Source organism: Marinobacter sp. MBR-99, from assembly GCF_040547575.1.
Classification (GTDB): Bacteria; Pseudomonadota; Gammaproteobacteria; order Pseudomonadales; family Oleiphilaceae; genus Marinobacter.
In genome coordinates this window covers 57,672-173,014 of the sequence record NZ_JBEPPY010000005.1, presented here as the reverse complement: position 1 = coordinate 173,014, position 115,343 = coordinate 57,672, and the positions used below count along the sequence as shown (strand labels likewise).

General features: G+C 58.7%; 97 protein-coding genes (2 of these 97 cut by a window edge). 54 read left to right on the top strand and 43 right to left on the bottom strand.

Going from position 1 to position 115,343, the window contains the following annotated elements:
• Positions 1-960 carry the 5' portion of an aromatic/alkene monooxygenase hydroxylase subunit beta gene (locus ABIE59_RS06175; RefSeq protein ID WP_354445249.1) on the bottom strand. The gene continues 42 nt to the left of window position 1, outside the view, so only the first 960 of its 1,002 coding nucleotides appear in the window; the start codon lies at positions 958-960; its stop codon lies beyond the left edge, outside the window.
• Positions 961-1,012: 52 nt separating this feature from the next.
• Positions 1,013-1,273 (bottom strand): phenol hydroxylase subunit, encoded by a 261-nt coding sequence (locus tag ABIE59_RS06170; protein WP_126810796.1) that lies wholly within the window; start codon positions 1,271-1,273, stop codon positions 1,013-1,015.
• Between the two features lie 360 nt (positions 1,274-1,633).
• Here ABIE59_RS06170 and ABIE59_RS06165 point away from each other — a divergent pair, with 360 nt between their 5' ends.
• The 8 genes from ABIE59_RS06165 to ABIE59_RS06130 all read left to right on the top strand — a co-directional run bounded on the left by ABIE59_RS06165 (position 1,634) and on the right by ABIE59_RS06130 (position 14,039).
• Complete coding sequence (locus ABIE59_RS06165) at positions 1,634-3,337, top strand: sigma 54-interacting transcriptional regulator (RefSeq protein ID WP_354445247.1); 1,704 nt, start codon at positions 1,634-1,636, stop codon at positions 3,335-3,337.
• Positions 3,338-3,586: 249 nt separating this feature from the next.
• Positions 3,587-4,579 carry a WD40/YVTN/BNR-like repeat-containing protein gene (locus ABIE59_RS06160; RefSeq protein WP_354445245.1) on the top strand — a complete coding sequence of 331 codons (993 nt, stop codon included), beginning with the start codon at positions 3,587-3,589 and terminating at the stop codon, positions 4,577-4,579.
• An 11-nt stretch (positions 4,580-4,590) separates the two neighbouring features.
• Positions 4,591-7,056: an efflux RND transporter permease subunit gene (locus ABIE59_RS06155; RefSeq protein ID WP_354445243.1), complete on the top strand. Its 2,466-nt coding sequence runs from the start codon at positions 4,591-4,593 to the stop codon at positions 7,054-7,056.
• 42 nt (positions 7,057-7,098) lie between these two features.
• Positions 7,099-9,015, top strand: a complete 1,917-nt coding sequence (locus ABIE59_RS06150; RefSeq protein WP_354445241.1) for a DUF1302 family protein — start codon at positions 7,099-7,101, stop codon at positions 9,013-9,015.
• A gap of 18 nt (positions 9,016-9,033) precedes the next feature.
• A complete protein-coding gene (locus tag ABIE59_RS06145; protein WP_354445239.1) occupies positions 9,034-10,365 on the top strand; it encodes a DUF1329 domain-containing protein in 1,332 nt (443 codons plus the stop codon).
• Between the two features lie 72 nt (positions 10,366-10,437).
• The gene (locus tag ABIE59_RS06140; protein WP_354445237.1) at positions 10,438-12,045 is read left to right on the top strand and encodes a methyl-accepting chemotaxis protein; all 1,608 of its coding nucleotides are present in this window, start codon (positions 10,438-10,440) and stop codon (positions 12,043-12,045) included.
• Positions 12,042-12,626, top strand: a complete 585-nt coding sequence (locus ABIE59_RS06135) for an antibiotic biosynthesis monooxygenase (protein ID WP_354445235.1) — start codon at positions 12,042-12,044, stop codon at positions 12,624-12,626. The genes ABIE59_RS06140 and ABIE59_RS06135 overlap by 4 nt, the downstream gene beginning before the upstream one ends.
• Positions 12,627-12,650: 24 nt before the next feature.
• Positions 12,651-14,039 carry an SLC13 family permease gene (locus tag ABIE59_RS06130; protein ID WP_354445233.1) on the top strand — a complete coding sequence of 463 codons (1,389 nt, stop codon included), beginning with the start codon at positions 12,651-12,653 and terminating at the stop codon, positions 14,037-14,039.
• 36 nt (positions 14,040-14,075) lie between these two features.
• Here the strand turns inward: ABIE59_RS06130 and ABIE59_RS06125 are convergent, their stop codons facing one another.
• A complete protein-coding gene (locus tag ABIE59_RS06125; protein WP_354445231.1) occupies positions 14,076-16,166 on the bottom strand; it encodes a tetratricopeptide repeat protein in 2,091 nt (696 codons plus the stop codon).
• Positions 16,167-16,353: 187 nt separating this feature from the next.
• Between ABIE59_RS06125 and ABIE59_RS06120 the strand changes: the two genes are divergently transcribed.
• On the top strand, positions 16,354-17,343 hold the full coding sequence (locus ABIE59_RS06120; protein ID WP_354445229.1) for a helix-turn-helix domain-containing protein: 990 nt from the start codon (positions 16,354-16,356) through the stop codon (positions 17,341-17,343).
• A gap of 33 nt (positions 17,344-17,376) precedes the next feature.
• On the opposite strand, the gene ABIE59_RS06115 is transcribed toward ABIE59_RS06120, so the two are convergent.
• Together ABIE59_RS06115 and ABIE59_RS06110 are read right to left on the bottom strand one after the other, a co-directional pair.
• The gene (locus ABIE59_RS06115) at positions 17,377-18,405 is read right to left on the bottom strand and encodes a porin (RefSeq protein ID WP_354445227.1); all 1,029 of its coding nucleotides are present in this window, start codon (positions 18,403-18,405) and stop codon (positions 17,377-17,379) included.
• Between the two features lie 33 nt (positions 18,406-18,438).
• Positions 18,439-20,127, bottom strand: a complete 1,689-nt coding sequence (locus ABIE59_RS06110; RefSeq protein WP_354445225.1) for an arylsulfatase — start codon at positions 20,125-20,127, stop codon at positions 18,439-18,441.
• 189 nt (positions 20,128-20,316) lie between these two features.
• Between ABIE59_RS06110 and ABIE59_RS06105 the strand changes: the two genes are divergently transcribed.
• The 6 genes from ABIE59_RS06105 to ABIE59_RS06080 all read left to right on the top strand — a co-directional run bounded on the left by ABIE59_RS06105 (position 20,317) and on the right by ABIE59_RS06080 (position 26,728).
• Positions 20,317-21,420, top strand: a complete 1,104-nt coding sequence (locus ABIE59_RS06105) for a PilT/PilU family type 4a pilus ATPase (RefSeq protein ID WP_354445223.1) — start codon at positions 20,317-20,319, stop codon at positions 21,418-21,420.
• Between the two features lie 102 nt (positions 21,421-21,522).
• Positions 21,523-22,260 carry an oxygen-insensitive NADPH nitroreductase gene (gene nfsA / locus ABIE59_RS06100; RefSeq protein ID WP_354445221.1) on the top strand — a complete coding sequence of 246 codons (738 nt, stop codon included), beginning with the start codon at positions 21,523-21,525 and terminating at the stop codon, positions 22,258-22,260.
• A gap of 106 nt (positions 22,261-22,366) precedes the next feature.
• A complete protein-coding gene (gene mqo / locus ABIE59_RS06095) occupies positions 22,367-23,884 on the top strand; it encodes a malate dehydrogenase (quinone) (RefSeq protein WP_354445219.1) in 1,518 nt (505 codons plus the stop codon).
• Positions 23,881-25,041: a Re/Si-specific NAD(P)(+) transhydrogenase subunit alpha gene (locus tag ABIE59_RS06090; protein WP_354445217.1), complete on the top strand. Its 1,161-nt coding sequence runs from the start codon at positions 23,881-23,883 to the stop codon at positions 25,039-25,041. The genes mqo and ABIE59_RS06090 overlap by 4 nt, the downstream gene beginning before the upstream one ends.
• The gene (locus ABIE59_RS06085; RefSeq protein ID WP_354445215.1) at positions 25,041-25,328 is read left to right on the top strand and encodes an NAD(P) transhydrogenase subunit alpha part 2; all 288 of its coding nucleotides are present in this window, start codon (positions 25,041-25,043) and stop codon (positions 25,326-25,328) included. The genes ABIE59_RS06090 and ABIE59_RS06085 overlap by 1 nt, the downstream gene beginning before the upstream one ends.
• A gap of 2 nt (positions 25,329-25,330) precedes the next feature.
• Positions 25,331-26,728: an NAD(P)(+) transhydrogenase (Re/Si-specific) subunit beta gene (locus tag ABIE59_RS06080; RefSeq protein WP_502915335.1), complete on the top strand. Its 1,398-nt coding sequence runs from the start codon at positions 25,331-25,333 to the stop codon at positions 26,726-26,728.
• On the opposite strand, the gene ABIE59_RS06075 is transcribed toward ABIE59_RS06080, so the two are convergent.
• The 4 genes from ABIE59_RS06075 to ABIE59_RS06060 are packed head-to-tail and all read right to left on the bottom strand — an operon-like array spanning position 26,729 to position 31,421.
• A complete protein-coding gene (locus tag ABIE59_RS06075; protein ID WP_354445213.1) occupies positions 26,729-27,400 on the bottom strand; it encodes a LutC/YkgG family protein in 672 nt (223 codons plus the stop codon). It lies immediately after the preceding gene.
• Positions 27,400-28,842 (bottom strand): LutB/LldF family L-lactate oxidation iron-sulfur protein, encoded by a 1,443-nt coding sequence (locus ABIE59_RS06070; RefSeq protein ID WP_354445211.1) that lies wholly within the window; start codon positions 28,840-28,842, stop codon positions 27,400-27,402. Before ABIE59_RS06070 ends, ABIE59_RS06075 begins: the two co-directional genes overlap by 1 nt.
• Positions 28,839-29,666, bottom strand: a complete 828-nt coding sequence (locus tag ABIE59_RS06065; RefSeq protein WP_354445209.1) for a (Fe-S)-binding protein — start codon at positions 29,664-29,666, stop codon at positions 28,839-28,841. Before ABIE59_RS06065 ends, ABIE59_RS06070 begins: the two co-directional genes overlap by 4 nt.
• 60 nt (positions 29,667-29,726) lie before the next feature.
• A complete protein-coding gene (locus ABIE59_RS06060) occupies positions 29,727-31,421 on the bottom strand; it encodes an L-lactate permease (protein WP_354445207.1) in 1,695 nt (564 codons plus the stop codon).
• Positions 31,422-31,639: 218 nt separating this feature from the next.
• Between ABIE59_RS06060 and ABIE59_RS06055 the strand changes: the two genes are divergently transcribed.
• A complete protein-coding gene (locus ABIE59_RS06055; protein WP_354445205.1) occupies positions 31,640-32,425 on the top strand; it encodes a GntR family transcriptional regulator in 786 nt (261 codons plus the stop codon).
• 116 nt (positions 32,426-32,541) lie between these two features.
• On the opposite strand, the gene ABIE59_RS06050 is transcribed toward ABIE59_RS06055, so the two are convergent.
• Complete coding sequence (locus tag ABIE59_RS06050) at positions 32,542-33,300, bottom strand: putative 4-mercaptohistidine N1-methyltransferase (RefSeq protein ID WP_354445203.1); 759 nt, start codon at positions 33,298-33,300, stop codon at positions 32,542-32,544.
• Between the two features lie 220 nt (positions 33,301-33,520).
• Here ABIE59_RS06050 and ABIE59_RS06045 point away from each other — a divergent pair, with 220 nt between their 5' ends.
• From ABIE59_RS06045 to ABIE59_RS06035, 3 genes are all read left to right on the top strand, one after another.
• Positions 33,521-35,998 (top strand): ExeM/NucH family extracellular endonuclease, encoded by a 2,478-nt coding sequence (locus tag ABIE59_RS06045; RefSeq protein ID WP_354445201.1) that lies wholly within the window; start codon positions 33,521-33,523, stop codon positions 35,996-35,998.
• Positions 35,999-36,025: 27 nt separating this feature from the next.
• Positions 36,026-37,846: an NAD nucleotidase gene (gene nadN, locus ABIE59_RS06040; RefSeq protein ID WP_354445199.1), complete on the top strand. Its 1,821-nt coding sequence runs from the start codon at positions 36,026-36,028 to the stop codon at positions 37,844-37,846.
• A gap of 146 nt (positions 37,847-37,992) precedes the next feature.
• Positions 37,993-39,012 carry an LLM class flavin-dependent oxidoreductase gene (locus ABIE59_RS06035; RefSeq protein WP_354445197.1) on the top strand — a complete coding sequence of 340 codons (1,020 nt, stop codon included), beginning with the start codon at positions 37,993-37,995 and terminating at the stop codon, positions 39,010-39,012.
• Here the strand turns inward: ABIE59_RS06035 and ABIE59_RS06030 are convergent.
• On the bottom strand, positions 38,979-39,482 hold the full coding sequence (locus tag ABIE59_RS06030) for a glutathione peroxidase (protein ID WP_354445328.1): 504 nt from the start codon (positions 39,480-39,482) through the stop codon (positions 38,979-38,981). The genes ABIE59_RS06035 and ABIE59_RS06030 overlap by 34 nt on opposite strands.
• A gap of 149 nt (positions 39,483-39,631) precedes the next feature.
• On the opposite strand from ABIE59_RS06030, the gene ABIE59_RS06025 reads away from it, so the two are divergent.
• The 7 genes from ABIE59_RS06025 to ABIE59_RS05995 all read left to right on the top strand — a co-directional run bounded on the left by ABIE59_RS06025 (position 39,632) and on the right by ABIE59_RS05995 (position 45,974).
• Positions 39,632-40,171, top strand: coding sequence for a YqiA/YcfP family alpha/beta fold hydrolase (locus ABIE59_RS06025; protein ID WP_354445195.1), 540 nt, complete (start codon positions 39,632-39,634; stop codon positions 40,169-40,171).
• A 123-nt stretch (positions 40,172-40,294) separates the two neighbouring features.
• Positions 40,295-40,618 (top strand): high-potential iron-sulfur protein, encoded by a 324-nt coding sequence (locus tag ABIE59_RS06020; RefSeq protein WP_354445193.1) that lies wholly within the window; start codon positions 40,295-40,297, stop codon positions 40,616-40,618.
• A 247-nt stretch (positions 40,619-40,865) separates the two neighbouring features.
• On the top strand, positions 40,866-41,894 hold the full coding sequence (locus ABIE59_RS06015) for a TRAP transporter substrate-binding protein (RefSeq protein WP_354445191.1): 1,029 nt from the start codon (positions 40,866-40,868) through the stop codon (positions 41,892-41,894).
• A 114-nt stretch (positions 41,895-42,008) separates the two neighbouring features.
• A complete protein-coding gene (locus tag ABIE59_RS06010) occupies positions 42,009-42,605 on the top strand; it encodes a TRAP transporter small permease (RefSeq protein WP_061332498.1) in 597 nt (198 codons plus the stop codon).
• Between the two features lie 37 nt (positions 42,606-42,642).
• Positions 42,643-43,929 carry a TRAP transporter large permease gene (locus tag ABIE59_RS06005; RefSeq protein ID WP_354445189.1) on the top strand — a complete coding sequence of 429 codons (1,287 nt, stop codon included), beginning with the start codon at positions 42,643-42,645 and terminating at the stop codon, positions 43,927-43,929.
• 33 nt (positions 43,930-43,962) lie between these two features.
• The gene (locus tag ABIE59_RS06000; protein WP_354445187.1) at positions 43,963-44,406 is read left to right on the top strand and encodes a universal stress protein; all 444 of its coding nucleotides are present in this window, start codon (positions 43,963-43,965) and stop codon (positions 44,404-44,406) included.
• A 155-nt stretch (positions 44,407-44,561) separates the two neighbouring features.
• On the top strand, positions 44,562-45,974 hold the full coding sequence (locus ABIE59_RS05995; RefSeq protein ID WP_354445185.1) for an alanine/glycine:cation symporter family protein: 1,413 nt from the start codon (positions 44,562-44,564) through the stop codon (positions 45,972-45,974).
• A 2-nt stretch (positions 45,975-45,976) separates the two neighbouring features.
• On the opposite strand, the gene ABIE59_RS05990 is transcribed toward ABIE59_RS05995, so the two are convergent.
• The 7 genes from ABIE59_RS05990 to ABIE59_RS05960 form a co-directional block, all read right to left on the bottom strand.
• On the bottom strand, positions 45,977-48,217 hold the full coding sequence (locus tag ABIE59_RS05990; RefSeq protein ID WP_354445183.1) for a GGDEF domain-containing protein: 2,241 nt from the start codon (positions 48,215-48,217) through the stop codon (positions 45,977-45,979).
• Positions 48,218-48,378: 161 nt separating this feature from the next.
• On the bottom strand, positions 48,379-49,416 hold the full coding sequence (locus ABIE59_RS05985; RefSeq protein ID WP_354445181.1) for an extracellular solute-binding protein: 1,038 nt from the start codon (positions 49,414-49,416) through the stop codon (positions 48,379-48,381).
• Positions 49,413-50,183: a spermidine/putrescine ABC transporter permease PotC gene (gene potC, locus ABIE59_RS05980; protein ID WP_354445179.1), complete on the bottom strand. Its 771-nt coding sequence runs from the start codon at positions 50,181-50,183 to the stop codon at positions 49,413-49,415. The genes ABIE59_RS05985 and potC overlap by 4 nt, the downstream gene beginning before the upstream one ends.
• On the bottom strand, positions 50,180-51,037 hold the full coding sequence (gene potB, locus ABIE59_RS05975; protein WP_354445177.1) for a spermidine/putrescine ABC transporter permease PotB: 858 nt from the start codon (positions 51,035-51,037) through the stop codon (positions 50,180-50,182). The genes potC and potB overlap by 4 nt, the downstream gene beginning before the upstream one ends.
• A complete protein-coding gene (gene potA, locus ABIE59_RS05970; RefSeq protein ID WP_354445175.1) occupies positions 51,030-52,157 on the bottom strand; it encodes a spermidine/putrescine ABC transporter ATP-binding protein PotA in 1,128 nt (375 codons plus the stop codon). The genes potB and potA overlap by 8 nt, the downstream gene beginning before the upstream one ends.
• Positions 52,158-52,287: 130 nt before the next feature.
• The gene (locus ABIE59_RS05965; RefSeq protein ID WP_354445326.1) at positions 52,288-53,352 is read right to left on the bottom strand and encodes a TRAP transporter substrate-binding protein; all 1,065 of its coding nucleotides are present in this window, start codon (positions 53,350-53,352) and stop codon (positions 52,288-52,290) included.
• A 117-nt stretch (positions 53,353-53,469) separates the two neighbouring features.
• Positions 53,470-55,146 carry a methyl-accepting chemotaxis protein gene (locus ABIE59_RS05960; RefSeq protein ID WP_354445173.1) on the bottom strand — a complete coding sequence of 559 codons (1,677 nt, stop codon included), beginning with the start codon at positions 55,144-55,146 and terminating at the stop codon, positions 53,470-53,472.
• A 233-nt stretch (positions 55,147-55,379) separates the two neighbouring features.
• Here ABIE59_RS05960 and ABIE59_RS05955 point away from each other — a divergent pair, with 233 nt between their 5' ends.
• Positions 55,380-56,729 carry a CHAD domain-containing protein gene (locus ABIE59_RS05955; RefSeq protein ID WP_354445171.1) on the top strand — a complete coding sequence of 450 codons (1,350 nt, stop codon included), beginning with the start codon at positions 55,380-55,382 and terminating at the stop codon, positions 56,727-56,729.
• A 16-nt stretch (positions 56,730-56,745) separates the two neighbouring features.
• On the opposite strand, the gene ABIE59_RS05950 is transcribed toward ABIE59_RS05955, so the two are convergent.
• On the bottom strand, positions 56,746-57,519 hold the full coding sequence (locus tag ABIE59_RS05950; RefSeq protein WP_354445169.1) for a cation diffusion facilitator family transporter: 774 nt from the start codon (positions 57,517-57,519) through the stop codon (positions 56,746-56,748).
• Between the two features lie 93 nt (positions 57,520-57,612).
• On the opposite strand from ABIE59_RS05950, the gene ABIE59_RS05945 reads away from it, so the two are divergent.
• Entirely contained in the window at positions 57,613-58,494 is an 882-nt protein-coding gene (locus ABIE59_RS05945) for a LysR family transcriptional regulator (protein ID WP_354445167.1), read from the top strand.
• Positions 58,495-58,540: 46 nt separating this feature from the next.
• Here ABIE59_RS05945 and rarD read toward each other — a convergent pair whose 3' ends face one another.
• Positions 58,541-59,437, bottom strand: a complete 897-nt coding sequence (gene rarD, locus ABIE59_RS05940) for an EamA family transporter RarD (RefSeq protein WP_354445165.1) — start codon at positions 59,435-59,437, stop codon at positions 58,541-58,543.
• A 103-nt stretch (positions 59,438-59,540) separates the two neighbouring features.
• On the opposite strand from rarD, the gene ABIE59_RS05935 reads away from it, so the two are divergent.
• Positions 59,541-59,921 carry a rhodanese-like domain-containing protein gene (locus tag ABIE59_RS05935; protein ID WP_354445163.1) on the top strand — a complete coding sequence of 127 codons (381 nt, stop codon included), beginning with the start codon at positions 59,541-59,543 and terminating at the stop codon, positions 59,919-59,921.
• Here ABIE59_RS05935 and ABIE59_RS05930 read toward each other — a convergent pair whose 3' ends face one another.
• A complete protein-coding gene (locus ABIE59_RS05930; protein WP_354445161.1) occupies positions 59,922-60,386 on the bottom strand; it encodes a YchJ family protein in 465 nt (154 codons plus the stop codon).
• A gap of 68 nt (positions 60,387-60,454) precedes the next feature.
• Positions 60,455-61,129 (bottom strand): Frag1/DRAM/Sfk1 family protein, encoded by a 675-nt coding sequence (locus tag ABIE59_RS05925; RefSeq protein ID WP_354445159.1) that lies wholly within the window; start codon positions 61,127-61,129, stop codon positions 60,455-60,457.
• Positions 61,130-61,296: 167 nt separating this feature from the next.
• On the opposite strand from ABIE59_RS05925, the gene ABIE59_RS05920 reads away from it, so the two are divergent.
• Positions 61,297-62,262, top strand: coding sequence for a diguanylate cyclase (locus ABIE59_RS05920; RefSeq protein WP_354445157.1), 966 nt, complete (start codon positions 61,297-61,299; stop codon positions 62,260-62,262).
• Between the two features lie 17 nt (positions 62,263-62,279).
• Here the strand turns inward: ABIE59_RS05920 and ABIE59_RS05915 are convergent, their stop codons facing one another.
• Positions 62,280-63,110, bottom strand: a complete 831-nt coding sequence (locus tag ABIE59_RS05915; RefSeq protein WP_354445155.1) for a substrate-binding periplasmic protein — start codon at positions 63,108-63,110, stop codon at positions 62,280-62,282.
• 174 nt (positions 63,111-63,284) lie between these two features.
• Positions 63,285-63,713 carry a hotdog fold thioesterase gene (locus ABIE59_RS05910; RefSeq protein WP_106694311.1) on the bottom strand — a complete coding sequence of 143 codons (429 nt, stop codon included), beginning with the start codon at positions 63,711-63,713 and terminating at the stop codon, positions 63,285-63,287.
• Positions 63,714-63,851: 138 nt separating this feature from the next.
• Between ABIE59_RS05910 and ABIE59_RS05905 the strand changes: the two genes are divergently transcribed.
• The gene (locus ABIE59_RS05905) at positions 63,852-64,316 is read left to right on the top strand and encodes a c-type cytochrome (protein WP_354445153.1); all 465 of its coding nucleotides are present in this window, start codon (positions 63,852-63,854) and stop codon (positions 64,314-64,316) included.
• Positions 64,317-64,330: 14 nt separating this feature from the next.
• Here the strand turns inward: ABIE59_RS05905 and ABIE59_RS05900 are convergent, their stop codons facing one another.
• The 3 genes from ABIE59_RS05900 to ABIE59_RS05890 all read right to left on the bottom strand — a co-directional run bounded on the left by ABIE59_RS05900 (position 64,331) and on the right by ABIE59_RS05890 (position 67,241).
• Positions 64,331-65,023 carry a cytochrome b/b6 domain-containing protein gene (locus ABIE59_RS05900; RefSeq protein ID WP_502915334.1) on the bottom strand — a complete coding sequence of 231 codons (693 nt, stop codon included), beginning with the start codon at positions 65,021-65,023 and terminating at the stop codon, positions 64,331-64,333.
• 71 nt (positions 65,024-65,094) lie between these two features.
• Positions 65,095-66,477, bottom strand: a complete 1,383-nt coding sequence (locus ABIE59_RS05895) for a ribonuclease J (RefSeq protein ID WP_354445149.1) — start codon at positions 66,475-66,477, stop codon at positions 65,095-65,097.
• Complete coding sequence (locus ABIE59_RS05890) at positions 66,474-67,241, bottom strand: substrate-binding periplasmic protein (protein ID WP_354445147.1); 768 nt, start codon at positions 67,239-67,241, stop codon at positions 66,474-66,476. Before ABIE59_RS05890 ends, ABIE59_RS05895 begins: the two co-directional genes overlap by 4 nt.
• A 174-nt stretch (positions 67,242-67,415) precedes the next feature.
• Here ABIE59_RS05890 and ABIE59_RS05885 point away from each other — a divergent pair, with 174 nt between their 5' ends.
• Positions 67,416-68,099, top strand: a complete 684-nt coding sequence (locus ABIE59_RS05885; protein WP_354445145.1) for a type 1 glutamine amidotransferase domain-containing protein — start codon at positions 67,416-67,418, stop codon at positions 68,097-68,099.
• A gap of 81 nt (positions 68,100-68,180) precedes the next feature.
• On the opposite strand, the gene ABIE59_RS05880 is transcribed toward ABIE59_RS05885, so the two are convergent.
• Positions 68,181-69,293, bottom strand: a complete 1,113-nt coding sequence (locus ABIE59_RS05880) for an S-(hydroxymethyl)glutathione dehydrogenase/class III alcohol dehydrogenase (protein ID WP_354445143.1) — start codon at positions 69,291-69,293, stop codon at positions 68,181-68,183.
• A gap of 153 nt (positions 69,294-69,446) precedes the next feature.
• Here ABIE59_RS05880 and ABIE59_RS05875 point away from each other — a divergent pair, with 153 nt between their 5' ends.
• The 7 genes from ABIE59_RS05875 (at position 69,447) to ABIE59_RS05845 (ending at position 75,404) form a co-directional block, all read left to right on the top strand.
• On the top strand, positions 69,447-70,772 hold the full coding sequence (locus ABIE59_RS05875; RefSeq protein WP_354445141.1) for a DASH family cryptochrome: 1,326 nt from the start codon (positions 69,447-69,449) through the stop codon (positions 70,770-70,772).
• Complete coding sequence (locus ABIE59_RS05870; RefSeq protein ID WP_354445139.1) at positions 70,769-71,257, top strand: DUF6231 family protein; 489 nt, start codon at positions 70,769-70,771, stop codon at positions 71,255-71,257. The genes ABIE59_RS05875 and ABIE59_RS05870 overlap by 4 nt, the downstream gene beginning before the upstream one ends.
• On the top strand, positions 71,251-72,894 hold the full coding sequence (locus ABIE59_RS05865) for a phytoene desaturase family protein (protein WP_354445137.1): 1,644 nt from the start codon (positions 71,251-71,253) through the stop codon (positions 72,892-72,894). Before ABIE59_RS05870 ends, ABIE59_RS05865 begins: the two co-directional genes overlap by 7 nt.
• 9 nt (positions 72,895-72,903) lie before the next feature.
• On the top strand, positions 72,904-73,161 hold the full coding sequence (locus ABIE59_RS05860; protein ID WP_354445135.1) for a TIGR03643 family protein: 258 nt from the start codon (positions 72,904-72,906) through the stop codon (positions 73,159-73,161).
• A gap of 56 nt (positions 73,162-73,217) precedes the next feature.
• A complete protein-coding gene (locus ABIE59_RS05855) occupies positions 73,218-73,640 on the top strand; it encodes a YkvA family protein (protein ID WP_354445133.1) in 423 nt (140 codons plus the stop codon).
• A 64-nt stretch (positions 73,641-73,704) separates the two neighbouring features.
• Entirely contained in the window at positions 73,705-74,481 is a 777-nt protein-coding gene (locus ABIE59_RS05850; RefSeq protein WP_354445131.1) for a MotA/TolQ/ExbB proton channel family protein, read from the top strand.
• A gap of 2 nt (positions 74,482-74,483) precedes the next feature.
• Positions 74,484-75,404 (top strand): flagellar motor protein MotB, encoded by a 921-nt coding sequence (locus ABIE59_RS05845; RefSeq protein WP_354445129.1) that lies wholly within the window; start codon positions 74,484-74,486, stop codon positions 75,402-75,404.
• A gap of 4 nt (positions 75,405-75,408) precedes the next feature.
• On the opposite strand, the gene ABIE59_RS05840 is transcribed toward ABIE59_RS05845, so the two are convergent.
• The 5 genes from ABIE59_RS05840 to ABIE59_RS05820 are packed head-to-tail and all read right to left on the bottom strand — an operon-like array spanning position 75,409 to position 83,855.
• Positions 75,409-76,509 (bottom strand): lipocalin-like domain-containing protein, encoded by a 1,101-nt coding sequence (locus ABIE59_RS05840; RefSeq protein ID WP_354445127.1) that lies wholly within the window; start codon positions 76,507-76,509, stop codon positions 75,409-75,411.
• Entirely contained in the window at positions 76,506-78,764 is a 2,259-nt protein-coding gene (locus tag ABIE59_RS05835; protein ID WP_354445125.1) for an FtsX-like permease family protein, read from the bottom strand. Before ABIE59_RS05835 ends, ABIE59_RS05840 begins: the two co-directional genes overlap by 4 nt.
• A gap of 6 nt (positions 78,765-78,770) precedes the next feature.
• A complete protein-coding gene (locus ABIE59_RS05830; RefSeq protein WP_354445123.1) occupies positions 78,771-79,424 on the bottom strand; it encodes an ABC transporter ATP-binding protein in 654 nt (217 codons plus the stop codon).
• A 34-nt stretch (positions 79,425-79,458) separates the two neighbouring features.
• A complete protein-coding gene (locus ABIE59_RS05825) occupies positions 79,459-82,617 on the bottom strand; it encodes an efflux RND transporter permease subunit (RefSeq protein WP_354445121.1) in 3,159 nt (1,052 codons plus the stop codon).
• Complete coding sequence (locus ABIE59_RS05820; RefSeq protein ID WP_354445119.1) at positions 82,614-83,855, bottom strand: efflux RND transporter periplasmic adaptor subunit; 1,242 nt, start codon at positions 83,853-83,855, stop codon at positions 82,614-82,616. Before ABIE59_RS05820 ends, ABIE59_RS05825 begins: the two co-directional genes overlap by 4 nt.
• Before the next feature lie 154 nt (positions 83,856-84,009).
• Between ABIE59_RS05820 and ABIE59_RS05815 the strand changes: the two genes are divergently transcribed.
• Positions 84,010-84,447: a potassium channel family protein gene (locus tag ABIE59_RS05815; RefSeq protein ID WP_354445324.1), complete on the top strand. Its 438-nt coding sequence runs from the start codon at positions 84,010-84,012 to the stop codon at positions 84,445-84,447.
• A 68-nt stretch (positions 84,448-84,515) separates the two neighbouring features.
• Here the strand turns inward: ABIE59_RS05815 and ABIE59_RS05810 are convergent, their stop codons facing one another.
• Together ABIE59_RS05810 and ABIE59_RS05805 are read right to left on the bottom strand one after the other, a co-directional pair.
• A complete protein-coding gene (locus ABIE59_RS05810; RefSeq protein ID WP_354445117.1) occupies positions 84,516-86,147 on the bottom strand; it encodes a BCCT family transporter in 1,632 nt (543 codons plus the stop codon).
• A gap of 179 nt (positions 86,148-86,326) precedes the next feature.
• Positions 86,327-88,351, bottom strand: a complete 2,025-nt coding sequence (locus ABIE59_RS05805) for a TonB-dependent receptor domain-containing protein (protein WP_354445115.1) — start codon at positions 88,349-88,351, stop codon at positions 86,327-86,329.
• Between the two features lie 251 nt (positions 88,352-88,602).
• On the opposite strand from ABIE59_RS05805, the gene gdhA reads away from it, so the two are divergent.
• The 5 genes from gdhA (at position 88,603) to ABIE59_RS05780 (ending at position 96,784) form a co-directional block, all read left to right on the top strand.
• Entirely contained in the window at positions 88,603-89,952 is a 1,350-nt protein-coding gene (gene gdhA / locus ABIE59_RS05800) for an NADP-specific glutamate dehydrogenase (protein WP_354445113.1), read from the top strand.
• A 7-nt stretch (positions 89,953-89,959) separates the two neighbouring features.
• Positions 89,960-92,536, top strand: coding sequence for a PEP/pyruvate-binding domain-containing protein (locus ABIE59_RS05795; protein WP_354445111.1), 2,577 nt, complete (start codon positions 89,960-89,962; stop codon positions 92,534-92,536).
• 63 nt (positions 92,537-92,599) lie between these two features.
• Complete coding sequence (locus ABIE59_RS05790; RefSeq protein WP_354445109.1) at positions 92,600-93,871, top strand: sensor histidine kinase; 1,272 nt, start codon at positions 92,600-92,602, stop codon at positions 93,869-93,871.
• Positions 93,868-94,401, top strand: coding sequence for a response regulator transcription factor (locus tag ABIE59_RS05785; RefSeq protein WP_354445107.1), 534 nt, complete (start codon positions 93,868-93,870; stop codon positions 94,399-94,401). Before ABIE59_RS05790 ends, ABIE59_RS05785 begins: the two co-directional genes overlap by 4 nt.
• Positions 94,402-94,654: 253 nt before the next feature.
• Positions 94,655-96,784 (top strand): sensor domain-containing protein, encoded by a 2,130-nt coding sequence (locus ABIE59_RS05780; protein ID WP_354445105.1) that lies wholly within the window; start codon positions 94,655-94,657, stop codon positions 96,782-96,784.
• Positions 96,785-96,792: 8 nt separating this feature from the next.
• Here the strand turns inward: ABIE59_RS05780 and ABIE59_RS05775 are convergent, their stop codons facing one another.
• The 8 genes from ABIE59_RS05775 to ABIE59_RS05740 all read right to left on the bottom strand — a co-directional run bounded on the left by ABIE59_RS05775 (position 96,793) and on the right by ABIE59_RS05740 (position 106,085).
• Positions 96,793-97,452, bottom strand: coding sequence for an energy-coupling factor ABC transporter permease (locus ABIE59_RS05775; RefSeq protein WP_354445103.1), 660 nt, complete (start codon positions 97,450-97,452; stop codon positions 96,793-96,795).
• An 87-nt stretch (positions 97,453-97,539) separates the two neighbouring features.
• Entirely contained in the window at positions 97,540-99,261 is a 1,722-nt protein-coding gene (locus ABIE59_RS05770) for a SulP family inorganic anion transporter (protein WP_354445101.1), read from the bottom strand.
• 7 nt (positions 99,262-99,268) lie between these two features.
• A complete protein-coding gene (locus ABIE59_RS05765; protein WP_354445099.1) occupies positions 99,269-100,135 on the bottom strand; it encodes an MBL fold metallo-hydrolase in 867 nt (288 codons plus the stop codon).
• Positions 100,136-100,218: 83 nt separating this feature from the next.
• Entirely contained in the window at positions 100,219-101,733 is a 1,515-nt protein-coding gene (locus tag ABIE59_RS05760) for a diguanylate cyclase (RefSeq protein WP_354445097.1), read from the bottom strand.
• A gap of 79 nt (positions 101,734-101,812) precedes the next feature.
• Positions 101,813-102,424, bottom strand: a complete 612-nt coding sequence (locus ABIE59_RS05755) for a tetratricopeptide repeat protein (protein ID WP_420195694.1) — start codon at positions 102,422-102,424, stop codon at positions 101,813-101,815.
• Between the two features lie 5 nt (positions 102,425-102,429).
• Positions 102,430-103,212, bottom strand: coding sequence for an SDR family oxidoreductase (locus tag ABIE59_RS05750; RefSeq protein ID WP_354445093.1), 783 nt, complete (start codon positions 103,210-103,212; stop codon positions 102,430-102,432).
• The gene (locus ABIE59_RS05745; protein ID WP_354445091.1) at positions 103,199-105,391 is read right to left on the bottom strand and encodes an AMP-binding protein; all 2,193 of its coding nucleotides are present in this window, start codon (positions 105,389-105,391) and stop codon (positions 103,199-103,201) included. The genes ABIE59_RS05750 and ABIE59_RS05745 overlap by 14 nt, the downstream gene beginning before the upstream one ends.
• Complete coding sequence (locus ABIE59_RS05740; protein ID WP_354445089.1) at positions 105,375-106,085, bottom strand: thermostable hemolysin; 711 nt, start codon at positions 106,083-106,085, stop codon at positions 105,375-105,377. Before ABIE59_RS05740 ends, ABIE59_RS05745 begins: the two co-directional genes overlap by 17 nt.
• Positions 106,086-106,312: 227 nt before the next feature.
• Between ABIE59_RS05740 and ABIE59_RS05735 the strand changes: the two genes are divergently transcribed.
• The 9 genes from ABIE59_RS05735 to ABIE59_RS05695 form a co-directional block, all read left to right on the top strand.
• On the top strand, positions 106,313-106,720 hold the full coding sequence (locus ABIE59_RS05735) for a GtrA family protein (RefSeq protein ID WP_354445087.1): 408 nt from the start codon (positions 106,313-106,315) through the stop codon (positions 106,718-106,720).
• Entirely contained in the window at positions 106,692-107,699 is a 1,008-nt protein-coding gene (locus ABIE59_RS05730; protein ID WP_354445085.1) for a glycosyltransferase family 2 protein, read from the top strand. The genes ABIE59_RS05735 and ABIE59_RS05730 overlap by 29 nt, the downstream gene beginning before the upstream one ends.
• On the top strand, positions 107,683-109,230 hold the full coding sequence (locus tag ABIE59_RS05725; protein WP_354445083.1) for an ArnT family glycosyltransferase: 1,548 nt from the start codon (positions 107,683-107,685) through the stop codon (positions 109,228-109,230). Before ABIE59_RS05730 ends, ABIE59_RS05725 begins: the two co-directional genes overlap by 17 nt.
• 25 nt (positions 109,231-109,255) lie before the next feature.
• Positions 109,256-109,939: a response regulator transcription factor gene (locus ABIE59_RS05720; RefSeq protein ID WP_354445081.1), complete on the top strand. Its 684-nt coding sequence runs from the start codon at positions 109,256-109,258 to the stop codon at positions 109,937-109,939.
• Positions 109,936-111,348 carry an ATP-binding protein gene (locus tag ABIE59_RS05715; RefSeq protein ID WP_354445079.1) on the top strand — a complete coding sequence of 471 codons (1,413 nt, stop codon included), beginning with the start codon at positions 109,936-109,938 and terminating at the stop codon, positions 111,346-111,348. The genes ABIE59_RS05720 and ABIE59_RS05715 overlap by 4 nt, the downstream gene beginning before the upstream one ends.
• Positions 111,349-111,432: 84 nt before the next feature.
• The gene (locus ABIE59_RS05710; protein ID WP_354445077.1) at positions 111,433-112,200 is read left to right on the top strand and encodes a glycosyltransferase family 2 protein; all 768 of its coding nucleotides are present in this window, start codon (positions 111,433-111,435) and stop codon (positions 112,198-112,200) included.
• 1 nt (position 112,201) lies between these two features.
• Entirely contained in the window at positions 112,202-112,870 is a 669-nt protein-coding gene (locus tag ABIE59_RS05705) for a TVP38/TMEM64 family protein (protein WP_354445075.1), read from the top strand.
• A gap of 9 nt (positions 112,871-112,879) precedes the next feature.
• Entirely contained in the window at positions 112,880-114,628 is a 1,749-nt protein-coding gene (locus ABIE59_RS05700; protein ID WP_354445073.1) for an ArnT family glycosyltransferase, read from the top strand.
• 61 nt (positions 114,629-114,689) lie between these two features.
• On the top strand, positions 114,690-115,343 hold the 5' portion of the coding sequence (locus ABIE59_RS05695) for a VIT1/CCC1 transporter family protein (protein ID WP_354445071.1). Its footprint extends 30 nt past the window's final position; only the first 654 of its 684 coding nucleotides appear in the window; the start codon lies at positions 114,690-114,692; its stop codon lies beyond the right edge, outside the window.

Genomic DNA, 115,343 nt, shown 5'->3' with positions numbered 1-115,343 from the left:
GCGGGTAGAAAGCTCCGCCCGGGCTTCGTCCAGAGCGTCAATACCCACCGAGGCTTCTGCCAGTGGTTGGAGAGCGCTATAGACCTGCGGCTCCCACTGATCGATCCAAGTCTGGAGCAGTTCGCAATTGGCTTCGCTCTCACCGGCGACGGCTTTGATCATGGCGTTGGTCCAGCGAAGGGATTCTTTGTACCAGTCGCGCATGAACTCGGTGAGCATGGAAACGTCTTCCGCACCCTGAGTCGCAAGCCAGGCATCCATTTTGTCGTACACCAGGGTGTACATCAGTCCATCCAACAGAATGTTTTGAACCAGGGTCAGTTCGAACCAGTCATCAACGACCAGGGTGTCCTCCACGAGTTTGCGCATGGGCTGCCACAGCTCGTCATCCATCCAGTAGCCTTTGGACTCGTCCAGTGCCTTACCGCTACTACCGTCAATCAACAGAGCAATGCGAGACAGGTACTGACCAATGCCCAGACGATCCATCGCGGCGTAGATGTGCATCTGGGAAACAGTGGTGGCTACAGCGTCACCCGCGATCTTGCTGTTGTTCATGTTGGCGCCCAGTTCCACATGGCGCAGGGGCACCATCAGGCGCAGCAACAGCTTCTGGGTTTCTTCGGGCAGGCGGGTCAACAAGTTGCGCTTGTCGCAAAAACCAAAGCTGGTCTCGGCGGACTCCTGCATTTTGGCCCGGTTGCCTACGTAAACGCCGTAGTAGTACTGACGGGGATCAGACACCGCGTACCAGTCGTCCATGCGGATGGCGGTACGGCGATCATCATTGAGCTCGTATCGGGAATCCCATTGGGGGCGATAGTGGAAGTTGGTTTTCGCCTCCAGGTCGTAGCTCGCCTCCTGATAGCGAGTCGCCGGCTTGTCACCAAATCGGCGCGCAATGTGACTGTAGGTGTGACGAATGGGCTCCACCGAGGTGGTTTTGATTTCGATACTCATATCAACCTTTCCGTTTTGTTTTTGTGGATCAGATTGTGGGTGTTGCTAATATTCAGTAACGTTGGCCGCGCTCTCCGAAGCGCCACTTGACCATGTCTTCGTCGATCTCGCGGATCATTTCCGAATCCATGTGGACTACGTTGTTGTGCTTGCAGAAAATTTCGAAAGCTTCTTTGGGTAGCACCAGTTCAACGAATAACTCCGGATGACCAATGGCAAAGTCAAATTCCACGAATTTGTCGCCGGGCTCGCTGCGGACCCGGATATAGCGAGTCATTTCGTCAAAGGTTTTTTCGTTGGTTGCGTTAGTCATGGTTAGCCCCGATTGTGTTTTTTGTTGGCTGACAAGTATTGAGCAACGCCTGTGCCACTTTTAGTCTTTGTGCGGAAACACAATCACAGGAGACTGATTCAAAACACCTTTTCTATTCACAGAAAATTTCTACGCTGAGACCTAGGGACATCAGGCCACCCAAACCACCGTCGATTTTTCATCAAATGATCAATAAAAGGAGACACCTCCGCAAATGGTCGACTAACCGCCAATTACCATTTCAGCTGCCAATTTTTACTATTTGGTTGATTTTTGACTTCGATCATGTGCTAGATGATCAATTAATGAGCTCCACCAGAGCCGCTCCCCACCCACAATAATTAACGGGGGTCTCCGACCATGGCTGTCAGTTATAAGCCACAACTGAACTACACGGACTTCAAGGATCTGACGGAGCAGATTCATTTCCACAGCTCGGAAGGCAAAATCTGGTTTGGCGAGCAACGCATGTTGCTGATGAACCTGACATCACTAGCGGCCTTCCGTCGCGAAATTGTCAATAGCATGGGCATAGAAAGAGCCAAGGGCTTTTTCTTGCGACTGGGGTACCTGTCCGGCCTCAAAGATGCAGAGCTTGCCCGCAAGCTGCGCCCTCACTGTAGCGAGCTGGACATTTTTCTTGCAGGCCCCCAGCTCCACTCCCTCAAAGGAATGGTGAAAGTTGTTCCCCTGGAGATTGACCTTGACCAGGAAGCGGGCGATTTCTATGGCCGGCTCGAGTGGATCGACTCCTGGGAAGTTGAAATCTGCAAAACCGAACTCGGCCAAATGAAGGAGCCCGCCTGCTGGGTCTTGCTGGGCTATGCCTGCGCGTACACTTCCTCGTTTATGGGGAGGGAGATCATCTTCCGGGAAGTCAGCTGCCGCGGCTGCGGTGACGAAACCTGCATAATAGAGGGAAAGCCCGCGGAAGAATGGCCCGACGCGGAAGAGTTCTCCCGTTACTTCAAAGCAGACCCAATGATCGAAGAACTCTACGACCTTCAGGTACAGCTGAACTCCCTACGCAGCACGCTGCAGAGACAACAAGGCCAGTACTACGGTATCGGGCAGTCTGCTTCGTACAACAAAGTCTGCAAAATGATCGACAAGGCAGCACAGGGGAAGGTTTCAGTGTTACTGCTTGGCGAGACAGGGGTTGGCAAGGAGGTCATCGCAAAAAGCGTCCACCTGCGCAGCGAGCGCTCTGATGGCCCCTTCATCGCGGTGAACTGTGCAGCCATTCCACCAGACCTGATCGAAGCTGAACTTTTCGGTGTAGAGAAAGGTGCATACACCGGAGCCAATCAGTCCCGGGAGGGCCGCTTTGAAAGAGCGGATGGCGGCACGATCTTTCTGGACGAGGTCATTGAGCTAACCCCCCGGGCACAAGCCACGCTTCTTCGGGTACTCCAGGAAAGCGAACTCGAAAGAGTCGGCGACAATCGTACCCGGAAGGTAAACGTCCGAGTCATCGCAGCCACCAACGAGAGTCTCGAACAGGCGGTTGAAGACGGCAGATTTCGGGCAGACCTGTTTTATCGACTGAACGTGTTTCCCGTACACATTCCACCATTGCGAGATCGGCTGGAAGACTTGCCACTCCTGGCCAGCCACTTTCTGGAGAAGTTCCATGCCCAATACGACAAACGAACGCTGGGGCTCTCAGACAAGGCCCTGGAGCTGTGCATGCAATACCGGTGGCCGGGCAACATCCGTGAACTGGAAAACGTGATCGAGCGGGGCGTGATACTCACTGACAACAACGAAACTATCAGTCAGGATGCGCTATTCGTAACTCCACCTCATGTCAACCCGGACTCTGTCGAACACATTGATAATGACGGAAACATGCGTGCCGGAGAGCCAGGCGACTCGCGCAGAAGCTGGTCAGACCAGGTTATCAAACAGGGCATCAGCCTTGATCAAGTTGAAGAAACATTGATGAAGCAAGCGATGGAACAAGCCAACCAGAACGTTTCAAAAGCTGCGAGACTGCTGGGGCTTACCCGCCCGGCACTTGCCTATCGCCTGAAGAAATCGGGTATTCTCGCTGAGGACTAAGTCCGTTTGAGTGCGACACGGATGTTGCTGCTTTCGTAAACTGATCAAATCAGCAACTGGAATCTGGAATTTATCACTTGATAAAAGTCAACGCTGAATATGGTCATCCACACAATCCTTTAGATACCACCTTCCCCAGAAAACCCCCTGTTATTCAGTATGTTAAAAAATCAATAATAATCTGGCACAGGCATTGCTGAATCACCGTCAGTCGCTTTACTTCACAAAAACAAAGACGGTGACAGAACAATGCAAGAAGCCCCTATGCGCTCTTTGCGCACCTCCGGCGTTGCACTGGTGTTTACCAGCGCCACGACACTATTGCTGACAGGATGCGAAGCCCCGCTCAACCTTGAAGCGGTTAGAAGCATTGAGAATCAGCCCACCAAAAGAACCGATTTCTATCAGGCCATGGCCAGCAACCGGAACACTATTGTTGTTGCTGGCAACGATGGCGTTCTTCTCTCCAGCAGTGATCAAGGGAAGAGCTGGAAACGGCAACCTGAAATCACCGGGAGCAGCTTCCTGTCGATTACATCGTGTCCTGATCAAAGCTTCATTGCGCTTAGCTTTGATAACACCGTCTGGCACGGTGACGCATCCGCCAAGAACTGGGTAAAGCATGCCCTCCCGAGCCAGGAACAGATGATGACTGTTGCCTGCTCGCCTGATGGCAAGTGGGTGACTGCAGGGAGCTTCACAACGTTTCAGCACAGTGCAGATCAGGGCGAATCATGGAACGAGGCTTCCCTTTACGAAGATGCCATCATCAATAACCTCCAGTTCATCAACCAAGATCAGGCCATTGCAACTGGTGAATACGGGCTTGTTCTGAAGAGCGAAGATGGTGGTGAGAATTGGGATATTGCCGGGTATGCCCCTGACGAATTCTACGTTCACACCAGTTACTTCGAGGACGCCGATAACGGATGGATTGGCGGCCTTAGCGGCTTCATCTACCAGACCAACGACGGCGGTCAGAACTGGGAACAGATGTCGACAGCAACCAATGCTCCGATCTTCGGTTTCATAGCTGGAGACACCAGCCTTTATGCGTTGGCAGACAACGCCACTGTACTGCAACTGCAGCAAGATACCTGGAACAAGATCTCTGAATCCGAACAGCCGCTCTACCTCAGGGCCGGGCTGGCTCTGCCTGACCAGCGTCTTCTCATAGCCGGAGGCCGAGGCCTGCTATTCGACATTAAACCCCAAACGGCCCTTGCCGCCAGCACAGACTGAGGTAACTGACCATGTCCAAACTGCATCGCTTCACGCACCTGATGCACCTGCTGGAAGTGTGGATATTCAACAACCCACGCAAGGTGCTTTCACTGATTGCTATTCTGACCCTGGTTTTCGCCCTGCGAATTCCCGGTTTGAAAATATTTACCGACTTTGCCGACCTGCTGCCCCAACAACACCCCTACATTGAACTGCACAACTCCATCAAAGACAGTTTCGGTGGTGCTAATGTGTTGGTGGTAGGGGTTGAGTTTGAAGAAGGCGACATTTTCACGAATGAAAATCTCGCTCGCATCGATCGAATTACTCAGGCAGTCGATAGCCTGCCGGGCGTCAACCACAACCTGGTATCCAGTGTCACCCATCGAAACTCCCGAAAAGTATGGCTCACCGAAGTAGGTAGTATTAACTCCGAGCCCTACTACGACTCCACTCGCGGTCTGTATTCCTCCGAAGAACTGGAATCCATGCGCGCTGATGTTGCCGCAAACCCGCGGGTCTACGGGCCTCTCGTGTCACCCGATTTGAAGATGGCGCTGGTCAAAGCGCAGCTGATCGAAGGCAAACTGGATTATGAAACAACGTTTGCCCAACTCCAGGAACTGCGAGCTGAAGAGGCGTCGGAAGGCGTTACCATTTATGCCACAGGCCAGCCGGTATTAGTGGGCTGGGCCTACACCTATATGGACCAGATCCTGCAAATTTTTGTGTTCACTGTGCTCGCCATGCTAGCGCTGCTCATCTTCCACTTCCGTAAAGCGTACGGTGTGCTCATCCCCCTAGGCGGCGTTCTTGTCTCCACAATATGGGGGCTTGGGATTATCAGTTTCCTGGGTTACAACCTTGACCCTCTCGGCCTGGTAATCCCCTTTTTGATTGCTGCGCGAGCCATGAGCCACGGGGTTCAGCTGGTTGAGCGCTATTATGCCGAAACCCAGGAACTGGGTAACGGCCCGAAAGCTGCCAAGGCAACCTTTGACAGCCTGTTCCGTCCAGGATCACTAGGGGTGGTGTCTGACGCCATCGGTCTATCCCTTATCGCCATTGGCTCCATCCCTCTCAACACCCACCTTGGCATTTATGCCTCCTTGTGGGCCATCACCGTGGTATTTACCGTTCTGATAGGTGTACCACTGCTGCTCTCCATCCTGCCAACACCCAAGAACCCGAAAATCCGGGAAACGGTGTTGCGCCATATTGGTAGCACCAGTTCGCGCATGGTCACCAAACCGGGTTCTGCCCGAGTCATCCTGGCCGTAGGCGCCATTGCGATGCTCGGCGGACTCTTGGCCGCATCCAATGTCCAGATTGGCGACTCCGAGCCCGGTTCTCCAATTCTCTATCCCGATCATGACTACAACGTCTCGTCCCGGATCGTGAACGAGCGTTTCCCTGGATCAGAAGAACTTTATATCGTTGCTGAAACCGATGAAAAAGGAGGGCTGAAACGCCCGGAGGTACTGACAGCGTTGGCCGACTTTCAGGCCCATATGCTGACTGACCCGGAGGTAGGTGGCGCCAAGGGACTGCCCGACCTGATCAAGCAGGTTAACCGCCTGATGCACAACGACGACCCCCGCTGGTACCAGATTCCCCACGATGCCGGCTACGTGGGCGGCCTGATGTTCACCTACATGGCTTCCAGCCCGGTTCCCGGTGCCCTGGACGAGTTCAACGATACCGACGACCGTGTTGCCAACCTGGTGTTCTATTACAAGGACCGCCAGGGCGAAACCATTCGCCGCGCCATTCACATGGCAAAGGAATGGATTGCAGAGAATGGCGATAGCGTAGAAGGACTGACCATTCGGCTGGCCGGGGGCACCCTGGGCGTAGCGGCCGCAATGAACGAATCAGCATTCGAGACCAATGTAATCGTTCTGCCGCTTGTATTCCTGCTGATCTTCGCTTTCGTCATGCTGTTCTACACGTCATGGCACGCCGGCCTCATGATGTTGATGGCTATGCTGTTTGCCACCACCATGACCTACGCTTATATGGGCCTGAACAGCCTGAGTATCGACATCAACACGGTGCCGGTAATCGCCGTGGGCATAGGTGTCGGTATTGATTACTCCATCTACATGATGGATCGCATCCGGGAAGAAATGGCCAAGTCTCAGAACCTCCGGGAAGCTGTGCAGCGTTCTATTTCTACAACCGGCATGGCAATCAGCTTCACCGCACTGACACTGATGGCAGGAATCATCATGTGGGTGATCTTCTCTGACCTGCGTTTCCAGTCCGATGCCGCGTTATTGCTGTGCGTAATGATCATCATTAACGGTCTTGCCGCAATGCTTCTGGTGCCCTCATGGGTGCTGGTCTTCAAGCCACGCTTTATCACCGACGTCTATGCCGACGAAGACGGCATTCTGCATTCGGATCATAGAAAACCGAAATCAACTCCGGCTGCTGCTCCCGCCAGGAAGCAGGAGGACGGATTTGTGCCAGGAGAACCGTACCGGGCGTAACCCGGTACGAAACTCCAAAAAAACCTGTAACGAGGACAAGCCATGCAAATAAAAACAAAAGGCCTGAGGCTCTGGTGCTACACCCTTGCGGGTGGTGCCTGCCTGGCGCTGACTCCATTGACCACAACCGTAGCGGCAGAAGATACCCGCGTTAACGGTTACGTTGAAAACGCCACCTACGGCCGAGAAGGCGTGGGGCTTTCGAAATTCCGCAATACCTTGCAACTAGAGCTGGAGAAAAAAGCCGGTGATGTGGGAATTTTCAGCAATGTGGGCTTCAACGCCACACTCCGGGGAAGTTATGACGGAGTTTATGATCTGAATGATGATGAGTATGGCCGGAATGCTGGCGGCCCCGTTGAACTGGAAGGCGTGCAAGGCAACGTTCCTCACGGCGGAGGACTGACAATTCCCGGAACCCTCTTCGGCATTGATACTGGCCAGAATCCCAATGATGGTATGGTGGTTTTGGGAGAGCATTTGCATTCACAGAATAACGGTGTCGCCTTCGGCGTTCCGGTGCGCCCCTGTGACAAAGACGACCGCGGCTGTATCAACGGATATCTGGACAAAGACTCCAACGACCTGAGATTCCAGGAGTTCAACGATCGCGCCGACTTCATCCGGGAACTCTATGTCGACTTCGATATTAACTTCGATAACGGCAACATCCTGAGTACACGACTGGGTAAACAGCAGGTTATCTGGGGCAGAACGGACCTGTTCCGGGTACTCGATGTCATCAACCCGGTGGATTACTCCCGGAACAACATCTACGACGAACTGGAAGATATCCGGATTCCCATGTGGATACTGCGGACTGACTACCGCATGGGCCCCACCGAAGTGTTCGACGGTCTGGCATTTGATGACCTGAACTTTCAGGTGGTGTGGAACTTCGACAAGTTCCGCCCCCATGACATTGGCCAGTGCGGCCAACCAAACGTGATGCTGGATGCCGGCTGTTTCTTCCGGGGCATGAACAACCTCTGGGAAAATGGTGGAACCGTGGCAAACTTCGCGGGGGCTACTCCTGACGGGGGCCTCGCAACAGACTTCGGACCCGGCCAGATCGGTATCCGCAAGGCACACATGCCCAGCTGGAGCCTGTCAAATACTCAGCTGGGCCTGAAGCTTGAAGGGGTTTATGGTGATCTGGGCTTTTCTCTCAACGCACTTACCTATCGATCCCAACTACCCTCGCTCAGAGGAGGTATTCCTGCAACCAATCCGTTCACCGGAGAGACTGCCGTCTGGCCGAGCCTGATCGCTTTCGACATCCACTTCCCGCGCGTGAATCTCGTTGGTGGCTCTCTGGACTATTACTCTCAGGGAATTGACACGGTATTCCGCGTAGAAACGGCTTACACCTCGGGTGAGGAATTTGCCAATACCCTTCGCAAAGAGCTCTATTCCGAATCAGATGTACTCCGTTACGTAATCGGCGCGGACAAAAACATCTTCATCCCGGCCCTGAACGAAAGCCAGGCCTTCCTGTTCTCCGGACAGATTTTCGGCCAGCACATTCTGGACCACGAACGTGAGCAGAGAACCTACGGCGAAGCTGGCATTCCAGATTATGAACACAACTGGACCGCCACCTTGTTGATGCAAGGGTTCTACATGAATGGTCGCCTGACCCCGAAAATCATTACAGCCCACGACTTCCGCGCTCAAGCCACCGCTATTGCACCTTCAGTTGACTGGCTGGTTAACGACAATTTCAAGCTGACTTTGGGCGGAAACTTCAAAGTGGGCAACGGTGCCCGTGAATTCGACGATTGTCGCTCCTGTAATCCTTGGGATCCGTTCACCCAAACACCGGGCGTTGCGGGCCATCAACCAGGAGAGTCTGCCGGTCTCGGAAGTTATGAGCCTCTCGGCCGCTTCAAGTCCGGCCCCATCGGTATGGCCCAGAAAGAAGACGAAATCCAGCTGACTGCACGTTACAGCTTCTGATAACAAGAGGATAAAAACATGAAACCAACAACAAAACCGACAATACTGTCACAGTGCCTCGCAGCTGGTCTTGCTGCTGGCATGTTTGCCACTCAGGTGCAGGCAAACGAGGATGTTATTCAAAACTCCTTCTTTCCCTACGAAAATGAAGTTCCGAGCCATGAGGGCCTCGACGTTGGCATGACCATCGACCAATCCAACGTGGCCCAGTTCAAGGATATCATCGACCCTGCCTTCTACACCTTTATCGAAAATGGCTGGACATCGATCACCGTAGGCGAAACCACTTCTTTTGGCCTGAATGAAGGCTACGTAAATGCCACTCGTGATTCTCTGGGTAAGGTATCCCTGGGCGACCAGGTCGGTGAGATCAACGGATGGCAGGCTGGCAGACCATTCCCTGAGGAACCGGATGAAAGTGACCCCCGGGCCGGTGAAAAGCTCGCATGGAACTATAAATATGGCTACAACTGGGGCGACAGCGCTGCCGTAGCTCCATTTTACTGGAAATACCGCGACATGGATTCCGGCAAGGTGGAACGTACCATCAAGTTCAATTTCCATTTCCTGAACTTCAAGGGCCGAGTGAACCAGGAACCAGTACCAGAGATTACGCCAAACCCGTCTGACCTGTTCCGCGCTATCTACGTGCAAGCTTTGGATCCGGCTGATGTTCGCAACACCCAGCTGTTGATCCACCGCGCTTCCGACGACCTCAAGCGGGACAATTCATGGCTGTATCTGGGCTTCCAGCGTCGTGTACGCCGTCTGGCTACCGGTCAGGTTACCGATGCGTTCCTGGGTTCCGATCTGATGATCGAGGACTTTGAAGGTTATAACGGTCGCATTTCAGACATGAACTGGACCTATAAAGGGACCCGTCACATGCTGATGCCCTTCTATAACCACAATGACATGAAGCTCGATACAGAGACTCACCAGGATGACGATGGCTACCAGGTTGTTGCCTTTGATGGCCAGGGTGGTTGTTTCCCGGAAATCACCTGGCAACTGCGCAAGGTGTACGAGGTGGAAGCCGTTCCGGTGGATGACAGCCACCCGCTGCAGAAGCGCGTTCATTATATGGACGCACAGACCTTCACTATTCCCCGGACCGTGTCTTATGACCGCAAGGGCAGCATGTGGAAAACCTTCACCATTGGCCAGGCGCATCCGGACCATCACCTGCCCAAGAACAAGGGCAGCGGCGTGTCTATCGATGACAGCTTCAGCATGATCGATGTTCAGGCCAGCCACTGCACCACCGGCCAGTTCAAGGGCCAGGTTGACCCTAAACTGTCACCACCACAAATGTTTAACGTGCAGCACATGCGCGCAACAGGCAGCTGATCGGCAAGTCGTAGTTGCTCTCCTTTGGGCCCGCTGTGCGGGCCCCTTTTTCATTTCGGAGGATGAAAAAAGATGTCCCGATATGAACCATTACCAGGGAACGCGCAGGACCAGGATCAACTTCTGGTACTGACCGATGACAAAGGCAGAATCACCTACGCAAGCAGTGCTTTTTGCCGGCTGTGCGGCTTTGATGAAGACACGCTGAAAGCCGAAGGGTTCAGCCAGCTTCGACACCCGAACATGCCCAAAGGCCCACTGAATGATCTGTGGGAAACCCTGGGGCGGAATGACTCCTGGATGGGTATGATCCGGAACCGCAACGCCCGCGGCAACGATCTCTGGCTCGATACCTTTGTCACTCCAATCTCGGACGAGCACGGTCAGGTTGTCGAATACCAGGCCATTTATCAGGTACCGGACGGTGCCACGGTTCAGCGCACCCAGCAGGTTTACCAGGCCCGGGCCAGGGGCAAACAACCACTGGCCCTGAAGCTTCCCGGGCTGGCGCCGGCCACTCAGCAATGGCTTCTGGCAACGCTGTTGTTCAGCCCCCTGTTGATAGCCGGGCTGATGGCCCAACCCGCACTGTTCGCCGTTCTGTTTACCCTCAGCAGCGCCCTGTGTGGCCTGGCGCTTTTCCTGCTGAACCGCCCCTTACAAGCGCTGTCCCGGTACTGTCAGGGCATTGTAGACCACCCCATCAAACAACTGGTGTACACCGGCCAAGCCGGCACCGTCGGCAAGATCCAACTGGCCATGCGACTGGTGGAAACCCGGCTGAACGTGATGATCGCCAGGGTACGGGACAGCGGCAGCCAGATCGAAGGCTATGTCGGCCAGGCCAATACACTGTTGCAGGCCAGCACCCGAGCGTCTGAACAGCAGCTCTCCGGGTTGAGTACCGTCGCGGCCTCGGTGGAAGAGTTCAGTGCCACCATTCGGGAGGTGTCCGAAAGCACCCATCAGGCCGCCCATCTGAGCACCCGCAACCGGGAATCCGGTGACGACAGTGCCCGCTCCGCCGCAGCCGCACAGGAAAGTATTCGCACCCTGGCCCGGGAACTGGAAGAGGCCGGCGATATTGTCCAGGAGCTGGACCAGAACAGTCAGGCCATCGGGCGTATACTGGATGTGATCAATGCCATCGCCGAACAAACTAACCTTCTGGCGCTTAATGCGGCGATTGAAGCCGCCAGGGCAGGTGAAAACGGGCGAGGGTTTGCGGTGGTTGCCGATGAGGTTCGATCCCTGGCCAAACGAACCCAGCAATCCACCGATGAAGTTCGCGAGATGATCAGCGCCCTGCAGGAAGGGTCTGCCCGGGTGGTTGAATCCATGGAAAAAGGCAAGCGCCAGTCAGCGGCCAGTGTTGAACAAGTATCCGCCAGCGCCGAAGCGCTTCAGGCCATTGTCGCCGGCATTAACGAAAGCGATGGCCTGAACCAGCAGATTGCTGCGGCCACCGAGCAGCAGAGCCAGACCGTCAGCCAGCTGAGCCAGGAGATCCACACCATCCACCAGCTCGCCAGCCAGACCTGTCACCAACTGGCAGATACGGTAAACGCCGGTGAATCCGTTGGCCACCATGTGTTCCGCCAGAAGTTTCTGATCAAACACCTGATGCCCGCCAGCGCCAGCAATGCTCGGCAAGTACAGCTCAAGGAGAAGGTATCGTGACAACGCACACCAACCAGGACACCCACACTCCCCTCACGGTGGTGGTTTCCCGCCGGGTAAAAATAGGTGAGGAATCGGCCTTTGAGCAACTCAGCAGCCAGATGACCGAAAGGGCCGCCAGCTTCCCGGGTTATCTGGGTGCCACCATGTTCCGGCCCTCCTCGCCGGATGACCCGGAATACCGGATTGTCTTCAAGTTCCGGGACCGGGACACCCTGACCGCCTGGGAAGACTCCCCCGAAAGAGCCGAACTGCTTGAGCAGATTGAAGCGCTGCTGGCAAAACCCAGTGAGCGGGAAGTCACCTCTGGCATTGTCACCTGGTTTACCCTGCCCGGTCAGAACCCGGTCAAACCGCCACCCAAGTGGAAAATGACCTTCGTCAGCTGGCTGGCCCTGTATCCCGCCGTTACCCTGGTGTTCCTGCTCTTCGGCGACCTGCTGGCACAGATCCCGCTGCTGCTCCGCACCATGGCGGTCACCATCGTGGTCATGTTGCTGATGAGCTACGTGCTGATGCCATGGATGACCCGGTGGTTTGCCTTCTGGCTGTTTCCGAAAAAGAACCACGATGTTCGTTAACGGCGAGAAGGATCTTACCCGGCAATGACCAACCTGCCTGTTAGCCGGTCTCAGTGGCTCGCGCTGGCCCTGATTCCATTATTGTCTGCCGGGTTGCTGTTCAGCCCGGTGGCGGGTTGGTTTGACGGCCCGCAACTGCTATCGGCCTTGCTGGTGATGGCCGGGCTTGTGCTGTTCGCCACCGGCGCCTTGCCGGAGTTTGTCACCGCCCTGCTGGTGCTGACCCTGGCCATGCTGTTGTCGCTGGCCCCGGCCGAGGTGGTGTTTTCCGGGCTCACTTCAACCGCCTGCTGGCTGATTGTGTCCGGGCTGGTGATCGGCATTGCCATCTCGGAAACCGGCCTGGCTCAGCGGGTGTCAGACCTGTTTACCCGCCACCTGGATGCCAGCTATACCCGGTTGATCGCCGGCATCGTGGTGATCGGCATTGTGCTGGGCTTTGTCATGCCGTCCTCGGTGGGGCGTATTGTTCTATTTATTCCCATCGCGCTGACCATCGCCCACAGCTGTGGCTTTGAGCCTGGCAGCAATGGCCAGAAAGCCGTCGGGCTGGCGGCGGCCTTTGGCAGCCATCTGCCCACCTTTGCCATTCTGCCCGCCAATGTTCCGAACATGATCATGATCGGCTCTGCCGAGAAGATTCATGGCTGGAGCCCGATGTTCGGGGAATACCTGTTGCTGCACTTTCCGGTGCTGGGCATCCTCAAGGCCATCCTGCTGGTGGTTGTGCTGGTGCGGCTGTACCCGGACAACCCGAAACCGGTTCCGCAAGCGGGCCCAGGCCGGCCTTTCAATTTCACGGAATCGCGGCTGATGATGATTCTTCTGGTGACCCTCGGATTCTGGCTGACCGACACCTGGCACCAGATCTCGGCTGCGTGGATTGGCCTGGCCGCAGCCACCCTGCTGCTGATGCCCGGTATTGGCATGATCTCCACCCAGAGCTTCAACCAGAAAGTGAATATCAGCTCGATTCTGGTGGTGGCCGGCCTGCTGGGCATTGCCGGGCTGATCAACCATCAGAACATCAGCGGCATTCTGGGCGGCCATGTACTGGCCTGGCTGCCGTTGGAGCCGGGGCGGGATTTCGCCAACTTCCTTACGTTGTCACTGGCGGCGACCGCGACCGGGATGGTCACCACCCTGGCCGGCATTCCGGCAACGCTCACCCCCCTGGCTGGCGCCATGAGCGAGATGACCGGTTTCAGCCTGGAAGCGGTACTGATGACCCAGGTTCTGGGCTTCTCCACCATCATCTTCACCTACCAGTCCGTGCCGTTGATGATGGCCATGCCCCTGGCCGGAATTCCCATGCGCCATGCCGCCCGGTTGTGCCTGATACTGGCCGCCCTCACCATCGTGATTCTGTTTCCGCTGGATTACCTGTGGTGGAGGTGGCTGGGGTGGATCTGAGGCGACAGCGCGCCCCAGCCCCGGTTCTGGTTGTCCCTACAGGTGGTTCATCAGTGCCCGCAATTGTGCGTTATCGGGGTATCGTTGCAACAAGGCTTGGGTCACTTGCCTGGCTCTGTCCTTCTGGTCTAACTGGAACAGTGCAACCGCGTACCGGTAGCCAAACAACCACTGGCCGGGCGTCAGCTCATAGGCCCGTTCCAGATCAGCCAGCGCCGCCGGGTAGTCTTGCAGGCGAACGCGGATCAAGCCCCGCAGGTGAATCAGTTGTGGTTCGTCAGGGCTGTGTTCCAGGGTTTGATCAATGGCCCGGACCGCCTCCAGATTGCGGTCGCCGGAACGGAGAATGTCGGTCAGCAGGATGGTGGCCGGCACGTAGCCCGGGTCTTTGGCCAGAGCACGGTTGAGTTGCTGCTCAGCCTTGTAGACATAATCCCCGGCCATCAGGTATCGGGCTTTCAGCACATTGCCTGCGGGCAGGTCTGACTGCATATCAACGTAGTGCTCGTATTCTCTCTGAACTTCGCCCCAGCGCTCGGGGTCCGGCAGGATGCCGGACCACACCATGGATTCAAAGGCCTCCAGCCTGACCGCCAGGGAGTCATCAGCCAGACCATTTTCAGCAAGCTCCCGGGCCTGGCTCATGTTGCCGTGCCTGAGCACACGATAGGCGCTTTCGCGAATCACAGCGTGACTGCTCTTCGCCAGCCGCGCCAGAACTGCCGCATGCCCCGCGGCAAGCGCTTCCCCATGCTGTTCCAACAATGTTGCTCGACGAAGGGCGGGTTCACGCTCATCTTCAAGGTAGGCCAAGGTCTCTGTCAGGTTTCTCTGCTGAACATGGTGCCAGGTATCCGGCTGATACAGGTCCGGATACCAGCTCTCGACCGTTTCTACCGACCAGGCACGATCCTGGTCCGTGTGGCACGCCAGGCAAACATCCGGGCTACCGGATTCCCTCGACACATCGGGCCGGGGCACCATGAAGCTGTGCTCCCGCCGGTCGTCGATCCTCATAAACGTGGCTTCGGGCATGTGGCAACTGACGCACTGCGCACCATCACTGTTACGGGGGTGATGGTGATGATCCGGGGTATCGTAATCACCGGCATTGTGGCACTGGGCGCAAACAGCATTGCCCTCGATCTTCAGTTTTCCGGTATGGGGGTTGTGGCAATCCGAGCAGACAACTCCAGCCTGGAACATCTTGCTTTGCTCAAAGGAGCCCAGCACAAACACCTCTTCCCGGACTCGCCCATCGGAATAGTAAAGTGGCTGATCGAGCCGGCTCAGGCTGAACTGGTTATGTACCTGGCCACCGGCGGAATCCGTCAGGCTGGTACGCAGGGAATGGCATTGGCCGCAGGTGGCAACTTGTTCGGAACCGGATTTGGCACCCTGCAGGCGGGGTGGGCGCTTTCCCTCGCTCACCAGCCAGGCGCCCACCGCAGCCAGTTGCACCCCAGCGGCCAGGAAGTCTCCGCTACGCTGCGCCGAGGCATGGTCCAGAGCCGCATCATGGCAGGCGGTGCAACTCACGGCCACGTGCTGCCACTGGGTATGGTAACGATCTTCCACCGGGTCGTAGTGACGCTCCAGCCCGGTGGAGTGACAATCGGCACACTGGTTATTCCAGTTCTGGTAGATGCCGGTCCAGTGCATGGCGTCGCCGGGCCGGTTTTGCCCGGGCTCATCCAGCCGGAACCAGCGCTGACCTCCCTCGGCTTTGGCCCGGGTATCCCAGGCGATATTGAAAGCCTGAAGACGGCCGTCACCAATATCTAACAGGTATTGCTGAAGGGGATAAACCCCGAAGGTGTACCGGACGGCCCACTCGCGCTTGTCGTCGCCCTCCCGGGTATGAATGAGGAATTGCCCATCTTTCTGCAGGAATTGAACGGCGAGGTCCGGATCTTCATAACGGGCACCAGAGAAGTCTCCCGCGACCGACTCCGGCGTGGCTTCAGCCATGGCAACCGCATGCTGGGAGCGGGACCACTCTGCAACTTCGCTGGCATGACATTCGACACAATCGGCAGGATTGGCCAGGGCTTTGCCACCGGCCAGCACCAGCAGACAGAGGGCTAATAGCGTCCAGCGTTGCTTCATCATATCGTTCAATTCCATGTTACTTATGCACTCATTTCACCAGATCATAAACCCGAATTCGCGGAATACCCTTCTGCCACACCCTACAAGACCTCAACCTGCAAGGGCTGGCCCAACTTTTGGGATATGGCCTGCCACTTGCTTGAATTATGATAAAGATCGTGATGATTCATAGGGCTGACCACACAACAACAACGACTCCGCCATGAACGAGAAACTGGTTCCATTCCGATACAACGTGGGTGTGCGCTCTCCCGATTTTGAGGAGGCGAAGGCGTTTATCAATGCCCACATCGAAGACCGGGAGGTTGCCCCGCTGTCTGGCAGTGGCCGGGCCGAAAACCTGCTGACTCTGCAGCCGGTGGGCAGCAGTTCACTGTTTGGCGCCATGTGGTCCGAGAAGGTTCACATTCAGTCAGACACCCAGCAAACCTTTCATGCGGTTCTGGTGCTGTCCGGCAATATTTACTGCAAATCCCTGGATACCCATGTGCCGGCCGACAGCCTGGTGCTGACGGCACCGGGCAAGCAGGCAGACCTGATCTGGGAAAAGGGCACACGGGCGGTGGTCATGAGCCTGGCGCGCCAGAAGCTGATCGATACCCTGGGTGTTCCGGACCTCAGCTTTCTTCGCGAAACCAATGCGTTTATACCTGGCAATCACCAGGACGCTCAGGTTTTGAGAAATGCCATCAGCTGCCTGGCCCAACAACACGAGATCTGTGAGGGGCGAATCGACCCTTCGGTTCAGTCCCAATGGGAGGGGTTACTGCTGTCACAGTTTGCCAACCAGTTACACCGGGAAGGCCTGGAAAACCCGTCGATACTTCCTGGCCGGATTCGACTGGCAACGGAGTGGATACTGGCCCACATTCGCGACCCCATATCAGTCTGTGACCTGCTACGGATCACCGGCGCCAGCCGGCGCTCACTGGAGTCCGGATTTCGCACCTACCTCAACACCACACCTGCCAGGTTCATTCTCTGCCACAAGCTCAAAGGCGTTCGTGAATTACTCAGAACCAGCCCTGACATCACCATTGGCGATGCAGCGTTTTCCTATGGATTCAACCACCTGAGCCACTTTACCCGCCAATATCAGGAAGCCTTCGGCGAGCTGCCTTCGGAAACCCTGCGGCAATGCCGGGCATCCCGGGTAGTGGTCAGCAAAAAGGCCCGGCTCGATTCGGTTTGATACCAAATCTTGCCGGGCAAGACGCTTTCAGAGTCAGAAGGTTACGTTAAAGCCCACGGCGTAGTTGGTATCCATAACCAGTGCCCCCTGCGGGCTTGCAACCGGTTTATCGAACTGCCCGGTCTCCGCCCATACTTTCACCTGAGGGGTAATCCTCTGCTCAAGTTTCAGGGTATAGACGAAGTTATCCGCCGCATCATAGTCATGATCCTTTTCCTTGTAGCCGACCGCTACGCCCGTGCCACCCTCGGTGATGTACTGGGCAGAGACACCGTAGGAATCAAAGTCGGCCTTGCCTTGTGGGTCCAGCGGGTAGGGTGCGTTCCGGTTGTTTTCCCAGACCGCACCCAGGGCCAGGCCACCCAGCTGGTAACTCACGCCAGCGGCAGAGATCAGGTAATCATCCGTGGCAAACGGCGGCAGCTGTTCCTGCACCAGCTGGGTCGTGCCAATGGCAAACCCAAGATTGTCACTCTTATGCACCAGGCGAACCGAGCGGCCGTCGGCATCCTTGCCGTTGCTGTCATTCAGGGTGATGGCTGCAAACACCAGCTTGGTCTTCATAAACCAGGGGGTGTGATAGGCAAAGGTACCTGATGTCCGATCCGGCTGGGCGAAGATGCCATCGGGCCGTGGGTCCGCCCGGGACACGTTGTATTCGTAGTGGTTGATGGGCCCGTAGATATCCGACCACTGGCCACTGGTGCCCCGGGGCGCCGCCACAAATAGGCCATAGCGGGTTGGCAGCCAGAATTTGGCTTCTTTCACGTGCACATCGGCCTCGCCATCACGGCCGGTGGTAGGGTAATCGGCACTGTTGGCGGCCCATGCAAGGTCCACTTCCACGGCGTAGTTCAGGTTCAGGCCTTTATCGATAGCCGCTTTGCCTTGCAAACCGAGCTCCAGCTTCAAGGCTTCCGCTTCGGCATCTTTACCTTCGATTTTGAGGGCGCCGGCACTCAGGTGCCCATAGAAGTCCGGTTTATCCAGTTCGACCGCGAGGGCCGGGCTGGCGACTGCGGCAGAGACCGCAGCAGCCAGGAGTGTCTGTTTCAGCTTCATGGGGTATCTCCTGTTCTCGAACATGGGGTCGGCTTACTCAACACACTTGTCGAACAGACAGGTGGTGAAGCTGTATCCAACTCTCCGCATGTCGGCAGGGTCAGCCGCGATAACGCCATTGCGTTGAACGTACTTGTCCCACTCAGCCAGCAGTTGCTTCAGCTTTTCAGGTTCCTTGCTGGCCAGGTCCGTGGTTTCAGTCGGGTCTTCCGTCAGGTTGAACAGTTGCCACTCGCCGGGGCCATAAGGTGGCTCCATCAGTCGAATTTTCCAGTCACCCATGCGCACGGCGGAGCGGCCATACAGTTCCCAGCCAACAACCCGGTTTTCAGGGGCGTTGCCATTCAGGCCTGGCACCATGGAGACACCTTGCACTTCGAAGATCTCACGGCCGTTGTAGGGGCTCTTGGGTACATCAATACCGGCCAGTTCCAGGAAAGTCGGCATAATGTCCATCACATGGAAGAATTCGTGGTTGATTTCGCCTTTGGCGTCTTTACCCGGCAAGCTAAGGATAGCCGGCACCAGCAAACCACCCTGGGTTGGGTAGCCTTTCCACATAGGCCAGGGCGTGGCACTGACCTGCCCCCACTGGGCGCCATACCAGATGTAGGAATCCGGACGGCCCATATTGTCGAAGCTGTTATCGTACTCAGCGGCAATCCATTCCTTGTTGCGGGGCAGCACTTCCGGGCTGTTGCCATCTGCGCCGTTATCCGACATGAACATAACCACGGTGTTGTCGAGCTTGCCGGTCTTTTCAAGGTGGGCCATCACCCGTCCAATGTTCTCATCCATGTTGTCCACCATGGCGGCGTAGACTTCCATCTTGCGGGCTTCGATCTTGCGCTGCTCATCGGTCAGTTCATCCCAGGTTGGCAGCTGGTCAAAGGGCACGTTGGCGGCCAGCTTTTGCCCTACCAGTCCCATCTCCTGCATCTTGCCAAGGCGCTGCTGACGAATGGCTTCATAGCCTTCGTTATAACGGCCCTCGTATTTCTTGATGTAGGAATCCGGAGCCTGCAGGGGCCAATGGGGTGCCGTGAACGACAGCACATGGAAGAACGGTTTGTCGCCGGCTGCGTTTACGTACTCAATGGCTTTGTCGGCGTAGAAATCGGAAGAGAAGAAGCCTTTGGGCACCTCCACCTGTTTGCCGTTCTCCAGATAGATGGCTTTCGGATCGACACCGATAATCGCCCGGCCATCATCAAAGTGGCTGGCGCCGCCCTGAACCAGCACCCAGGATTCGTCGAATCCACGGGCATTGGGGCTCAGCTCCTCGGTGCGGCCAAGGTGCCATTTGCCAGTGGTGGAAGTGTGGTACCCGTTATCCCGCAGCACCTCAGGCAGAGTCACCACCAGATCATTCAGGTGCCCCTCATAACCTGGCTGTCCCTTCTGTTCCGGAGTGAGCAGCTCGGCCATGTTGCCGATGCCAGCGCGGTGGTTGTCGGTTCCGGAAAACAGCATGGACCGGGTCGGGGAGCAGGTGGGAGCGGTGTGGAAGTTGGTCATCCGGATGCCTTCGTTGGCCAGGGCATCCAGGCTCGGGGTTTCAATCTCACCCCCGTAGGCACCAATGTCTGAATAGCCCAGGTCATCGGCAATAATCAGCAGAAAGTTGGGTTTCTCAGCCTGGTTGGCCGATGCCAGCGTAGACGCTGCCACCAACCCCAGAGCCAGCCCCAACCGACGAAGCAGCGTGTTGTTTTTGTACATGCTATGCCCTCAATCAGTTCGTGGTTGTGCCACCAGTGTGTGGTCAACATCATTCTGCTGAGGGTTTATGGGTAGGGGTTATCCCGTATGCGCAGGCGTTGTCATAAATGCGCAACATTCTCTGAGACGCAAAATACCCGATTACAATATATAGTGGTGATAGTCGTCCGCATTGCACGAGGAGTCTTCATGGAACTGCCCGCCTACCTGAAAGTCATGGCCGACAAGGGTGCCTCTGACCTTTTCTTTTCTACCGGTTCACCGGTGATGATGAAGGTCGAGGGCAAAACCGGCCCGATCACCCAGAACCCTCTGTCTTCCGGCGCTGTGAGGCAGTTAGCCTACTCGGTGATGAACGACAAGCAGCGGGCTGAGTTCGAGAAGAACCTGGAACTCGACATGGCGGTTGGCGTGAATGAAGTCGGGCGCTTCAGGGTGAATGTCTTCTGGCAGCGCGGCGAAGTCAGCATGGTGATCCGCCACCTGCGTAACGAGATTCCGTCTATTGAAAGCCTGGGCCTGCCGCCGGTGTTGAAGCAGCTGATTATGGAACCCAGGGGGCTGATACTGGTGGTTGGTTCAACCGGCTCCGGTAAATCCACCACGCTTGCGTCCATGATCGACCATCGTAACAGCTGCCAGTCTGGCCATATCCTGACTGTAGAAGATCCTATTGAGTACACCCACAACCACAAAAAAAGCGTGGTCAACCAGCGGGAAGTGGGCGTTGATACCCGGTCCTACAACGAAGCCCTGCGCCGGGCCATGCGTGAAGCACCGGATGTCATCATGATTGGCGAAATACGCGATCGGGACACCATGAAACACGCCCTCACTTATGCAGAAACCGGCCACCTGTGCATCTCCACCCTGCATGCGAGCAACGTGGACCACACCATGCGCAGGATTGTGAACTTCTTTCCAGAGCACGCCCATAAGGAACTGTTCATGGACATGAGCATGCACCTCAAAGCCGTGGTGGCTCAGCGCCTGTTGAAAGGCAAGGACGGTAAGCGAGTGGTGGCGGTAGAGGTGATGCTCGCCAGCCCCTACATCCGGGATTTGATCTCAAAGGGCGAGATTGATGGCATTGCAGACATCATGACCCGCGGCGGCGAACATGGCATGAAAACGTTCGACCAGGCGATATTCGAGCTCTACGACCAAGGCAAAATCTCACAGGAGGAGGCCCTGAGCAACGCTAACTCAAGACACAACCTTGAAGTCAGGATCCGCCTCGCCAGCGGTGGCTTCCGGTCACCCAGTGACCTGTTGAGTATTGACGAGAGCTGAACGGCAATCGCCATCGTGGAAAACACTATGGCACCTTTGTCCTGTTGCGACTGTCCTGATGAGCAAGCTATCGTCTTCGTTTATCCGCAACAGAGAGGCTCTATGAATCCGACGATCGAACTCCTGAAATCTCACCGCTCCATCCGGAAATTCAAGGATCAGAGAATTCCCCCGGATCTGTTTGAAGAGCTGATCCGAGCCGGGCAATGCGCAGCCACCTCCAACCACGTGCAGGCCTACACCATTATTCATGTGGTCAATCCGGAGAAGCGAAAGAAGCTGGCTGAACTGGCCGGCGGCCAGGCCTATGTAGAGACCTGCTCGGATTTCCTGGTGTTCTGCGCCGATATGAAGCGGGCCACCGAATCGGCAGAGAAAGCCGGAGCGGATGTGATTCGTGGTATGACCGAGCAACTGCTGGTGGCCAGCATTGATACCGCCCTGATTGCGCAGAATGTGGTGGTCGCGGCTGAATCGGAAGGACTGGGTATCTGCTACATTGGCGGTATTCGCAACAACCCGCAGGAAGTGAGCGATCTACTCAAATTACCGGAACATGTGTACCCGGTATTTGGTCTGTGCCTGGGCTATCCGGACCAGCAACCGGAAGTGAAGCCGCGCCTGCCCCTGGCAGCCATTCTCAAGGAAGACAGCTACGACGACTCAACTGACGAGCGGCTGGTGGCCAGCTTCGACGATACAATGGCCCGCTATTACCGCGAGCGCACCGGCGGCAACAAAGACACCAGCTGGTCCGAACAGCTCAAGCCGCTGTTTACCAGCAAGCTCCGGCCGCACATGAAGGAGTTCCTGAATAAAAGAGGCTTCGGCCTGAAATAGGTCGGTTTTTTCGATCCTTTAATACCAAGAAACACGATTTTTACGAACCAGACGTTCGACTAAAGTATGCACCCTTTTATTCGTTTGCTACCGAAAGGGTCATACTATGGCGAGCTTCGATACAGATGTACTTCTGATTGGCGGCGGCGTAATGAGCATTACGCTGGCGTCTCTTATTTCACAGCTGGACAGCTCGCGCTCGATGACACTGGTCGAGCAGGGCCGGCAATTGGCCGGCGAGAGCTCCGACGCCTGGAACAATGCCGGAACCGGTCACGCCGGCTACTGCGAGCTCAACTATACCCCGGCACAGGGTGATGGTAGCGTCGCCATTGACCGGGCTCTGGCCATCAATGAACGGTTTGAAATATCCCTTCAATTCTGGAGTTCACTCGTCGAAAAAGGCCTGCTGCCGGGGCCTGACGACTTTATCCGCAGCGTTCCTCACCTCAGCTGGGTGCAAGGCCAGGACGACTGCCGGTTCCTGCGCGCCAGGCACCGCGCATTGCAGGCTCACCCACTTTTCCAGGGTATGGAATTCACCGATCAGGATTCGACACTCTCAGACTGGCTGCCTCTGATCCACGGAGCGCAGCAAACATTCACACCCTCGGCAGCCACCCGCGTACCGCATGGCAGTGATGTCAATTTCGGCTCGCTGACCCGCCTGCTGGGGCGTTCACTCACCCAGTCCGGGGCCTGCGATATCCGCCTTCAGCGCCGGGTGACGGGACTTCAACGTCACAACCGCGGATGGCGGGTGACGCTTGCCAATCATGAGAGTGGCGAACAACAGGTTCTCACGGCCCGCTTTGTCTTTATCGGCGCCGGTGGCGCCGCGCTGCCCCTGTTGCAAAAAGCGGGGGTTCAGGAAGCCCGCGGGTATGGCGGCTTCCCCGTTTCCGGACTATGGCTGGCTTGCAATGACCAGAGCCTGGCGCTCCAGCACAACGCCAAAGTCTACAGTCAGGCCCCGGTGGGTGCTCCGCCCATGTCTGTTCCGCACCTCGATACCCGTTTTATCAACGGTAAGGCTGCTCTGCTGTTCGGTCCCTTCGCCGGTTTCACAACACGCTTTCTCAAAGAAGGTGGCGTGATGGATCTGGTTCGGTCAGTAAGACACCACAACCTGAAGCCGCTGCTTGATGTGGCTATCCACAACTGGCCACTGACCCGCTATCTGATCAAGGAGTCGCTCAGCCCGAAATCATCGCGCCTTGAGCAGCTGCAGCGTTTTATCCCGGACATTGATCCCGACGCCTGGAAGCTGGTGAGAGCCGGGCAACGGGTGCAGATCATTAAACCCGATAGCCAGGGCCGCGGTTCACTGGAGTTCGGCACGGAAGTCCTGAGCACCAGCGATGGCAGTCTGGCAGCGCTGCTGGGCGCCTCCCCCGGCGCGTCCACCTGCGTCGCCGCCATGCTCGATGTGATAGAGCGCTGCCTGCCCGAACTGGTTCAGGGCGCCTCCCTACAAACCCTTCAGGCACTGATTCCCAGCTATGGCCAGTCGCTGCAGCAGGATCACCAACTTCTGGCCGACATCCGCAAGCACACTCTCAGCGCGCTTGCGTTGGGTAACAGCATGGAAAACACTCAAACTGAACGGAGCCTTTACGCATGATGATTGGCATACCCCGTGAGCGAACCCCTAATGAAAACCGGGTCGCCATCATACCAACCGGTGTTTCAACGCTGCTCGAAGCTGGCTACGAAGTCATCGTTGAGAGCGGCGCAGGCTTGGCCGCGCACTTTACCGATGATGATTACCGCCATGCCGGCGCGATCATCGCGGACGATGCCAGCGCACTGTACCGTCAGGCATCGATCATTCTCAAAGTGCTGGCTCCCACCACTGAGGAAGCCGAGCTTATTCAGGAAGGGAGTACGCTGATCAGCTTGTTGAACCCCTGGTTCAACAAGCCACTACTGGAGCGGTTTGCCTCCAAAAACGTACAGGCGTTTGCGCTGGATCTTGTGCCCAGAACAACCCGGGCGCAGCCGATGGATGTGCTGAGTGCCATGGCGGGTATCAGCGGTTACCGGGCCGTCCTCAGCGGTGCCATGGCACTGCCACGATACTTCCCGATGCTGATGACCGCTGCCGGTACCATTCACCCGGCCCGGGTACTTGTCATCGGTGCCGGCGTTGCCGGATTGATGGCCATCGCCACGGGCCGGCGCCTGGGCGCCGTTGTTGAGGCTTATGACCTGCGACCGGAAGTAAAAGAGCAGGTTCAGAGCCTGGGAGCCGATTTTATCGAAATCGAAGTGCCGTCATCAGAGACCACCGGCGACAGCGGCTATGCGAAAGCCCAGAGCGAAGCCTTCTATACGGCACAGCGGCAGCAACTGGCGGATTGTGTTGCACGGGCAGACATGGTGATCACGACCGCGGCGGTTCCGGGCAAGCAGGCACCAAAACTGATCGACAGCGATATGATCCATCGCATGAAGAGCGGCTCGGTGATTGTCGACCTGGTGGCCGATAAGGGCGGCAATGTTGAAGGGACCGTGCTGAATAAAAAAGTCGTTGTGGATGGTGTCACGGTTGTCGGGCATGCCAACCACCCTTCCCGCGTGCCGGTTCATGCTTCCCAACTGCTGACCCGAAACCTAACCGCCTTCCTGCTCAACATGACCGAAGCCGGGCAGCTTGTCCCTGACCCAGAGGACGACATTGTGTCGGCAACCCTGGTCACCCGGGGCGGACAGGTGCTTCACGACGCCAAGCCTTCCGCCCGGAACACCGAACCCACCGAAAACAAGGAAATCGCCTGATGGAACTGTTTGTCCTCAGCTTCACCATCTTCATCCTGGCACTGTTTGTTGGCATTGAACTGATCAACAAAGTGCCGCCAACACTCCACACACCCTTGATGAGTGGCACCAACGCCATCTCCGGGATTGTCATCGTGGGTGCCATCATCAGTGCTGGCAGCTCAGAACTCTCCCCCAATGTTGCCGGGCTGCTTGGCTTTATTGCCGTGACACTGGCAAGCATCAACATCGTAGCCGGTTTTATGGTTACAGATCGCATGCTGAATATGTTCAAGCGTAAGGGATAATCATGTTTGCACTCATCAACCTGTCTTATCTGGCTGCGGCGGTTTGCTTCATCCTTGGAATTAAAGGGATGACCCGCCCAAAAACAGCCGTGCGCGGCAACCAGATCGCCGCCATCGGTATGCTAATCGCCGTTGTTTCCGCCCTCTTGCACCAGGGAATCATCAACTACACCGCTATCCTCGCCGGTATGATCCTAGGCGGCAGTATCGGTATCTGGCTGGCCCGGCGCACCGCCACCACCGAAATGCCTGAACTGGTGGCCAGCCTGAACGGTATTGGCGGTGGCGCATCTGTTGCGGTGGCTGCCAGCACCTGGATGCAAACTGTTGCAGTGTCCGGCGCTGGCAACAGTGGCTGGACGGCAGCGATCCTTGCCTCAATCATCATTGGTTCCGTCACTCTGACCGGTTCGGTTGTGGCGGTGCTGAAACTGAAAGGCAACCTTGGTGACAGCCGCAATAACCGTCTTTGGCACAGCGTCACCCTGGTCACACTGGTTACCGCACTCATTGGCGCCGTGCTTTTCACGGCTGAAGCCAGCACCAGCCCGCTGGCACTGGCCGCACTCATTGGCCTTTGCCTGCTGCTCGGGGTTGGACTGGTACAGCCCATTGGCGGTGCCGATATGCCGGTGGTGGTAGCTCTGCTGAATGCCTACTCAGGGCTCGCCGGCGCTGCAACCGGTTTTGTGCTGGGCAACCAGGGGCTGATCATCACCGGGTCTCTGGTGGGCGCCTCGGGGCTGATTCTGACCGCCATCATGTGCAAAGCCATGAATCGGTCCCTGCCCAACGTTTTGTTCGGTGGCGTCTTCGGCGCCTCTGGCAACAGTGCCAGCAAGCAGGACGAGGGCGAGTTCTACGATGGCAAGGTAAAATACGCCACCCCCGATGATCTGGCCCTGTTGCTGGACGGCGCCCGCAATGTCGTCATGGTACCGGGTTACGGCCTGGCGGTGGCGCAGGCCCAACACGCGGTCAAGGAACTGGCCAATCAACTGGAAGGCCGTGGTGCGAAGGTCAGCTACGCCATTCACCCGGTTGCCGGGCGTATGCCGGGGCACATGAACGTGCTGCTGGCTGAAGCCGAGATCCCCTATGGTCAGCTCAAGGATATGGACGCGATCAATCCAGAGCTGCCACAGGCCGATGTGGCCATCGTACTGGGGGCCAATGACGTGGTGAACCCGGCCGCCGCCGAAGATCCGAGCTCACCCATCTTCGGCATGCCGATCCTGGATGTTCACAAGGCAAAAACCGTGGTGGTGGTCAAGCGAAGCCTGTCCGCTGGCTTCGCTGGCATTCCCAACGGCCTGTTTATTCGTGACAACAGCCTGATGGTGAAAGGTGATGCCAAGGAAGTACTTCAGGCAACCACCGCCGCAATCAAGGATCTCTGATCAGGCATCCTCAAGGATGAGGACCACCAGCTCTTTCGGGCCATGGGCACCGTACGCCAGCACCTGCTCGATATCCGCGGTTTTGGACGGGCCGGAGACCAGCAACAGGTTCGTGGGCAAACCCGCGGACCAGTGGTGTTTCTGCATCATGCCGTACAGGTTATCTTCCACCTCACTGGCCTTGAGCAGGGCAATGTGCAGCGGCGGCAGCAGGCTCATCAGGCGCGGCTCGTGGCGGTCCGGCCAGAGCACCAGGGAGCCGGTGGCCGCAATACCGCCGGCGGTGCCGGTGATGCTGGCATCCACTTTCCAGAACAGCTCTTCCTTCCATTCCTCGATGGGGCGGTCGTAGACCATCAACTGCGATGTCGCACCGTTTCTCTGCCAGTGTGCCGCCAGCTGTCTGCCATGGGCGGTGCCTGGAGCGTATAGCAGATTGCCCAAGCCCCGGCTCTCCAGCAATTCCTGCACTTTGGCAGGCCACTGGGCACTGGTGACCTGATGAACCTCGGTGTGTACCGCTTCCATCAAAGAGCGCAGGCGGGTAATCCGGTCTTCCGGGGCGTACTGCCAGGGGGTGATAACCAGGCCCTCGTCAAAATCATCAGGCCGGGGCGTGGTGCCCGCCAGGCCGGCACGAAGTTTGTTGAGAATATTGCTGCGGGCGCTCATCACCGATCCCCCTGATTCAGATGGGCTTTGGCCAGATCGTGCAACGACCGGCGGGCCGGCACCGGTGCTGAGTGGTTCTCGGTCCAAGGGCCGACGTTTTTCGGTGCCAGCTTGCGCAAGCGGGTCGCGCCCCACAGGAACAACCGGTAGAACATCGGCGAAGTGTTCAGTCTGGCCCAGAAGCGCCAAATCACACGCTCTTTGCGGGAGTATTTGGCACCGCCGTCTTTCACTTCCGGATGCTCCGCCGGGCTTTTCACGTTCTCCTGCCGCAATCGCTGTAGCATCTCCGGAATCGGAATCTTCACCGGGCACACTTCGCCACAGGCACCACACAATGACGACGCGCTGGGATGATCCGGCACCTTGTGCAGGCCCACCATGTGCGGCGTAATGATCTTGCCGATCGGCCCCGGATACACCTCGCCATAGGTATGGCCGCCCACCCGGGTATACACCGGGCAATGGTTCATGCAGGCGCCGCAGCGGATACAGTTCAGGGTCTGGCGCAGCTGGGCATCGGCAAAGGCGCCGCTGCGGCCGTTGTCGAGCAGCACCAGGTGGACTTCTTCCGGGCCATCCAGCTCATCCGCCTTGCGGGGGCCGGAGATCATGTTCACGTAGGTGGTGATGGGCTGGCCCAACGCGGAACGGGTCAGCAGCGACAACAGGGGCACCACGTCCCGCAGGTTTTCCACCACCTTTTCAATGCCGGTCACGGCAATGTGCACCGGCGGTGCGGTGGTACTCATGCGGCCATTGCCTTCATTTTCCACCAGCAACAGAGTGCCGGTTTCGGCGATGGCGAAGTTAACCCCGGATACGCCCACGTCCGCTTCCAGGAACTTCTGCCTCAGGGTGCGCCGGCCAATCTGGATCAGCTCGTTTACATCCTCGGTTTCATCCACACCCAGCTTGTCGTGGAACAGTTTGGAGACCTGGAAGCGGTTCTTGTGAATGGCCGGCATGATGATGTGGGAGGGCTTTTCGCCATCCAGCTGGACGATGTACTCGCCCATGTCGGACTCCAGGCACTCGATGTTGCGCCCGGCCAGGTAGTCGTTCATCTCCATTTCTTCGCTGACCATGGATTTGCCCTTCACCACCTGAGATCCCTTTTTGGATTCGATTATGGCATGAACTATCTGGTTGGCTTCTTCGGTAGTCTCCGCCCAGTGGACTTTTACACCGTTGTCGGTCAACTTCGCTTCCAGCTGCTCCAGCAAGTCGGGCAATCGGGACAGGGCCCGGGCCTTGATGTGGTTGCCCAGTTCCCGCAGGCCTTCGCGCTCGTCTTCGTCCGGGAAGGCATCGGCGCGCTTTTTCATCAGCGAATCCATGGCCACCCGGAAGTTGGTGCGCAGCTGGTCGTCGGCCAGGGCGCCTACCGCACGGCCACGGAAACTGTCAGTCAGTTCTTTGACCGGTATACGCTGGCTCATGATGTCACCTCGCCACTGACCCGCTCCCACAGGAAACTGGCCAGATGCCGGCCCCGGAAGGCCTGTTGCTGTTTTTCCAGGGAACCATTGATGTTGAGAAGGCAGCCGCCATCGGCGGTGATCATTTCCGCCGCGCCGGATTCCCGCAGCGAGCGGGTTTTGTCCAGTACCATGGCGCCGGAGACTTCCGGCATGCGCACGGAGAAAGTACCACCAAACCCGCAGCACTCGCTTTCATGATCGTGGTCCAGACGCTCTACGTTCGCCAGCTTGCCCAACAGCTCACGGGCATGCAGGTGGGTGTTCATTTCCCTGCGGGCAGAACAGGAGGTGTGCAGGGCAATCTGCGTGGGCTGGCCCAGGTCCTGCCAGTCCACTTTACATACGTGCAGCAGGAATTCGGTCAGCTCGAACGTGCGCTCGGCCAGGCTTTCAACACGCTTGAGGGTATCCGGTTCTTCGGCAAACACTTCATGATAATGCTGCCGAAACATACCGGCACAGGAACCGGAAGGCACCACCACCGGCAAGCCATTATCCAGCAGGTTGAGTTGTGCCCGCGCCACCTCCCGGGCCTCGTTCACGTAACCCGAAGTCCAGGCGGGCTGGCCGCAGCAGGATTGCTCCTGGGGAAAGTGCACGCGAATGCCTTCCCGTTCCAGCAGGCGGATGGCATCCAGACCGGCTTCGGGGAAGAACAGATCCACCACGCAGGTACCAAACAGCGTGACCTCCGTCGGCTTGGCCGGGTAACTCCGAGGCTTGGGGCGCTCCGGGGCCACACGGGTGGCGTTCGGGGCGGCATCGTAGAACAGCTCACTCATCAGTCATTGCCTCCGGTCGATACGGCCATCGGCCGCTCGCCCGTCATCGTTATGTCTGCGTTACCGGCTCATTAACGGGTCCATCACACCCAGGCCATAGGCCGCCAGCAGCGCAATCAAACCGGTAGCCAACAGGTAGTATAGGGTCGGCCACACGGTCTTGCGCAGGGTCTGGCCTTCACGGCCCAGCAGGCCCACCGTGGCTGAGGCCGCTACCACGTTATGGATGGCCACCATGTTACCAGCGGCGGCACCCACCGCCTGCACCGCCACCATCAGGGCAGTAGACAGGCCAAGGCTTTCAGCAACACCAAACTGGAACTGGCTGAACATCATATTGGAGACGGTATTGGAGCCGGCCAGGAAGGCACCCAGCGCCCCCACGGTCGGAGCCAGCAGCGGGTAGATGCCGCCAACCGCGTCGGCGGCCCAGGTGGCCATGGCCAGCGGCATGCTGGGAAGGTCAGACATGTTAACGCCCGAGTTGATCAGGATCCGCACCATCGGCACCGTAAACAGCAGAACAAAGCCTGCGCTCAACAGCACACCACTGGATTCCTTGACGGCATTGCCAAGGGCACGAGCGCTCATGCGATGAATAAAGAACGTTGCCAGAACAACCATCACCAGGATGCCGCCCGGCAGGTAAAGAGGCTGAACACCGGCATTGATGCCAGCCTCACCCAGAATATTGGAGAACGATAGACCAACGCTGGTGAAGGCCTGTTTGATCGGGTCGACGGTCCGGCTCAATACCAGTACCACACCCACCAGCACATAAGGCACCCAGGCGCGGAAACCACTCATGGGCTTGGCCGCGATGTCTTCGAGCTTCATCTCGATACTGCCCAGCCACTCGGCGGGCCAGTCCTTGCGGTCGGCAAAATCCCAGGCGGTTTTGGGCATCAGGAAGCCCTTCTTAGCCGCCATGGTCACGATCGCCAGGCCAATCAGGCCACCCAGCAGAGACGGAAATTCCGGCCCCAGAATCACACCGGTCAGGGCATAGGGCACCACAAAGGCAACACCGGCAAACAGGGCGAATGGCAGCACCTCCAGCCCTTCTTTCCAGCTTTTGTTCCTGCCGAAGAAGCGGGTCATCATGGTCACCATCAGCAACGGCATGACCACACCGACGATGGCGTGGGTAATAGCCACTTCCGAGGTGATCAATTGCAGGTAGGCCTCCCAGTTGGAGCCTACGGCCTCAAGCCGCTCGGTAATCGTGGCCCGGTCGAGACCGGTGGTTACCCCAACCACCACCGGAGTACCCACGGCGCCGAAGGATACTGGCGTACTCTGCACCATCATGCCCAGCATCACCGCCGCCATGGCCGGGAAGCCCACAGCCACCAGCAGGGGCGCGGCAATGGCCGCCGGCGTGCCGAAGCCAGAGGCGCCTTCGATAAAGCTGCCAAACAGCCAGACAATGATAATTGCCTGAATACGGCGATCCGGGGTGATGTTGGTAAAGCCGGCCCGGATGGTGGTGATGGCCCCCGAATGTTTCAGGGTGTTCAGCAGCAAAATGGCGCCGAAGATAATCCACAGCAGACCAATGGTTATCACCAGCCCCTGCAGGGTAGAGGCCAGAATACGGTTCAGGGTCATATCCCAGGCGCTGTAACCGATCAGCGCAGTAACCAGGAACACCACGGGCATGGCGCGACGGGCTGGCCAACGCAGGCCAATCAGAAGGATTCCGGCCAGCAGAATCGGGGCAAATGCCAACAGGGCGAGCAATCCGGACGACATGTTTTTCTCCAGAGTATTGTTGTTGGATGCTATTTTTGGATAATTGGTAATACCAATTTACAAGGCTTTCCGAGTACGTTATTTGATCACCCTTCAGGCTGTCAAAAACAGCATCTTCGACATTCGTCTAATTGCCCGGAGTATTCATTGGGAAAACAAGGACAAAGCAGGCTAAGATTTATTGGTCAGACCAATTTATGCATCAGCTGGAGCCATACATGACCATCAATCAGGTCGCACCCAGGCGCCTCGCCGACACCATCGTTGAGCAACTGGAAACCATGATCCTTGAAGGCACATTACAGCCGGGCCAGCGGTTGCCTCCGGAACGGGTGCTGGCAGAGCAGTTTGGTGTGTCACGGCCTTCGTTAAGGGAAGCAATCCAGAAACTGGCCGCCAAAGGCCTGCTCAACAGTCGCCAGGGGGGCGGCAACTTTGTCACCGAAACGCTTGGCGCCAGTTTCAGTGACCCACTGATCAAGTTGCTGGAGACGCATCCGGAGGCCCATCGCGACCTGCTGGAATTTCGCCGCACACTGGAAGCAGACTGCGCCTATTACGCAGCGCAGAGAGCGACAGAGGTTGATCGCCAGTACCTCACACAAGCCTGGACCGCCCTGGATGCCTGTTACCGCGACAGCTCCGGCAATAACCTGGAGGCGGAAGGCGCAGCTGACGCCCGCTTCCACATGGCCATCGCCGAGGCCAGCCATAATGTGGTGCTGATGCACACCATGCGCAACCTGTTCAACATGCTCAAGAACAACATCGTGACCAATATCGGCGGTATGTATGCCAGAGCCGCCAAAACCCGGCAGGGTCTGGTAGACCAGCATTCCCGGCTGTTTCAGGCAATCATGGAAGGAAGGGCCGAGGATGCCCGGGCCATTGCCGGCCACCACATCGAGTTTGTCCAGCAGACCATCTCGGAACACTCGGAAAATGAACGGCGAAAACAGCGGGCCTTGCGCCGGGAACGGCACAACGCTGACGAACAGGCGTAAAAAAACCGGGGGAGTTCCCCGGCCAAAGTATTCACACGATGCACCAACACAATGCGTGTCGTCCTGATGAGTCTTTAAATTAACACCCGAACATGACCGTTCAGTGACAGCGCTCGTCAGGCCGGCAACTTTTCCCAGATGGTCAGTTCGGAAAAGCTGTGCTGGAATTTGTTGCGGGTTTCCCGGATCACGAACGGCAGGCTCCTGGGCTCGCCCAGCAGTCTGAAATGAGGTGCCAGCATGTCTTTCAGGCCATCGAGCGTGGTGAAAGGCTCGCCATTTTTCAGGTAACCGCCCACCCACTCGGATTTTGGCGTGTAGTCTTCCAGCCAGGTGTAAGGCGATGCGATCACCAGCAAACCCAGATCATTGATCCGCTCGTGGATGGTTTCAAGAAACAGGGACGGCTTGTATAACCGGTCGATCAGGTTACCCGCCAGTACCAGATCATAATCCCGGTAGCCCTGCCCCAGATCACAGGCATCTCCCTGGTGGAAAGCGACGCGTTGAGCCGCTTCTGCCAGACCCAGTGCCGCCAGTGAGCGCTCCTGATAACTCACCAGCTCACCCTCTTCGGGCCTGGCGTAACGGGCCATACCGCTGGCCACAACATCCCGGCAGGTGTTCACAAAGGTCTGGGAAAAATCGACGCCATCGACATGATCAAAATGGCGGGCCAGTTCCAGAGCGGTTCGCCCCACCGCACAGCCGATATCCAGCGCCCGGCAGGTTTCACGCCCGTTCAGTGCCTCAAAAGCAGCATCCGCCAGCTCTTTCGGGAAATTCGCCTCGCCATGCCAGGCCTCACCATAGTGAAACTCCAGATACTGGGCCAGGGTGGTATCGCTTTCATAGTAATCGCTGGGATTGTTCACCTGTTTCTCCTCTGCTCGGTTCGCATAGCGCGGCTTCACTGTAACGCGAATTCTCGATACTGACAGCCTGGGGCCGGAATCCCGTTCGTCGTGCTCGCCGAACCCTTGTCACTATCCGGCAAAACACCCTTCACACAAATCACACGCCATCGTCACAGATGTTCGCCAGATTGTCCGTAGCGGACTTCCCGCTAACCAACAATGACTCAGGGACAGAACCATGACGATGAAGCATACACTGCTGGCCACTGCCATCAGCGGCTTTCTGGCCGGCCCGATTCATGCAGGGCTGGTTATCAGCGAATACGTTGAAGGCTCCAGCAACAACAAAGCTATTGAGTTACTGAACACCACCGATGCCAGCATTGATCTGGCGGCCTGGGAACTCCAGGTTTACTTCAACGGGTCGGACGTGGCTGGTCAGACCTTCGACCTGACCGGCAATGTGGCACCGGGCACCAACTTTATCTTCGCCCATAGCAGTGCAGACCCGGCGATTCTGGCAGTGGCCGATCAAACCACCGGGGCAGGGCTGTTCAACGGCGACGACGCAGTCGTGCTGCTAAAAGGTGGCGCTGTGGCAGACAGTATTGGCCAGGTTGGCTTCGACCCCGGCAGCTATTGGGGTACCGGGGATATCCGAACACAAAACCGCACGCTGCGCCGGAAGGCCAATGCCCTGCCAGACATCAATCCTTTTGATGCTTACGATCCTGCCATCGTCTTCGATGGCTTCCCACAGGATGATTTTTCAGATCTCGGGCAAGCCAGCGTTGGTGGCGATGGACCGCTGGAACCAGACACTCCGGATCTCACCTGTGGCGCTGAGGTAACCCGTATTTCCGATATCCAGGGCTTTACGGACCAGAGCCCGCTGGCTGGCCAGACGGCGGTTATTGAAGCGGTCGTCACCGCCAGTTTCAACGGAGACGGACAACTGGGCGGCTTTTTTATGGAAGAAGAACTGCAGCACAGGGATGACGATCCGAGGACATCCGAAGGCATTTTCGTCTTTGCACCCAATCTTGCAGTAGAGGCCGGCCAACGAATCCGGATCGCCGGCAAGATACTGGAATATCAGGGACTGACCGAGCTGACCGACATCATCGACAGTACCCTCTGTGGTTCCGGCGAGCTGCCCCCGCCCGTATCTTTGACCCTGCCATGGCCGGATCTGGATTATCCGGAAGCCTTCGAATCCATGCGCGTCGTCTTCAATGAAGCGCTGGTGGTTAACGACAACTACGATCTTGGCCGATTCGGCAGCCTGACCCTGGGCAGCGGACGGCACTTCATTCCAACCAACGTAGCGCTGCCAGGCCCAGATGCCGCATTAGTCGCCGAAATGAATGGCCTGGACAGAATCGTTCTGGACGATGGCAGTAATCGACAGAACCCCGCCACCGTGCCTTACCCTTCACCCCAGCTCAGTGCCAGCCAGACGGTTCGCGCCGGCGATACGGTAAACGACCTGCAAGGCATTCTGGATTACCGGTTCTCCGAGTGGCGATTGCAACCAACCACCGCTCCCAGCTTCAGCCAGACCAACCCACGCCCTACCGAACCACGGCTTGAGAATCGGGGAAACCTGCTGGTGGCGTCGTTCAACGTGCTGAATTTTTTCAATGGTGACGGCATGGGCGGTGGTTTCCCGACCGCCCGTGGTGCCGACAACCCGGAAGAACTCAGCCGGCAGACTGCCAAACTCGCCAGTGCCTTAACCGCCCTGGATGCTGACATCATCGGTTTGATGGAAATCGAGAATGACGGCTACGACAGCAACAGCGCCATTGCAGAGCTGACGGCGACCCTGGGAAGCCAGTGGCAATATGTGAACCCGGGCCTGACACAGTTAGGCGGGGATGCGATCGCCGTGGGTCTGCTTTTCCGGGCAGACCGTGTTGAGACAGTAGGCAGCGCCGCCACCATCGCCGCCGCTCCGTTCAACCAGCTGAACCGTCAGCCGCTGGCTCAAACCTTCCGATTGATCGGATCAGAGGATGGCCTGACCATCGCGGTCAACCACTTCAAATCCAAGGGCTGTGGTAACGCCGACGACGCCAATGCCGATCAAGGCGATGGCCAGGGCTGCTGGAACTCCGAGCGAACCCAGGCCGCCAATGCGCTCGCGAACTGGCTGGCTAACGATGCCACGGGCACCGGCGAACAGGACGTGCTGATCATCGGCGACCTCAATGCCTACGCCAAGGAAGATCCGATTCGCGCCCTGAACGAACAGGGATATCAGGACCTGGTGGCCATCCACGAGGGCGAACAGGCTTACTCGTACGTGTTCTTCGGCCAGGCTGGCTACCTTGATCACGCCCTTGCCAATGAAGCACTGGCAGGCAAGGTCAAGGACACCAGCATCTGGACCATCAACGCTGACGAACCCCGGGCGCTGGACTACAACACCGAGTTCAAAACTCCTGAGCAACAGGCCAGCTTCTATGCCCCGGACCCCTACCGCGCCTCCGACCATGACCCGGTGCTGGTGGCGCTGGAGATGGACACCCGCACCGCGGCCGACCGGGCAGACCTGAACGGCGACGGCCGCGTGAATGGCCGCGACCTCGCCCGCTTTATTCTTGCAACCCTGTTCGGTAAGGCCCCGGTGCCAACCTACGACATAAACGCAGACGGCAAAGTGGATGGCCAGGACTTCCTGGCTCTAGTGCACGCCATCCGAGGCCGATAATCCGGTCACCCAACAAGGAGTTCAGGCATGATTCGCAAAACCCTATGGATTGCATTACCCCTGGTCGCACTGGCCGGTTGCAACAGCGACAGCAATAACAACACCCCGGAAGCCAGCAGCTTTACCGCCAACATCCTGCACATCAACGACCACCACTCCCATCTGGAAGAGGGCTCCCAGTCCATGATGATTGCCGGGCAGAGCACGTCCTTTCCGATTGGCGGCTTTCCACGAGTGGCCGGGAAGATCGCCGAGCGTGAAGCGGCCCTGGACAACGTCCTGAAACTTCATGCCGGCGATGCCATCACCGGCACCCTGTACTTTTCATCGTTTGAGGGAGAGGCCGATGCCCGACTGATGAACCAGGTGTGTTTCGATGCGTTTGCACTGGGCAACCACGAGTTCGACCGGGGCGATGAGGGGCTGAAGACGTTCCTGGATCTGCTGGATAGCGGAAGCTGCCAGACGCCGGTACTGGCCGCCAACGTCAAGCCCCAGGTTGGCACGCCCCTGGCACCGATTGCCGAGGATGACTACATCCAGCCCTACGTCATCAAATCGGTCGGTGGTGAGCAGGTGGCCATTGTCGGCATCGACATCGCCAATAAAACCCGCAACAGCTCCAGCCCGCTGGAGACCACCGAATTCCTCGATGAGATGGAAACGACGCAGGCCATGATTGACGAGCTCGAGGCGGCCGGCATCAACAAGATTGTGCTGCTAACCCATTATCAGTACGACAACGACCTGAACCTGGCAGCGTCGCTGTCCGGTGTGGATGTCATTATTGGTGGTGATTCCCATAGCCTGCTCGGAGACTTCGATGCCTACGGACTGTCTGCTGCAGGGCCCTACCCAACTCAACTGACCAATGCCGATGGTGACAAAGTATGCGTAGCCCAGGCGTGGCAGTATTCAAGAGTGGTTGGCGAACTCAGCGTTACCTGGGACGAAAACGGCGTAGTGACCTCGTGCAGCGGCACGCCCCACCTGCTCCTGGGTGATAACTTCACGCGCAAAGACGCCGAAGAAAACAACTACCAGCCGGAAGGCAGCGAGCGCGCCGACATCCTGGCGGCCATCGACGCCGATGACCAGCTCAGCCTGGTAGCCCCAGACCCGACATCCGCGCAGCTCCTGGCTTATTACACCAACCAGTTGGATGACTTCCGCAACCGGATCATCGGAACCGCCACCGAAGATCTCTGCCTGGCCAGAATTCCCGGTCGGCCCTATGGGGATGACACCTGCACCGGCGAAGACCCCAACCGCGGCAGCGATATCTCCAACCTTGTCGCCCAGGCCTTCCTGTTCCTGAGCAAGAACGCCGATGTGGCCATCCAGAATGGTGGTGGCGTCCGAACCGACCTGTTTGCTGGCAGCATCACGATTGGCGACGCCTACACGCTTCTGCCGTTTGCCAACACCCTGACGGACCTGGCCATGTCTGGCGCGGAAATCCGGGCGGTGTTGAACGAAGCCGTTGAGTTTGCCCATGTTGAGGGCGGCTCCAGCGGAGCCTACCCCTACGCGGCAGGGCTGCGCTGGGAAGTGGACATGAACCGGCCGGAAGGCGAGCGCTTGTTCAACATTGAGGTCAACCCGCGCAATTCGGCCGGATGGCGCGCCCTGGCCGATGACGAGGAGTTGAACGTGGTCACCAACAGCTTCACCGCCGGCGGCCGCGATGGTTATGTGACCTTTGGCGCCGTTTCTGACGACGGCCGGGCAACCGATACGTTCCTGGATTATGCCCAGTCGTTTGTCGATTACGTGCTTGAGGTAGGCTCCCTGAGCAAGCCGTCCGCAGACGAATATTCAACCCAGAATTATGTACCTGCCCTCTGAAGCAGCGCCCTGGTAACCTCCGGCCAGCCATTCCCGGCTGGCCGGGCTTCGCCTCCCCCGTAGCGTATTTCTTCGCTATCCTTGAAATAACTGACCGGCAACGCCATTGTTGCGTGCTCGCTTGTTTTCAGTGATATCGGAGAACCATGACCACTCTGCCCGACTTTTCCCTGCTCGAACTGGCCTCCGTCCGCGAAGGTGATTCGGTGAGCACCACACTGGCAAACAGTGTTGCCTACGCCCAACATGCCGAAACACTGGGTTTCAAACGGTTCTGGCTGGCCGAGCACCACAACATGGAAGGTATCTCCAGTTCCGCCACGTCTGTGCTGGTGGGTCATATCGCTGGCCGAACCAACACCATTCGGGTTGGCTCTGGTGGCGTGATGCTGCCCAATCATCCACCCCTGGTGGTGGCCGAACAGTTTGGCACCCTGGAATGCCTGTACCCCGGGCGCATTGACCTTGGCCTTGGCCGGGCACCGGGTACCGACCCGATCACGGCCAGGGCGCTGCGCCGTGAAGGCCTGGGTGCAGAACAGTTCCCGGAAGACGTGGCCCGCCTGCAAAGCCTGCTCGGCCCTCTGCAACCGGGCCAACCAGTCAAGGCGATTCCTGGCGCGGGCACCGAGGTGCCCATCTGGCTCCTGGGCTCAAGCCTGTTCAGCGCCCAGCTGGCAGCAGCACGGGGCCTGCCCTACGCGTTTGCCGGGCACTTCGCCCCACGGCTGTACCGGGAAGCCCTGAGGGTTTACCGGGATAATTTCCAGCCTTCCGCGCAACTGGACCGGCCCTACGCCATGCTCGCCATTCCGGCCATTCCGGCCGACTCCCTGGATCAGGCAAAGTTTCTGGCCACCACCAGTTACCAGCGCATTCTGTCTCTGTTCCGTGGCCAGCCCCTGTGGATGAAACCGCCGGTTGAATCCATGGATGGCCTGTGGAACGCCGGTGAAAAACTCAGCGTGCTGGATTTCCTGGCGTTACAGGTAACAGGCAACGCCGGTGATATCCGCCAACAGCTCGATAACCTGCTGGCGGACATTGAAGTGGACGAACTGATGTTCACTGTCGATATCTTTGACCCGGCAAAGCGCCGCCACGCCCTCGATATTCTGGCGCAAACCCGGTGTCAGAGTACCGCTTCGATGGCTTCCATTAACTGAGGATCGTCCGGGCGAATCTGGCTGGGGAAGCGGGCGGTCACCTCGCCGTCCCGATCCAGTACGTATTTGGTGAAGTTCCAGCGCGGCGGCTGGCTCTGACGGTTGATCTCGCGAAACACCGGGTTTGCCTGGGAACCGGTCACCGGCCCGGGCGCGATCATGGTGAAGGTGACGCCAAAGTTGACGAAACAGACCTCGGCGGCTTCTTCTTCGGTGCTCGCCTCCTGCCGGAAATCATCGCTGGCAAAGCCCACCACAACCAATCCCTGGTCCCGGTACTTCTGATGCAGCGTTTCCAGCCCCTCAAACTGCCCGGTGTAACCGCAGCGGCTTGCGGTGTTCACCACCAGCATCGGCTGGCCGGCGGCCAGGTCACACAAGTTGACGGAATCCCTGGAGTGCAGCTTGCGCTGGTCATGGTCGAGAAAGGCGGGGCACTCGGCGGCCCATGCTGGCAAGGCGGCAACCATAAGGGCGATCAGCGACCACCGCTGCCATAGTGTCATGTGCATTGTTAGACTCCTGTTCTGCTGACAAGAAAGAATACGATTGCGAGTGGCAATCCGCTCATAACCCGACTTAATGCCAAAGTCCCTGACCAACCACCGGAGTAAATCCCGTGTCTGCACCCGAAACTTTCGTTTTTCTTTCCCATGGGCTCGAAAGCGGCCCCGGGAGTACCAAGATCCAGGCTCTTAAAACGGTGGCGGAGTCGTTTGCCGGCGTCCACGCCGAAGCCATTGATCATCGTAGCACCAAAGACCCGGCCCAGCGCCTTGGGCAAATGCGCGATGCCATGGCGGCAGCGGGTGCCGACCCGGCCCGGACCATCCTTGCCGGTTCCAGTATGGGCGGCTGGGTGTGCGCGCAGACCAGTGCAGACACACCGGTACTGGGGTGCTTCCTGTTGGCGCCAGCCCTGGCCCTGCCCGATTACCCCCAGAGCCGGCCACGCATTCAGGCCCGGCATACCCAGATCATCCATGGTTGGCAGGACGACGTGGTACCACCCATGCCAGTTGTCGAACTGGCCCAGGCACAATGCCTCCCAATCCTGCTGCTACCCGATAACCACAGACTGGAACACAGCGTTTCCCGGGTTGCCAATGAGTTTCGGGCCTTTCTTGTTAACAGCGGGTTAGGGCACAGCAATCATTGACAAAAGTCATCCAAACGCCCGGCGTCGCCGAATCATTTTGTTAGGGTAGTTGTGCTGCCCCGGCCGTTGCCAGAGACCCGGTTCGGGCAGGGCAACAAATTCATGATGAGAGAGGAGTTACCAATGAGCGATGTGAATAAAAGTCGACGGGTATTCCTGCGTACCGCGGCCTTAAGTGTTGCGGCTGTGCCGCTTGCTCGGATTGCCACCCACGTTCCCGCAGCCCACGCCGAGAAACCGAAAGCCGAGGATGGCCACGCACTGGATTACGTGAACGATGCGACCACCAGCGAACATGCCAGGTATCAGGAGGGTAGCAAGTGTTCCAACTGCGCGTTCTGGTCAGGGGAGGAATCCGGTGGCTGGGGCGGTTGCCGCCATCCGCAATTCAGTGATGTGCTGGTCAATGCCAATGGCTGGTGCAACACCTGGGTACCCGGTGGTTGATCCCTCGTTACAGGCGGCCTGTTGCGGCCGCCCGTTCCTTTTTTTCCAACCCTAAAAAAGCCCCTCCCACCCGTCGGGTCTTGGCCTGACCGACGAATAAATCGAATTTTCATGGACTTGCGACTCCCAAGAATCTGTCGCCTTCATTATCTGATTTTGGTCATTTCCTTGCGAAAACCCCCATGTTTTGCCAGTCTTTAATAATGTAACAAAGGATTTCAGCAAAAAAACAAACGGAGACAGCGCGATGAGCAACACAAGTAAATTCAGGAAACTGGCCGGTTTTTCGGCGTTCGCCTTTGCAGCGATCACTGCGGCAAACTCGGTAAACGCAGCTAACTGGCGCTATGCCCATGAAGAATACGAGGGTGATGTTCAGGACGTTTACGCCTACAAATTCAAGGAATACGTCGAGGAGAATTCCGACCACACGGTCCAGGTGTTCCGCTTCGGCGAACTGGGCGAGTCTGATGACATCATGGAGCAAACCCAGGCGGGCATTCTCAACTTTGTAAACCAGTCCCCGGGCTTCACTGGCTCCCTGATTCCCGAAGCCCAGATTTTCTTCATTCCCTACCTGATGCCGACCGACATGGAAACCGTTATCACGTTTTTCCGCGAGTCAAAGGCCATCAACGAGATGTTCCCGGAACTCTACTCTGAGCAGGGCCTGGAACTGCTGAAGATGTACCCCGAGGGTGAAATGGTGGTCACGGTGGACGAGCCAGTCACCTCACCGGAAGAATTCCGCAACAAGAAAATCCGGGTCATGACCAACCCGCTGTTGTCTGAGACCTATTCCGCCTTCGGTGCCACACCCACTCCGCTGCCCTGGGGTGAGGTATACGGCGCCCTGCAGACCAACATGATCCAGGGCCAGGAAAACCCGATTTTCTGGATTGAATCCGGCGGTCTTTACGAGGTATCTCCGAACCTGGTATTCACCGGCCATGGCTGGTTCACCACTGCGATGATGGCGAACCAGAATTTCTACAACGGCCTGTCTGACGCAGACAAGAAACTGGTTCGTGATGCCGCGGATTACGCCTTTGAGGAAATCATCGTTCATATCGATGGTCTGGCTGATGAAGCCCTGGAAAAAATTCAGGCAGCCAGTGACCGGGTTACCGTTACCCGCCTGAACGAGGAGCAGATTGAAGCTTTCCGTGCCCGCGCCCCGCAGGTGGAAGAGCGATTCATCCGAATGACTGGCGAACGTGGCCAGCAGCTGCTTGATCAGTTCAAGGCCGACCTCGAAGCCGTTCAGGGACAGTAAAACGGCAGGATTCAAGGGGTGGCATTAGCCACCCCTTGATGTCCGGCCCTGGTTTAACCCCCGCCCCGCCGGGGTCTTTGCCCGCCGGGAGCGAATGATTCTGGAGTGGAATCCATGTCTGAACATCCCCAAGAGGTTGTTGAAGACGATACCGGCAGCTATGAGTCCGGTTTACCGGGCTTTCTGGGCACCATTGATGAATGGATCGCCAAGATCGAAGCCGTCATGCTCGCCGCCGGTGTCATCCTCATGGCTATCAACACCTGCGCCAACGTGATCGGGCGTTTTGTGTTCGGAGAGGGGCTGTTCTTCTCTGGTGAAATCAACCGCATCCTGATCATCCTGATCACCTTCGCTGGCATTGGCTACGCCGCCCGCCATGGTCGCCACATCCGGATGTCCGCAGTCTACGACGCCCTGCCCGCCAAAGCCCGAAAGGTACTGATGATCTTCATCGCCCTGTTCACTTCGGTGGTTATGTTTTTCCTGTGTTACCACGCCTACGGCTACATCGAAACCCTGTACGGCCGTGGTCGCATTCTGCCCGCCCTGGGCATACCTATCTGGATCATCTATATATGGGCGCCCATCGGTTTCGCCATTACCGGCATCCAGTATTTCCTGACAGCCATCAAGAACCTCACCAGCAAGGACGTCTACCTCTCGACCGGCGTGGTGGATGGCTACGCTGATACCGAGTCCGAGGTCTGAGACAGCCGTAACCCGATAAGGAACAGGAAGATTACTTATGGCAACCATTCTGATGTTGATCATGATCGGGCTACTGCTGCTGGGCTTCCCGATGATGATCCCACTGACCACCGCGGCGGTGGTTGGTTTTGTGATGATGTTCGACGGCTTCGGCCAGATGCAAACCTTCATCCAGCAAATGATGGGTGGTATCCGGCCGGCGTCGTTGATTGCGGTACCCATGTTTATCCTGGCCGCCGATATCATGACCCGGGGCCAGTCGGCCGACCGGTTAATCAACATGGTGATGTCGTTCATTGGCCACATCAAGGGTGGCCTGGCCATCAGTACCGCCACCTCATGCACCCTGTTCGGCGCGGTCTCCGGCTCCACTCAGGCCACCGTTGTTGCTGTGGGCTCCCCACTTCGCCCGAAAATGCTCAAAGCGGGCTATTCGGACCCGTTCACGCTCGCGCTGATCATCAACGCCAGTGATATCGCGTTCCTGATTCCCCCGAGTATCGGGATGATTATCTACGGGGTTATCTCCGAGACCTCCATTGCCGAGCTGTTCATTGCCGGTATAGGTCCGGGCGTTCTGATCCTGTTCATGTTCTCGTTGTACTGCCTGTTCTACGCGTACAAGCACAATGTCCCTACCGAAGAGAGGGCCACCTGGAAGCAAAGGGCGCTATCGGTACGCGATGCCTCCTGGCCGCTGATGTTCCCGGTGATCATCGTTGGTGGTATCTACGGGGGTATTTTCAGCCCCACCGAGGCAGCTGCCGTTTGCGTACTTTACGCCTTCCTGCTTGAGTTCGTGATTTTCCGCTCCCTGAAACTCAAAGACGTTTACAAGATTGCAAAATCCACCGGTCTCATTACCGCGGTGGTCTTCATTCTGGTTGCCGTGGGCAATGGCTTCTCATGGATTATCTCCTTCGCCCAGATTCCACAGGCCATTCTCGAAACCGTCGGTGTGAACGAAGCGGGCCCTGTAGGGGTACTGATTGCCATCTGTATCGCCTTCTTTGTTGCCTGCATGTTCGTTGACCCCATCGTGGTCATTCTGGTACTGACCCCCATCTTTGCCCCGGCCATTCAGGCCACCGGGCTCGACCCGGTTCTGGTAGGCGTGCTGATCACTTTGCAGGTAGCCATAGGCTCTGCCACGCCGCCGTTCGGCTGTGACATATTCACTGCCATAGCCATCTTCAAGCGGCCGTATATGGAAGTCATCCGGGGAACGCCTCCGTTTATTTTCATGCTGGTGGCGGCCGCGGGGCTGATCATCGCGTTCCCGGATATTGCCCTGTTCCTCAGGGATCTGGCTTACCGCGACTGAGCCGGGGTGCCCGGCCAGTAACAGGAGAGACCTATGTTCAAACGGATTCTGGTAGCTGTAGATGGCTCAAAAACCTCGCTGAAGGCGCTGGATAAGGCGATTGACCTTCAAAAACTGATCCCGGATGCCGAAATTCTCATCCTGTGTGTCTACAAGCACCACAGCCTGTTCGAGGCCTCATTGTCGATTGGTCGACCCGACACCATGGATATTCCGGACAAGGTGCTGTCGGACTATGCCAAGGGTGTCGTTAACCATGCCAAGGAACTGGCTAAGGAACATGGTGCCACCAAGGTACGCGGCTTCGTAAAAAGCGGGCGCCCCTCCAAGGTGATCATAAAATTTGCCCAGGACAAAGAGGCTGACCTGATTGTAGTGGGTACCAAGGGCACCAACAGCGACAAAGATGGCATGTTTCTGGGCAGTGTCTCGCATCGGGTAGCATCGCACGCAAAATGCCCGGTGCTGGTAGTCTGAACAGCCATTAACACCACAATCCCGGGCCGGCGATACAGAACGCCGGCCCTCTGGCAATCACGGATTTCCGCAGTCTGATCAGATTTTCACCGTGCTAGACTCCCCCGCCTTGCGTTACTTTCAATTCACACATTCAAATCACAAGGCGTCTACCCATGACTGCAATTGTCGATTTTCTCAACTCGATTCTATGGGGTTATGTCCTCGTCTACGGCCTGCTGGCCGTCGGTGTCTTCTTCACCATCCGCCTGGGTTTCCTGCAATTCGTTAATTTCGGTGAAATGGTCCGGGCCATTCGTGGCTCCCGTGAAAGCGATGTTCACGGCATTTCACCTTTCCAGGCCCTTTGCACCAGTCTGGCGTCCCGCGTCGGCACGGGGAACCTGGCCGGCGTAGCCGTCGCCTTGTATCTCGGCGGTGCCGGCGCGATTTTCTGGATGTGGATGGTGGCACTGGTTGGCATGGCCACGGGCTATGCCGAAAGCACCCTGGCGCAGCTCTACAAGGTGCGTGACGGCAAAGGCCAATACCGCGGTGGCCCGGCTGTGTATATTGCCAAAGGCCTGAAAGCCCCCTGGGCAGCGGCTATTTTTGCGGTATGCCTGATCATCTCCTTCGGCCTGGTGTTCAACGCCGTGCAGGCCAACTCCATCGCCGATGCCATGGAAGGTGCCTTTGGTGCGCCCAAGCTGGGGGTTGGCGTCGTTATCGCCGTGTTTGCCGGCATCGTGATTTTTGGTGGTCTGCGCAAGATCGTGCGTTTTGCGGAGTTCGTGGTGCCGTTTATGGCCGGCGCCTATGTGCTGCTAGCTCTTGGCGTGATGGCCATGAACATCACCGAGGTGCCGGGCATTCTGATGATGATTGTGAAAAGCGCCTTTGGCCTGGAAGAAGCTGCCGGTGGCGCCGCCGGCTCGGTGACCGCGGCAATGCTTAATGGCATCAAACGGGGCCTGTTCTCTAACGAGGCCGGCATGGGTTCTGCCCCCAATATTGCAGCCACCGCCACACCGGCACCACACCACCCTTCGTCACAGGGCCTTGTGCAGGCATTTGGCGTGTTTGTCGACACCATCATTATCTGTACCGCCACAGCGGTCATGATTCTGCTGGCCGGCGTGCTGGAACCCGGTTCCGGTATCACGGGCACGCAACTGACCCAGCAGGCGATGGAAGTCCACCTGGGCAATTTCGGTGGCTACTTCATCGCCATTGCCATCCTGTTCTTTGCGTTCACATCCATTGTGGCCAACTACACCTATGCTGAGAACGCCTTGATCTACCTGAAAGGCGGAAACAGCGTCGGGCTTACCCTGCTTCGCCTGGCGGCGCTGGCCATGGTGATCTGGGGTGGCTATGAAGCCGTGGTTACGGTATTCAACGCCGCGGATGCCTCGATGGGACTCATGGCGGCCATCAACCTGGTGGCGATTGTGCTGCTGTCCGGCACGGTAGCCAAGTTGACCAAGGACTACCTGGCCCAACGAAAAGAGGGACTGGTACCCCACTTCAAGTCAAAGGACTACCCGGAGCTGCACGAGAAAATCGACAGCAACATCTGGCATTAAGCTCAAACACTGGCCGTAACCACCCGGTTGCGGCCAGCGGCCTTGGCCTGATAAAGCGCCCGGTCGGCTGCCCGGAACAGCTCGTCGAACTCCGGGCTGCTTTCCGGCCAGCAGGCAATGCCTGCCGATATCGTCAGATTGCCCAACTGCTTTCCATGGTATTCAACCTGGGAATCTGCGATGGTTTCCCGAAGATTTTCCGCCCGCTGACGGGCTTCCTCCCGTGACGCCCCCGGCATCAGAACCGTAAACTCCTCTCCTCCATAACGGCATACCGTATCGCTCCCGCGAAAGCAGTTCTCAAGGACTCTCCCAACCATGCGCAAAACCTCATCGCCGGCATCGTGGCCATGACTGTCATTGAAGCGCTTGAAGTGGTCGATATCGAAAATCAACAGGCTCAGCGGGCGCTCTGAGCGAATGGCGACTTCCCGTTCATGTCGGAATAACTCATCAAAGTAGCGCCGGTTTTTTAGACCCGTCAGGCTGTCCTCATAGGAAAACCGTTGCAATTCGGATCGCAGTGCCAGCCCTGACAAGGTAATTCCGATCTTCTCGACAGACTGGTACACCCAGGCAACCACCCTGGCGGTGCCATAATCCTTGACGGCGTCTGGCAGATTCGGTCGTTCCAAAAGCAACACGCCCTCAGGAACATTCCCGAACTGGGCTGGTTCAATCCGGAGCAGGGAACACAGTTGTTCAGGTATGTCCTGACTTCGCACCGGCAACGCGGTCTCCTCCAGACCTGAAAGATCCCGCTCCAGCTTGGGCGGAAAGGCATTGGCAGCGGATCCGCCCCAGAGACTGACACGATCGTAGCTTCCCCCCGGGTTACGCCGGTAGAAACAGCCGGCGATCGGCAAGTAAAGTTGCGGCAGTGCCTGAAGCAATGGCTGGAAAGCCTCCTCCACACCTGCGCAATCCTGGAGGGTGGCAATGGTATCCGCCAACGTCTGGCTTTTCTTGCTCTCCAGCGCCAACAGCCTTGATCGCGCCACCTCTCTCTCTGCCAGAGCTTCAGCACGGGCAGTGCGCTCAGCCACTTTCTGTTCCAGCTGAACCGTCAACTGGTGCAGCGCCTGCTGGGTTTTACCGTAATGCCACACCGAAATACTGATCAGTGCCAGTGAGAAGGCCAGCGCTCCCCAGCTGACCGGCACCCGCTGCCAGGGGAGAAAGCCGTGGGCAACCGCCATATCCAGAATCAGCAGAACAATAAACACACCACAGGTAAACAGAAACACCTGCTGTTCCCGATACAAGCTCCTGAAATTCCTGACCACGACCGCTGCCATCAGCGCCAGGGAAATCAACAGAATACCGTCAAACACCGGGAACGTGGAGGACAGATTCACTAATCCGAGCAGCGCCAGCAACAGGGCCGACGCCGCAAATACCAGATGCAGCCACATCAGCCAGCGAACCAGACGGGGGCGCCGGGCGTCCAGCCACTGGCTCAGTAACAGCGCCAGTGCAACCGGAATCAAATAATAGGAACCCGCAGCCAGATAGTCCCACAACAACGGCTGATACAGGATCAGCAAACTTGCCTGGCTCTCCGCCAGCAGCATTACGCCAGTCAGGAATGCAAACAGGGCAATGCTGGCGAAACTTCTCTGGCCTCGCTGGATCAGGGAAAATATCAGGGCAAGCAGGGCTATCAGCGCTGACAGCGCTGCAATTACCAGGCTCTCGGCGGACTTGCCCACGATATGCAACACCAGGTCCGGGTGGTCCAGAATGGCCACCTCACCCCATAACCCGATATCCGTGTAATTGGAGAACACACGGAAGTACATGGTTTCGCCTTCGTAGCCATCCGGCAACGGAATCTCGTGCCAGGGCCAGCCTTCAAATTTGCCGCGGCCGCGCTCGTCGAAGCTGCCGTACTGATACAGCAACTCGCCCCGGAACCAGACCTGAAAAATGATATCGACGCTGTAAATATAAAGGGCGGGCGCATACCACTCCCCCTCAGGAAGCGTGACACGAAACCAGGCATGCTCCTGACCCATACGCCCTGGCGGATTGGATGGAAAGGCAATGTCATGCCAGTGTTCCGCGCTGTCCGGTTCGTCCAGCCAAAGTGGTGTGCCGTCGGCGAGGAAAGGGGAGTCGCCCCAGCGATACTGCCAACCCTCGTCCAAAGGTTGCATGGCTGAGGAAACAGGGTGGGACAAGCTCAGCCCCAACAGGAGAGTGACCAGCCAGAACACGGTGCGAAAGGAAGAAGTGTGCAAAGCTGTACCTGCTGTTGGGCATGATTTATTCAGTATAAACCGTATACAGCGGTTACAGAACAACCTATCGCTGTCGACGCTGGCAAGCCGCAATCAATGGCCGTCGAGTGCCAGAATGTCACCATTCCGGACGGCACTGCTGCCGCCCGGAATGACCGACCTCACCGGCCAGACTTCAACATTTCCCAGTACCTGGCGTAAATCTGCAGGGCATCGTCGCCGATATCCGCCTGGAACTCGGCATTTTCCATGTCCTCGTCGGTCGGGTAGCTGGTGCGATCATTGGCCACGGATTCATCGAGCAGATCCCTGGCCGCCTGGTTCGGCGTGGCGTAGCCGATGTCCTCGCTGATCAGGGCAGAGATCTCCGGCTGCAATACAAAGCTGATGAACTGGTGGGCCGCTTCCGGGTTGCGGGCATTTTTTGGAATCACGAAGCTGTCCAGCCAGGCGATAATGCCTTCTTGTGGATAGACATACTCCAGGCTCGGCATGGTCTCCTTACCCATCACGGCCTCGCCGTTCCAGATCATGCCCACGTCGGCTTCGCCTTCCAGGTACGGCATGCGGGGCGCGTCGGAGTTAAAGGTGCGCACCGACGGCATCAACTCCGCCAGCTTTTCGTAGGCTTGCTCGATTTCCTCCGGGTCGGTGCTGTTACCGGAGTAACCCAACACCCGCAGGCCCACGTGGAACACTTCGCGCATGTCGTTGGTCAGCATGACTCGGCCCTGGAAGCGCTCGTCCCACAGGTCTGCCCAGGCCGTTACCTCGCCCTCCACATCATCGGTGTCCACGGCTATGCCGGTGGTGCCCCACAGGTAAGGAATGCTGTACTGGTTGTCCGGGTCAATATCCAGGTTCACCAGATCGTCGTCCAGGTTACCAAAGCCTTCAATCTTGCTGCGATCAATGGGCATCAGCAGGTCTTCCTGGCGCATCTTGCTGACATAATAGGTGGATGGCACCGCCAGGTCGTAGGCCGCACTCTCGTCCAACAGCTTGAGGCGGGCATACATGGCCTCGTTGCTGTCGTAAGTAGTGTAAACCACCTGAATACCGGTTTCCTCGGTGAACCTGTCCAGGACTTCCTGAGGCATGTATTCAGACCAGTTGTACAGGTTGAGCACCTTAGGATCTTCGGAACTACAGCCCGTCAGGCCCACGGCCAGCAGGCCGGCCAGCGCCAGTTTTTTCATCGTCTACTCCTTAGCAGTATCCATTGAGACAAGATCAGCATGAACAGTGAGAACACCAGCAACAGGGTGCCCAATGCATTCACTTCGGGTTTCAGCCCTACCCGCACCATTGAGTAGATGCGCAGGGGCAGAATTTCATAACTCGGGCCGCTGACAAAGGTACTCACGACCACATCATCCAGTGACAGTGTAAACCCCAGCAGCCAGCCTGCCACCAGCGCCGGCATAATCACTGGAATCAACACCGTCCGGGTCATGGTAAAATCGCTGGCTCCCAGATCCCGTGCGGCTTCCGGCAGGCGTTCGTCAAAGCCGCTGAGGCGCGCCATGACGGTAATCACCACGAACGGTAAGCAGAAGGTGACATGGGCCAGCAGCAACGACACATAGCCCAGTTTCAGGCCCACCAGCAGGAACAACGCCAGCAGGGAAATGGCCAGCACGATTTCCGGTGACATCATTACGATAAAGAGCATGCCATTGAGCAGTTTCTTGCCCCGGAACCGGTAGCGGTGCAGGGCCAGGGCCGTCAAGGCCCCAATCATGGTTGAGACGGTCGCGGCCGACAGGGCCAGCCACAGGGAGTTCCACATGGCCTGAACCATGGCCCGGTTGTTGAACAGCGCCTCGTACCAGCGCAGGCTGAGCCCACCCCATTCGTAGCCACTGCGGGAATCGTTGAAGGAAAACACCACCAACACGACGATAGGTACGTACAGCAGGACATACACCAGGGTCAGGTAGGTGCGGGGTAACCAGCGGCTCATACGCCGTCCTCCCCGATGCGCCGTTTACTCAGGCGGTGGGCAAACATCAGAAACGCCATGGCGAGGGTCAACACGATGCTGGCAGCGGCGCCGAAGGGCCAGTTACGGGCATCCAGGAACTGGTTCTTGATGACGTTACCCACCAACAGGTTGCGGGAACCGCCAAGGATGTCGGGCACAAAAAACAGTCCCATGGCTGGCAGCAGCACCAGCATAACCCCAGCCAGCACCCCGGGCAGCGTCAGAGGCACAATCACGTGGATAAAAGTGGACAGACGGCCAGCGCCGAGATCGTGGGAGGCCCGCAGCAGGTCTTCCCTAAGGTCATCAAAGACCGCGTACAGCGGCAGGATCATGAAGGGCAGCAGCAGATAGACAAGTCCGACAATGACGGCGCCTTCGGTATAGAGCATTCGCAAGGGCTGATCGATGATTCCCAGGGACATCAGCGCGTTATTGATCAGGCCATTGGTGGCCAGCAGCAGCTTCAGGGCGTAGGTACGCACCAGGGAATTGGTCCAGAAGGGCACGATCAACAGGAAGATCAACAGCATCTGGCGCTGCTTGCCCACCTTGGTCAGTGCCCAGGCGAAGGGATAGCCGATCAGCAGGCAGATCAGTGTCGTCATGGCCGCCATGTACAGGGAGTGCAGGAACACGTCCAGGTACAGGGGGTTCATCAGTTGCCGGTAGGCGTCCAGGTTCAGGGGCAGGGACAGAAAGCTGCCTGGGTCCCGGGTCATCACACTGGCGCCCACCACCAACAGGTTCGGGGTCAGTACCAGGAACAGCAGCCAGCCCCAGACCAGAACCAGCACCGCCGTGCGGAACGGCTGCTGCATCACGCTACCCATCCAGACTGTTTTCCGCTTGAGCCTCGGCGCCCTGGCGCTCCATGGGTAGCAGCCACTCCCAGCCGTCTACCCAGCTCACCTTCACAGGCTCACCAAGGCGGTAGTCAAAGGTAGGGTCGTCTTCATCGAAGAACTCCGACGCCAGCACTTCAGTGCCATCTTCCAGGTGGATGACCGAATCCAGGGTGCTACCCTTGTAGTTCCGTTCCACCACTTTGCCGGCCACACCGTCCTGGTCCTCCGGCGCCAGGACACGGATGTCTTCCGGGCGCAGTAAAACGTGCAGATCCTGGCCCTCAGTTACCCGGAAGTCAGGTTTGCGGAACGTTCGTTTCAGGCCAAAGACATCCACAGTAATGGTGTCATCGCCATTGGCTTTGTCGATGCGGCCCGGAAAGAAATTGGTTTCGCCCACGAACCGGGCGGTGAACAGATTCGCCGGCCGCTCATAGACTTCCCGGGGCGTACCCAGTTGCTGGATCAGGCCATCCTTAAGCACCACTACCCGGTCGGACATGGACAAGGCTTCCTCCTGGTCGTGAGTCACGAACACGAAGGTAATCCCAAGTTCCCGCTGCAGGCGTTTAAGCTCCACCTGCATGGTACGCCGCAGTTTGTAGTCCAGGGCTGACAGGGGTTCGTCCAGCAGCAGCATCTTCGGCCGTTTGACGACCGCACGGGCAATCGCCACCCGTTGCTGCTGGCCTCCGGAAAGCTGGTGAGGTTTACGTCGGGCAAACTCCTCCAATTGAACCATGGCCAGGGCTTCGTCGACCCGCTGGCGGATTTCTTCCTTAGGGCGCTTTTCCATTTTCAGGCCATAGGCCACGTTGTCGAACACCGACATATGGGGAAACAGCGCGTAGTTCTGGAATACCGTGTTAAGCGGGCGTTTCTCCGGCGGGGTATGGGTCAGGTCCTGGCCGCCCAGCAGGATGGTACCGTCATCCGGATGTTCGAAACCCGCCATCAATCGCAACAGGGTGGTTTTGCCACAACCAGACGGTCCCAACAGGGTGATGAACTCGCCATCAAAGATCTCAAGATCCAGCGAATCCAGTACTGTTTTGCCGTCAAATTGCTTGGAAAGGTTGCTCAGAGATAGCAGTGTCTGTTTCATCGGCCCTGCCCAAAGAATGAGCGACCTATTTTTCCAGAAACAGGGGCAAACAGAAAGGGGCGTCGGGATAATCCGCAATCCCGGCGCCCCTTTATTTCAGCTCACTTTGGCAGGTTTGCCAAACGGCGGCTCACTGGTCTGCAACACTGTCCAGGTAGGCTTTGTCCGAAATATTGGTCCAGGGCCGCACCTGGCTGAGATAGTCGCGTTGCGACGTAATGATCTCACGGGCCAGTTCATCCTTCTCTGCGAACTCGTCCAGCAGGCGATTGGTGGTGTCACGCAGGGCATTGATTACCTCTGGCGGGAACACTTTGTGGGTCACCTCCGGATAATCCTCAGTCATGCGGCTCCAGGCAACACCGCTTTCGTGCGTACTCTGGATGTACATGTCATAGGCCGCCGTGCGCATGGATACCCGCAGGATTTCCTGGAGATCGGCCGGCAGTGAATCCCAGGTTTTCTTGTTAATCAGGAACTGCACTTCGGCGTTGGGCTCCTGCCAGCCGGAATAGTAATACTTGGCGATCTGGTGAAAGCCCATCTGCAGGTCCAGCGCTGGGCCAACCCACTCCACGGCATCAATGGTGCCCCGCTCCAAAGCGGTGTACAACTCGCCTGGCGGCAGATTGGTGACGGCCACCCCCAGCTCTGCCATCACTTCACCAGCAAACCCGGGCGTCCGCATTTTCAGGCCTTTCAGGTCGTCCAGGGAGTTGATTTCCTTGCGGAACCAACCGCCCATCTGGTTACTGGTGTTGCCGCCAGGGAAGGACAACAGGCCAAAGGGCTCGTAGACCTTCTGCATCAGCGCCATGCCATCATCGTGATAGAACCAGGCATACATTTCCGGCGCGATCATGCCAAACGGTATGGTGGTGAAATACATGGCATTGGGGATCGAGCCCTTGTAGTAATAGGAGGCGGTGTGACCCATGTCGTACTGGCCGTTGCGCACCAGGTCAAAGATGCCGAAAGGCGCCTTGTGCTTGTTGGAGGAATCAATCCGGAACTTCAGGCGGCCGTTGGACATCCGCTCCGCCATTGCGGCCATATTGCGAGGCGCCTCACCGAGAATTTTGGAGTTAGGGCCCCAGGTTTCAGCCAGACGGATGGTGTAAGTTTTATCGGCCGCCGCAAAGGGACTGCCCAGCAGGGCAAACGTCGCAAGGGCCGCCATGAAAATTCTGCGCATTGACATGGTGTTGGCTTCCATTGTTATTGCTTTGAAGGTAAAACGAACAAGTAACGGAAAGCCATGATAACCGTGAAGGCCCGCCACGCCAATGCGGCAGGCCGGCCCTGGACAGACTCAGACCTTGAATTGGCCCACCAGCTCCCGCAGGTGTTCGCCCAGACGCGCCAGCTCGTGACTGGCTTCATTGGTCTGGGTAACGCCGGTATCGCTGCGCTGGGCGGCGTCGACAATGCGCACCACGTTCTGGTTGATTTCCTCGGCCACCTGGCTCTGCTGCTCCGCAGCCGTGGCAATCTGGGTCACCTGGTCATGAATCTGGGTGACCGAGGTCACAATGGTGTTCAGGGCACCGGTGGCGTGATTGATGCGTTCAACCGTCGCTTCCGAGCTCTTGCGCGAGTTGTTCATACGCTCCACCGAGGCCTTGGATTCCGCCACGAAGCCATCAATCATTTCCCGGATCTGATCCGCGGACTCAGCAGAGCGTTTGGCCAGCTGCCGAACCTCGTCCGCCACCACCGAGAAGCCACGACCGTGCTCACCCGCCCGTGCCGCTTCGATGGCCGCGTTCAGCGCCAGCAGGTTGGTCTGTTCGGTAACCGCGTGGATAACGTCAAGCACCTGCTGGATGTCATTGGACTTCTCCGCCAGGGCATTGATGCTGGCGGCCGTGCTCTCCATTTCTTCTGACAGCTGGTTGACGGCACCTTGCGCGCTGGTGATGGTTTCACCACCCTCACGGGCCATGCGGTCGGCGTCTGAAGCGGCGCTCTCCACTTCATTGGCATTGCCGGAGATCTGCTGAATGGTCGCTGCCATCTCGTTGATCGCCGAGGCAATCTGGTCTGTTTCCGAGCCCTGTTCCTGAACCGACTGGCGGGTTTCGTTGGCCACACGGCTCAGCTCTTCGGCGGCCGAGGCGACCTGATCGGTGGTCGTGCCCACTTCACGAATGGTGTCCTGAATCTTGATCACGAAATGATTGAACCGTCGACCCAGCTCTGACAGCTCATCCTTGCCTTCTTCCGGCAAACGCTGGCGCAGGTCGCCATCACCGTCGGCAATTTCCTGCATGATATTGCTGACTTTGTTCAGGGGCGCTGTCACGGTGCGGCCAATCACCAGGCCGATGATCAGGGACACGGCAACCACAATGAAAGTCACCAACAGGATAAAGCCCATGGCAGACGAAATAGTTGAATCGATTTCCTTTCTAGCCTCAACCAGAACCCGCTCGATGTCGGTTACGTAGATACCCGCTCCGATCATCCAGTCCCAGCCTGAGATAATGCTTGAGTAGGACACTTTGGGTTCCACCTCGCCCGAGGCGGGGTTTGGCCAGTCGTACTCATAGAAGCCGTCGGTTCCCGCCGCTGAGAACAGGTCCCGAACCAGTTTCTGAGTAGCAGGGTTGGTCGTCGGCCCCTCACGGGAAGGGTCCGGAGCATAGGCCAGATTATCCAGATTACGGGCGTAGGCAAACACGTAGTTATCCTTCCCGAAGGTGATGGAGCGCAGCCTTTTGCGGGCTTCCTCCCGGGCTTCCCTGTCGGACAACCCGGAGTTGTTCTTGGCATCCATAACCACTGCCCGGGCCGTTTCCACGAGATTCTTCAGACCTTCCTTGTGGGCATCCAGAAGTTCCTCCCCCAGACGCTCCAACTCCGCCTCACCGTTTGCCCGAATCTGGCTGGCGGTGATCCAGGCGATAGTGCCCGCCGTAATCAGAACGGGCACCAGTACGCCGATCAAAAGGCGGGCTCGTATGGTCAGGTTGCTCATAAATGCCATGATTGTGCTCCGGATTGTCTGCTCAGGACTCGGGATTATCCACAGTGCAAGGCGTGAAGCTGTTCCAGTTTGTTAACGCCTGTATACCAATACGTCAGTATAAACCTGTCGACTTTATTGCCAGGCCTGATGCATCAGGCCCTTCGAGTAATTCGGGTATCGGCCGTCATGTAAACGACTTGAGCTTGTGTCAGACTAAAGTTTCATGTCAGACGTGCCGGGGAGAGCCCACCGTGAAGCACCTTTTTCTCATCCGCCATGCCAAGTCCAGTTGGGACAACGAAAGCCTCAGCGACAAGGACCGCCCGCTTAACCATCGAGGCGAGCAACAGCTGGCACCCCTGAGGAAGGCATTACTGCGGTGCGGAGCCTTGGCCGGAGACATTCACGCCAGCCCGGCCCTTCGCGCTCAACAAACACTGCAGGGCATTTTGCCCCACCCCGATTCCGAAACGCGGGTTCATACCGACCCGGCACTCTATAGCTTTGATTACCGGCGTCTATTACAGTGGCTGCAGAACTGTGACGACCAGGCGAAAACCCTCGCCATTGTCGGGCATAATCCAGCGCTTCTGGAGCTTGCAGCCACCCTGGTGCCCCACGCCCCCTTTGAACTCCCTACCGCCAGCTTCATTCATATCCGCTTGCCGATCAAACACTGGCGCAAGCTCGGCAAGCGTGAGGGGCGGCTTGAAACCTTCCTGACCCCTGTTGACTTCAGTTACGAGGCGTTCAAACGCAAGAATCAGAAACGGCACAAGATCGCCGGCACAGCGAGGATCAAAGACCTTCCCTCGGCGCTTTCAGAGCAGGCCGAGAGTCTTAATCAATTGCACAGAGGGGTGGTGCTCGGCCTGGATGATGAGTTTCTGCACCAGTACCGCATTGCCCTTCGCCGCAGCCGGGCCGTGGCGGAATCCCTGGCGGAGGTGACGGGCAGTAAATCCTTAAGGGGCCACATTTCCCACCTGAAGCGACATGCCCAGGCCACCAGTGCGCTCCGAGACCTGCACGTATTCCAAAAGGCTCTGCCGAAGCTGTGCGGGGGTCAGCCTGAGCTGTGCCAGGCACTGGCCCAGTGGGTCGGCGAACGGGTGGAGCAGGAACAGAAAAAACTGGCGAAACGGCTCAGCAGCAAACGTTACCGGCGGAGTCTGCACAGCTGGGAAGATGAATTGCAGTCCCGGCAGTTCCGCAAACTGATCGACAAGCTCAGCACCAGAGACATTCAAAAGAGCGTTGAACACCGGCTGAGAATATTCAACCGGAAGACCGCCGAACTGCTGCACGACGCTCCTGACGAAGACATCCATAATCTGCGCAAGCTGCTAAAGCGCATCCGCTATCTGATGGAACTGGACATCGACAGCTGGAAACCGGCCCTCAAAATCCTTCGACAGCGCCAGGATCTCTATGGCCGGTTTCAGGATCTGCATGTCCAGATTGAGTTGGTCAACCGGTTCGCATCAAACCATCCGGACCAATCAGATGGCGCGATTCAGGCACTGTTGGACTACCTGGCCATCGAAAAGGACGACACCCGTCGACTGATTTTGTCCATCGGCGGGCTGAAGGCTGGCTGATGCCAGACCACCAGGTTCAGATTCTGACCATACGAGCTTCCAGAAGCAGATTGGGGCCCAACTTCGCCACCTTCACCTGGCCTGGATTCAAGCCAAGGTCTTCCAGGGTTTCCTGAATATTGTCCATGGCGTCTTCCGGGGGTGCCGCCAGCAGCAACTCCCGCACCGACTCCAGAATCATTTTTACCGGCACGGTCATGAAATATACCGAGATCACCAGCATCATCACCGGGTCTGCGTAGACTGCCAGTTCTGACCACTGGCTTTTCTCCAGCATCCAGGCGGCGGCAAAACCGATCATCACGGCAGCACTCAGGGCACTGTCCATCAGCCACTGCCGCTGCTCGGCCCTGACCAGCCCGGAGTCGTTCTGAAAGCTGGACCAGCGCAGGTAGACCCACACGGCCAGGCAACCCACCACGTTCACCGCACCAAACACCATGGCCATATCGGCGGCCACCGCACGGCCACCCTGCAGCAGCGAAACCACCGCCGAGGCCAGCGAAAGCACACACACCAGGGCAATAACCAGGCCTTTCACCGCAATCACCAGCGGCTCCACCGCACCCAAACCAAATGGATAGTCTTCTGTTGCTGGCCGACGCACCAGGCGAGCGGCATAGAGAGAAAGCAGAGACAGCGCCAGACTGATCAGTGAATAGGCGCCATCAAAAAGAATGACCAGGGAATCAACCCAAAGCCCCCAGCCGATACCGACGACAGCAAACAAGCCCGCACCGGCCGCAGATAATGTCAGCGCCATATTTTCCCGCGCCAGAGAAGTAAACATTTTGACCTCCTGAGAATTGCCGGCCATATTATCGGCATCACCACGAAGCCGTGAGTCGCTGAGCGACGGAAAATCCGGCGCTACGAGACAAGCATGAAAACTTCCCAGATTAAAACCTTTCTATCCGTAGTCCGGAACGGCAGCGTTGCCGCGGCCGCCAGGGAGCTGAATCGCAGCCGCACCACCGTGAGTACTGTGCTGGCCTCGCTGGAGGATGAACTGGGGGTTGAGCTGTTTGAGCGCAGCGGCAACCAGCTGCATTTGACCGCCATCGGCCAGTCCATTCTCACCGACTGCCGGCGCTTTGATCAGGTAGCCGGGCAGATTCAGGCCCGCTGCCAGCACCACCTCAGCGGTGCCGAATCGGTCTTACGCATCGCCCGGGACGACGCCATACCGGAAAACGTGTGGAGGGACATCCTCCGACGCCTGAAAGAACGCTTTCCGCAAACCAGCCTGTCGATCTACCTGGCACCCCCTCGGGAGCTGCCGTCGCTCGTTCGCAACCAATCAGTGGATGTCGCCTACGGGCTGATGCCGGAACTGATGAATGAGGGCTATCAATGGTTCCGCGAACTGGCCGACGTGCGCATGCTCACCGTGGCGGCGCCGGAGCATCCGCTTAGCCAGCTCAAACGGGTAACCCAGGACGACCTGATCAGTCACACCGAAATCACCATTGCCTACATGCAGGATTCAGTGCTGGTGGCGGACTCACCGGAAACCGCCAACTACCTGGCGTTTACCCAGTACGAGTTGATCCGCGATGCGGTGATGGACGGCGCCGGCTGGGCGGACCTGCCGTTGCCATTGATTGCTGAGGCACTGAGGAAAGAGCAACTGAAAACCATCCACCACCGCAGCGCACGCTGGTGGAAAGTGTTCAGCGCCCTGGAATCGGAACAGGCCCAGGGCGGCGCCGTGGTAGGCTGGCTGGCCGACGAACTGGAAGCCTATCTGGAGACGATGGCCTGAGGGCCTGGCTGCTCATCGTCTTAGTGATAGCCGGTGATACCCTGCTTCATGATCTCGCCCTTTGACCCCAGGCCGACCAGGAATAAATCCCCAGCGCCACCCAGATCATGCCAAAACTCACCAGTTTTGCCGTGCTCAGGGGCTCGTGGAATACAAAAAGCGCAATCAGAAACTGGATGGTGGGGTTTATATACATCAGAAACCCCACCGTCGAGAGTTTCAGCCGCCGGGCAGCACCGGCGAAGGCCAGCAGGGGAATGGCAGTTACCGCACCGCTGGAAAGCAGCAAAAAGGTACTGTAGCTGGTGCTGCCAAAGTGAGACAAACCCTGCGATAACAGCCAGGCCAGGGTCAACAGCCCCAGCGGCAGCAACAAGAGCGTTTCCACAAACAGGCCAGACAGCCCATCCAGCTCGACTTTCTTTCGCAGCAGTCCATAGGTGCCGAAGCTGAACGCAAGCACCAGGGTAATCCAGGGCAACTCTCCCAGCAGGATAAACTGGTACAGAATCGCCACCGCTGCGAGCACCACCGCAACCACTTGCAGGCGCGAAATGCGCTCCCCCAGAATCAGCAGCCCCATGGCCACATTCACCAGCGGGGTAAGGAAGTACCCCAGACTGGCCTGCAGCACGTGCCGGGTTTCCACGGCATAAATGTAGACGCCCCAGTTAACGGCAATGAACAGCGCACAACCGAGCACGAACCCCAGTCTCTTCGGCTGCTTTAAGGCCGCCATCACCGTAGACCATCGTTTGAGCAGAGAAATGACGATGGCGAGAAACAGGCAGGACCAGATCACCCGGTGAATCAGGACTTCCCAGGCGGGAATGCCTTCAAACAACGCGAAGTACAGGGGAAAACTGCCCCATAGGGTATAGGCAGCCAGACCATAGAAAACGCCTTTGGTGGTTTCCTGGTTAACCGGAGTCTTTGAGTGCATAGGTTCCTCATCACTGAACGAGATAATCTAGCACAGCGAGGGTGACGGGAAGCCATGATTTGCCTTAACCTGACACGAATGTCTGAATCGCTAAGGAGTTACCATGAAAACTGCCCTTGATCTGGTCACAGCCGCCAAGAAAGAAATCAAGGAAGTGCCGCTGGCCGATGCCGACACGGCGATTCAAAACGCCGATCTACTGCTGGATGTGCGGGATGGCGAGGAGTACCGGGCCGGTCACTTGCCCGGTGCGGTCAATGTCTCGCGGGGTTTGCTGGAGTTCAAATTCAGCAACGATCCGGCCTTCGACAACCGGCAGATGAACATCGTGCTCTACTGCAAGAACTCCGGGCGCGCGGCGCTCAGCGCCAGGGCTTTGAAAGAAATGGGCTACCTGAATGTGCTGTCCATCGAAGGCGGTTTTGATGCCTGGGCTGAAGCAGGCAAACCCGTAGTAAAACCGGAGCTGCCTGAATTCGAGTGATCACCCCTTCAGGCAACAGGCTTTGTACTTTCTTCCACTGCCGCACGGGCAAGGGTCGTTGCGGCCGGGTTTGAGGGCACCCTCGCTCGTTTTGCCGGCGACGTAAAGCCAGCGGTCGCCTTCCCGCACAAAGTCCGAGATTTCCTCGAGATAGCCCCAACCGGTTCCCGCCCGGTAGACCGCACGGAAGTGAACGCGCCCACGGGCGCCCTGTTCACTGGCATCCAACACCTGCAACGACACCCACTCCGGAGAGCTGTCCAGCCCCAACTCCCCGGGCCGGGTATCCGGGTGCCAGGTGGCCAGCAGGTAGTCTGGATTGCGCAGCACAAACGCCGCATAGCGAGAGCGCATCAGCGCCTCAGGGGTAGGCGCCAACTGCCCGGAATGCCAGGGCTGGCAGCAGTCGTGGTAGACCTTGCCGCTGCAACAGGGGCACAGGCTTGATGATGTCATCGTGGTCATGGTGACAGGCTCATGAGGACCGGTTTGCGGCAGTCTAGCAAGCTGCCCCCGGCCTGTCCCGCCGGCCTTCAATCTGCCCACAGCCTGGCGCGAAACCCGCTGCGCCGCCACAGCAACGCCAGCCATAGCGCATGCAAATTGATCAGCAGCGCCAGCACCCACTCGAAGGCATCGTCTTTCTGGCTGTACCAGTCCGGCACCACTGCCGTCAGAATCACCGAAAGAATACCCACTGCCAGCGTCAGCTGGCAAAGACGCAACAAACGCAGACCGGAGTCATACCATCGGGGGTGGTTCATCAGGCAGGCACTGACCAGCAACTGACAAAGGTAGGTGAACGAAAAATAAAGGACAACGCCAATACGGCGAGTCAGGTTAAAACCGTCTCCGGCATGGCCCAGCGCCAGGGTATAAAAAGCAAGCGCAGCACAGGCAATAAACCCCAGCCATGGCACCCAGGCAACACGCCGGGCCCGAACACCAAGCTGGCGCAACCAGAGACCGTTCAGCCACCAGAATAAAATACCAAGGATTGCCGCAGGCAGCATAGTCCCCTTAAATATGAAATAAGCGGTACCGTGACGCCCGGTGCGGCTGATGCTGGTGCAGCTGTCCCAATACGGCACACACCACGACACATACCCTTCTGCCACCGACACCGCAAAGGTAAGGTGGATGGTAATCATGGGAATCAGCGCCGCGGCGAGCCCCAGCCACCAGAGTGGCAATGATCGATGCCCCATACCCGATGCTCCTGCTAATGCTTTTTCTCTACTGAACACCATCCGAAGCCTTCTGGCAAACGTAGGTACAATCCGAAAAATACGATAACTTTCAGATGCAGGCAGTGGCGGAAGACGCCATACTCAAAACTGCACTGGCTAAAAACCGACCTAAGACAAGAACACCAATGAAATCCAGCATACCATCCCTCAATCTGCCAGCCCGCCCGGGCAAACCGGTTCCAGATACCGGCACCTCTGCCGAAGGGCTCCAGGCTGTACTGGATAATCTCGATGCTCTGGTTTATGTGTCCGACTTCGAATCCCACGAATTGTTGTACATGAACGCCTACGGTCGGAGGATCTGGGGAAACATCGACGGCCGAAAATGCTGGCAGGTACTTCAAGACAACGACGGCCCCTGCTCCTTCTGCACCAATGACTTACTGGTCGCCAACGATGGCACACCTAATCCGCCCCACGTCTGGGAATTCCAGAACCAGCTCGACCAGCGCTGGTATCAGTGCAGGGACCAGGCCATTCGCTGGACCGATGGCCGGCTGGCAAGACTGGAAATCGCCACCGACATCACCGACCGCAAGCAGATGGAACTGGCCCTTCACAATGCCCATAAACAGGCCCGGGCAGCGGCCCTAGCGGATGAACTGACCAGCCTTCACAATCGACGTGCCTTCTTCGAGTTTGGCGGCCAGCTATTGAGCCAGGCCCACCGACATCGGACGCCCCTGGCACTGATCATGATGGACCTGGACTTCTTTAAACAGGTGAACGATACCTACGGGCACGATGCCGGGGACGAGGTACTCAGGCGAGTATCCGCTTTGCTGAAGGACAATATCAGGGAATCGGATATCGTTGCCCGAATGGGCGGTGAGGAATTTGCCATGCTGCTGCCGGAAACCGGATCTGCCAAGGCGCAGGAAATGGCGGAGCGACTACTGGGACTGCTCTCAGATCTGACAGTCTTCCACCATGGCCATTCGATTTGCCCCAGTGCCAGCTTTGGTATCACTACACTCTCCCATGGCGATGGTCGCCTTGAAGACCTGCTACACCGGGCCGACAAAGCGCTCTACCGAGCCAAAGACCTGGGCCGCAACCAGGTAAGAGTAGACACCACTCCAACGGCCTGATACGGGCTGGCTGTCAGCTAACTGCCTGTCCCTAAGTAAAGGGCGGAATATTCATCTATCAGGGCCTCCAACCGCCTCTGTTCCGTGAGCAGGGTCAAACGTTCCATAAAGGCCTCTCTGAAAGGTTCCGAATTGCACGGCGAGCCTTTCGGGAACGCAAAGAACAGCCCCTCCCTCGAAATTGGCGGGGCTAGCGCAATAAAATGATCGGCAAGCCCGAGTCTCTGAAGTTTCACCTGCCCCTGCAATTGTTCATACAACACATAGTCGACCCGGCCCGCCCTGGCCATCAGGAATGACTGATCAATGGAACGCACCCCTTCGATCATGAGGTTTGCTTTTGCATAGTTATCGAAACGCTGGCCAAAACTGTTGTTGATCAGGGTGCTGCCCCGTTTGCCCAGAAGGTCGGGCCAATGACGATACAAAAACGGGCGTTCTTTCGGCACCCACACCGTGGTAGGCAGTTGAATCATCGGCGGCAACACATAATCCATGTATCCGATGCGCTCCGACGTAATGAAGGCCCCTGCCACAAGGTCAATCTCCCCTAACTGCGCCAGGCGCTGAACCCGAGCCCAGGATCCCTTCTCACGAACCCGGACGTCTACTCCTAGTGGCTCGACAATTTCTTGCAGCAATGCCGGTACCGCACCAATCAGGCGCCCGGGCGCCTGATCCGACTGCCACAGCAACGGGGGATACTCCGGGTTACCACTCACCATCAGGGTATCGCAGGCGAAACCACTCTGGGTTTCCGCCAGGGCAGGAAAGCTGGCAGCAAGCGCCAGGGCAAGCGCGCGAAAGCATTGCCGGAAAGCTTCGGTATTCAGCGAGGATACTGACACATGGGCTCCACAGAACGGGATAACTCACCGCCGTTTTGTTGACAAAGTCAACTAATGCAGAAAGTATAACATCCCCAACGCCCACCATCCGGCTTTAATCTTGATATCCCTCAATCTTCACCCAAAAACCAAGAGTACCACCAGGACATATCAATACACTGGCGCGCAAACCCATCAACCAGGACGCTTGGTAACCGCCATTGTCAGCCTTGAGATGCAGGTCAGCTTGCCTTGCTCGTTCTCCAGGCGGATTTCCCAAACCTGGGTGGTGCTGCCGATGTGCTGGGCGCGGGCTGTGCCGTATACCCAGCCGCCGGTCACCGGGCGAATGTGGTTGGCGTTGATATCGAGCCCCACCGCCACGGTGTTCTTGTCTTTCAGACAGCAATTGGCCGCCATGCTGCCCAGAGTTTCTGCCAGCAATACCGACGAGCCGCCGTGCAGAATGCCAAACGGCTGCACCGTGCGTTGGTCCACCGGCATGCGGCCTTTCACGTAGTCGTCCCCAATTTCAAGGTACTCAATGCCCATATGACTGACGGCGGTGTTTTTACTCGCCTCGGCCATGTGTTCCAGGTTCGGGGTTACCGTCCAGATCGCCATACTCGGAATTTCTCCAGGTTGAACTTTAGTCTGTTATAACTGTCAGCAATGAGTCTATACAGGTAGCATGCTCATAACCATGCCTTTATAAAGCATTTTGGTAACCTAACCAATCAGACCAAAAGAGAGGGACCTGAGATGAAGAAATCCGGTGTGATTACCGCCGCCATACTGGCCGCTTCGTTTGCCGTACCAGCCGTTGCCCAGCTAAGCGTCGAAGACCAGATCAAAGCACGCAAAGCCGGTTACCAGTTTATGTCCTGGAACATGGGCAAGATCAAAGCCCAGGCCGTGGACGGTGACGTGGAATTCAACGCTGACCAGATGAAAGCGGCGGCCAATGCCATTGCGGCCATCGCCAACTCTGGCATGGGCGCCCTGTACAGCCCGGATTCGGCCATGGATAAAGCAGAGAACACCCGCCTGAAACCTGAGTTTTTCCAGCAAATGGATAAAGTCCGGGAAGTAGGTACCAACTTTGTTCGCGAAGCCAACAAACTGCAGGAAGTGGCCGCAACCGGCGACCGTTCAGCCCTGGCAAGGCAGTTCAGCGCAGTCGGGCAAACCTGCAAGGCCTGCCACGACAACTTCCGCGCTGACTGATTCGCCCAGCGAACCTACCAGCCCAGATCCTGGGGTGCAGGTGCGGGCGCCGGCGGTGGTGATACAAGCTCACCGCTGGCCGCCCAGACCACCGCCAGTGCAAGCACCAGAGACACCACGAATGCCATCGCACCCCCGCCTTTAGCATCTTCGGCGCGCCCTTGTGAGACCACTTTCCTACCGGTGATCATCGGTTTCACCAGATTGTCTTTCTTGACGTGGGTGTAGAACATCACCGCGGCCACATGCAGGGCCACCAGGCCATACAGATACCATTCCGTTTGCCTGTGCCAGCCGCTGAGGGTGGCGCTCAGATCGGAAGACACCAACGGGTAAAGCGGCCCATAGAAGGCGATTTCATCATTGGCAAACAGCCCGGATACCGCCTGAAAGCCAAACAGGCCAATCAGCGCCAGCACCGACAGGGCGCCGAGCGGGTTGTGGCCGACGCCCTGCCACTGGCCTTTCAGGTAGGCCAGGATGGCCCCGGGGCCACGCACAAACCGGGTAAATCTCGCATAGCTGGAGCCAACGAAACCCCAGGCAAGCCGGAAGGCCAGCAAGCCAACAACCAGCAGGCCAAATCGCTCATGCCACACCATCCAGCTGCCACCGAGCTTGGTGGTGACGATGGCACCAACCACCGCCAACACCAACAACCAGTGAAACAGCCTGACCGGCAGATCCCATAAACGAATAGTGGTCATAGTCATTCCCTTGCGTCACTCACGGATTGGCGACATAGACCATCATAAGCTTACTAAGTTCCTTGTAGCCATCAGTAGACCCTGACCAACTCCTGCTTCTGCCACCCCAGCCGTCCGGTTTCGACAACCTGGCGCCGAATACCCGGCACTGGCCGCACCATGAACAGATCGCCATTACGGCCAACCATGGCCCTGGGCACGCCTGCACCTTTCGCGAGATCGGCATGCACGTCCATGTGTTCAGCCTCACCGTGAACAGGAATGGCAATACGGGGCTGAACCCAGCGATACATCGCCTTGAGTTCATCCTGTGCCGGATGACCTGAAGCATGAATGGGCGCGCCGGCATCTTCGGCGGTAATGACGATGACTCCCAGCTTGCGTAGCTGGCTGATCAGCGTCTCGATGGCTTCTTCGTTGCCCGGTATTGCCCGGGCACTGAAAATCACCGTGTCACCGGCTTCCAGCTCAAAATCCGGGTGGCTACCCTGGGCCAGGCGCCGCAGTGCGGTTCGCGGCTCCCCCTGGCTGCCGGTGGCCACGCCCAGCACTTCATGGCGCGGCAGGTAACCCAGGTGCGAGGGGCTGATTAACTTGTCTGAGCCCGGCCAAAGCCCTGTAGCCTTGGCCGCGCCACTCATATTGATCAACGAGCGACCCAACAATCCCATGTAGCGGCCGGTTTCCCGGGCAATGCTAGCCAGCGTGTGCAGACGAGCAATGTTGCTGCCAAAGCAGGTGACAATCACACGGCCCTCGGCCACCGCAATCAGGTCCCGCAAGCCTTCGTGCAGCGCAGCCTCGGAAACAGAGTGTCCGGGCACCGTAGCGTTGGTGGAATCGCAGACCATGGCAGCCACACCTTCTTCGGCCAGGTCGGTAAACGTCGAGGTGGCATAACCGTGCCCCACCAGGGGATTGTCATCCAGTTTCCAGTCGCCACTGTGGAAAATGTTGCCAATCCGGGTGCGGATCATCAGGGCGTTGGGGTCGGGAATCGAATGAGTCAGTGCCAGCCATTGAACATTGAACGGGCCAATCTGCCGGCGCTCCCCGGTGTCCACCTCGATGATCGGCACCCGATGCAACAGATCAAACTCCGCCAGCTTTCGGCGCAGGATCTCAGCGGTAAATCGGCTGGTGTAAACAGGGCACTGCAGCAGTGGCCAGAGATAGGGCACGGCGCCGATGTGATCCTCGTGGGCGTGGGTAATGATCAACCCCGCCAGCTTGTCCCGCCGGTCGGCGATAAATGCCGGGTCTGCCATCTGTACCGGAGGTTCACCACGATGGTGCACGGTGCCATCGGCCGCGATACGCCCCGGTTTGGGGAAGGTCACCCCGCAGTCCACCATCAACCACTGGCCATCATGGCCGTAGAGGTTAAGGTTCATGCCGATTTCACCCGTGCCGCCAAGGGGCAAAAACCATAAATCGGTGTGGTCAGGGGTCATTGAGCGGGCTGTTCCAGGTACTTCAACACAAGATTTTCCTTGATACCTTCACGTTCGATCAGCTTGAGGGCTGCGCGAATGTCGTCGGCATATTTGATAGCCGGCGATTTACCCGACAGCGCAATCCAGGAACTTTCGCCCGGTACAAAAAAGGGTGAAATCTGTACCGGAAGATTCAGCTTACGAACGGTATACAGGCCCACAAGTTCCGGAGCGATCACCACATCCACCCGGCCTTTTTCCATCATCCGCATCAGGTTCTCATAGTGTGGCGCGGATTCCTTGATCAGAACCTGGTCGCGATCAAATCGGCTGAAGTAGGTGGCGCCGTCCAGCACCCCGATCGTCCTTCCGTATAGGTCGCTGTAGCGAGCGATCCGGTGTTCCTCGTCCATATAGAAGAAAAGGCGACGTTCCGGCGGGAACGCCGGCGCAACGAAGGTCATATAGTCCTCGCGCCCATCGGTTCTCAGCGGCCCCAGCATCACATCCACTTCCCCTTTTTGCAGCATCAGCAGAATACGCCGGAACGGCGCCTCCCGGTACTGCACCTTCCAACCAAGCCGATCCGCAATTTCCTCAAATATTTCCAGATACAAGCCACTTTTTTGGCCCACTTCCAGTATCCGATAGGGCGGAGAATGATTCACCCCGACGGTCACCGTGAGTGGTTCGACGGTTTCCGTGCCCTGTTGCGCCTGTGCTGACAAGGAGAACGCCAGCAGTATAGATGCCAGCCACAGCGGTGTGTTTCTCACGTCCATTTCGGCCTCAATCCATGGTCAAATGAGTGTAAAACGATGACAGTATAGTAGGCCGCAGCATCCATAACCTCCCTGTAACCGTAATCCCTGTTGAATTCTCGCCACCCCGCCACAAGGTCTCGGGTTAAGGCGCAGCAAATCCGTTTATAAAACCCGTTACAAGGATTGACGACTATGAAGATACTGATGGTACTAACCTCCCATGACCAAATGGGCGACACCGGCCACAAGACAGGCTTCTGGCTGGAAGAGTTTACGTCACCTTTCTACGTATTCAAGGATGCCGGTGCCGACATTACTCTGGCATCCCCGAAAGGCGGCCAGCCGCCGGTGGACCCGAACAGTGAAGCCGAAGACGCGCTCACCGATTCCACCCGCCGGTTCATGGAGGACACCCATGCCCGTGAAATGCTCGCCAGCACCAAGAAACTGGCGGATGTGGACATGAACCAGTTCGATGCCATTTTCTACCCCGGCGGTCATGGCCCGCTGTGGGACCTGGCGGAGGATGAAAAGTCCATCGCCCTGATCAAGACCGCCTACGAGCAGGACAAGGTTATTGGCGCTGTGTGCCACGCGCCGGCGGTATTCAAGAACGTGTTCATCAAGCCCGACCAGAACATTGTGGGCGGCCGCGAGGTCACAGGCTTCAGTAATACCGAAGAAGACGCCGTGCAGCTCACCAATATCGTGCCTTTTCTGCTCGAAGACATGCTCAAGCAGAACAACGCCCGCTACAGCCGGGGTGATGACTGGGCACCGCACATCGTGGTGGATGGCAAGCTGATCACCGGGCAAAACCCGGCCTCTTCCGAGGGCACCGCCAAGGCCGTAGTCCAGGCCTTACAGACCAACTGAGTTGTTGAGTCCATGACCATGAAAAACAAAGGGGAGGCCGGCGGCCTCCCCTTTGACGTTCTGATACGGGTGAATCCGTGGTCAGAAGTGAATCACCGTACGAATGCTCTTGCCTTCGTGCATCAGGTCAAACGCCTTGTTGATGTCTTCCAGCGGCATTTCATGGGTGATAAACACATCCAGCGGGATTTCACCTTTCTCGGCTTTCTCTACATAGGACGGCAACTCGGTACGGCCTTTTACGCCACCAAACGCTGAGCCTTTCCAGACCCGACCGGTCACTAACTGGAACGGGCGGGTGCTGATCTCTTCGCCGGCACCGGCCACGCCGATGATCACCGACTCACCCCAGCCCTTGTGGCAGCATTCCAGGGCCGCGCGCATCACCTTGACGTTACCGATGCATTCAAACGAGTAGTCCACGCCGCCATCGGTCATCTCGACAATGACTTCCTGAATCGGCTTGTCGTAGTCGTTGGGGTTGACCACGTCGGTGGCACCCAGCTGCTTGGCGATGTCAAACTTGCCCGGATTGATGTCGATAGCAATGATACGGCTGGCCTTGGCCATGGTCGCGCCGATGATCGCGGCCAGGCCGATACCGCCCAGGCCGAAGATCGCCACGGTCGCGCCCTCTTCCACCTTGGCGGTATTCATCACCGCACCGATGCCAGTGGTCACACCGCAACCGAGCAGGCACACTTTCTCCAGTGGCGCTTCTTTGGGAATCTTGGCCAGTGAAATTTCCGGCAGCACGGTATATTCGGAGAAGGTAGAGCAGCCCATGTAGTGGTACAGCGGCTGGCCGTTGTACGAGAAACGGGAAGTACCATCCGGCATCACACCTTTGCCTTGGGTGGCCCGCACCGCACCGCACAGGTTGGTCTTGCCAGAGGTACAGAACTTACACTCGCCACACTCAGCGGTGTACAGGGGGATGACATGGTCACCTACCTTCAGGTCTTTCACGCCCGGGCCAACCGCTTCCACAATACCCCCACCTTCATGGCCCAGAATCGTCGGAAACAGGCCCTCCGGGTCGGCACCAGACAGAGTGTAGGCATCGGTATGGCACACACCGGTGGCGACAATCTTCACCAGCACTTCGCCCTCTTGGGGCGGTGCCACATCCACTTCCACAATTTCCAGTGGCTTGTTAGCCTCAAACGCTACAGCCGCGCGGGATTTAATCACTTTCAATCTCCTGGTATCCGGTTGAGTCGAATTGCCTGCCAGCATTAACCTTGGACTTTAGCACGTCAGGGCCCTCAAGGCCTGAAACAGACGCCAATCCTCCGGGCAATTACTGACGTATGTTCCGGTAACTTTTTCAGAAGGTTTAATACTTTGAAAACGCTTTACTGGTTTACCCGAGACCTGCGAATGCACGACAACGCCGCCCTGCTGGCGGCATCACGCTCTGATCTGTTGCTGTGCCTTTATGTGGTGGACCCCCACTGGTTTGCCAACGGGCCGTTCCAGTGCCAGGCCATGGGTGAGCACCGCTGGCGTTTTCTCTGGCAAAGCCTGATGGACCTGGAGCGCAGCCTGCGCCCCCTGGGCCAGCGACTGCACATCGCCTTCGGTGAACCGGAGCAAGTGATCCCCGAACTGGTGCGCCAGCACGGTATCCAACGACTGATCCGTTCAAGGTTGCCCGGCACCTTCGAAGCACAACAATGGCAGGCACTCAAACAAGCGCTGCCCGACACCACGCTACAGCAGTTCGAGACCCTCAGCCTGTTCACTGAAGGTGCTTTGCCGATGCCGGTCAGTGAGTTACCGGGCACTTTCTCGCAGTTTCGGAAACAGGTTGAGAAACAGGGGGAACGCGGGCCTGAGTTGCTGCGCATTCGTACACTGACCGCCTTGCCACCCCCGCCGGGTTTTCCTGAAGATAACCGCGGCGACTGCCCGCCGATACCGGAGCCATCACCAGGTGTTGACTTCCGGGGTGGCGAAACCGCCGCACTGGAACGGTTGCAGGCGTTCACGTTTGGCAACCACGGCATTGCCACCTATAAGGAAACCCGTAACGCCCTGGACGACTGGGATTCCTCGTCGAAATTTTCGCCCTGGCTGGCCAATGGCAGCCTGTCGGCTCGGGAAGTATCTGCAACCATTGAGGATTATGAGCGTAAGCAAACCCGCAACGAATCCACCTATTGGCTATGGTTCGAGCTGCTCTGGCGAGAGTATTTCTACTGGTACGCCATCCGGCACGGCAACCGGCTGTTCTGCCGAGATGGGGTGCAGTGCAAGCGCAGGCAGGTCACCTTTTATGGCCATCGCTTCAAAGCCTGGTGTCAGGGTAATACCGAATACCCTGTCGTCAATGCCGCCATGAATCAGCTTCGACAAACCGGCTATATCAGCAACCGTGCCCGGCAACTGGTCGCCAGTTGCCTGATACACGAACTGGAGCTGGACTGGCGCTACGGTGCCGCCTGGTTTGAACAGCAGCTGGTGGATTACGATGTCGCCAGCAACTACGGCAACTGGCAGTACCTGGCAGGCGTCGGTGCTGACCCAAGGGGCCTCCGGCAATTCAATCTGGACAAGCAGGCGCAACAGTACGATCCTGATGGTGCCTTCGTTGAACGATGGCAGGGCAGGTCTTCACAACCGGTGGGCCTGCATACCGTGGACGCAGCAGACTGGCCCATTCTATGAGCACTCCAGTGGATAGCCCGGCAAAGGTTCTGGCACGAATCATCGATACCAGCCAGCCCTCAACGCTTCTGTGTTGCGGTGAAACCGCCAACGCTGTCGCGGCGGTCTGGCGAAAACAGGCTGACTGCGAGCTACTGACCCTCGACACCACGGATCCCAACGCCCACCTGCCGCCGGCCCAGACCCCCGATCTTGCACTGATCACGGACACCCTTGAACACCTGCCCTACGAAGAAGGTGCTCTGTTACTTGGCCAACTGCGAAACTACGGCGCTCACCAGATCGCCGTCGTCATGCCCCGGTCTGCTGACTGGGGATTCACCGATTTCATCGCCCTGGGTTTCCAGCGCCACGCAGAGCTGGAAACCGAGAACGGCGCACTCACGCTTTACACCTACAATCTGGATACTTACAACCATAAACGAGCCTGGAACAATCCCGATAACTGGGCCAATCCGCACATGTGGGGAAAATCGTGGTGGTAAAGAAAACAGCCTCAAGAACACTGACACCCAGCACTATCCGTATCGGCACCCGCTACCGAGCCAATCGATTGAAAGGTCCCTATGACGCCCTGGTGATTGGTTCAGGCATTGGCGGCCTGACCACTGCCGCCTGCCTGTCCAAAGCGGGTAAAAAGGTCCTTGTGCTTGAACAGCATTACACCGCCGGCGGTTATACCCACAGCTACGCTCGTAATGGCTATGAGTGGGATGTGGGCGTGCACTATATCGGCGACATGGGCGCCCGCCATACCCTCGGGCGTCGGCTGTTCGACTACATCACCGATGGCAAGCTCGAATGGGCGCCCATGGATGAGAACTACGACCGGTTCTTTCTGGGCGACAAAGTGGTCAACCTTCGTGCCGGGAGGGAAGGCCTGAGGCACTCGCTACTGGCATCTTTCCCGGACGAAGAAGAGGCTATAGACCGTTACCTGGCCCTGCTCGGCAAAGTGGCCGATGGCATGCAGTGGTATACCCTGTCCAAACTCTCGCCCGCTCTGGCAGGCCCACTGGTCTCCAGAGGGCTGAAGACGGTGCTGCCGGACTGTTTTAACCGCACCACCTATGAGGTGCTGCGGGAACTGACCGACAATGAAGAACTGATTGGCGCCATTACCGGCCAATGGGGCGATTGCGGGGTAACTCCGAAACAGTCGAGTTTCATGGTACACGCGCTCATTGCCAAACATTATCTGTACGGCGGTTTCTACCCCGTCGGCGGTGCCTCGGAAATCGCCAAAACCATTATTCCGGTGGTTCAGGCCGGAGGCGGCGATGTGTTGACCTATGCTGATGTGAAGGAAATCCTGATCGAGAAAGGCAAGGCCGTTGGCGTGCGTATGGCCGACGGCCACGACATCCGCGCCCCGCTGGTGATCAGCAACGCGGGGGTGATCAATACCTTCGAAAGACTGCTGCCGGAGTCCGTCGCTGACAGCATTGGCTATCCCGGCCACCGGGAACACATCAAGCCCTCCATGCCACATATCGGTCTGTACATCGGTCTGAAGGGCACGCCCGACCAGCTCGGATTGCCCCGAACCAATTTCTGGATTTACCCGAGCGCAGACCACGATGGCAACGTGGAGCAGTTCCTGAAAGACCCCCAGAGCGCGCCTTTCCCCGTGGTTTACATCTCGTTTCCGGCTGCCAAAGACCCGGATTACCAGAATCGCTGGCCCGACACCTCCACCATTGAAATTGTTGCCCCCACCACCTGGGAGATGTTCGAGCCCTGGCAGGGCTCCACCTGGGGCAAGCGGGGGAATGATTATGAGGCAGTGAAAGCCCGGATCACCGATCAGTTGCTGGAAGTGATGTATGAGAAGCTGCCTCAGCTCCGGGGCAAGGTAGACTATGTGGAAACGTCCACACCACTCTCTACGGCCTGGTTCTGCCGTTACGAGCAAGGCGAACTCTATGGCCTGGACCACACCCCGGAACGCTTCGAGCAACGTTGGCTGAGGCCGAAAACAGATATCCCCGGCCTGTACCTTACCGGGCAGGACATCCTGACCTGCGGCGTGGTGGGCGCCATGATCGGCGGGCTGGTGACCACCCTGGCCATACGGGGTTTGAAAGGCGCCGGCCTGGCCAAACGAATTTTTGTAGGCTGAGGTGCCGCCATGAGTTCCACACTGACGCCTGAAGACGTTTCCCGGGTGATTGAAATGGCCTGGGAAGACCGCACACCATTTGAAGCCATAGAGGCCTGCTTTGGTCTGCCGGAGAAAGAAGTCATCAGGCTAATGCGGCGGGAGTTGAAGCCGGGCAGCTTCCGACTGTGGCGCAAGCGTGTCAGCGGGCGCAACACCAAGCATGCCCGTTTGAGGCCGGAGGGTGTTTTACGGGCTTATTGCCCGACCCAGTACAAACACAGATGACGGCATCCACGAGTTTCGTTACCGTTACAGATATTGAATAACCACCGGGCAGAGCTATGGCATTCTTCTCCGAAAAAGCAGCAGCGTCGCAACTGAAACACGAGGCAGACAAGGTTGGCAAAGACGACCTGGAATCTCTGTTGGAGCGCCAGAAAGCGATTGAGAAAAAGGTCAGGGGTAGTGGCCGTTTACGCCGTTTTACCACCGATATCCGCCTGATGTTTTCATTGGTGCGGGATTACTGGCGGGGCGATTACCGGGCCATCCCCTGGAAAAGCATTGCCGCCATCGCCGGCGCGCTACTGTATGTGCTGAACCCCATCGATCTGATTCCCGACATTATCTTTGGTATCGGTTTTCTCGACGACGCCGGCGTGGTGGCGTTGTGCCTGAAACTGGTGGAATCTGATCTCCACCGCTATGCCGCCTGGAAAGAGCATCAGGAATCCAGCGATGTCACCACAGTGACAATTGATTAAGGAATAATCAGAGGGTATTCTCTCGCTCCTGTTTCCCCAACCCTGAGCAGTTAACGGAGTAACCGTGGATTTTGCCACCCTGATCGGCCTGGTCGGCGCCATCATGCTTATCGCATCGGCGGTTATCCTGGGCGTGTCTCCCGAGGTGTTTCTCAACCCGGCGTCATTACTTATCGTGGTAGGCGGCAGTCTGCTGGTGGTGCTCGCCAAGTTCAGTTTTTTCCAGTTTCTCGATGCCTTCAAGGTGGCTGCCCGGGCGTTCAAATTCAAGCTTCCGGAAACCCAGGCCAGCATTGACGAGCTGGTTGAAGTTGCCCAGATTGCGCGCAAACAGGGTGTTCTGGGGCTCGAAGGCCGGGACGTCAGCTCGCCGTTTCTGGCCCAGGGGATTCAGATGCTGGTGGATGGCCAGACCGCCGACACCATCAAGCAACTGCTCACCAAAGAGCGGCTAATGACCCTGGACCACAACCGCTCCGGGGCCAAGGTATTCAATGCTCTGGCCGATGTAGCTCCGGCCATGGGTATGATCGGCACCCTGATCGGCCTGGTGCAGATGCTGTCGAACATGGAAGACCCGAAGTCCATCGGCCCGGCCATGGCGGTAGCCCTGCTTACCACGCTGTATGGCGCGATGATTGCCACCATGATTGCCACCCCCATCGCCGACAAGCTGTCGCTGCGAATGACCGAAGAAGCCCGCATGCAGTCGCTGTATATAGATGCTCTTGTGGCCATCCAGGAAGGCACCAACCCCCGAATCATTGAACAGATGCTGTCTTCTTATCTTCCCCCGAAAGAACGCGCAAAGAACGGTGAAGCGGAGACGGCAAGCGACTGACCATGGACGAGTTACCGGAAGAGGAAAAGCGTGCGATACCGGCCTGGGTTGTCACCTTTGCCGACCTGATGTCGTTGCTGATGTGCTTCTTCGTGCTGTTACTGTCGTTCTCCGAAATCGACGCCCAGAAGTTCAAGCAGATTGCCGGTGAGCTGTCCAAAGCCTTTGGTGTTCAGCGGGAGGTTCCGGCCCTGGAAGTTCCCATGGGCACCAGCCCGATCTTCGACAAATTCTCTCCGGCACCGCCTGAGCCGACCGTGGTCAACGAGATCCGCCAGACCACCACCGACCAGCAACCGCAACTGCAGACGCTGAACAGTCCAACTGAGCAAGCGGTGCAGGACGCCATTCAGGAGCAGATGGATGCCAATATGGCAGAGATCCTGGAAGTACTGGAGCCGGCGATTATGGACGGGCGCATCAATGTCTCGGAGGACCAGCGCCGTATCGTGATCCGGGTTGAAGAGAAGGGCTCCTTCCCGTCCGGGTCCGCCCAGCTGACCTGGGAATTCGAGGGCTTGCTGCTGGAAATGGCGGCAGTGCTGGCCGACATGCCCGGCGATCTGGCGGTGGAAGGCCACACCGACAATATCCCGATCCGCACGGAAAGATTCTTCAGCAACTGGGACCTGTCAGCGGCCCGGGCCGCGGCAGTGGCCAACGTGTTGCTGGCGCGGGATCAGGTGTCACCCGAGCGCCTGCGAGTGACCGGCCTGGCTGATACCCGCCCCCGGGTGGCAAACACCACCGCAGACAACCGGGCCAAGAACCGGCGCGTGGAAATCATCATTGACCTGTCTGGCCACCTGGAAGAACAGGAGATCCGGTTGCGGGAGCTGATTGAAACCGAACAGCAAAGTCAGGAAGCCATTATTGATCTGCGGTCTGAGCAGACTTCACCATCTGGCAACCTGGTCTGGTAAAGCGCTACTGCCCGGAGTAGCCCGTCAATTCCATATACCCTACCCCTGTGTGACTGCCAGTCACCGTTACCGGGCTTTCCCAGTACGGATACAAACCATCATTGGTGTAGTTACCCGGAGGAGCCGACAGCATCAGATCGACACCATGGTCCGGTACGGTCAAGCGCCACCGGGTGGGCACAGGCCCGGCGCTGATGTCCGGGTCCAGTTGCAACTGGCCCGGAGCCAGGGCCATGGGGTCTCCACCTACTGGTATCCAGGTACCGGAGCGAAATTGACCTTGCTGCTCCCGAAGCTGGAATGCCATCAGTTTGTCGCCGGAATCCAGGTGCAGGGCAAACCAGTCCCAGCCCTGCTGGCCCGCTTTGAGAAACTGACTACTCCACTCCCGGTCGAACCAGGCCTTGCCGCGCACTGGCAGAGTTTCACGCCCTAACCTCACCTGTCCGGTCACTTCAATATCCACCAGGCTGAAGTACATGGAACCTTCGCCGCTGGCTGACTTGGCGCTGAAGCCGCTCACGCCGTGGGCGACCGGCGCACCCCGCACGGTCAGTTCAAGGTCAAACGCCCAGTAGTCGTCGGTATCAGGCTGCCCGTGACGGACCTGCACCTGCCAATCGTCCGGGGAGTCACCCGTGGTCAATTGCCAATGGTCAAGCCAGACCTGGAATGGCTCCACGGTGGCGCCGGCCTGGCCCAGATCACCCCGGGCCAGACGTTCACCGAACCAGTGCTGCTCCCGGTAGCTGACGGCAGCATGGGCCATCCAGGCCGCCTGCAATGGCCAGCCCGAGGGATCAGGAGCTTCAGTCTCAAGATCGCGGGGCTTGATGGCCTGGCGGAACTGTGTCCATTGCAAGCCCAGCGGTTCGCCAGCGTCCGTTTCCAGATTCGCGGTGAGGTACCACCATTCGATGCGGTGGGCCGGATGGGGGCCGAAGTCCCGGGGGAAAACCAGTTCCGTGCCCGGTCCCGGCTGCTCGAATCCGTCCTCGGGGCCGGCCGCTCCGCCCAGGCCGGCAAAACCTGCGTCTGTGCCCGGCTCGCTGCAACCGGCAAGCAGCCCGCAGACAAGCATCATGGTCAGCCAACGGAGCCTCATCGCTCTTCTCCCGTCACGCTGCCGGTCACCGATGGGCGAACCGCAGGGCGCCCCAACTGCCGGCGCATCAGCAAGGCAATACAGCCGCCAATCAGCAACGCCAGGGCCAGCAATTCCAACCAGAAGACCGGATAGACAGCCATCGGCAGTGACCAGCCGAAGGCCAGGGGGTTGATACGGTGCACCAGCACCCAGGTCAGGCCAACACCCAGCGGCAAGGCCAGCGCCGCTGCACTCAGAGTGACTGCCAGCGCCAACAGCAGGAGTTTCCGGAAGATCTCTGCTTTAGTCATACCCCAGACTTCCAGCAGTCGGAAGTACCACAGGCGGGTGGACAGAAACACCCAGCCCATCAGCAACAGGGCAACCGCCGCCAGGGCGAGGGTCAGCACCGTCATCGCACGGGTCAGCATAAAGGTCTGCTCAAACACCCGGTTGGCCAGATCCTGAATGGCGCGGTTGTCCCGGATGGTCAAAGCCGGCTCGCCCCAGAGTGTCCGCAAGGCGCCTGTAATGGTTTGCAAGCTGACACTGGCCGGGGAAAGCGAGAAGCTCTCGAACGTCAGGTCATAATCCGCTGGCAGGCTCTGCCCGGCAATCAGAACTTCCCCCGCTGGTCGACCGTAATCCGGGTAGATCGCCAGCACCGGCAGGCTTTGGACCTGCTCCGCTAACACCAGTTCCAGTTGGTCACCCACGGACAAATCCAGACGATAGGCAAGCTGTTCATTAACCATGATCCCCGCTCCAGACGCCAGTTTCTGCCAGGGTTGCGATGTCTGCTCCAGCAGGCCCCAGCCGGTCATCAACGGGCCAACCGGCGTTACCGCAAAGACATCCACATCCTGCCAGGCTTGCGTATACCGGAAGCGGCCCGAGCCACGCTGCACATGGTGCCAAAGCCCTTCGTCTGCGGTTGGAAGATGTTCCGTCAGCCAATTGGCAGCCAGTGCGCTGTCCGCGCCATCGGGCACCTGCATGTAGACATCCGCCGACAACCGCTGGCCCAACCAGCGATCAAAGGTGTCCTCAAAGGTAATCACCAAAGCCTGCACGGCCAACACCATGGCCAGGGAAAACTGTAACGCCACCAGGGGCAATGCCAGGCGCCGGCACAACACACCAAACTCGGCCCACCACCAACGCCAACCCGGCTGGGCGCTGGCACGCACACCTGCACCAGATAACAACGACAGGCCCCGTGGCATCAACCACCCGATACCGGCCAGCACCAGTGCCAGCGCCACAAACAGCAACCACAAGGCATCGGCCAGCCACACACCGGCCAGGCCGGCCAACACCAACAATGCAGCCGCTGCGGGCCGCAGACGGCTGCCCGGCATGGCGCACGCAGCCATCGGCATCAGCCAATCCACGATGGCCACAGCCAGCAGCAGCAAGGTCATCACCAATGCGGGCACCAGCCAGTGGTTGCCGCCAGTCGCTAACTGACGGCTATCAAAAAGCCCTTCCATGACATTAGCGAAGCCTCCCTCCAGCACCGAGGCCAGCGCCTGACCGATCCAGATACCTGGTATCAGGGTGATGGCGGCGAGACACAGAAGCTCCAACAGCAGATGCCCGCGCACCCGCCGGCCGGATACCCCAAAGCGGGTCAGGAGCGCGAAACTGTCCCGGCGCTGGGACAGGGACAACAGGTAGACACTGCGCAGGAGCAACCCGGTAATCAGCAACACCAGCACACTCAAAGCATCGAGGTTCAGCAGGAAACTGTCGCCCAACTGACCGGTATCCGGTGACAAAGCGAAAGGGGCCGTGCGATAGGCCGAGGGCAAAGGACCCTCGCCCGCCGCCAGGATCAGGAACAACTGCTGTTCGGCGGCCATTAGAGCAGCTGCGTCGGCGATATCCAGAAAAGGCTGGCCGACCAGCGGCTGGCCATCGAACGTAGCCACATCGCCCTGGCCCTGAAAACACAGAGCCGCCAGAGGGTCGACACCAATCACCCGGCGGGATTCGCCCTCCGGCAAGACCTCCAGCCAGGGCATCACGCACAGGCCCTGGCGGCGAAGCAACACAAAATCCTCTACGGTAAGCTCTGCACCGTCAACTCGTTGCACCTGTTCACGCACCTCCACCAGCCGTTCACTCTGGCCCAGGCTGTCACGGGCCTGGCTGGTAAGGTGGTGAATCCCGGTCCACAAGGCGGTGGCCAGCAACATCAGAATCGCCAGCGCGGCGCCCTGCCAGGGGTGCCGGCGATAGTGACTGAGCAATGCGGTAAACACGGTCATGGGCAGTCAGCCCCCGGACCGATGGCCAAGATCCAGCGTCTGCTGGCAACGGGCGGCCAGCTCCGGGTCGTGGGTGGCGAGAATCAGACTGCAACCGGTTTCACCCTGGAGCCTGAACAGAGCATCGGCGACGTCATTGGCTGTGTGGCGGTCCAGGCTGCCGGTAGGCTCGTCCGCCAGGATCAGATCCGGCGCCATGGCAAAGACCATGGCCAGCGCCGCCCGCTGGCGCTGGCCGCCCGACACCTGATCCGGGAAGCGGTGGCCGAGGTCACCGATCCCAAGAACCTCCAGCCAATGCTGGCAACGGGTTTCAGGCTGGCCCGCCAGCGAAGCACGAAAGCGCACATTATCCAGCAGCGACAACGTGGGCATCAGGTTGGCTTCCTGAAACACCACACCGATTCGCTCGCGACGCAGGCATGGCCAGTCAGCGGTCGAGTCGTTCTCGCCCAACAACATCACGGTGCCGGCGTCCGCTTGCTCCAGGCCACACAGAATATTCAGCAAGGTGGACTTGCCGGAGCCGGAACGCCCCATCAGAGCCAGGGACTGGCCAGCGGGAAGATCGAAGCTCAAACCGGACAGCACCGAAACCGCCGCCGGTCCCCGCCCGAAGGTCTTGCCCAAGCCGCTGACTGTCACCGCACTGCCTGTCATTGCATCTCCTCCTGGCCGACCTTGCTGAGCACGATTACCCCTGCAGCGGTTCCGGTTCTTCACCATGGCGCCGGGCCCGCCATTCCCGGAACTGCTCCAGCCACGATAACAAGGCTGGTATCACCAGCAACACCAGGAACGTGGACAACCCCAGGCCAAAGGCAATGGACGTCGCCATGGGGATCAGGAACTGCGCCTGCAGGGAGGTTTCAAACAACAGTGGCAACAAACCACCTATGGTGGTCAGGGAAGTCAGAAGGACGGCTCTAACCCGCTGCACGGCCGCCTCATTGAGGGCATCGGTAATACCCAGTCCTTTCTGACGCTGCTGGTTGTAGAACGAGACCAGAATAATCGCGTTGTTGACCACAATACCGGACAAGCCAAACAGCCCGAACAGCGACAGGATGGTCAGTTGCAAGCCCATTAGCCAATGCCCCAGCAGGGCACCGACCAGGGCAAAGGGAATGATCGCCATGACGATCAGCGGCAGGCTCCAGGAAGCGAACACCCAGGCCAGCACCACGTACATCAACGCGACCCCGATCATCAAACCCGTCTTCATGTCGTCCATGGTTTCGCGCTGGTCAGCGGAGCGGCCCTCAAAGCTGTAGCGCACGCCATGACGACTGGCAATGTCCGGCAGGGCGCCGGCCTGCAGGCTTTCCAGGACCTGATCGGTGGTGGCGACTCGGGTATTCAGGGCCGAAGTGACTTCCACCGCCAGCTTGCCATCGGCATGGCGCAGGGCCTGGAAGCCCTGGCGGTGGTCCAGGTTCATCACCTGGGTCAGCGGCACAAAGCGGCCATCGGGAATTCGTACGGTCAGTTGCTCCAGGGTGGAATAACGCTCCCTCTGATCCCTGGGGAGCTGGACCCGTACTTCGATCTCGTCACGACCGTCCTGGTAGATCTGGGCTATACGGCCATCGAATGCGGCCCGCAACTGGCGGCCCAGATCAACGGTGGTCAGGCCCAGGGCCTCGCCGTAGGCGCTGACCTGATAGATCAGCTGCTCCCGGCCCCAGGGCATGTCATCTTCGACATCCAGCACACCGGGCAGGGTACTGAGCGCCTGGGCCACTTCCTCTGCCGCGCGCTTGAGGTTTTCGGCACTGTCACCGGTCAGGCGGATATTCACATCCCGCCCCGGCGGCCCGGCCTGACGTTCGCTGATATTGAGCGAATCCAGACCGGCGGGTAGCGATAGCCGCTGGCGCCATTGTTCAATGAACTCCGGGTTACGGACATCCCGGCGGTCTGAGGGCACCAGTTCCACCAACATGGAACCCAGCTCATCATCGTTACGGGAGCTGCCCTCAGCACCCTGAGTGGCACCGTAGGTGGTCACTGCATGGAGAATCAGGTCGCCGCCCAGCGCCTGCTCTGTTTCATTCAGCGTGCGTTGCATATCGCGCATGAACTCTGCCACTACACGCTTGTCCGTGCCGGCGACGAAACTGGCATTGGCGTAGAACACCGAGGGTTCGGGTGTCGGAAAGAAATTGAAGCCCAGGCGACCACCGGCCAGCAGACCGACGGTGACGATTGCCAGAGCCAGCGCGCTGGCCACTGTTACGCCGCGGTGTTTCAGGCTGTACCGGGAAAAACGCCGGAAAGGGCCATCACGAAACGCATCGAAACGGCGCTCAAAGCCGTTGCGCAATCGGGTGACCGGGTTTGCCCGAGGTCTGACTGTCGCAGGCTTACCGGCAACGCCGGCTTTGCGTTTGAAGGCGTGGCGCAAGTGCGCCGGCAGCACAATGAAACATTCAACCAATGAGGCAATCAGCACACAGATCATCACCAGGGGAATGTCGCCCAGGATGTTGCCGATCACGCCACCTACCACCAGTAACGGCATAAACGCTGCCACGGTGGTCAAAGAAGAGGCAAGCACCGGCCAGACCATCCGTTTGGCGGCCCCCTCGGAGGCGTGAATGGATTCCTCTCCCATGCGGGCGTGGGCGTCGGCGTCTTCCCCCACCACAATGGCGTCATCCACAATGACCCCCAGCGCCATGATCAGGGCAAACAGAGAAATCATGTTGATCGAGCCACCGATCAGCCAGAGCACAGCCAACGCCGCCAAAAATGCGGTGGGAATCCCGATTGCCACCCACATGGCGACTCGCCCCGGCAGGAACAGGTACAGCAACCCAACCACAAGCACCAGACCACCCAGACCATTATTGACCAACAGGGAAATACGGTCCTGCAGCAACTGCCAGGTTTCGTCATACACTTCCATCTTGATGGACGCCGGCAGCACCGGCCGGGTATCCTCCAGCCAGGTTTCCAGAACCTTGGCGGCGGCGAGGGAGTTGCCGTTTTCCGCCCGCTGCAGTTGCAGCTCAACGGCGGGCAAGCCCTCGTTCTCCATCACCGTCTGGTTATCCCTGGCTTCCTGGCGGATGATGGCGATATCCCCCAGCTGCATTCGCACCCGGTCACCGCTCAGCACAGGAATGGTCTCGAACGCCTGAGGGCTTCGCCTCTGTTCCACCGAACGCAATTCCCGGGTGGCGTCCTGCTGGGCCATCATGCCCGCTGGCAGGTCCCGCGATAACGAGGCTACCCTGTCGGCAATCTGTTCCAATGACAGTCCGAGGGGCTCCAGCCGCTCTAGCGGCACATCAATACTGATCTGCTGTTCAGGCAGGCCACGAATGGCAATACGATCAATACCGCGATCAAGCAGCTCGTCCTCAAAGCGGTATACCAGGCTGCGCAGCTCGCTCCGGTCCACCTCACCATAAATCAGCAGTCGGGCCACCGGCTCGTAGCGCTCTAACCGCGCCACCTGAGGCTCTTCTGCATCGGCGGGGAAGTTGTTGAACTCATCCACCTGCTGACGAACATCGTCCACCGCCTGGATGGGGTCTGTTCCCTCGTGGAATTCCAGGGTGATAGACGAAATACCCTGGGCCGAGGTGGAGGTCATTTTCTTCAGGCCATCGACGCTGCGCAGCCGCTGTTCCAGGGGATCGGTGATGCCCCTTTCAACATCCTCCGCAGACGCGCCGCTCCACACCACCCGCACGCTGACAACATCCAGGGCGAAGGTGGGGAAAAACTGGATATTCATCCGGCTGAGGGCCAGCACACCGCCCAGGATCATCACCAGCATAACCAGGTTGCCAGCTACCCGATGGTGTACAAAGAAACCGATGACACCCTTTCTGCGCCTCACTCTGATGACTCCCCGTTGTTGCCCGCCACTTCAACTCTCAGGCCAGTCATGGCATTGGGAAGATGGGTAGTGATCAGCCGGGCGCCGGGCGTTAACGAGTCGCCGGCGATGAGTAACCGGCGTTCTCCATTAGTGGCTATGGCCTCGCCAATCCGCTCTATCTGCACCCGCTGCATGCGCTGATCATCGGTCATCAGATAAACGCTGTCTGCGCCGTACAGGGCACTGAATGGAACCTCTACAGCTCGCTCTCGTGCTGGTCGCTCCAGCATCAGAGGCAACAAGGCTCCGGGGCGCAAGCCGACTGACTTTTCCTTCATCACCAAAACAGCTTCGGTACCGGCGGGGTCTGAAAGCCCGGCAAAGCGGCTCAGGAAAAATTGATGCTCCCGGTCCCTGGTATAGGCGTTCAGTGATTCTCCCCGATCCAGCGCCCCGATCAGTTCCCGCTGGAATACTTCGGGCACTCGGGCGCGCACTTCCAAGCCCGCCAGCGGGTATACTGACAACAGCGACTGGTTACGGGATACCTGATCACCCACTGCCACCTGCACGTTGGTGACCACGCCATCAAACGGGGCAACAACCCGGGCCCGTTCGCTGTCTCTCTCAGTTGCTGCCAGATTTGCTTCAGCTTGCAACAACCTGGCCTGCAGGCTTTGCAGCCGTGCGGGGTGTTCATCGATTGCGCGCTCACGGCTACTGACGGTCAATTCCGCCCGCGCCAAGGCATCCGTTGCCGCCTCTAGGTTCTCCCGGGACGCCAGGTTACGGCCCACCAGTGACTCAATCCGTTCAAACTGCCGACGGGCGTTGTCCACAATGGCCTGCTCGCTGACCAGTGCCCGCTGGTCGTTGCGGTGGCGCACCTGCTCGGAGCGGATCTGGGCCTGCAGGTCTTCCACCTGAGCTCTGGCCTGGGCCAGGGCTGGCTCAATATCTGCGTCATCCAAGGCCAACAATAGGTCTCCCTGGCGCACACGCCTGCCTTCCGCGGCTGGCCGTTCGGCAATGCGTCCCGCCAGGGTGGCGGTCACGGTTTGCTGATCAGGCGCCACGACCTCCCCATAGAGCGGAAGCACCGGCACCCGGGTTCCCGGAACCACCGGCTGTACCTGCACCTGCCAACTGCGCTCTGAGGCAGAGACTTCAGGTGGTTGAGGCCGCGTCGCCTTCAACAACAGAAAGCCTGCAACGCCAATGGCCACGATGAGGAGGGGAATCAGACGCTTGTACATGGGCAAATTTCACGCTTGGAGTGGAAAGGTCGCATCACTGCGCTAAAACTACTATACAATTTCCGACATCAATCGGATTGTTGCCAGGCTACGACAAATGCTCACAGCCTGCTTGCCGCGCACGCTCAACCGGGAGTTCCGTTCCTTGGAAATCATGCACGACACCCTCTTGAACGTAACGCTACTGAACACTGCACTGGTCTGTATCGTGGTCGGTATTCACAATGAGACGCTGCTTCGCCTGAGCAGCCTCCTCGGCAAAATGCGCAGAAGTCACCACTTCCGTCTGATTGTGGCGGTGCTCGGCTGCCTGACCGCCCACGCCGCAGAGGTCTGGATTTTCGCCACGGCGTTTTACCTCATGCATCACGCTGAAGGTTGGGGCGAGCTGGCGGGCAACTTTGACGGCAGCCTGATGACCACCGTCTACTTTTCGTTTACCACGTTCACCACCCTCGGTTACGGCGATATCGAGGCCCTCGGGCCACTCCGCCACCTGACCGGAATTGAGGCGCTCACCGGATTCCTTCTAATTACCTGGAGTGCCTCGTTCCTGTTCCTGGAGATGCAGCGCTACTGGCCGACCCGGTAGAGACCATGGCCCGCTATCCAGTCCCATTAAGCTCCAGGGGAAGTATCAAGCGTAACCCGCCTTTCTGCTCAGGATTGCGGGTTGTTTTCCTGCGCCTGAGCCGATCCATCGGCCGGGGACTCCATTTCGGCCCTTAACCCTTCGTCGCCCAGATGATCATTCTCTGCCAGCAGGCGCAGCAAGCGTTCCCGGGTCATCGCTTCATGCAGCTCAATCTGCCGCTGCTCGTTACGTAGCGACTTCAACAAGGCAACTGCCATAAAGATCATCAGCACCATGAACGGGAATGCCGCCAGAATCGATATTGTCTGCAACGCTTCCAGACCGCCACTGAGCAACAATACCCCGGCCACAGACACCTGCACTATGCCCCAGGTCAAGCGGGACCAGCGTTTCGGGTTCAGCACCCCTTTACTGGTAAACATACCCAGAACAAAAGTAGCCGAGTTGGCGGAAGTAATCACAAACAGCACGATCAGCACCAGCATCAGGCCGCCAATAACGGCGGTGCCCGGCAGGTAGTCCAGCGTGGCGAACAGGGCCGAGCTCATCTCCGCCAGTACGGCATCACCCAGGGCGGCCCCCTCAAACAGCTCGAAATACAACGCGGAGCCGCCAAAGGTGGAGAACCAGACAATGCTAAGCAACACCGGCATGCCTATCACCCCGAACACAAACTCCCGGATGGTTCGACCCCGGGAAATCCGGGCAATAAAGCTGCCGACAAAGGGTGCCCAGGACAACCCCCAGGCCCAGTAAAAGATGGTCCATCGCTCCACCCAGTCATCTCCGGTGTAGGGCGTCATCACCAGACTCATGCCGACCATGTTGGCGAAATAGTCACCAATGGCATTGGTCATGGCAGCGGTGATGAAATCGGTCGGTCCCATAAAGAACACAAACACCAGCAACCCCGCCGCCAGCAGCATGTTGGCGTCACTCACATAGCGAATCCCGCTCTCCAGCGGCGCCAGGGAACAGAGCAGGAACACAACCGCAACGCCGGCAAGAATGAACAGTTGTTGGGTAACGCCGAACGCGGTACCGGCCACAGCACCCAAACCACTGTTAATCTGGATAACCCCCAGGCCGAGGGTGGTTGCCACCCCGAACACGGTGGAGACAACAGCCAGGATATTGATGGAATGCCCGATACCCGAGTCGACCCGATTACCCAGAGTGGAGCGGAAGGCTTCACTGATCAAACCCGGGCGTTGCAGGCGGAAGCGCACATAGGCAATGGCCAGACCCACCAGGGCAAAGTTGGCCCACTGGTGAAAGCCCCAGTGAAACAAGGAATACCGCATCGCCATGCTCGCGGCCTGTGGGCCACGAGGCTCAGCCGAGTCAAACGGGGGCGCCACAAAATGGCTCATGGGCTCGGCCACCGCCCAGAACACCAGGCCAACCCCCATCCCGGCGGAAAAGATCATGCCCAGCCAGGTCAGATAGGAGAACTCCGGTGCCTCACCATCGGCACCCAGGCGAATCTTGCCGTAATTGCCAGCGGCGACGGCAATACAGAACACCAGAAATCCCGAGGTCGCAAACAGATACAACCAGCCGAAGTGCAGGGTGGTGAATTCCAGCGCCTCGTGGGCGTACCGTGACAACTCGGCAGGCATCAGGCCCCCGGCCACCACGAACAGAACCAGCAGAACGAAAGAACAGTAGAACACCCAGCCGGGCCGATGACTCATAACAAACCTGATATTCCGGTGACTTTAGGAACGAAAACGCTTTCATTCTAGCCGCATCCGCACGGCCATTCCGAATCCCCGGCCGGGGCATCAAAAAAAGCCCCGGGCAGATTCGTCATCTACCCGGGGCACAATGTCACCCGCCGGCTATGAGAAGCGGGCAACCGCCATAAGCGTTTCTACCAGCGCGCGGTCAGCGCGGCACGCAGGGTGCGACCGGGTTCGTTGACCCTGAAAACACCGCTGTCGGCAAGGTTGTCCTTACTGACGTGATACGCCCAGGTGTTGTCAAACAGATTATCCACCGCCCAGGTAAAGCTCAGGTTCGCCACCAGCGGATGGGTTCCCGACAGATTGAACACGCCATAACCCGGTGAGGTGCTTGGGTCCAGGCCGGACTCCAGATCCACCCGATCCTGCCGGCGAGCCAGTTGCCACTCGGCCTCCAGGGTGTGCCCCTGATAATGCCAGCCCAAGGTCTGGATAAACTGGATCGGCGGAATTCTCGGCAGGGCCTTGTCCGCATCGCGATTTTCTCCGCGAACGGAGGCCAGCTTGCTACTGGTACTCCAGGTGCCGTTGCTCCAGCCAACCAGACCTTCCACACCCAGTAATCGAGCATCGATGTTGGCGTACCGGGTATCCACCGTGCCGTCTGGATTGCGGGTATCAAATCGATAAACATAGTCTTCTACCTGGTCCACCCAGACCGCCGGCCGCCAGCTCCAGTTGCCATAACGGCCAGACAGGCTCACGTCCAGCTTGTTGTGCTTTTCGGTTTCCAGATCCGGATTACCAATCCAGGAGCCTCGCATCGTTCTCTGGGCAACGTAGCGCTCGTTCACGCTGGGGGAGCGAACACTATGCGAAGCGGTGGCTTCCAGGGTGTTGATCGGAGACAGTCGCCACTCGCCGGTGACAAAGCCACTGACATTGTTATCGTCGGCCTTGGTGTCCGTCACGCCATAGGCGCTCATATACAGCATGGCAGGGGTCATGGTCATGGGCGCCCCGGGCATCATCCGGAAGCTGTCTCCGGCGCGAGTGGCATCCATTTCAACCCGGTCATAGCGGATACCGGCACCCAGGCGGGTATTGACCCGAATCCGGTGAAATGCCTCCACGAAGACACCAACACGGTCCCGCTCCACACCCGGCCACATCAACGACGCCGGGTTGTCCAGATTCATGCCGTTGTACATGGTGGCATCCCACTCATTAGTTTCCACGTCCAACCCAATGGCGATGTCTTTGGTAAAGTTGATGGTCTGATCCAGCACCAGACGGGCACCCTGGGTGCGGGTTTGCGAGCCGGTCTGCATTTTCATGGCAGACTCCCGCAGGCTGAAGTTATCCATCACATGGTCCACGTCTGCCTGCCAGGCCATCAGGCTCCAGCCACCCTCGGCCACCGGTGCGCCGATTTCCAGTCTATAGAGGTCAGTATCGGTTTTTGGCGCATCCATGCCACGGCCCGGGAACTTCACATCCCGCTCTTCCTGACGGCTGACCAGGCCTTTGATATAAAAGCCGTTGTCTGCGGTCCAGGCAGCATCCACCCGGCCCTCCGTGTTCTCATAGGAACTGCGAACCTTGTTGCCGTCGCCGTCCTCATAATCGTTGGCTTCGTCATAGCCTGCGGCCATCCGCAGGTAGGAGGCCTTACTACCAACCGCGACACTGCCATTCACCAGCTTGCCATCGCCATTATCCGCACCGCCCAAGGTGAGATGGCCCGTGGTGAGATTCTCGCCGGAAAATTCCGGAGCCGCCGTGGTCGCCACCACCTGCCCCCCGGCAATCGGCCCCCAGCGCAGGGTGCGATTACCGGTGCGCACCTCCAGCACCGGCGCCAGTGACGTGCTCAATCGACTGGTGGGCGGGTCCATACGGCTTGGGCAGGCACCTTCAACCCGCATGCCATCCAGCAGCACGTCTACCCGTTCCTCATTCTGGCCTCGAATCACCGGGTCAAGGCCCCGCCCTCCCATTCGAGACAGCGACACCGACGCGCTGCCCGACAACCGCTGCACCGGCTCCGAATGCACGGCGGCAGCCGAAAGCCTTGCCGCCTCTGCGGATTGCCCCTCCGTCACCCGTATCAGTAACGAATCTTCTCCTTCCATCTGGGCGTGAACGGCAGGGGTGAGGGTAAAACCAGCCAACACCAGGCTGATACTGCGAGCCAGACGTTTCTTGAGCATGCAGGGCGTTCCTTGTAACGGCGCGGTTTGATAAAGAGGAATAACGAATGTCGGAAATTCTAACGGGCGACAACACGCCTGGCTTGGGACACAATGCCGCACCCCGTTGGAGATACCCCTAAGGGTGAGGTTTGAATAAATTTTACCCGGCCATCTTGCCAACTTATGCGCCAATGTGGTGCAATCACTGCCCTTTTTTTGGGCAACCGCTTTTCGGCGGTTTTCAATACGCGTATTCCGAGGGCCTTGCCATGACAGTTAAACTCGACGAAAAACTCGAACCGATTTTCCAGGACGTTCTGCACCGTAACCCGGGCGAGAGCGAATTCCACCAGGCGGTTCACGAAGTTCTGGAAACCCTCGGGCCGGTTCTGGTGAAGTACCCGGAGTTTGCCGACAAGAAGATCATCCAGCGTATCTGTGAGCCCGAGCGCCAGATCATCTTCCGTGTGCCATGGCAGGACGACCGCGGCGAGATTCATATCAACCGCGCCTTCCGCGTTGAATTCAACAGCGCCCTGGGGCCCTATAAAGGTGGCATGCGCTTCCACCCGTCCGTGTACCTCGGCATCATCAAGTTCCTGGGCTTTGAACAGATTTTCAAGAACGCCCTGACCGGCCTGCCCATTGGCGGCGGTAAAGGCGGCAGTGACTTTGACCCCAAGGGCAAGTCCGACGACGAGATCATGCGTTTCTGCCAGAGTATGATGACCGAGCTGTACCGCCACCTGGGCGAGTACACCGACGTACCTGCCGGCGACATCGGCGTAGGTGGTCGTGAGATTGGTTACCTGTTCGGCCAGTACAAGCGCATCACCAACCGTTACGAATCCGGCGTGTTTACCGGCAAAGGCCTGGACTGGGGCGGCAGCCGCGCCCGTACTGAAGCCACCGGCTACGGCACGGTGTTCTTCACCCACGAAATGCTGAAAGCCCGTGGTGACTCGCTGGAAGGCAAAACCGTGGTGGTTTCCGGTTCCGGCAACGTGGCCATTTACGCCATCGAGAAAGCCCACGAGCTGGGCGCCAAGGTCATTGCCTGCTCCGATTCCCAGGGCATGATTGTTCATGAGAAGGGCATCGACCTGCAGACCCTGAAACGCATCAAGGAAGTGGAGCGTCGCCGGATCAGCGCCTACACTGAGTTCCATAAAGACGCCAAGTACGTGGAAGATGGCAACATCTGGAGTGTTCCGTGCGATGTGGCGCTGCCCTGCGCCACCCAGAACGAGCTGAACGGTAAAGATGCCAAGACCCTGGTTGAGAATGGCTGTATCGCCGTCGCTGAAGGCGCCAATATGCCGACTACGCCTGAAGGCATTATCGTGTTCCAGGATGCCAAGATTGCCTATGGCCCTGGCAAGGCCGCCAACGCCGGCGGTGTTGCCACGTCCGCCCTGGAAATGCAGCAGAACGCCAGCCGCGACTCCTGGACTTTCGATTACACCCAGAAGCGCCTTGAGGAAATCATGATCGATATCCACAAGAACTGTTATGAAACTGCCGCCGAGTTCGGTGCCGAGGGCAACTACGTGCTGGGTGCCAACGTCAACGGCTTCCTGCGCGTTGCCAAGGCGATGAACGCCATGGGTGTTATCTGATCCGGCCATGAGCAGCAACGAACCTCTCCAGCCTGATGACCGGGTTTCCACCGGTCTGAGCGGTTTGGATGAGGTTCTGGATGGCCTTCGAATCGGCGATAACGTGGTCTGGCGGGTGTCCGACCTGAACGACTATCGCCGATTTGTTCTTCCCTTCGTAGACGCCGCTTCTGACGCCGGTCGGCAGATAATCTACCTCCGCTTTGGCGACCATGCCCCGATTATCCAGGACCACCCGTCGGTTCGAACCATCACCATCGACGCCCTCGGTGGCTTTGAAAGCTTTACCAGCCGGGTTTGGCACCTGATCGAACAGCATGGCCGTGGCGCCTTCTATGTCTGCGACAGCCTGAGCGATCTGCTCAACGCCTGGGCAACCGATGCCATGGTCGGTAATTTCTTCCGGGTGGTGTGTCCGTTTCTGTTTGAACTGGACACCGTGGCCTGGTTTGCCCTGCACCCGGAGCGACACTCCCGGCGCACCCTCGACCGGATTCGCCAGACCACGCAGGTGATGATTGACGTGCATCGCCACGGCAATGACGTGCAGATTCATCCGATCAAGGCCTGGCGCCGGCAATCACCCACCATGTTCCTGCCGCACCGGGAGCATCGAGGCCAGTTCCAGCCCATCACCGACAGCAGCGATGCCACCCGCCTGCAGGCCAGCCTGGAACTTGAACACCTGCACCGCCAGCCCCTGTTGGACTACTGGGACAGGCTGTTTCAGGAAGCCAGCCGGGCATTGTCTGAGCACGATAATGCCTGCATAGAAGAGCTACAGGAGCAGGTGCTGCAGGTAATGATCAGCCGCGATTCCCGGATACTGGAGCTGGCACGGCGTTACCTGTCACTGGAAGATTTGCTGGGCATTCGCAGCCGCCTGGTCGGCAGCGGCTACATTGGCGGCAAGGCCACCGGCATGCTGATTGCCCGTAATATTCTGCTGAAAGACGCCGCTGAACAGTGGCAGAGCCAGCTGGAACCCCATGACTCCAGTTATCTCGGCACTGATGCCTATTACGCTTTTCTGGTCCATAACGGGCTCTGGCCGGCGATCATGCGACAACGCTCCGGGGCGGGCTACCTGAGTGAAGCGCCCGCGCTCAGAGCCGCCATTCTGGCCGGCGAGTTTCCAGACGAGATACAGGCGGAGCTGGAGCGACTTCTGGACCATTACGGCCAGTACCCCATCCTGGTGCGCTCCTCAAGCCTGCAGGAAGACGGTTTTGGCAACGCCTTTGCCGGCAAATACGAAAGCGTGTTCCTGGTTAACCAGGGGGCACCGGAACAACGGCTGGCGGCACTGGAAGACGCTATCCGCCAGGTGTATGCCTCTTCTATGAGCGAAGATGCCCTGGTGTACCGGAAACAACGGGGCCTGGACCAGCGGGAAGAGCCCATGGCGCTGCTGATTCAGCGGGTGAACGGTCGTTTTCACGGCCGCTATTATCTGCCGGATGCCGCCGGCGTGGGCGTATCCCGCAACACCTTTGCCTGGGACAGCAACATGGACCCGGAAGCCGGCATGGTAAGACTGGTGATGGGCCTGGGCACCCGTGCGGTCGACCGCATTGAAGGCGACCATGCCTGTGTTATGGCACTGGACCACCCCATGCGCCAGCCGTTTCGCAACCAGGACGAAACCTACCGTTATTCCCAGCACCTGGTGGATTTGCTCGACCTTCAGGAGGGAACACTCGATACCCGGCCCCTGAGCCAGTTGCTGGAAACCACCAATGATCTCCCTATGGCTCATCTGGCCGAGGTGGACCGGGCCGCCACCAACCGGGCCGAACAGATTGGCTTGCAGGGCCCGGTGTGGCGGCTGACCTTCCGCCCATTGGTGCGGCGCACTGCGTTTATCAGCCGGTTGTCGCATCTGCTGCAAACTCTGGAGGCGGGCTACCGGCACCCGGTGGATGTGGAATTCACCCTGCATCTGGACCAGCAGGGCAACCCCGCCTTCAACCTGGTGCAATGCCGCCCGCTGGCGACGATCGGAGAGACCGGGCCGGTAGCGATACCCGACAACCTGCCAGAGGGCAACTTGCTGTTCAGAACCCGGGGCCACTTCATGGGCGGCAACATCAACCTGGCCATCGAACGGGTAATCCGGGTGGACGCATCGGTTTACGCAGGGCTGTCCACCAGCCAGCGTTTCGACGTTGCACGCCGTGTCGGCGAAGCTGTCCGTGCGTCTTGTGCTCCCACCCTGCTGATCGGCCCGGGCCGCTGGGGCACCAGCAGCCCGGATCTTGGCGTTCCGGTTCGCTTTGCTGACATTGCCGGGGTCGCCGCCCTGGTCGAGGTCTCAGAAAAGGCTGGCGAGATGGTGCCAGACCTGTCCTACGGCTCGCACTTTTTCCAGGACCTGGTGGAAACCGGCATCGCCTACGCCGCGCTATTCCCAGACAGCCAGCAATGCCGGTATTACCCTGAGCGCCTGCCTACGCCGCCGATGTCCAGCAGCGCCGAATCTGCCGTCAACCGGGCTGTTCAGGTGCATGATCTGCAGGCGCAACACCTGCAACTGACCGGTGATGTGGTGCGCCAGCAACTGGTCTGTTATTTCACCGATTGACCCGCCTCAAACCAACGTCGTTTTCACCACCATGGCCGATGGCATGCTGCTAGAATGCCGCCTATGGAATGGCTCACACACTCTCAAACCGGTTTTCGCCAGGCCGCCCGTTATCTTCTGGGTATGCGGCTGGCCGTTATCGCTACGCAACTGGTCGCGATTGCTGTTGCTGAAACCACCGTAACACTCGCCCATCGAGCCGAAGCCCTGATCCTCAGCCTGCTCTATGGCGTTCTGGCCACTTTGGCCTGGCTGTGGTTCAGTCGTAAGCCCCCCGAAGCATTCTTACCGGTGAGCCTGACACTGGCCACAGATCTGTTCGTGATCGGCCTTTGGCTGTACTTCACCGGCGGCTACACCAACCCCTTGGTGTCGTTGCTTTTGTTGCCCATTGCCGTCGCAATCATTCTTGTCCCCAGCCGCCAGAGCATTGTTCTTACCATCTTCGGCGTTGCGGTGTACACGGCGCTGGTGCTCTGGCACACCCCGGTCATGCACGATCACCACTCGGCCGACCTGGCCCAATTGCACCTGGTGGGTATGTGGGTGACTTTTGCCCTGACCGCCGCCATTCTGCTACTGGTGGTTGGCACCCTTGCCCGCAGACTTCGCCTGCAGCAAACCCAGCTCTCGCAGTTTCGGGAAAACCGCCTGCGAGATGAACAAATCATCGCCCTCGGCCTGTCGGCGGCCGCCGTTGCCCACCGGTTAGGTACCCCGCTGAACACCATGACCCTGTTACTGGACGAAATCCGTTCCCACACCGAAGGCCAGGCCTCCATAGCACTGACTGAAGATCTCGACCTGATGGGGCAGCAGTTGAACCTGTGCGGTCAACATCTGCAACAACTGACCAAGGCGGCAATTGAAGCCCGCAATGCGCAACTGGAAGTGCTGACGGTCAAGAACTGGCTCGCCAGGCTACGGGAATCGGCCACCTTGTTGTGGCCGTCAGGGCCGGTTCAATGGCCGGGCACCCACCCCGACGTCTCGGTAGCCGTGGATGCCACTCTGGACCAGGCGGTGCTCAACCTGCTGGCAAACGCCCTGACAGCCAGCCCGTCCTGGGTCGCCGTCAGAAGCCAGCTGTCGGAATCCGGTCAGGTGGAGGTGATTGTCGAGGACCAGGGGGACGGCCTGGAAACTGCCCTTCAAGGTACGCCGGGTGAGGAGATCGTCGATTCCCGTCACGGCCTGGGAGTCGGGCTGTTCCTTTCAAACGCCACAATCCAGCGGCTCGGCGGCAATCTTCGGGCCAGGACCAGCGAAACAGGCACCACCATGGTGATCGATTTACCGGTTGCCCGGCCCCAAGGCGAGGAGACACCACCATGACACCACAGGAACCCTGGCTGCTGATCGACGATGACCAGGCGTTTCTCCAGGTGCTGGCCCGCTCGCTGTCTCGCCAGGGCATTGAAACACTCTGCGCCAGCGATGCTGACAGTGCTCTGGAGGCTATCCGTACCCGGGCGATAAACCGCTGTGTGCTGGATCTGAACCTGGCCGGCGAAAGTGGCCTGCAGTTGCTGCCGGAGTTGCTGGAACACAACTCCGAACTGGATATCCTGGTGCTGACCGGTTACGGCAGTATTGCCACGGCGGTGGAAGCCATGCGCCGCGGCGCCGCCAACTACCTGTGCAAGCCGGTTACCGTGAACCAGTTGATGAATGGTTTTGAGCCGCTGGACGCACCACCGGAGCTGAGGCCGGAACCGCCGTCTGTGGAAGAGATGGAATGGGAACACATACAGCGGGTGCTGAATGCCAACGATGGCAACATTTCCGCAACCGCACGATCCCTGAATATGCACAGGCGCACCCTGCAACGCAAACTTCAGAAACATTCCCGCTGGCGACAATGATGACGCGCCCCTCTCGTTACCATTCAAACCTTGCTTTTATTTGACATCAATCAATCGGGCACCGCTTTGGTCGAATGTCTTTACAGGCCAGATACGGTAGCATCGTGCGCCGCTGTGAGATTGCAATAAACGGATGTGATCAATCTGACGGCTTTTACGGACGTACAAATAATCAGCAGGCGATAAACTCAGCGTGTTGTCTCACAGGGAGAAGAGAAAGCCTTTAACCACCGATAGCCGGATTATCCGACACATGTCGAAAGCACCTGTACCTTGCCCAACTCCCACCGGAATCGATGCCGAGCGCCTGGCCCTTGTTGCCACCGCCACTCGTAACATGGTGCTGATACTGGATGCGGCTGGCTGCATAGAATGGGTGAACACCGCTTTCGAACAGCATACCGGTTTCACCCTTGACGCCGTGACCGGCAAACACCCTGGCGACGTCCTGCACGGCCAGGATACTGACCCTGAAACTGTCCGGCGCATCCGCCAACAGCTGCACAGGGGTGAAGTGTTCGAAGAAGACATTCTCAATTACACCGCCGATGGCAGCCCCTACTGGGTGCACACCTATTGCATGCCCGTGGGCGAGAGCGAGGGTGTTAAGCCCGGCTTCGTGGTCATCCAGACCAATATCTCCGATCGCAAGAACAGTGAGCGCGGCCTGCGCATTGCCGCCAGCGTGTTTGATCGCAGCCATGAAGCCATCGTGATCACCGATCATTTCAATCGCATCATCGATGTGAACCCGGCGTTCTCCCGGATCACCGGCTATAGCCGGCCGGAAGTGCTTGGGTTGAATCCGTCCATCCTCAGCTCCGGTCGCCACTCCCAAGAATACTATCAGTCCATGTGGACATCGATTGAGAAGACGGATCACTGGCGGGGCGAAATCTGGAACCGGCGAAAGAATGGTGAGGAATACATTGAACTGCTGTCGATCAGCCGGGTGCATCTCGAGGAGCCTGGCCGTTATTTTCATGTGGCCGCCTTCTCCGACATCACCGCACTGAAAAATCATGCCAAAGAGCTGGATCGGGCAGCCAACTATGACGACCTGACCGGCCTGCCTAACCGCCAGTTACTGGAAGAGCGTCTGCGCTCTGCCAAGGCCCATGCTGATCGCCAGAAACATTCTCTGGCCATCTGCTATCTGGACCTCGACGGTTTCAAAACCATCAACGACGAGTTCGGTCACGACATTGGCGACCAGGCGCTCAAAACCATTGCTGAACGACTGACCAGCACTCTGCGCAGCGGCGACACCGTGGCCCGCATCGGTGGTGACGAATTTGTGTTACTGCTGCAGAGCGACAACTCTGACTCGGTCTATTCCCGCATTCTGGCAGCCGTCAACGAGCCACTTCAGGCTGACAGTAACGACCTTCAGATTACCTCCAGCCTGGGCGTGACGCTCTATCCCGAAGACCACACCGACGCCGAGGGCCTGATTCGCCATGCCGACCAGGCCATGTATGCCGCCAAGGAAAAAGGCCGGAACCAGTTCCACATCTTTGACCCGGGTCTGGACGCCCATCGTCGGCAGCGACGCCATCAGCTGATGCAGATTTCCCATGCGCTGGAGAATGAAGAGTTTGAACTCTACTTCCAGCCCCAGTTACGCATGGCAGACGGCCAGGTGATCGGATTCGAAGCATTAATCCGCTGGAATCATCCAGAAAAAGGCCTGATTGCCCCCGGGCAGTTTCTGCCTGCGGTCGCCAACAGCCACCTGGAAATTCCCTTGGGCCAGTGGGTACTCAAGGAAGCCATCCATCAGATGAACCTGTGGCACGAAGCCGACGAATCTCTCGCGGTCAGCATCAACATCAGTGCCCCCCACCTGATGGACCGCAGCTTCGCCGATTACCTGGAAAGCTACCTGCACAGCCACCCGGATGTCCGCCCGGAGCAGATTACACTCGAAGTGCTGGAGTCGACCGCGCTGGAAGACACCAAACGGGCCAGCAACGTGCTGGCCCGTTGCCAGTCGCTGGGGCTGCAGGTGGCATTGGACGACTTCGGCACCGGCTTTTCGTCACTGACCTACCTGCGCACCTTGCCAGTGGACGTGATCAAGATCGACCAGAGCTTTGTCCGAAACATGCTCACTGACGCCAATGACCGCGCGATTGTGGAAAGCGTGATTTTCATCGCGCAACGCTTCGACCATCCGGTTCTGGCCGAGGGCGTGGAAACTATGGAGCATGCGAGGGCACTAAAGGATATGGGCTGCAATCTGATTCAGGGCTATGGCATCGCGCGTCCTATGCCGGCAACCAAGGTGCTGCCTTGGCTGGAACAATGGCGCAACCAGACCAAGCGCCACAAAGACCTGATGCATCAGGACGTCCTGTCCGCCGGAGTCGCCGGCGGCTGATCCACGGGTTAACGGTAACGGCGCTGGTCCAGCGTGCTTAACCTGTCCGGGTGAAACACCATCAGGCCGGTCACAAACACGCCGTTCACAAAACCCTCCGGAATCATGAACAGGGGCAGGTAACGCAGGTATTCGTGCACCAGAGTCTCGAAGCTATAGACGCCGCTGGACCACAGCATCAGACACATCAGAACACCGGCGGCGGCCACCGACAGCCCGGCGCCAAAAAAACCGCAAAAGAAGATGTAGGCAAAGAAATTGCGGAAATCCCGGCGCCGCTCCCACAGCATGATGGCGTGGGAAACCAGAGCGGGCACCATCACCGTAACCAGGCCATTGGCGGCAAACATCAGAAGAGGCTCACGGCCGGTGATGACGGTGATCACCAGGGCTAACAGGCCGCTGATAACGGCCAGTGCCCAGCCAAGCATAAGGGTGATCACAGTAATACCAAAGATATGAATAGCCAGCCCGGGCGAGATACCCGCCCGCAGCTGCCAGAGAAACCCGAGCGCCACCGCCGCACCGAACAGCGTATGCTGGGTAACGCTATCTTTGCGCAGTGCCTGCCAATCTACCGAGCGCAGGGCTGCCAGCAACACCAGTACAAAGACCACCGCGGTCAGCAGCCACTGGCTGGTCGAAAGCAGATTTTCGGTCATTCCCATCAAAGTCACCGGTTAGCAAGCCATCGGATGCGCGGGGCAGTGTTTACTGATACCCCCCGGCCGGTCAATGGGATCACATGACCCGGATCACTCCAGGGCGGTCCTCCCGGTCAGGGACTGCCAGGCCTCATAGGTACTCAGATAAACGTTACCCCCGAGATGCTGGATAAGTTCGGTACCCTTCAGCCGGTCCATGACCGGTCCTTTCACTTCCGACAGGTGCAAACGCACCCCGGCATCGGTCAGCCGCTCATTGATGGTTTCCAGGCTCTCCAGGGCTGATGCGTCCACCAGATTCACTGCGGGGCAGACCAGCACCAGATCAGTCAGCTCCGGTTCCCGGGTGACCAGATCCATCACTCGCTCCTCCAGGAAACGGGCGTTGGCAAAGTACAGACTTTCATCCACCCGCAAAAAGGTCACTTTCGGGCACAGTTCCACATCGTGGCGCAGGACGTTCCGGAAGTGTTCGGTGCCCGGGACCCGACCCACAACGGCGCTGTGTGGCCGGCTGGTGCGATACAGAAACAGGCCGATCGACAGGCCCACACCGGCAATAATACCTGCCTCGACGCTGTGGCCAAGGGTCAGCAGAATAGTGGCCAGCATGGCTCCGAAATCGGTACGGGAGTAGCGGAAGGTCCGGCCCAATGCCGGCAGGTCAATCAGCGTGGCGACCGCCACAATGATCGTCGCCGCCAGGGTCGCCTGGGGCAGCCAGGCGATGGCCGGGGTCAGAAACAACGTGGCCAGGGCAATGCCGACTGCCGTGTAAGCACCCGCTGCAGGCGTCTCTGCGCCGGCATCAAAGTTCACCACCGAACGGGAGAAGCCACCGGTCACCGGCATACCACCGGAGAGCCCCGAGCCCAGATTAGCCGTGCCCAGGCCGATCAGCTCCTGGTCCGGGTCGATACGCTGGCGCCGTTTCGCGGCCAGGGTCTGGCCCACAGACACCGACTCCACAAAACCCACCACGCTGATCAGCAGCGCACTGACGGCCAATTGGGACCAGATGGCCATATCCAGAGATGGCATGGTAAATGACGGCAATCCGGCCGGCACATCCCCCACCAGGCGCACACCTTTCTCGTCCAGATTCAGCCACCAGGCAACTAGCGCCGTGACCACCACCGCCAGGATCGGAGCCATTTTGGTAAAGATATCGGCAGTTTTGTTGGCGAGGCCAAGCCGAATCATCAAAGGTTTCAGATATTGGCGGGACCACAGCAGAAACGCCAGGGCACCGCCCCCCACCAGCAAGGTGGGCACATTGGTTTGCGGCAGGGAGGCCAGCAAAGAGCCGCCGATATCCAGCAGGTTATGGCCGGACGCCTGAATACCGAACACATGTTTGAGCTGACTGGCCGCGATCACGATGCCCGAAGCTGAGATGAAGCCTGAAATGACCGGATGGCTCAGGAAGTTCGCAAGGAAACCCAGCCGCAGGACGCCCATCACCGTCAGCATCAGACCAGACATCACCGCCATCAGTACCGCACCGGCAAGGTACTCCGGGGTTCCCATGTCTGCCAGCGGCGCCAGGGCCGCTGCCGTCATCAACGAAACCACCGCCACCGGACCCACCGACAGGGTGCGGCTTGTGCCGAACACCGCATACAACACCAGCGGCAGAATACTGGCATACAGTCCAACCTGCGCCGGTAGACCCGCCAGCAGCGCATAGGCCAGCGACTGGGGAATCAGCATGACGGTGACGATCACCGCCGCGACCAGATCACTGGTCGCCTGATCACGGCTGTATTTTGGCGCCCACTGTAAAATGGGCAGATAGTGTTTGAGGTTCATACCCGACTCAGAACCGGTTGACCGGAACTTTCAGGTACACCTGCCCGTTATCCTCGGCCGGCGGCATGTGGCCCGCACGCATATTTACCTGCACCGAGGGCAGAATCAGCTTCGGCATCTCCAGGGTGGCATCCCGCTCGGTGCGCATTTTCACAAATTCCTCCTCAGAGATACCCTCGTGCACATGCACATTCGCCTCGCGCTGTTCCGCGACCGTGGTCAGGTAATGGTATTCATCACGCCCCGGCGCCTTGTAATCGTGGCAAAGGAAAATCCGGGTCTCGGCCGGCAACGACAGTACTTTCTGAATGGAGCGGTAAAGGGTGCGAGCATCGCCACCGGGAAAGTCACAGCGAGCGGTACCGTAGTCGGGCATGAACAGGGTGTCGCCAACAAAGGCGGCATCGCCAATCACATAGGTCAGGCAGGCGGGGGTGTGGCCCGGGGTGTGCAGAACCCGGCCCACCAGGTTGCCGATGGTGAAGGTGTCACCCTCTTCGAACAGCCGGCCAAACTGGCTGCCATCCCGGGCGAACTCGGCACCTGCATTGAACACTTTGCCAAAGATTTCCTGGACATCGACGATTTTCGCGCCGATACCGGTCCTTCCACCAAGCTTTTCGTGCAGGTAAGGCGCTGCCGACAGGTGGTCCGCATGCACGTGGGTTTCCATGATCCACTCGACGGTCAGGTTATTGTCCCGAACATACTGAATAATCTCGTCCGCCGAACGCACGTCTGTGCAGCCAGAGGCATAATCAAAATCCAGTACCGAGTCGAGAATGGCGCAGGCCTGGCTGTCAGGGTCACGCACCACGTAACTGAAGGTATTGGTGGGTTCGTCGAAGAAATGCTGAACAATGGGCTGTGTCATGAATTTCACCTCTGAGATCTGACGACACTCACTCTAGATATAAGGATATACTAAAACGATATATGAGGTGAAATGCTGTTTTATTATATGCGTGATAATCCCGATGCATCGACGAGGCAGTTCCGGCCACCCTGCTTGGCCTGGTAAAGGCGCTGATCTGCGAGGCCAATCAAGGCATGGGGGCTGACAGGTTCCTCTGTAAGCTCCGCCACACATGCAGAGCCGGCACTTACAGTGATCCCGAAAGTCTCGCCACCGATCACAAACTGCTCGGCCCTGACGGCCTGCATGATTCGCCCCACCAGAGGTTCAACATTCGAATCCGCCATTTCTGTGAACACCACGAGAAATTCCTCGCCACCATACCGGGACACCACATCGGTATTTCGCGTATTTGCCAGTAGCAGCTCGGCAAATCGCACCAACACCTGGTCCCCGGCCTGGTGCCCCAGATTGTCGTTAATCCGCTTGAAGTGATCGATGTCGAACATCGCCAGGCAAAACTGTTCACCATGGCGACTGCAGGTTGCCAGCACTTCATCGAGTCTCGGCATGAGGTAGCGGCGGTTATGAAGGCCGGTGAGAGGGTCCCGGATCGACTGGTTCAGCAGGTCTTCCTCCAGCCGGTTGCGCTCAAGAGCGCCGGACAGCAGGCCGGAGACGATGATCAGAAGATCTGCCATGTCCTCCCGCCAGGGCCGTTGCGACAACGAATCAACACCAAAAAAGCCCATGACCTGGCCACGTATCCAGATGGGCACACAGAACATGGAGCTGACGCCCTGAGCTTCCAGCAGGGCACGCTCATTGCTGGCTTCGGGCGGTAACCGACGGACATCTTCAATGAAAACTACCTGATTCTGGCTTTTCATCGAGTTGATCTTCGCCTGCCACCACTGGAAGTCCTCAATCGGCACGTTTTGCTGATCCGGCATCAGGGACACCACGCCCGGCGCGCACCACTCGTGGGTGTTGGTCATTGTCAGGTGATCTTGCGAAAACCGGTAGACGTAAGCCCGGTCAATGCCAAAGAAGTCTCCAATAGCCCGGAGTAACTCGTCTATGCACTCGTCGATCGAGCCAAATCCAAGCTGGATAAACTCCCCGGACAACCGGGCGATCAGCTTCTGGAAGCCTGCCTGGAACTGGAACTCCGCCTCACTGTCCCGCAGGGTCTGCTCCAAATCCTTGTAGTGCTGTATGTTGTGAAACTGGCCATACCAAAGCGTACTGCCATCGGGCTGACGTTCAGGTACCGAGTGGGCTTCAAACCATTGATAGCAGCCGTCAAGCATCCTCAGGCGAGCCCGGTAGCGCCAGGGCTCCAACGTCTGGGCCGAATACACGATGCTTTCCACCACGCCGGTCGAGTCGTCCGGGTGAATCACGGAGAATACCGCTCCGGCATCCTCATTAAGTCTTGCCGGTTCAACACCAAACAGGTCTCTAACCTGGTCGCTGACATAAGGATAACGGTGGGACTGCCCATCCGGGCTCAGCCAATAGGTAAACAGGACGCCGGGGACCCCTGACGCCAACTTCCGGAAGAAATGGGCAGGCATGCTTTCCGGCCGGCCTGCCCCGTCTTTGCTCGCCATGAACGGCCCTTCTCCCCAGCATTGCCACTCTTGCCTCCTGAAGAGTGTAGTTCAGCCCGACCGGCGCAGCGAGCTGCAATCACAGATTCTTCAGGCGGGCCCTTGCTTCTGCCCGCCGGCCTTCGTCAGCCACCTCACGGCCAGGCCTACCCCTTGCCGCCAGTACCTTCTCGAGGTAGACACGGGCGCGCTCGGGCTCACCCTGATCCAGCAGGAAATCGCCGAAAAAATAATTAGCATCGATGCCGTCGGGGTTAATAGCGAGCGACTTTTGCAGATACTTCCGCGCCTTGTCATCGTCGCCAAAACCCAGCGGCCATCCGGGCACCTGATAGTACAGGCTGCCAAGGGAGGTATAGGCTGAGCCCTCCAGGGCGACCGGATCGATTTCAAGAGCCGCCTCCAAAGACGCACGGGCATCTTTCACCAGCCTGAGAGCCCCTAACCCGCCCTTTGCGCCAGCCCAGGTACTGAGCACAATACCCTGCCAGATCAGTGGCTCGGCCCGGTCCGGATAGCGACTGACAAAGGCATCGGCTTCCTCCGCCAGCGTTTCGAATGCTTTTTCTTTTTCCTTATCCGGCATCTGGTACTGGATCTCCGCCCAGCGTTGCTGGATCTGCGACAGTTCGGTCTGCACATCCTGGGCCCATACGGGCATGGCCAGCACACCGGCCAACACCATAACCATCCACTTCATGACACTGCTCCCGAGTCCAGAAAGCGCCGGATTACCGGCAGTTGCTTGAGCATGGCTTTATCCACGATCTTCGGCAGGATGCCGTTGATCAACACGAACAGCTTTTCCGGCCAGCCCAGAAAACGCCGGCGCTCATCTTTTTCCATAGCCTGAAGAATCTGGGCCGCGACAGCTTCCGGCGCGTCCATGGCATTGCCCAGGGCACGATTCAGCTCGTTTACCGCCGCCGGGTTCATCGCCGTGGCGGTCGCCCTCGGTGCCACATAAACCACCTGCACCGGGGTGTCTGCCAGTTCCCGGCGCAGGGCTTCGCTAAAACCACGCAAGCCGAACTTGCTGGCGCAATAAGCGGTGTAACCGGGAAAACCGATACTGCCGAAGGTGGACCCTACAAACACCAGCGCACCCAGGCCGGTTTTCCTGAAACGAGGCGCAAAATGCCGAGCCACCAGCATGGCGGAACGCAGGTTGACCATGAGCTGCGCATCCAGGTCGCTAACCGCCATGGCTTCCAGGGCAGCAAACCGGTTCTGGCCCGCGCAGTGAATCACTCCGTCAATATCCGGATACACTTCGCTCAATTGTTGCAGTTGTTGATCCAGTTCAGGGCTGGCGAGCTCCAGGTGCACCGGTGAAACGCCCGCACGCTTTTCCAGCCGGTCCGGGTGCCGGGTCCCAACGATTACCCGGGCACCGCATTCTACCAGCGGCCCGATCAGAGCCTGGCCAATGCCACCCGTTCCGCCCAGCAGCAGGAAGGTACGGTCATGCAGCCTCATGACGTTGCTCCTTGCCACCGGTCGACAGCGGAATGCTGTGCAGCATGTCGCCATACAGGCGATACACCATGCGCGCCGCCTCGATGATCGCTCGTTGGTCATCCGGATCGGTGATGTCGTTCATCAGTTTACGGAAGAATTCGAAGTGGTCCTGATCCAGGGCACCGTGGGAGTACAGATAACTGAAGGCCTGGTCAGGCAGCCCCAACTGCTTCTGGATAGCTTCGCCCAGGGGAGTGGCCAGCTCGATCGACGTCCCTTCCAGCACCAGCACCATCCCGAAAAACGCCGCCGGGTTGCCACGCTGGATACGGTCGTACAGGTAGGCCACCATCAGCTCGATGGAGGTATCCGGCTGGCCATGGCGGATGGCCTCCTTGTCTTCACCACAGGCGTCCAGGTCATTCAGGATCCACTCGTGGTGGCCGTACTCCTCCTCGATGTACTCCACCAGTGCCTTGCGTACAAATTCCAGGCGCTCCGGCAGCCGTCCGCCACAGGACATCATCAGCGGTACCGTGTGCTTGACGTGGTGGTAGGCCTGGGTCAGGAACCAGGTGTAGCCTTCAATATCAAAGCGGCCCTCGCGGATCGCCTGAATCACCGGAGCACTGGTGACATGGGCGCGGGCCTGTTCGGTTTCAGATTGCAGTCGGTCAAAAAATGCCATATTGGGGTCTCCTGGCGTTGTCTGTCGGGTAGAAGTGCCCGCAGGCACTGATAGGTTCATAAACAAGGGAAAGGCTTCGGCCATGAGCATGGGCAGGTCTGCCTGTATCTGGTGCCGCACCGGTCGGCCGTTGGTGGTGATATGGCCTTCGGCCTGGCTAAAGGGGTGCCGGCGCAGGTACACGGCCTGCAGGCGGGCATAGTCGGGTAACCCGGCATTAAGCCTCACCAGAGCCTCACGCACCGCGTCCGGGCTCCGGCCATCCCGAATCACCAACAGGGCACTGGGCTGTGGCTCGCCGTCGCCAAACACCACCGCCTGGGCAGCGCCCACGGCCTGCACCAGCTCACTTTCCAGCCACTCCGGGCTGATATTGCGCCCGAAACTGGTAATCATCAGGTTCTTGGCCCGGCCGTTGACGGCAAGAAAGCCCTCGGCGTCCAGGGCGCCCAGATCACCGGTGTCCAGCCAGCCTTCGGCTTCGGGTTCGTCGCCCAGGTAACCGAGATGGGTGTTGCCCCGCACCAGAATCCGATGCTCACTGTCCACGCGCACCTGCACGTGGCCCAGCGGCTGGCCCACGGCGCCCTCGCGCTCGGCACCCGGCACATTCAACGCCACCACCGAACCACACTCAGACAAGCCATAGCCTTCATACAGGGGCAATCCCATGGCCCGGCCCCGGGCGAGCAGGTCGGGTGATACCCGGCCGCCACCAACGGCCAGAAAACGAAACGAATCCGTGGTTAGCAACCCCTGCTCGGCCGCAGCAACCAGTGCCATGGCCAGTTCCGGCACCAGGATCACCGAATGGGGCTGGTGCCGGTTCAGCCCGGCCGCCAGCCTGGACACATCCAGCCCGCTGCTTCCGGTCATGCCCAGGGTTTGCAAAGGCGCAATGGTCAACGTTGCGCCCATCAACAAGGGCAGGTAAACCCCGGCAACGTTCTCCAGCAGGGTTGCGAGCGGCAGAATACACAGGTGTTGTTGCAGTTCCACGCCATCCAGCCGCTGCTGCAACGCATCAGTGGTAGCGGCCATCTGCGCGGCCGACAGGCACACACCTTTCGGCGTGCCGGTGCTGCCGGAGGTAAAGGTAATCTTGGCGGTCTGCTCCGGCATCCACGCCGGTGCAGACGACACCGGCAGATGGCGAAGCCAGAGACCGTGCCCAATTGGCTCAGCCGGTCTCGCTTCAACGCTGAACACCAGTGCATCCAGGCCGGCGCGCTGGATCAGGTGATCAGCCTGGCTGCTTGAGAAGAACACCGGTACCGGCACACACACCACGCCCGCAATCAGGCAGGCGAGATCCGCCACCACCCAGGCCGGCGTATTGTCGCCACACAACCCGATACGGGTGAGGCCAAGATCCCGAAACTGGCCGGCAACGGCCACCGCCGACTGCCAGAGCTGTTGATAGTTAAGCTCGGTATCCTCACCACGCAGGGCCACCCGTTCCGGATGCCGTTGCACCCGTTCATGCAAGCGTTCAGGCAAGGCAACCATAGCTATCCCCCGCATCGGTCTGGCCCGTTGTTACGGGACTGGTAACGCGCTGCACCAGCTTGAGCAAGCCCGCCTCCCGCAGCGCCGACAAGCCATCGGACACGCGGACAGCCATCACCACCGGATGGTGGTCGTAGTATCTACCCCAACCCGCGCCGCCGTCGGGCAGGCGTGCAGGGTCGGCATCGGCCAGCACCTGCGTGGCGATGCCCAGCCGATGAAAGCTGTTCCGCAGCTGATCCGTGCCCGTGCACACCACCCAGTCATAGCCGGCACCATCAAGCCAGACCGACAACGAGGCAAACAGGTACCGGCTGACCCCCGCTTCGACCCCCGCCAGATGGGCAATTTCCGCGATCCGGTCGCGCCGGGTGCCGGGTGCCGGCATCAGCGCCTCCACCGGTTGCACCAGGTAATCTTCCAGGAACAGTTTTTCCTGGCTGGCATCACGGACACCCACGGCCGCCAGCAAGGTGCCCTGCGCCGTTGTCAAAGCCAGCAGGCGAGGGATGCGCAGAGATGGCTCGGCACCGTAAGCATGCTGAAAGCGCCGCCGGATGAAGTCGGCTACCGTCTGCGCCATCGCGGTGTCCGGCCGGATTTCACAAAACCAGCGGCCAGCACAGCGGGTAGCCGGAACCAACTCCCCGGAGTCCGGGGGACAACAGGTCGACATCATTAACGCATCAGTCATGGCAGCCCTCTCTTCGCTTGCTCTGTCTGCCCCCTCGGGGGCACTTGTTCACAGCTGACAGATTAGGAGCGCTGCCTTAAATGAGTCTTAAGCGAGCCCGGCAGAAACCTTAAGGGCGCCTTAAGGTTTCTGCCGCCTGCCGGTTAAGGCTCGCTTAAGAATGAGCGCGTAGATTGCGGGCAACCTCGGGGCTATCCCGACAACACCCGACACAGACGTACGTGCACATGCTCAATGCCCATCAATGGTTTCAACGCAGGCTGCCCCGTTTTCTTGTGGCCGGCGGAATCGCCACACTGCTGCACTGGCTGATCATGTGGCTGCTGGTTCAGGCGGGCCTTGCACCGGCGTTCTCAACGGCTGCCGGCGCCACGGCCGGACTCGCATTCAACTACCTGGCCCAGCACCAATACGCATTCGCCTCTGGCCTGCCACACCGGGTCGCCCTGCCACGGTATCTGGCCGCAGCCAACCTAGGCTGGGGCCTTAACCTTCTGTGTTTCTCTGTTCTCAGCCTGGCCGGTTTCAAGATCCTGGCTGCGCAGTTCTTTGCCACAGCAACGGCCACACTGGCCAATTTCTTCTTTGCCAAGAGGTTTGTTTTCCATGAAAAACCAACGCTCAAGCTCCCCTAAGCCGATGCTGAGCATCGTCATTCCGGTGCATAACGAAGCCGAGGTACTGCCCACTCTGCTGGCCCGTCTCTGGACCACCGGGCAGCAGCTCGACGGCAGCTTCGAGCTGCTGTTTATCGACGATGGTAGCCGTGACGACTCGGTCGCGATTCTGATGGCGGCCAGGCAGCGGCAGCCGGAAATCCGCGTGTTGCAGCTATCCCGTAACTTCGGAAAAGAGGCAGCGGTCTCGGCCGGCCTGGAGCACGCCCGCGGCGAGGCCGTGGTGCTTATGGATGCGGACCTTCAGGATCCCCCCGAACTGATTCACGACATGATTGCCGAATGGCGAAAAGGGGCGGATGTGGTGCTGATGAAACGCCGGTCCCGGGCCGGCGAAAGCTGGCTGAAGCGAACCACGGCAAGCCTGTTCTACCGCCTGATCAATCGCATCAGCGATTCGCCAATCCCGGTGGATACCGGCGATTTCCGGCTGATGAGCCGGCGCACGGTCGAGGCACTGAACCGGCTCCCGGAACGCAACCGCTACCTCAAGGGTATGTTTGCCTGGGTCGGCATGCCCACCGTAACCCTGGAATTCGATCGCGACCCCAGAATCGCAGGCACCACCAAGTGGAATTACCTGAAACTCATTCACCTGGCCATGGAGGGCATTACTTCCTTCTCCACCCGGCCACTGCGACTGGCCCTGGTGTTGGGTTTACTGGCCGCCGGCGCCGGAGGTGTTGTGGGGCTTTGGGAGGTCATCCGGGCGCTGGCCTTCGGCGTTTCGACACCGGGCTACGCCTCCCTGATCACCATGATCACCTTCCTGTCCGGCGTCCAGCTGCTGTGTGTCGGCTTGCTGGGGGAATACATCGGGCGCATCTATATGGAAACCAAGCAACGCCCGGTCTTTATCGTGGCGGAAGACAGCCAGGCAACCACGCCTTACGCACAACCCCTGCTGAGAGTGGCCGGCCATGACCAGAACCAGTAACACATTGCTCTGGCTGCTGGTGTCGGTGCTTGCCGCCCGGCTCGGCTTGTCTGCCCTGTTGCCGTTCGCAGACACCACAGAACCCCGCTACGCGGAGATGGCGCGAATCATGGCGGAAACGGGTGACTGGATAACCCCGTGGTTTGATTATGGCGTGCCTTTCTGGGGCAAGCCGCCGCTGTCATTCTGGACCCAGGCACTGTCGTTCAAGCTGTTCGGTGTCAGCGAGTTCGCCGGCCGCCTGCCCTCGTGGCTGGCCAATGTCGGCATCGTCTGGCTGGTGTACAGTCTGCGGCGCTACCTGCATCCCGACCCGCTCGGCAACGACGCCAGGACCTCCGGGCTCTGGGCGGCGCTGATCTACGCCACCACCGCACTGGGCTTTCTGAGCGCCGGGACGGTGATGACCGATTCGTTCCTGGCCTTGGGCACCAGCCTTACTCTGGTGAGCCTGGTCATTCGCCTGCAGGGTGGCCCGCCGGCCTGGCGCTGGCTGTTCTTCATCGGCCTGGCTGTTGGCCTGCTGGCCAAGGGCCCGCTGATCCTGGTGTTGACCGGTTTGCCGGTGTTCCTCTGGGCACTCGCCTTCAACCGCTGGCAGACCCTCTGGCACAGCCTGCCCTGGGTTCGCGGCCTGGCCCTGACCCTGCTGATTTCGGCCCCCTGGTATGTTCTGGCGGAACTGAAGACCCCCGGTTTCCTGGATTACTTCATTATCGGCGAGCACATCAAGCGCTTTGTGGTCAGCGGCTGGCAGGGTGATCTGTACGGCAGCGCCCACGATTTCCCCCGGGGCTCTATCTGGCTCTACCTGGTACTTGCCAGCATGCCCTGGGGGGTTGCGGCGCTGGCCGGCCTTCTGCGCAACCACTGGCGCGGAGCCGCCAAACTGCAGCATTGGCACGGCGGCGAACAGCACGCCAGCACTCTGGTCTTACTGGCTGCGCTGGCACCGGCCCTGTTCTTTACCCTGGCAGGCAACATACTCTGGACCTATGTACTGCCGGGACTACCCTTTGTAGCAGCGCTCGCCTCCGGATTACTGACACCGGACACCGGCCGGCGCATTACACGCACCGCCGTGGCGGCCACCCTGCTCATCCCCGTACTGGGCACCCTGGGCGGCGGCTGGGTGAGCCTGCATCCGGAGCAACTGAAAACCGAACGGGAGCTGGTAACGGCCGCAACCCAACTTACCGGGAGCCCCTTGACCCGGCTTGTGTACACTGGCGAACCTCCGTTTTCCGCGCGGTTTTACAGCGATGGCCGGGTCGATGGCATTGACGTGGACACCCTCAGCCGCCAGCTTGCGAGCGGCACTCTGCCCCGGCCTGTGGCTGTGGCCGTGGCTAAGGGCCAGCATGACTTGCTTGGCCAATTGGAGCAGGTAGCCGACCCGGTCGACCAGAACCGCCGGTACTTTCTGTTCTTCCTCAAACCCGAACATATTAATGCCGCACTGCGGGCCCGTTCCGACGGCAAATCGCCAGCTTTCAATTACACTGAACAGCACGAGCAACCTTTGAGTTGAAACACGACCGGATACCAACTGCCAAATGCGCATACTTCTGACCGAGGACGACCACCCCCTGGCCAACACCATGTTGAGCATGCTCCGTGACGGTCACAACACTGTTGACTGGGTGGATGATGGCCAACAGGCCCTTAACGCCTTGCTGAACGAGAGTTTTGACCTGGCCATTCTTGACCTGACCCTGCCCCGCATCGATGGCCTGGACATTGTCCGCCGGGTCCGTGAGCAGGGGGTTGATGTGCCCATCATCATACTGACGGCCCGTAGCGACCTGACCGAGAAACTTCAGGGGCTGGATGCCGGGGCAGACGACTACCTGACCAAACCCTTTGCCATGGCCGAACTCAAGGCCCGTATCCGGGCCGTGACCCGCCGGGGCTCCGGCACCCGGGCCACAGGGCTGAGTGTTGGCCGGCTGGCACTGGATCCGGATTCGGGCAAGCTGCAGGTCGGCATGGAAACCTCGGTTCTGCCCCGCAGCGAACTGCAGATCCTGCATTACCTGATGCGTCACCCGGACCAGGTGGCGACGCGGCGACGACTGGAAGAGCAGCTCTATGGCTGGGACCAGGGTGCCGAGAGCAATGCCCTGGAGGTTCACGTGCATCACCTGCGCCGACGGGTAGGCAAACACACGATTCGTACCGTCCGCGGGGTTGGCTACCTGCTGGACAGCAAGGCCGCCGCAGAGGGCGACGACGCATGAGCCTGACCCGCAAGCTGATCCTGCTGATCACCAGCACCGTGTTTCTGATTACCCTGATTGCGGCCGGCTGGGGCTTCTACGTGAGTGATCATCAACTGGAGGAACTGTTCGACGCTGAGCTGGCCCAAAGCACCCGGATTGTGCAAGGCCTGGTAGAGCACCTGTCGAGCACACAATCCATCGAGCAGCTGGCTGTTACCCTGTCCAGAACCCTCGAGTTACCGGACGCCGTGTTTGAAGGTGACGAAGAGGAAGATGAGATACTGCCGGACGGCTCTGGCCACAAATATGAACGGAAAATCGCTTTTGAAGTCTGGACGCCGGACCAGCAACCGGTGCTGGATACGCTCCGGGCCAACAATGCCCGGGGTCTGGAACCGGGATTTGCCTGGCAGGAGGCGGCCGGCTTCCAGTGGCGAACCTTCACCCTCCAGGATCCGGACACCGGGTTCTGGATTCGTACCGCTCAGCGGGAGGACGTTCGGGACGAACTCAGCCAGGAGATCGCCCTGGGCAATGTACTGCCCTTCCTGTTAGCGCTTCCGCTTCTTGCGCTGGCGGTGCTGGCCTCTATCCAGGTGAGCTTCCGCCCCCTGAGGAAGCTGGAGAAGCCGGTTCGAAACATGGCACCGGAGAACATTCACCCGCTGGACGACCGCCAGGCCCCGAAAGAAGTAGCGGGGCTGGTGCACGCGGTCAACGGCCTGCTGAAACGGCTGAACCAGGCCCTGGACCGTGAACGCAGGTTCTCGGCCGACGCCGCCCACGAGTTACGTACCCCCCTGGCGGCGCTGCGCCTGAACCTGGAGAAAGTGTATGAGGACAATCCAGCGCAATACGCAGACCTGATTCAATCGGTTGACCGGATGGTGCACCTGGTGGAACAGATGTTGTTGCTCAACCGGGTAGACGCGGGCACGGATTTCGCGCCGGAATACCACAACCTTTCTGCCATACTGGAGCAAAGCATTGCCGACGTCGCCCCCCTGGCTCTCAGGAAGAACATCGAACCGGTGCTTGAGGACGACGCCAGCCAATCGCTGATCAGCTGCCACAGCGCCCTGATCAACACCCTGATGCGTTCGCTACTGGCCAATGCCATTCAGTACAGCCCCGAACACACGGTGATCACAACCCACCTGGCGCCCTCGGGCGACGGTTATGCCATTTCAGTCTGTGATCAGGGTCCAGGCATTCCCGCAGCCGAGCGGGAACGGGCCCTGAGCCGTTTTGTGCGGCTGGACCAGCGAAAAGGCGGAGGTGCAGGGCTGGGCCTGGCCATTGCCCGGCGCATTGCCGAACTCCATGGTGGACACCTGCATCTGTCAGGACGAGACGACGGCGAACCGGGCCTGTGCGTGCACGTCTGGCTGCCCGCTCGTTATTCACGATCCAGAGTCCCGTCTTAAGGTTTATTTAAGCTTACCTGCGGATACTACCCCACTGACCATCGTCAGCGATGGTGACAGCTAAACTGGTGGGAGATGGACTCAATGGCGCAAGGGCAGACTTTGTCACTGGTGATACCGGCCAGAGACGAGCAGGGCAACATCGCAAACCTGCTGACCGAAACTTTCGGTATTATGAGGGACTACCCCGGTTTTGAAGTCGTGCTCGTGGATGACGGCAGCAATGACCAAACCCTGGCAACCGCCCGGCGAGCGGCCGACGCGGTAGGAGGCAGACTTGTTGCTGTCCGGCACGAGCAAAGTATTGGCCAGAGCGGAGCCCTGGCGACAGGGGTTCGGCGCGCCACCGGTCAACTGATTGTGACCATGGATGGCGATGGCCAGAATGACCCAGCCGACATACCCGCGCTTCTGCAAAAAGCCTACAGCCTGCGCTCCCGGGACTTCTGTATTGCGGGCTATCGGAAGAACCGCAAGGATACAGCCTGGAAGCGTTTTCAATCCCGGCTCGCCAATCGCATCCGCAGTGCGTTCCTGCACGACGGGGTGCCCGATACCGGCTGTGGTCTGAAACTGTTTCCCAAGTCCACCTTCCTGAAACTGCCCTGGTTTGACCATGCCCACCGCTTTATCCCTGCATTGATCAAGGGCCTTGGAGGTGAGATTGCCGTAGTTGAAGTCAATCACCGCCCCCGGACGGCAGGGATCTCCAAATACACCGCCTGGAATCGAGCCTGGGTCGGCATTGTCGATATGATTGGTGTTATGTGGCTGGTCCACCGCACCCGTGTGCCGAGAATCCTCACCACCGCCGATCTCCACACCGGTAACAAGACAACGGAACAGGCCTGAGATGGCAAAAGGCATTCGTTGGCTGTCATTCGTTGCCCTGGTACTGGTTGGCTACCTCGCCATGCACGACGGCTGGTTCAGCTTTCTGACAGACCAGGCACGCGTGTCCGACTACCTGAATAGCCATGGCCCCGAAGGGCTGATGATCGTTACCCTGGCGGGTGCCTTGTATACCGGCATTGGCGCGCCCCGGCAGCTGTTGGCGCTGGTTCTGGGTTTTGCCCTGGGGGGTCTGCAGGGAACCATCATTTCGACGCTGGCAACCGCAGTTGGAGCCGCGGGCTGCTTCTGGGTCTCCCGCAGCCTGTTGCGGGCAACCCTTTTGCGGCATTTCGGCAAGAGACTGGACCGGTTTGACGCACTATTCCGTGAGCAGACCTGGCTTAAAGTGCTTATGGTCCGGTTATTACCGGTTGGCAGCAACCTGGCCACCAACCTCATCGCCGGCTGCTCCGGCATTCGATTCGTGCCTTTTATCGGCGGCAGCCTTCTCGGTTACCTGCCACAAACGGCCATCTTTGCCCTTGCCGGTGCGGGCATTGGTCAGACCGATGCCACCCAGATCGTGGTCAGTATCGTGTTGTTTGCGCTGGCCTCAGCCATCGGCGCCTTCCTCTATCACAGCCAGCGCAACCAGACCCTGGCCGAACCTGTGTCGGATCCATCCTGAGTTCTGTCCATGCCTGCGACCACGTTCTTACGCCAATTACCAGAAACCCTGTTCAACCTGCCGCGACACCGTCTGTTTTTACTGTTGCTCGGCTTTGCGGCCCTATTGATTCTGTCCGGAATGGGATTGCGATCACCCTGGCCCGCCGACGAACCGCGCTTTGCGGAAGTGGCGCGGGAGATGGTGGACTCCGGGCAGTGGCTGCTTCCAATGAGAGGCGGAGAGCTTTACCCGGACAAGCCGCCGGTCTTCATGTGGGCCATCGCCTGCTTCTACTGGCTGACCGGCAATCTCAAGATCGCTTTTCTTTTACCCAACGCCCTGTGCAGCCTGCTGACCCTGGGGCTGGTGTTCGATCTGGGCACCCGCCTGTGGAATCAACGCACCGGCGCCATCGCCGCCCTGCTACTGATGTTGGCACCTCAGTTCCTGATTCAGGCCCAAAGGGCCCAGATTGATGCCATGGTCGCCTGCTGGGTCATGGTGGCCTGTTACGGGCTGATAAGGCACTTTTTCGTCGCGCCGTCCTGGCGCTGGTATTTTGTGGCCTGGGCCTTCATGGGGTTGGGCATTATCACCAAAGGCGTCGGCTTTCTGCCCGCCCTGATGTTCATTCCAATTCTGGCCCTCAAATTCCGGGATCCTTCGCGGTTTCAGGGCACTCTCACCTGGCGCTGCGCCCTGGGGCCACTGGCCATGCTCGCGGTGGTGGCGGCCTGGCTGGTGCCCATGGTGCTGGCCGTCAATCATCTGGGGACTGACGAAGCCCTGGCTTATCGCAACAACATTCTGTTCAAACAGACCGGCGAACGCTACGCAGACTCCTGGGGCCACATCCAGCCCTGGTATTACTATCTCACCAGCGTGATTCCCTCGCTCTGGTTCCCTTTGCCGCTGTTACTGCTGGCGCTGCTGCAACCCGTTCGTGAAGTCCTCAGGCGCCAGCCGGAGGTTGTTGTGCTGCTGGCCTGGGTAGTGCTGGTGGTGGCATTTTTCAGCCTGAGCCCGGGCAAGCGCGGGGTGTATGTGCTGCCGGCGTTACCGGCCCTGGCCCTAAGCCTGGCACCAGCCCTGAGTGGGCAGCGCCCGGCCCGCTGGTTCGGGCCCGCCATGACTGGCTTGCACCTGCTGCTTGGGATCACCCTAGTTGCCATTGGCGCACTGGCCTGGAGTGACAATCCTCGCCTGGTGCACAAGCTGGCCGACTACACCCGGGACCCGTCGCAATGGCATGAGGCCGGCTCCCTCATGTTCACTCTGGGCCTGGTTTGGCTGGCAAGCCTGGCGGCGCTCTGGCGCTCTCATGCGCTGGGGCGGTGGTTCATCGCCCTGATGCTGAGCTGGCTGCTGTTCTCCACCTGGGGTTACCGGATACTGGAGCCCCTGCGCACGCCCCGGAATGTTATGTCTGCCGCGGAGCAAATCGTGCCCGCCGGAGGGCAAATTGGCATGATCGACTTTCGTGAGCAGTTCATCCTGTTCTCGAAGCGGGATTTCACGCATTTCAGCTTCTTCAGCTCACTGGAGCAGGAAGACCGCAATGCCTGGCTGTGGATGAAGGAGACGCTAAACAGCTACCTGATTGTGGCGGACCGACACACCCTTTCCTGTTTCAACACCGACGGCGCCGCAGACATCGGCACCGCACACCGGGACCATTACCTGTTGCTGAGCGACCAGCACATGAAGCCAGACTGCGAGGCACCAAACTCCGTCTTGCGATTTACCACTCCACAGCCGGGAACCTGGATGGAATGAACCCAATCAGCTCCCGGTGTGCTAAGTTGCATAAAACCATCACCAAGCCGGAAAATCGTTAATGGAAAATCACCGCGTTCACCGCACCGGATGGCTCAGAGCCGCCGTACTGGGTGCCAACGATGGCATTGTCTCCACCGCCAGTCTGGTACTGGGGGTGGCGGCCAGCGGGGCCAGCAAGGAAGCCATTCTGGTGGCCGGCGTGGCCGGGCTGGTGGCTGGCGCCATGTCCATGGCGGCCGGCGAGTATGTGTCGGTCAGTTCACAGGCGGACACCGAGCGGGCCGACCTTAAAAGGGAACGGCAAGAGCTCGAGACAGACCCGGAATCGGAGCTGGCCGAACTGGCTGGAATTTACCGCGCCAGGGGCCTGAGCTGGGAACTGGCGCGGCAAGTGGCCACCGAGCTAACCGCGCACGATGCCCTGACCGCCCATGCCCGGGATGAGCTGGGGATTTCTGATGCCCTGGCGGCCAGGCCCGTGCAGGCGGCGTTGGCCTCCGCGGGCACCTTTGCCATTGGTGCAGCCTTGCCCCTGCTGGTACTGGTGCTGGTTCCGGTCAGCCTGGTTCTGGGCGCGGTGTCGGTCAGTTCCCTGGTCTTTCTGGCCGGTCTTGGTGCTCTGTCCGCCAGGGCCGGTGGCGCTGGCCTGATGCGCGGGACCATCAGGGTTACCTTCTGGGGCGCCCTCGCCATGGCCCTGACCGCGGGCATT

What these genes read in the sequence shown, in the direction of transcription:
- ABIE59_RS06170 (WP_126810796.1), bottom strand. Translation starts at nt 1,273, where the DNA reads ATGACTAACGCAACCAACGAAAAAACCTTTGACGAAATGACTCGCTAT.
- ABIE59_RS06165 (WP_354445247.1), top strand. Translation starts at nt 1,634, where the DNA reads ATGGCTGTCAGTTATAAGCCACAACTGAACTACACGGACTTCAAGGAT.
- ABIE59_RS06160 (WP_354445245.1), top strand. Translation starts at nt 3,587, where the DNA reads ATGCAAGAAGCCCCTATGCGCTCTTTGCGCACCTCCGGCGTTGCACTG.
- ABIE59_RS06155 (WP_354445243.1), top strand. Translation starts at nt 4,591, where the DNA reads ATGTCCAAACTGCATCGCTTCACGCACCTGATGCACCTGCTGGAAGTG.
- ABIE59_RS06150 (WP_354445241.1), top strand. Translation starts at nt 7,099, where the DNA reads ATGCAAATAAAAACAAAAGGCCTGAGGCTCTGGTGCTACACCCTTGCG.
- ABIE59_RS06145 (WP_354445239.1), top strand. Translation starts at nt 9,034, where the DNA reads ATGAAACCAACAACAAAACCGACAATACTGTCACAGTGCCTCGCAGCT.
- ABIE59_RS06140 (WP_354445237.1), top strand. Translation starts at nt 10,438, where the DNA reads ATGTCCCGATATGAACCATTACCAGGGAACGCGCAGGACCAGGATCAA.
- ABIE59_RS06130 (WP_354445233.1), top strand. Translation starts at nt 12,651, where the DNA reads ATGACCAACCTGCCTGTTAGCCGGTCTCAGTGGCTCGCGCTGGCCCTG.
- ABIE59_RS06125 (WP_354445231.1), bottom strand. Translation starts at nt 16,166, where the DNA reads ATGGAATTGAACGATATGATGAAGCAACGCTGGACGCTATTAGCCCTC.
- ABIE59_RS06120 (WP_354445229.1), top strand. Translation starts at nt 16,354, where the DNA reads ATGAACGAGAAACTGGTTCCATTCCGATACAACGTGGGTGTGCGCTCT.
- ABIE59_RS06115 (WP_354445227.1), bottom strand. Translation starts at nt 18,405, where the DNA reads ATGAAGCTGAAACAGACACTCCTGGCTGCTGCGGTCTCTGCCGCAGTC.
- ABIE59_RS06110 (WP_354445225.1), bottom strand. Translation starts at nt 20,127, where the DNA reads ATGTACAAAAACAACACGCTGCTTCGTCGGTTGGGGCTGGCTCTGGGG.
- ABIE59_RS06105 (WP_354445223.1), top strand. Translation starts at nt 20,317, where the DNA reads ATGGAACTGCCCGCCTACCTGAAAGTCATGGCCGACAAGGGTGCCTCT.
- nfsA (WP_354445221.1), top strand. Translation starts at nt 21,523, where the DNA reads ATGAATCCGACGATCGAACTCCTGAAATCTCACCGCTCCATCCGGAAA.
- mqo (WP_354445219.1), top strand. Translation starts at nt 22,367, where the DNA reads ATGGCGAGCTTCGATACAGATGTACTTCTGATTGGCGGCGGCGTAATG.
- ABIE59_RS06090 (WP_354445217.1), top strand. Translation starts at nt 23,881, where the DNA reads ATGATGATTGGCATACCCCGTGAGCGAACCCCTAATGAAAACCGGGTC.
- ABIE59_RS06085 (WP_354445215.1), top strand. Translation starts at nt 25,041, where the DNA reads ATGGAACTGTTTGTCCTCAGCTTCACCATCTTCATCCTGGCACTGTTT.
- ABIE59_RS06080 (WP_502915335.1), top strand. Translation starts at nt 25,331, where the DNA reads ATGTTTGCACTCATCAACCTGTCTTATCTGGCTGCGGCGGTTTGCTTC.
- ABIE59_RS06075 (WP_354445213.1), bottom strand. Translation starts at nt 27,400, where the DNA reads ATGAGCGCCCGCAGCAATATTCTCAACAAACTTCGTGCCGGCCTGGCG.
- ABIE59_RS06070 (WP_354445211.1), bottom strand. Translation starts at nt 28,842, where the DNA reads ATGAGCCAGCGTATACCGGTCAAAGAACTGACTGACAGTTTCCGTGGC.
- ABIE59_RS06065 (WP_354445209.1), bottom strand. Translation starts at nt 29,666, where the DNA reads ATGAGTGAGCTGTTCTACGATGCCGCCCCGAACGCCACCCGTGTGGCC.
- ABIE59_RS06060 (WP_354445207.1), bottom strand. Translation starts at nt 31,421, where the DNA reads ATGTCGTCCGGATTGCTCGCCCTGTTGGCATTTGCCCCGATTCTGCTG.
- ABIE59_RS06055 (WP_354445205.1), top strand. Translation starts at nt 31,640, where the DNA reads ATGACCATCAATCAGGTCGCACCCAGGCGCCTCGCCGACACCATCGTT.
- ABIE59_RS06045 (WP_354445201.1), top strand. Translation starts at nt 33,521, where the DNA reads ATGACGATGAAGCATACACTGCTGGCCACTGCCATCAGCGGCTTTCTG.
- nadN (WP_354445199.1), top strand. Translation starts at nt 36,026, where the DNA reads ATGATTCGCAAAACCCTATGGATTGCATTACCCCTGGTCGCACTGGCC.
- ABIE59_RS06035 (WP_354445197.1), top strand. Translation starts at nt 37,993, where the DNA reads ATGACCACTCTGCCCGACTTTTCCCTGCTCGAACTGGCCTCCGTCCGC.
- ABIE59_RS06030 (WP_354445328.1), bottom strand. Translation starts at nt 39,482, where the DNA reads ATGGTTGCCGCCTTGCCAGCATGGGCCGCCGAGTGCCCCGCCTTTCTC.
- ABIE59_RS06020 (WP_354445193.1), top strand. Translation starts at nt 40,295, where the DNA reads ATGAGCGATGTGAATAAAAGTCGACGGGTATTCCTGCGTACCGCGGCC.
- ABIE59_RS06015 (WP_354445191.1), top strand. Translation starts at nt 40,866, where the DNA reads ATGAGCAACACAAGTAAATTCAGGAAACTGGCCGGTTTTTCGGCGTTC.
- ABIE59_RS06010 (WP_061332498.1), top strand. Translation starts at nt 42,009, where the DNA reads ATGTCTGAACATCCCCAAGAGGTTGTTGAAGACGATACCGGCAGCTAT.
- ABIE59_RS06005 (WP_354445189.1), top strand. Translation starts at nt 42,643, where the DNA reads ATGGCAACCATTCTGATGTTGATCATGATCGGGCTACTGCTGCTGGGC.
- ABIE59_RS06000 (WP_354445187.1), top strand. Translation starts at nt 43,963, where the DNA reads ATGTTCAAACGGATTCTGGTAGCTGTAGATGGCTCAAAAACCTCGCTG.
- ABIE59_RS05995 (WP_354445185.1), top strand. Translation starts at nt 44,562, where the DNA reads ATGACTGCAATTGTCGATTTTCTCAACTCGATTCTATGGGGTTATGTC.
- ABIE59_RS05985 (WP_354445181.1), bottom strand. Translation starts at nt 49,416, where the DNA reads ATGAAAAAACTGGCGCTGGCCGGCCTGCTGGCCGTGGGCCTGACGGGC.
- potC (WP_354445179.1), bottom strand. Translation starts at nt 50,183, where the DNA reads ATGAGCCGCTGGTTACCCCGCACCTACCTGACCCTGGTGTATGTCCTG.
- potB (WP_354445177.1), bottom strand. Translation starts at nt 51,037, where the DNA reads ATGGGTAGCGTGATGCAGCAGCCGTTCCGCACGGCGGTGCTGGTTCTG.
- potA (WP_354445175.1), bottom strand. Translation starts at nt 52,157, where the DNA reads ATGAAACAGACACTGCTATCTCTGAGCAACCTTTCCAAGCAATTTGAC.
- ABIE59_RS05965 (WP_354445326.1), bottom strand. Translation starts at nt 53,352, where the DNA reads ATGCGCAGAATTTTCATGGCGGCCCTTGCGACGTTTGCCCTGCTGGGC.
- ABIE59_RS05960 (WP_354445173.1), bottom strand. Translation starts at nt 55,146, where the DNA reads ATGGCATTTATGAGCAACCTGACCATACGAGCCCGCCTTTTGATCGGC.
- ABIE59_RS05950 (WP_354445169.1), bottom strand. Translation starts at nt 57,519, where the DNA reads ATGTTTACTTCTCTGGCGCGGGAAAATATGGCGCTGACATTATCTGCG.
- ABIE59_RS05945 (WP_354445167.1), top strand. Translation starts at nt 57,613, where the DNA reads ATGAAAACTTCCCAGATTAAAACCTTTCTATCCGTAGTCCGGAACGGC.
- rarD (WP_354445165.1), bottom strand. Translation starts at nt 59,437, where the DNA reads ATGCACTCAAAGACTCCGGTTAACCAGGAAACCACCAAAGGCGTTTTC.
- ABIE59_RS05935 (WP_354445163.1), top strand. Translation starts at nt 59,541, where the DNA reads ATGAAAACTGCCCTTGATCTGGTCACAGCCGCCAAGAAAGAAATCAAG.
- ABIE59_RS05930 (WP_354445161.1), bottom strand. Translation starts at nt 60,386, where the DNA reads ATGACCACGATGACATCATCAAGCCTGTGCCCCTGTTGCAGCGGCAAG.
- ABIE59_RS05925 (WP_354445159.1), bottom strand. Translation starts at nt 61,129, where the DNA reads ATGGGGCATCGATCATTGCCACTCTGGTGGCTGGGGCTCGCCGCGGCG.
- ABIE59_RS05920 (WP_354445157.1), top strand. Translation starts at nt 61,297, where the DNA reads ATGAAATCCAGCATACCATCCCTCAATCTGCCAGCCCGCCCGGGCAAA.
- ABIE59_RS05910 (WP_106694311.1), bottom strand. Translation starts at nt 63,713, where the DNA reads ATGGCGATCTGGACGGTAACCCCGAACCTGGAACACATGGCCGAGGCG.
- ABIE59_RS05905 (WP_354445153.1), top strand. Translation starts at nt 63,852, where the DNA reads ATGAAGAAATCCGGTGTGATTACCGCCGCCATACTGGCCGCTTCGTTT.
- ABIE59_RS05900 (WP_502915334.1), bottom strand. Translation starts at nt 65,023, where the DNA reads ATGACCACTATTCGTTTATGGGATCTGCCGGTCAGGCTGTTTCACTGG.
- ABIE59_RS05895 (WP_354445149.1), bottom strand. Translation starts at nt 66,477, where the DNA reads ATGACCCCTGACCACACCGATTTATGGTTTTTGCCCCTTGGCGGCACG.
- ABIE59_RS05890 (WP_354445147.1), bottom strand. Translation starts at nt 67,241, where the DNA reads ATGGACGTGAGAAACACACCGCTGTGGCTGGCATCTATACTGCTGGCG.
- ABIE59_RS05885 (WP_354445145.1), top strand. Translation starts at nt 67,416, where the DNA reads ATGAAGATACTGATGGTACTAACCTCCCATGACCAAATGGGCGACACC.
- ABIE59_RS05870 (WP_354445139.1), top strand. Translation starts at nt 70,769, where the DNA reads ATGAGCACTCCAGTGGATAGCCCGGCAAAGGTTCTGGCACGAATCATC.
- ABIE59_RS05860 (WP_354445135.1), top strand. Translation starts at nt 72,904, where the DNA reads ATGAGTTCCACACTGACGCCTGAAGACGTTTCCCGGGTGATTGAAATG.
- ABIE59_RS05855 (WP_354445133.1), top strand. Translation starts at nt 73,218, where the DNA reads ATGGCATTCTTCTCCGAAAAAGCAGCAGCGTCGCAACTGAAACACGAG.
- ABIE59_RS05845 (WP_354445129.1), top strand. Translation starts at nt 74,484, where the DNA reads ATGGACGAGTTACCGGAAGAGGAAAAGCGTGCGATACCGGCCTGGGTT.
- ABIE59_RS05840 (WP_354445127.1), bottom strand. Translation starts at nt 76,509, where the DNA reads ATGAGGCTCCGTTGGCTGACCATGATGCTTGTCTGCGGGCTGCTTGCC.
- ABIE59_RS05835 (WP_354445125.1), bottom strand. Translation starts at nt 78,764, where the DNA reads ATGACCGTGTTTACCGCATTGCTCAGTCACTATCGCCGGCACCCCTGG.
- ABIE59_RS05830 (WP_354445123.1), bottom strand. Translation starts at nt 79,424, where the DNA reads ATGACAGGCAGTGCGGTGACAGTCAGCGGCTTGGGCAAGACCTTCGGG.
- ABIE59_RS05820 (WP_354445119.1), bottom strand. Translation starts at nt 83,855, where the DNA reads ATGTACAAGCGTCTGATTCCCCTCCTCATCGTGGCCATTGGCGTTGCA.
- ABIE59_RS05815 (WP_354445324.1), top strand. Translation starts at nt 84,010, where the DNA reads ATGCACGACACCCTCTTGAACGTAACGCTACTGAACACTGCACTGGTC.
- ABIE59_RS05810 (WP_354445117.1), bottom strand. Translation starts at nt 86,147, where the DNA reads ATGAGTCATCGGCCCGGCTGGGTGTTCTACTGTTCTTTCGTTCTGCTG.
- ABIE59_RS05805 (WP_354445115.1), bottom strand. Translation starts at nt 88,351, where the DNA reads ATGCTCAAGAAACGTCTGGCTCGCAGTATCAGCCTGGTGTTGGCTGGT.
- gdhA (WP_354445113.1), top strand. Translation starts at nt 88,603, where the DNA reads ATGACAGTTAAACTCGACGAAAAACTCGAACCGATTTTCCAGGACGTT.
- ABIE59_RS05795 (WP_354445111.1), top strand. Translation starts at nt 89,960, where the DNA reads ATGAGCAGCAACGAACCTCTCCAGCCTGATGACCGGGTTTCCACCGGT.
- ABIE59_RS05790 (WP_354445109.1), top strand. Translation starts at nt 92,600, where the DNA reads ATGGAATGGCTCACACACTCTCAAACCGGTTTTCGCCAGGCCGCCCGT.
- ABIE59_RS05785 (WP_354445107.1), top strand. Translation starts at nt 93,868, where the DNA reads ATGACACCACAGGAACCCTGGCTGCTGATCGACGATGACCAGGCGTTT.
- ABIE59_RS05780 (WP_354445105.1), top strand. Translation starts at nt 94,655, where the DNA reads ATGTCGAAAGCACCTGTACCTTGCCCAACTCCCACCGGAATCGATGCC.
- ABIE59_RS05775 (WP_354445103.1), bottom strand. Translation starts at nt 97,452, where the DNA reads ATGGGAATGACCGAAAATCTGCTTTCGACCAGCCAGTGGCTGCTGACC.
- ABIE59_RS05770 (WP_354445101.1), bottom strand. Translation starts at nt 99,261, where the DNA reads ATGAACCTCAAACACTATCTGCCCATTTTACAGTGGGCGCCAAAATAC.
- ABIE59_RS05765 (WP_354445099.1), bottom strand. Translation starts at nt 100,135, where the DNA reads ATGACACAGCCCATTGTTCAGCATTTCTTCGACGAACCCACCAATACC.
- ABIE59_RS05760 (WP_354445097.1), bottom strand. Translation starts at nt 101,733, where the DNA reads ATGGCGAGCAAAGACGGGGCAGGCCGGCCGGAAAGCATGCCTGCCCAT.
- ABIE59_RS05755 (WP_420195694.1), bottom strand. Translation starts at nt 102,424, where the DNA reads ATGGTTATGGTGTTGGCCGGTGTGCTGGCCATGCCCGTATGGGCCCAG.
- ABIE59_RS05750 (WP_354445093.1), bottom strand. Translation starts at nt 103,212, where the DNA reads ATGAGGCTGCATGACCGTACCTTCCTGCTGCTGGGCGGAACGGGTGGC.
- ABIE59_RS05745 (WP_354445091.1), bottom strand. Translation starts at nt 105,391, where the DNA reads ATGGTTGCCTTGCCTGAACGCTTGCATGAACGGGTGCAACGGCATCCG.
- ABIE59_RS05740 (WP_354445089.1), bottom strand. Translation starts at nt 106,085, where the DNA reads ATGACTGATGCGTTAATGATGTCGACCTGTTGTCCCCCGGACTCCGGG.
- ABIE59_RS05735 (WP_354445087.1), top strand. Translation starts at nt 106,313, where the DNA reads ATGCTCAATGCCCATCAATGGTTTCAACGCAGGCTGCCCCGTTTTCTT.
- ABIE59_RS05730 (WP_354445085.1), top strand. Translation starts at nt 106,692, where the DNA reads ATGAAAAACCAACGCTCAAGCTCCCCTAAGCCGATGCTGAGCATCGTC.
- ABIE59_RS05725 (WP_354445083.1), top strand. Translation starts at nt 107,683, where the DNA reads ATGACCAGAACCAGTAACACATTGCTCTGGCTGCTGGTGTCGGTGCTT.
- ABIE59_RS05720 (WP_354445081.1), top strand. Translation starts at nt 109,256, where the DNA reads ATGCGCATACTTCTGACCGAGGACGACCACCCCCTGGCCAACACCATG.
- ABIE59_RS05715 (WP_354445079.1), top strand. Translation starts at nt 109,936, where the DNA reads ATGAGCCTGACCCGCAAGCTGATCCTGCTGATCACCAGCACCGTGTTT.
- ABIE59_RS05710 (WP_354445077.1), top strand. Translation starts at nt 111,433, where the DNA reads ATGGCGCAAGGGCAGACTTTGTCACTGGTGATACCGGCCAGAGACGAG.
- ABIE59_RS05705 (WP_354445075.1), top strand. Translation starts at nt 112,202, where the DNA reads ATGGCAAAAGGCATTCGTTGGCTGTCATTCGTTGCCCTGGTACTGGTT.
- ABIE59_RS05700 (WP_354445073.1), top strand. Translation starts at nt 112,880, where the DNA reads ATGCCTGCGACCACGTTCTTACGCCAATTACCAGAAACCCTGTTCAAC.